Raw genomic sequence first — 115,343 nt, 5'->3', positions numbered from 1 at the left:
TGGCGGCGCGCAGGCCCAGCCAGGCCAGTACGGCCAGCACGGCCACCAGGAGGTATTCGATCGCGGGGATGCGCACGATCTCGTCGGCCCGGTCCATGCCGCGCCCGGCGTAGACGAGGAGGACGGCGCCGGCGTAGACGGCGGCGAGCACCCACCGGACGTTCCGGGAGAGCCCGAGCCCGTGCATCTGGGTGATCACGAAGACCCCGAGGAAGCCGAACAGGAACATCGGCCACGCGCCGTCCGGGCCGCTGCTCATGACCGCGACGAGCGTGCCGTGCACGGCCACCAGGAGCTCCAGGGTCATGGTCCACCACCGGTTCGTGTGGGCCCGGGTCATGAACAGGCTGCCCTGCAACAGGAGCAGGAACATGTAGAAGAAGCCGATCAGGTGCCCGCCGGTGTTCTCCATGGGGTGGTACCAGAAGGTATAGATGGCCGCCCAGCTGAACAGGTAGCCATGGTATTTGCGGGCGAACCCCACCACCTCGGCCGAGATGGGGGCCGGGCGGCCGGCGAAGAGCCCCCGGCGCCCGTTCTCCATCAGCAGGACCACGACCAGGAGGAGGACCACCGACCCCTGCGAGCTGAAGATCGACACGTCCTGGGCGAGCCCGTCGTAGAACAGGTGGGTCTGCAGCGTGTGCAGGACGATGAACCCGAAGTTCACCGCCAGCGCCACGATGTTGATCCGTTGCAGGCCGCTGGTGTGGCGGCGGACCCTGGTCTGGGCGTAGTAGATCAGGCCCCACACCGTGAGCTGGTGCGCCGCGTAGCCGAGCCAGGCCGTCGCCCGGGTCCACACGGTCGGCTCGGGCAGTTTCCAGTAGTACCAGGAGGCGCCCTGGTCGGGCAGGAGCCGGATGCCGTGCAGGCGCTCGCCCAGCAGCCACACCAGTCCGGTCAGGACGGCGCTGGCCACGACACCTCAGAACAGCGCGCGGTGGGATCCCGCCCGGCGAGAAACGTTAAGCATGCTGAGTATTATGCGGTTCCCCGGTCAGCCGGTTTCCGCCGTCCCGCCCTCCCACGCGGCCGGACCCATCGGACCCGCTCTCCCGCACGACCGGACCTGCCTCCCACGCGGCCGGACCCGTCGGACCCGATCTCCCCCGCGGCCGGACCCGCCGGGTCCCGGGCACGGGCCGTACGGCATGCGGGCCGTACGGGGTCAGGAGGTGCGGTGGCGGTTCTCCTGGAGGTCGGCGAGAGGGTCGGCGGTGGCGGCGGCGGGACCGAGCTGGCGGGGGCCCGCGTCGACGTCGGCGGCCTCGGCCACCGCCTCGGCCGCGGCCTGCTCCGCCTGGGCCGTCTCCCTGGCGGCCGCCTCGCTGATCGCGGGGGCCTCGTGGCGGGTCGCCGGCGACTGGGGCAGCGACTCGGTGAAGGCCTTGGAGACGCCCTGGAGGGCGGAGGTGACCTCGCTGGGGATCACCCAGAACGTGTTGCCCTGGCCCTTGGCCAGCTCCGGCAGCACCTGCAGGTACTGGTAGGCCAGCAGCTTGGGGTCCGGGTCGTTGCGGTGGACCGCCTGGAAGACCTCGTCGATGGCCTGGGACTGGCCCTGGGCCTTGAGGATCGCGGCGCTCCGGTCGCCCTCGGCGCGCAGGATCGCGCTCTGCTTGTCACCCTCGGCGGTGAGGATCTGGGACTGCCGCTGGCCCTCGGCGTTGAGGATCGCGGCGCGCTTGTCGCGCTCGGCGCGCATCTGCTTCTCCATCGCCTCCTTGATGCTCTTGGGCGGGTCGATCGCCTTGATCTCCACCCGGTTGACCCTGATGCCCCACTTGCCGGTCGCCTCGTCCAGCACGCCGCGGAGCTGGCTGTTGATCGTGTCGCGCGAGGTGAGCGTCATCTCCAGGTCCAGCGAGCCGACGACGTTGCGCAGGGTGGTGACCGTGAGCTGCTCGACGGCCTGGATGTAGTTGGCGATCTCGTAGGCGGCCGCACGGGGGTCGGTGACCTGGAAGTACAGCACGGTGTCGATCTCCACGACGAGGTTGTCCTCGGTGATCACCGGCTGCGGGCGGAAGGAGACCACCTGCTCGCGGAGGTCGATCATCGGGTAGACCCGGTCGATGTAGGGGATCACGAAGTTCAGGCCCGGCTTGAGGGTGCTGTGGTAGCGGCCGAGCCGCTCCACGTTGCGGGCCCGTGCCTGGGGCACGATGCGGACCGAGCGGACCACGGTCAACACGGCGAACAGGACGACGAGCAGGCCGGCGATCAACAGTGCATCCATGCTCACTCCCGGGGATATACGAGCGCGGTGGCGCCCTCGATCTCGATGACGTCGACGACTGCGCCCGCTGGGATCACCAGCGTCTCGTCGTAGGCCCTGGCCGACCACTCCTCGCCGCCGATCTGCACCCGGCCGTCCCGGCCGGTCACCTCCCGTACCACATAGGCGGGCTTGCCGACGAGGGCCTGGATCCCGAACCGCTGTTTCGAGGACGTCTGCCGGAGCTGGCGCCTGGCGATGGGCCGGACCACGAACACCCCCGCGGCCAGCGCGCCGGTGAACACCAGGAGCTGGAGGGGGACGGGAAGGCCGATGACGGCGGCGAGGCCGGCGAACAGGGCTGCGCCGCCGAGCAGGCCCAGAGCGGTGGTCAGGGTGAAGATCTCGGCGATGCCCAGCACCACCGCGAGAATCAACCAGATCACCCAGTCGTCCATGCTCCGGCCCTCCTGCCTTGTTAAACGTGGCGAATGCCCGGGAGGTTCCTTCCCCTACCGTATGTCGTTATCTGGCGGAGTGTCAGGGGTCATCAGGAGCTGCGGCGGCTCGGCGGCGCGCAGGGCGCTGCCGCCGAGCCACTCCTCCCAGGAACGCTGCCAGTAACCCCAGCCGTTGTCCCAGCGGAGCTCGCGGTCGGTGCCCTGGATGACGACCGGGTCGCCGCGCAGGGAGCTGTCGAAGAACCAGGCGGCCTGGTCGGGCCGGGCGTTGACGCAGCCGTGGCTGACGTTCTGCCTGCCCTGCGCCCACACGTTGTCCTTGGCATGGACGTATTCGCCGCTGTTGGAGATCCGGACCGCGTGGTCGATCATGACGTCGTAGAAGCCGGGGTCGCCCTTCTTGCGGCCGGGGGAGACCATGCGGACCGGGTCGGCCTTGTCCATGGTCAGGTGGATGCCGCTCGTCGTGGTGTATTCCTCGGTGGTGGCCATGCCGGCGCTGATGGCCATCCGCTGGACCGTCCTGCCGTCCCGCATGACCCGCATCTGGTGGGTCCGGGTGTCGATGAAGCTGACCTGCCCCCGGCCGATGGCGAAGGGCACCGTGTGGTCGGCCGTGCCGTAGGTGTCCCTGGACGCGCGGACCCCGGACAGGTGCGCGGTGAAGGAGACCCGCTGCCGGGCCGGCCAGTCACGGCGGGGGCGGTAGACCACCTCGGTGTCGCTCACCCAGTGCCAGGCGCCCTCGACAGGTTTGGTGGAGCGGACCTCCAGGGCCTTCTCGACGGCCGCCCTGTCCTCCACCGGGACGGTGAAGTCCACGATGATCGGCATGCCGACGCCCACGGTCTCGCCCGGCGCGGGGACGACGGAGGCGACCTGGAAGGTCCGGGAGGGTGCGAGCGTGCGGAACCTGCCGTAGGTGGTCGTCGTGGCGCCGTCCCCGCCCGCCGCGGTGACCTTGACGATGTACTCCCGGTCGGGGGTCAGGGTCCAGTCCGAGCGCCAGGTGGAACGGGTGCCGTCGAACCGGCCCGGCACCGGGGCGCCGCCCCCGTAGGCGGTCACCCCGGTCAGCGTGCCCGTGGCGGCCCGGACGACCAGGCCCCGGCCGGTGCCGGCCCGCACGGAGTCCGGGGACGGGGAGATCTTCACTCTCGGCGCCGCCGCCGGATGGTCGCCTCCGGCCACGACCGACGAGCAGCCCGTGATGGCGAGGGGGAGGAGGACGATCGGGAGACATCCCGCGGCGTGCCGCATCTGTTCCTGCCTTCGGGGTCCGTGAACGTTTGCGACCCCACACTAGCGACGGGTGATCATGAGAGCACGCGAAGTCACATGGCGGGCCTATCGTGCGGGCCGGATGGTTCCCGACACCTCGCCCAGGGTGATCACGGTCCCGCCGGGACCGGGAGCGGACGCGGTGATCGTGACGGTGTCGCCGTCCTCCAGGAAGGTCCTGGCCGAGCCGTCGGGCAGTTTGAGCGGTTCGGTGCCGTTCCAGGTCAGCTCGATCAGCGACCCCCGCTCGTCCTGCCCGCCGCCGGAGACCGTGCCGCTGGCGTAGAGGTCCCCGGTGCGCAGGCGGGCGCCGTTGACGGTCATGTGGGCGAGCATCTGGTCGGGCGTCCAGTACATGTCCCGGTACGGCGGGCGGGAGACGACCTCGCCGTTCAGCGAGACCTCCAGCGTCAGGTCGAGGCCCCACGGCTCCCGGCGGCGCAGGTAGTCCAGCGGCTCGGGGTCCTGTGGCCGGCCCGGGAGGCGGGCCTGCGACAGGGCCGCCAGCGGGGTGACCCACGGCGACACCGAGGTGGCGAAGGACTTGCCGAGGAACGGCCCCAGCGGGACGTACTCCCACGCCTGGATGTCCCGGGCACTCCAGTCGTTGACCAGCGTCACGCCGAACACGTGGTCCTCGAACCGGCCGGCCCGCTCGCCGAGGGCCGTCGGCGAGCCGACCACGAAGCCGAGCTCCGCCTCGATGTCCAGTTTGGCCGAGGGGCCGAAGACCCCGGCGCCGCGCTGCCCGGACGGCCGCACGATCGGCGTGCCGGACGCCACGACGGTCCCGGCCCGGCCGTGGTAGCCGACGGGCAGGTGCCGCCAGTTCGGCTTCAGCGGCTCCTCGTCGGGGCGGAACATCCGGCCGAGGTTGGAGGCGTGCTCCAGCGAGCAGTAGAAGTCGACGTAGTCGGCCACCTCGACCGGCAGGTGCAGCGTGACCAGGTCCAGCGGGATCAGGTGCGCCTCGATCGCGGCCCGGTCGGTGCTCAGCTTGTTCTGGATCACCGCCCGGGTGGACTGCCACGCGGCCGAGCCCCTGGCCATGAAGGCGTTGAGCGAACCGGTGGCGAAGACCTCGTCGTGCAGGGCGCCGGCGAGGTCGACCACGTGCTCGCCGTACCGCACGCCGACGCGGGGGGTCTCGCCCTCCTGCCGGGAGAAGACTCCGTAGGGCAGGTGCTCCAGGCCCCAAGACATCACACGTTCTCCTCTACGTCGGCGGTCGTGCCGGTGATCAGGCCGAGGGCCAGCAGGTCCTCGATCGGGGTGCTCGTGCTGCACGAGCCGTACGACACCAGCAGCCTCCTGGCGCGCCCGGCGGTGTCGTCCGGTACGGCCCGCGCCAGCCGTACCAGCTCGCCCACGTCCGTCGAGCGCAGCACCGGCACCGGGTCCCGGCCCTCCACGGCCGCGCAGACCGCCAGGACCAGGTTGAGGAAGCCGTGCCGGTCGGCGCCCAGCGCCGGGTGGAAGTGGCGGACCGCGTTGTGCAGACCCGCGGTCGCCTTGAACGGGATGTCGCGCCCGGCGCAGTAGGTGATGAAGGAGCCAAGGTCCTGGGCGCTGGGGAAGGCGGCCGCGGTCAGCCCGCCGCACCTGATCTTCAGCCCGGTCCCGGGCGGCACGTCCACGGGGAGCTGGGCGGCGGTGACCTCGACGAACTGGCGGGCCGGGAGGTCCAGGGCGACGGCCCGCCCGCCCGGCACCTCGACCAGTTCGACGGCGAGGCCGGCGAGGTCGGCGGGCGACGGGACGTCCGGGGTGTCGAGGATCAGCCCGAGCCTGATCGGGAAGTCCAGGTGGGCGCGGAGCTCCGGCAGGCGGCCGGCCGGGCAGAGGAAGCGGTGGGTGAGCACCGGGCTGCCCCCGGCCAGGTCGGCCCGGTGCCGCCGCAGGGCCTCGGCCATCGGCAGCGCGGTCGGCGGGAACAGCCCGGCGTCGTCGACGAGGGAGTGGAAGAGCGTCATCGTGCCCAGGTCCACGCGTAGGCGGGGTCCTCGACCGACAGCCCGGCGGGGCCCAGGTCGAGCGGGCGGAAGGTGTCGACCATCACGGCCAGCTCGCTCGTCTGGGTGTGCCCCTGCCGTACCGCCTCGATGACGGCCTCGACGGCGCCCGGCTGCGGGCCGTGGGTGAACCCGGCGGGATGCAGCGAGATCGAGCCGACGTCGATGCCCGAGCCCTTGCGCGCGGTGTAGTCGCCGCCCGCGTAGAACATCAGCTCGTCGGAGTCGACGTTGTGGTGGTTGTAGGGGATCGGGACGGCGTCGGGGTGGAAGTCGAGAGGCCGGGGGCAGAACGAGCAGATCACGAAGTTCGGGCCCTCGAAGGTCTGGTGCACCGGCGGCGGGGCGTGGGTGCGCTTCACGATGGGCTCGAAGTCGTTGATGTTGAAGGCGTAGGGGTAGAGGCAGCCGTCCCAGCCGACCACGTCGAAGGGGTGGTTGCGGTAGACCAGCCGGGTCAGCCCGCCGCGCGTGCGGACCAGCACCGGCACCTCCTCGCCCTCGACGGTCAGCGGCTCCTGCGGGGTGCGCAGGTCGCGCTCGCAGTAGGGGGCGTGCTCCAGGAACTGGCCGTATTTGGACAGGTAGCGCTTGGGCGGCCGGATGTGCCCCGCCGCCTCGATCGCGAAGGCCGTGACGCGGCCCCGGGGGACCCAGCGGTGGATCGTCCCGGTGGGGATGACGACGTAGTCGCCCTCGCCGGCCTCGATGGCGCCGTAGGTCGACTCGAACCTGACCTGGCCACTGGCGATGTAGACGCACTCGTCGCCCATGGAGTTGCGGTACAGCTCGCTGGGGGTCTCGCTCGCGGCGTACGACATGCGGACGTCGGCGTTGCCCGCCAGCAGCCCGCGCCCGGTGACCAGGTCGCCGCCCGCCGGCAGGTCCTGGGTGCGGAAGTGGCGCGGGGAGAGGGGCAGGTTGGGGGTCAGCGCCGCAGCCGTCGTGGGCTCCACCGCCTCGGCCTTGATGATCGCCGTGGGGAGGTGGCGATGGTAGAGCAGGGACGAGTCGCTGGAGAACCCCTCCTCGCCCATCAGCTCCTCGGCGTACAGCCCGCCGTCGGGCCGCCGGAACTGCACGTGTCGCTTGCGGGGGATCTCCCCCACGACGCGGTAGTACGGCATCCGCTTCTCCCCAGCCTGTCCGATAAACGGACGTCAGTGTCCTTTATACGAACAACCATCTTTCACCTGCGCGGGGATGTCAACCAGGCGTGGCCGCGGGCCGTGCCGGTTCTCGGCGCATCTGATCCAGTCGCACAAATCTGATCCATGAGGCGATCCGTTCTCAGTGCTGTTGATCCGCTTCCGTTCGAGCGTGCCTGTGCGGTCCGGTCCTTCAAAGCATGGAAAGGACAGTGCAACAACCGCGCCTCAGCTCGCCGCCTGCTTCACCAGCGCACTGATCCGTGCCTCCACCTCGGCCGTCACCTCGGTCAGGGCGAAACCGGCAGCCCACATCGTGCCGTCGTCCAGGTTTGCCTGGTCGCTGAACCCGAGCGTCGCGTAGCGTGTCTTGAACTTGGCCGCGCTCTGGAAGTGGCACACGATCTTGCCGTGCAGTGTGTAGGCGGGCATCCCATACCAGAGCTTCGGCGCGAGGGCTGGGGCGCTGGCGGTGATGACGGCATGGACGCGCTCGGCCAAGATCCGGTCGGATTCCTGCATTTCGGCGATCTTCGCGAGTACGTCCCGCTCGTCCTGCGCCGTCTTGTCGGCACGTGAGCTGCGGCGCGCCGCCTTCTTCTGATCTTGTGCATGGTCCTTCATCGCGGCCCGCTCCTCGGCCGTGAATCCCTGGTAGGTGCTGCTCATGGTGGATTTCTCCTTGAGGATCTTGATTTTCGGGATCTTGAGAAGGGACCTTGTGGTCCTCTGCTCGGGGGCGGTGCCACCGGAGCGTGAAGCCTCGGGCAGGCGGCGTGTCCGGTCGAGGCGTCGGACCGACCAGCTCAGTTGCCGTCGCGCATCAGCTCGCGGTCGGGCGGTTCGCTCTCCTCGCGTCGAGCCCGGATGCGACCTCCCACACGAACCCGTCCGGGTCGGTGAAGGACCTGGCGTCGCTGCCGATCACGATCCGGTGCGATCCGACGCCCTCCTGGGAGACGCCGGAGTCCTTGGCGAGGGCGCGGCGCGGGTAGAGCGCCAGCGTGACGGCCGACGACGGGGTGTCGAACTCGACGTACTTGCCGCCGAAGCTCTTGGCCACGGCCAGGCCGCGCTCGACGTAGAACCGCTTGCTCGCCTTGACGTCCGCGACTCCCAACAGGAGCGCGACCTGATCGACGTGCCGGGCGGCAGGGCCGGTGTCCTTCTTCGTCGAGGACGCGATCTTGCAGATCGTCCCGTCCGGAGCGCGTACGACGCCGCCGTAACCCCAGAACCCCTTCGTGGCGGGCTTCAGCGTCGTGGCGCCGGCGTCGAGGGCGGCGCCGATGAGGGCGTCGACGTTGCCCGGCTGAGAGGCCACGAGGGACAGCGCGAACCCACGGAAGCCGGTCGTCGGCGCATCCGAGGCGCGTACGTTCACGTAGGGGTCCAGACCGAAGGCGTTGTAGAAGGCGTCCGCGGCCGTGGGGTCGGGAACTTCCAGGGTGACGGATGTGAAGGAGGTCATGGCAGGTCCTTTGAGCGAGGTGGGTTCGTTGTCTTGTCGGCGGCCGCTACGCGGCGGGTATGGCAGGGCAGGTCGGCGCTCACCGGTCCTGGATCAGCCCGAGGACGTTGCCGTCGGTGTCGGTGACGGTGGCCGCCAGGCGGCCGCCGCCGACCTCGTGCGCGGCCTCCTTCACGGTGGCTCCCGCGGCGGTCACCTCGGCCAGCTTCGCCTCAATGTCCGGTACGTGCCAGTAGGCCACCGGCGAGGCCATGCCCTGCGGTCCACCGTCCGGCACCAGTCCGATGTGCTGGCCCTCGGCCTCGAAGCCGACGTAGTAGGACGAGTCGGTCTGCGGCGCGATGCCGAGCAGGGCCGCGTACACCGCCTTGGCCTTGGCCAGGTCGGACACGGGGTGCAGCACGGTCTTGATTCCCTGGGGGGAAGAGCCGGTCATGGTCGCTCCTGTGGTCGTGGGTCACATCGACCCGCTGTTTGCGTGTTCACAGCTTCTCTCCCGGCCTGGCGGGTCCACATCCGTGGTGATCACGGAACCCGACCACGGATCGACGGCACGGATCGCGCACGGTGGCCATTGCGGATGATGTGCAGAGAGGATGCGGGAAACTGGGACAGTGGTGACAGAAGTGGAGATCTCGCCTCGGGAAGCCGAGGTGCTGGAACTGGTCGGAGCCCATCTCAGCAACGCCGAGATCGCGGCACGGCTGTGCATCTCGGTGCGTACCGTGGAGAGTCACGTCTCCTCGCTGCTGCGCAAGCTGGAGGTGCCGGACCGGCGGGCGCTCGCCCGGCGCGCGCCCGAGCCTGCCGACGCCGGCCCGTCGCATCCGGCACCGGTTCTGCCGGCCCCGCTGACCTCGTTCGTCGGCCGGGTGAGCGAGCGGATCGAGCTGACCGGCATGCTCAAGGCGCACCGTCAGGTGACCGCGGTCGGTCCCGGCGGAGTGGGCAAGACCCGGCTGGCGTTGGCGGTGGCCGCGGAGGCAGCCGGCGAGTACTCCGACGGGGTGTGGTTCGTCGACCTGGTCCCGGTCACCGATCCGGACCTGATCGCCACTGCGGTCGCCGGTGCGGTCGGCCTCGGCGAGCAGCCCGGTCGCGACATGACCGAGTCCGTGGTCGCCGCGCTGGCCGACCGCCATGCGCTGCTGGTGCTGGACAACTGCGAGCACGTGGTGGACGGGGTGGCGCTGTTTCTTGAGCGGCTGCTGGCGACGTGTCCCCGGGGGGCGGTGCTGGCGACCAGCCGGGCACGGCTGATGGTGCCGTTCGAACGGGTGTATCCGGTCCCGCCGCTGTCGCTGGCCGTTGACGGTGAGTCGGACGCGGTCGCGTTGTTCATGGAGCGGGCGGCGGCGGTGGGCCGGTCGCTGGACCCTGCGCTGCGCGACCAGATCGCCTCGATCTGTGATCGGCTGGATGGGATGGCGCTGGCGATCGAGCTGGCCGCCGCCCGGTGTTCCACGCTCGGGCTGGACGGCATCACCGCCGCCCTGTCGCACCCGCTGCGGATGCTGACCGGCGGCTCCCGTGCCGATGAGCGGCACCGTTCGGTGCGGGGGGCGCTGGACTGGAGCCATGCTTTGCTGGAGCCGGCCGACCGGGCGCTGCTGCGCCGGGTGTCGGTGTTCGTGGCGCCGTTCACCGCCGTGGCGGCGGCGGCGGTGGCCGGGGGTGAGGAAGGCGTCGTCGCCGAGGGACTGGCCCGGCTGGCCGAACAGAGTCTGCTGGTGGTGACGGCGTCCCCGGGCGGTACGGAGTACCGGGCGTTGGAGACCATCCGCCAGTACGGGGTGGAACGGCTGTCCGAGGCCGGTGAGCTGGTCGACGCTCGATCCCGCCACGTCCGCTGGTGCCTGGCCAGGGCCGCCGGTCTGGCAGCGGCACGGGGGGACCGGCGGGCCGGGTTCGACGCGGTGGCGGACGATCTGCGCGCGGCCCTGGCGTGGGCGGCCGGTCAGCCGGAACAGCGCACGGACGCGTACGGTCTCGCCCGGCATCTGGCGGAGCTGACCTTCGTCCGTAACCTGATCGGCGAGTCCCAGGGGCGCTATGAGCAGGCCGCCGCGCTCGCCGACGACCCCGCCGCCGTCGCGTCGATGCTTCGGCATGCCGCGGCCGTGGCCAGCTGCCGGATGCACGGTGATGACATGTACCGCCTGCGCCGCGCGGCCGCGGACGCCGCCCGCCGGTCCGGCGACACCGCCGGCGCCGCCTGTGACCTGGCGACCGTCGCCGCCAACGCCTACCGGTTCTCCGGCAAGTTCGTACGGAAGCTGCCACAGGAAGAGGCGGTCGCGCTCATCACTCAGGCGCGGGAGCTGGGCGGTGACGACCCGGCCGCCCAGGCCGCGGTGGCGCTGGCCGAAGCTGGGCGGGCGCTCACCGAGCTCGGTGCCGCACCGGGCCTGAACGACGACGCGGTTCCCATGACGATCGCACGCGCCGAACGAGCGGTCGAACTCGCTCACCGTACGGATGACCCGCTCGCCGAGTCCGCCGCGCTCGATACGCTCACCTGCGCCCAGAGCTGGGCCGGTGACACGTTCGCCGCCGCCGGCACGGCCCGGCGCCGGATCACACTGCTCTCGTCCACACCGGACACCCCGGCCGGTACCCACGAGCTGATCGAGGCGCTCGGCGAGGCCACCGAGGCCAGCCTCGGCACCGGCGACCTGCCGGGTGCCCGCCGGTGGGCACGGCAACTCGCGGATCATCCCTTGCTGGCGGAAGTCGGCCACCGGGCTACGGGCTGGCTCCTTGTGGCCGACACGTTGGCGGGCAACGTCGAGGAGATACTCACCGGCAGCATCCGGTTCCTCGACGCGTGGCAGCGGGCCGGCAGGCCCGCCATGTCCGTCCTGGGTCCGCCGGCGGCCGCAGTGGCGACGATCCACGGCCTACGCGACGACCAGGATGCCTGGCGCGAATGGAGCGCGGTGCTGAATCAGCTCGACCCCTCACCGGGGAATACCTGCGGCTACGGGGCGGTCTTCGACGCGATGCTCCTGCTCCACCGTGGGCAGGCACCGGAGGCACTGGAGCGGATGGCGCCTGAGCCCGGCGAGGTGTGGCAATGGGTCACCTGGATCTGGCTGCACTGGTACGTGGCGCTGCGCGCCGAAACCGCCGTGCTCGCCAGGAGCTCCGACGCCGGCGACCGTCTGGCCGAGGCTCGGACCATCGTGGCCGGCAACCCGGTCGCCACTGCCATCGTGGAGCGGGCCCAAGCGCTGCTCGACAACGACCAGGAGCGGTTGCTCGCCACGGCAGACGCGTTCGACACCGCCGGCTGCCGCTATCAGTCGGCGCGGACCCTGGTGCTCGCCGGCGGCGACCACGCCGCCCGCGGCGCGGCCGCGCTGGCCGATCTCGGCTTCGCCCCGATGGCCCTGCCCCGGATCACTTCATATGGGAACCGACAAGCCGGATCCGGTCGGCGGCGAGCGGATCCGCCTCGGCGGGGATGAGGCCGCACGTCCTCACCCCGGAAGCTGCCGGCAACCCCGCCGATGGGCTCGACCAGAGGTCAGGGGCGGTAGTGGGGATTGTTCACGTAGTCCCCGAACGTCTCCGTCGCGGCGTCGTAGGGGCGCGCCCCCTTGATGAACCGCCCTTCGACCCCGCCGGGGAACGCCACCTCCTGCTGGTGTCCGGTGCGAAGGGCGGTGCCCATGGTCTGGGAGAGGTCGATCCCGCCCGGCGCGTCCACGTCGTAGAGATATCGCATGGGGAATATGTCCATCGGATTGGACAGCCGGGTGGTGCTGACGAACGCCGACTCCTCGAACCGCAGATGGGATTCGAGATCGGTGTTGTCGGGGCGCCGGGGGTGGAAGCCCGGTCCGAAGACCTCGTCGGGGTGGCGGTCGTCCGCGCGCCGGAGGATGAGCCGGTCGGTGCGCCAGACCGGAGCGGGGGTGATCGCCTTGACGTTGACGTTCCGGTTGGCCGCCGCCCGCAGCGGATCCGGCCGTCCACCGAACCGCATCCGCAGCTGGCTGGGGGGTTTGGCGGCGAGGATGCGGCGGAGCCGGGCCGCGACGCCTCGGGCCAGGGTCCTGCTGAAGAACCGTCCGAGTTCGCGGCGGAAGACGGCCACCGCGCGCTGGGCGAACACCCGCGAGCCGAAGACGGCCGTACGCGCCTGGACGGCGGCCATGCCGAAGGTGAAGGCGGACGCCGCGACGGCCCACGCCAGGATGGCGGCCACGATCCCGGCCGCGACGATGAGGACCTTCTTGAGGATCTCGACGAGGGTGGCGAACCCGTCGTGGGTGTCGGCCAGGGCGTGCAGGGTGGTGGCGAGACTGGACAGGTGCGCGGAGTCGTCGCCTTCGCGGTGGTAGTCGGCCCAGAAGGCGGTGAGCGCGTCGACGTCGTCGCCGGCGTTGTCCGCGGCGGCGAACCGGACGGCGCCCTGCGTGCCCGGGATGACGTCGGCGGTGATCGTGGTGGCACAGGACCGGTAGGCGGTGGCGCATTCGCGCAGCCTGTCCTCGTCCTCGGTGGGCCACGGCACGCCCAGCATCCCGAACGCGGTCTCCAGCCCGGCCGGAAGCATCACCGCCATCGGGCCGCCCCCCGCCCGCCACGCCGCCGTCCGGCCGTCATCTCCCTGACCGGTCCCGTTCGGGACGGCCGGCTCACGGCAGGTGTCATCGGATGGACGGATCCAGATCCTGGACGGTGGCCATGTTGAGCGACTCGGTGGCACGTGCCTGGTCGCCCATCTCCCGGACGCCCGTGCCGGTCATGTCGAGGTTGGCGTGAAGGTGACCGCATGCCTGGGCGAGCGTTTCGTTGATCTGGTCCATGACCATGCCGATGACGCCGATCCCCCATGGAGAGCGTTCGCCGCCGGCGACGGCCTTCAGCAACGCGTCCGTGTGCTGCCCGAACAGATCGACCGGCTCTCGCATGCGCTGCCCGGCACCGCTCAACGACACCTGATCGACCTGCAGCTCGCGCCCCACCGTGCACCCCCGTACGGCTCGCCCTGTCATCAGAAACATGGATTATTGCCTGATGTGATCGATAATTCCTATGAATTATGGCAAATCGCACGATAGTGGTGGGAGAAGGTGTCCGGGGAGGCGGGACAGGGGCCCGCCGATACGGGGGCGGCCCCGCGCTCTCAGGTGGGTTCGGCGGGGGCGGTGTACCGGGCCTCGATGAGCTCGCACACGCGCCTTCTGGTCTCGGCGGCAGACTCTCCGGGAGCCCGTTCGACCCCGGCCACCTCGGCCGCCAGCTCCTCGTCCTTGACCTGTTCCGCCAGCCATCGCGAGTAGTCGCCCCGGCCCAGGTGATAGGTCCACGTGTCGTCGTCGACGCCTTCGGCGAGGCGGCAGAACGCCGTGAGGTTGTCGGCCCGCAGGTTCAGCGCCTCCCGGGGGCCGCGGAAGTAGAAGCTCTTGTCCTCCCCGAGCTCGCCGGTCGCGTACTTGCGGCGGTGCCGGCGGCGCTCCTCCTCGGGCGGGATCAGCTCCACCCGGACCGGCTCGCCGCCGAGCTCCCAGAACAGCAGCTCCCCGGTCGGCAGGTCGGGGAAGTCCCGGTGGGACATGTCCTGGCCGGTGGCGGCGGCGAACGTGCCGAGGATGTCCCCCGGGCGCTCCCCCACCGCGACGACCGCGTTGAGCGCCCGCACGACCGGCTCGCTGACCGCGCCGGGGTGCACGGTGACCAGCAGCAGCCCGCCCATCTCGCCCAGCAGCCCGGCCGGCTGCAGGCCGAAGCCCTCGGGCATCATGTGGTGGGCCTCGTCGACCACCAGCCAGTGCGGGTGCCCCTGGCGGGCGCACAGCGCCGACAGGCGGGGCAGCAACGCCTCGAAGAAGCCCGGCCGGTCGTCGATGGACAGGCCCAGCAGGTTGACCACGACGCTCTGCCGGACGTCCTCCAGCAGCCGGAGCACCTCCTCGCCGGTGGGCGCGCGCCGGGCGTCGCCCAGCACGACCGCGCCCTCGACCCCGTCGGCGTAGTCCCCCTCCGGATCGATCAGGCAGAACTGGTAGCCGGCCCCGGCGACACGCTCCAGCAGCGCGGCGGTGACGGTGGACTTGCCGCTGTGCGAGGGCCCGGCGACCAGCAGCCGCAGGCCGTACGGCGGGACGGACACCTGGCCGGCCGCACCGGTGCCGAGCGGGAGGCGGTGCCGCACGACGTCCACGCCGGCCAGGTCGTCCGCGAGAAGGCGGTCGACCAGCTCGGTGACCCCGGCGCCGTGGTCCCGCCCGGTCACCAGGTCGCAGCGTTCCTTGACGGCGGGGAGCGCGTTGGCCACCGCCACCGCGCACTCGCAGGCCGCCAGGAACGCGTGGTCGTTCTCGGCGTCGCCCACGCCCACCGTGCTGTGCTCCGATATCCCGAGTTCCGCCAGGGCGGCGGCCAGGCCGCTGGCCTTGTTCATCCCCGAGGGCAGGACCATGATCGCGCCCTTGTTGAAGATCACCTGCATCTCCAGGCCGAGGTCGCGGATCGCGTGGAGAACGGTCTCGCCGTTGGGCTCCCAGGTGGCCACGATCACCGAGCCGACACCGAGCGGTTCCACGCCCAGGTCGCGCAGGCGCTCGACGAGCGCGGCGGGCGGCCCCTCGGCCAGGGGCGAGGTCGCCTGCTCCGCGGGCTCCCTGGGGCGGTACAGCACGGCCCCGTTCTCGGCGACGATCCGGTCGAACAGGTCCAGCCGCCCGAAGTCCCGTCTGAGCTCGTCGATCTGCCGGCCGGTGACCAGCAGCAGCCGCCGCCCGGAGCGCACGAGGCGTTCGAGGGCGGCCACGGTGCCGTCGTCGACGTGACCGTCTGCGGCCAGCGTCCCGTCGTAGTCGCATGCCACAGCGTGGTAACGCATACTTCCTCGCCTACCCCCGTCCGGCGATGAGACCATCCCGAACAGGTGAATTCCCGGTCCTCACCGCTGGGCCGCGAGGCCGCCGAAGGCGACGGGGAGGTGCCGGGGGCCGCGCAGGACCGGGTTCTGCCGGTACGGCGGCGGGTCCTCCACGAGCCGCGGGTCCTCCAGCCGCCGGGCGAGCTCGGTCAGCGCGAGCTGCGCCTCCAGCCGGGCGAGGGGCGCGCCGAAGCAGTAGTGGATGCCGTTGCCGAAGCCGAGGTGCTCGTTGTCCCGGCGCAGGGGGTCGAACCGGTCGGGGTCGCGGAAACGCCTGGGGTCCCGGTTGCCGGAGGCCAGAACGAGCCAGATGGGCGCGCCGGCGGGGATGACGGTGCCGGCGATGTCGATGTCGGCGAGGGCGGTGCGCTGGGGCAGCAGCTGCACCGGCGGCTCGTAGCGCAGCAGCTCCTCCACGAGCGGGACGGCCAGGTCGGGGTCGGCCCGCAGCCGCTTGAGCGCCTCCGGGTGGCGCAGCAGCGTGAGCATCCCGTTGGTGATGAGGTTGACGGTGGTCTCGTGGCCGGCGATGAGGAGCAGGACGGCGGTGGTGATCACCTCCACCGGTGACATCAGCCCGTCGGGGCCGTGGTCGGTGACCAGGGCGGAGAGCATGTCGTCGCCGGGCGCGCGGCGGTGCTCCGAGATGAGCCCGGCGAGGTAGGCGCCCAGCTCGGAGCGGGCCTGCTGGGCGACGCGCTGCCGCTCGGCGGGGCCCTCGGCGGGGTTGGGGTCGAGGGCGGCGACGATCGTCTCGGCCCAGCCGTGGAAGAGCGCCTCGTCCTGGTGCGGCACCCCCAGCAGCTTGCAGATCACCATCACGGGGAAGGGGTAGGCGAAGTCCTCGACGATGTCGACCCGGTCCCTGCCCTGGAAGCCGTCGACCAGGCCGGACACCATCCGGGCCAGCTCGCCGCCCATGTCGTGGACCCGCCGGGGGCAGTGCGGCGGCCCGAACGGCCGGGTCGCCAGGCGGCGCAGCCGGTCGTGCTCGGGCGGGTCGAGCCGGAGGAAGCTGGGGGGAAGGGTCGTGTCCTCCTCCGGCGGGAGGACCTCACCCGGCTGGGCGGCGCGGTTGCGCGCGTCGGAGCTGAGCCGCGGGTCGCGGAGCAGGCTGACGATCTCCCAGTAGGTGCTGACAGCGTAGACGCCGTCGTCCTGCCGCGACACCGGCGTCCTGCGGAGCTCGGCGTAGAGAGGGTACGGATCGGCGCGGCTGGCGTAGTCGGTGATCTGGTGCAGCAGGGTTCCCGATGGCATGGCGGAGTCCTTGAACATGGTCGGCCTGGGCGCTCGTCGTCAGGCACGGGCCGGGGTGAAGACGACCCGCCGATCGCTGGGCGAGTAGCCGCTCAGGGTGACGGTGGGGCCGTGGGTGGGCAGGGCGGGGTCCGGGAAGTCGGCCCCGACCGGCCGCAGGCCCTCGGGCCGCCGGTCGACGTTGGTGAAGTCGGGCGGGAACGGCGCGGCCGACTCGATCTGCTCGCGGTAGAAGTCGATCCATCTGGCGTGGTCGAAGGTGACCGCGGCGATGACGCGGCCCTGGTGGCCGTAGGCCGCGGCGAAGCGGTGCTCGGCGAGCGACCCCTGGGTGACGATGATCTCGTCACCCATGGGCGGCACGCCGACGGACTTGATGTTCACCCCGAACTGGGCGGACCAGAAGGCCGGCACCCACAGGTGGGGGCGGCGGTCGGGGCCGCGGCTGATCATGTTGTGGGCGGCGACCTCGGCCTGCGCGACCGCGTTGCCCCAGTGCTCCAGGGAGAGGAACTGGTAGCCGAAGAGCGGGTGCGGGGACCGGGCGACGTCGCCGGCGACGAAGATGTCGTCGGTGACGATGCCGTGCACGTCGAAGGCCCGGCACCCGGCGTCGCAAGCGACGCCCCGCGGGCCGGCGCCGAGCCCGGAACCCGCGAGCCACTCGGTGTTGCGCATCGCCCCGAGCGCGATCACCGCCACGTCGACGTCCAGCGTGCCGCCGTCGGACAGGTGGGCGCGCCTGAGCCGTCCGGCCGGATCGCCTTCGAGCGCGGTCACCGTGATGCAGCAGCGCAGGTCGACACCGTGCTCACGCTGGAGCTCCGCCGCGACCGCGCCGACGACGCCGCCGAGCGCGCCCACGAGGGGGGCCGGGCCGCGCTCGGCGACCGTGACCTCCAGCCCCCGCTCGCGGCAGGCGGAGGCGACCTCGGAGCCGGTGAACCCGGCGCCGACGACCAGCACCCGGCGGGGCCTGGCGGCCAGCCTCCGGTTCAGCCGGGCGGCGTCGTCGCTGGTGCGCAGGACGAAGACGCCGTCAAGGTCGGCCTCCGCGTCCCTCGGCCACGGCCGGGCACGGGTGCCGGTCGCGATCAGCAGGCGGTCGAAGCCGACCTCCTGCCCGTCGGCCAGGCGCACCCGCTTGCCGGTCAGGTCCAGTCCGGCGGCGGCGACCCCGAGCCGCCACTCCGCGTCGATCGCGCGGCGCCGGGGAAGGGCCGTGCCGTCTGCGGGCACCTTGCCGAGCAGGACCTGCTTGGACAGCGGCGGCCGGTCGTACGGCTCGTGCGGCTCGTCTCCGATCATGGTCAGCGACCCCGTGAAGCCCTCCTCGCGCAGGGTCTCCGCGGCCCGCAGGCCCGCCAGGGAGGCGCCGACGACGACCACGCGGCCGTGTCGCCTGAACGCCTTGTCGGACCCGTCAACGGCCATCGGTCCCCGCCCTCTCCAGCGCGATCGGCCGCTCCGGCGTGCCCGGCGCGTCGACCTGGTCGACGAGGATGGCCTGGACCGGGCACGCGGCCGCGGCCCTCATGACCTGCTCGCGCCGGGCCTCGTCGGCGCCGGGGTCGTACATCAGCGCCTCCTCACCGTGCATGGTGAACACGTCCGGCGCGAGGAAGGCGCACTGCGCGTATCCCTGGCACCGGTTGAGATCGACGACGAGCCTCATGAGGACCCTGTCCCTTCGACGGGTTCGGCCATCAAGTGCTGTTCAGCGTAAGCCGCTGACCAGGGAAGATGTCATCCGGAATCGCCGTGTTACGCCTTTTGGCGCTGGCTTTGCCGTGTTCCTCCCGAACGGTGGCCGATCGGTGCCGCCGGTGTGATCGTCCCGACCCGTGATCATCTCTTTGAAGCCCGCGAGTTGATCACTATCGTCGGCTGCGACGGATGCCGGGGGACGTGCTCCAGGGGTTCTGGAGGCCGTACGCCGACTCATGAGATGGGGTGACCGGATGACTGCCGGCGATGGGTTCGCCTATGACGGAAGTGTCTTCAACGAGGTGGCGATGAGCTTGGAGGGCATGGCGGAAAGACTCGGGACGCTGAGGTATTCGGGGGACACGGTCGCTCTCCCCACCTGGGCGCTGGGCGGAGCGGGTGAGTGGCCCGCCCGGCACGAGTACGGGAAGACCTGGGAGGAGCTTGAGCAGGAGTTCAACTACGGCGAGACCGAGGGCACGTCTCTGGCGGAGATGATGCGGAGGACCCGGAAAAGCTACGCCGGGGCCGAAGGTGCGAGTGTCCGCAGGGTGCTCGACGCCGTGACCGAGGCCCGGAACGCGGACCCCGGCGAAGTTTCCTTTTCCTCGGGTTACTCCGATTATGAGATGGAGTCGTTCGCCGAATCCTTGATGAACCCGACCGCACTGTCGTATGGCGCCGGGGTGGCCGCCATGGCTGCGGGCATGGGGGGCCGCGCCATCCATAACTTTACAAAAAGGGAGGAGAGTGCATTTCTCCTCGACAGGAGAAGGGAAATCAATGATACAGCGGAAAAGCGCATAGGCAGAGTCGGCAAATCTATAGTCAGCCATATGGAGGACACTAATTGGACAAACGACCTCGGTGAGAAGGATGCGGCATATCGGAATTCTTTGTACAAAAGGGTGGATGGTCTGCACGCGGAGAGGGAGAGGAGGCTGTCGGAGCTCGCCAAGTACAGTAAGGCCACGCAGGCGAATCTGGCGCGCGCGAAGGCGTTCTCCTGGGCGGCCATGGCCGGTGGGCTCGTCTGGACCGCCATGATCATCCCCTCGGACGAGGACCTCGACCGTGCGGTCGCGGGCTGGGGCGAGCTCGCCTACTACTGCGGAGAGGCGTTCGGGCACGACACCGGCCTGGTCCGCGAGGCCATAACGGCGGCCTGGGCCGGGCCCGCCATGGACGCCGCCGACGCGAGGCTGGTCGAGTTCGTCGCCGCGGGCGTCCATCTGGCCGAGAGGGTGCGCCGCCTGTCCGACGCGCTCTCCGACACGGTCGAGGATCTCGACCGCATCCACAAGGTCGCGCTCGTCTTCTCCGTCGCCAGCCTCGGAGCCATCGCGGGGGCGGGAATCGCGGCGCGGTTCAACCCCGCTCTGCGCCCCTTCGTCGAGCTTCTCGGCGCCAGGCTCTCCGCCGTGACCATCGTCTGCGCGAACATCGCCCCGGCGGCCGCCGCCGCCGCGATCGCCGGGTACCGGGCGTTCGACGCGAGCCGGGCGACGAAGATCGGTGACCGTGAGATCACCGGGTTCCGCCGCTCTTGACCGGGGTCTCGCCGGGCGGGTCCGGGCGGCGGTAGCCGCTCCCCGCCCCCTCGTCGCGGATGGACGGGCGTTCGAACCGGCTGACCCACGCGAACGCGCGCTCGAACGGCCTGTGGGCGCCGGAAGTGGAAGAATTCCAGCGTTTGAACAAGCTTGGGTGTTTTGGTGTTTTATGCCCGATCTAGGCTGGGAGGAGTTCCGGCATGCCAGCCGGTTCCGCTGCCTCAGGAGGAAGCCATGACGAAGTTCATGGACGTCCATCACGGCATGGCGGGCATCACCGACCAGCAGTTCCGTGACGCCCACGACGCCGACCTCGCCATCCAGGCCGAAGAAGGGGTGTCCTTCGAGCACGCGTGGGCGGACCCGGCGGAGGGCGTCATCTACTGCCTGTCGGAGGCGCCCGACGCGGAGGCCGTCCAGCGGGTCCATGAGCGGGCGGGTCATCCGGCCGACGAGATCCACCCCGTGCCGCTGACCGTCTGACCCGGAGCCGGGAGGGCGCGCGTCCGCGCCTCCGTCTGTCTGCCACGGGACCGGTGAGGCGCGCGGCCGTGCCTCCGTCAGGCCAGAGCCGTGGCCAGCTCGGCGGCGGCGGCGGCCACCCGGGGGCCGACGACCTCGGGGTCGAGGGGGGTGAAGGCGACCACTCCCACGGACGCCTCAAGCCAGGGCACGCCGGGGACGGGGGCGGCTATGCCCCGTGCCCCCTCCTGGAGCTGGCCTTCGGTGATCACGTAGTCGGTGCGGCCCTGGCGCAGGGCGAGCACGGCGAGCCCGGCGGCGCCCCTGGCGAGCGGATGGCGGGAGCCTTCGCGGTAGGCGACGTGCATGTCCGTCCAGGAGGGTTCGACCACCGCCACCGCCAGGCCGTCGTCCCCCTCGGCCACGGTGAGGTGCGCGGTCGCGCCGACCTCCTCGGCGAGCCCGCGCAGGGTGGGCAGGGCGCCCTCACGGAGCAGGGGCTGGACGGCGCGCGCCAGCACGAGCACGCCGAAGCCGAGGTGGACGCGGCCGTCCCGGTCGCGGCGGACGAAGCCCTCGCTCTGGAGGGTGGTGAGCAGGCGATAGACCGCCGGGCGGCTCAGTCCGAGCTCGCCCGCGAGCTCGGTGGGAGTGCGGCCGCGGCGGCCGTCGGCGAGCAGGCGGAGCAGGCGGAGGCCGCGTTCCAGCGTCTGCGACGACTCGGCCGGCATCAGGGCACCTGCTGGGCTGGGAGCATGCTCCCGATTATCGACGGTGCCCGCAGTGCGGACGGCGCGCGGACGGCGCGGGGTGGTGGTTCCGCGGGAAACGGCGCGTGGATCGGCGGTCTCGCGGCGAAGGACGGGACGCGGTGTCCGGTGATCGGTGGTCTCGCGGGGAACGGGACGCGGTATGCGGTGGTCGGCGGGCTTGCGGCAGGGGACGGGACGCGGCGTCCGGTGATCGGTGGGCTTGCGGCGGGGAACGGAGATGCCCGACGGTGGGGGAGATCCACAGGGAGATCCACAGAAGGGGGTGGCCCGAGGCATGAAGTCCGTCATCGTGGTCGGAGCGGGGATCTGGGGCACGTCGCTGGCGTTGCGGCTGGCGGAGTCGGGGTGGCGCGTCACGCTGGTCGAGCAGTACCAGCCCGGACATCTGCGGCAGGCGAGCGCCGGGGAGACACGGTTGCTGCGGGCCTCGCACGGGACCGACGACTGGTACGCCCGGATGGCCCGGCGGGCCCGTGAGCTGTGGCGGGATCTCGGCGAGCGGGTCGGCGAGGAGCTGTACGCCGAGACGGGGATGCTCTGGTTCGCGCGGCGGGCGCAGGGGTGGGAGCGGGCGAGCGCCTCGGTTCTGGAGCGGCTCGACATCCCCCACGAGATCTGGGATCCGGCCCGTGCGGCCGCCCTCTTCCCCGACTTCCGCGGGGACGACCTGGAGTTCGTGCTGTGGGAGCCGCAGGCCGGGGTGGTCAGGGCCCGGCGGGCCACCCAGGTGACGGCCCGCCTCGCCCGTGCGGCCGGCGTCACCCTGGTCAGGGGACGGGCCGAGCCGTACGGCGCGGGCGTCCTGGAGCCGTACGACGTGGTGGTCCCGCGCGGGACGGAGGCGTACGGCATGGCGTTCCAGGGGTGGGCGGAGCCGAGCGGTGGGCCCGCGGTCCGGGTCGGGGATGAGGTGCTGCGGGCCGACCGGGTGGTGTGGGCGTGCGGGGCGTGGCTGCCCCGGCTCTTCCCCGGGATGGCCGATCTGCAGGTGACCAAGCAGGACACGGCGCACTTCGCGGTGGCGCCCGGGTGGGACACGCCCGCCTGGGTCGACTACGACGCGTCGGTCTACGGGCACGGTGACCTCGACGGCCTGGGGATGAAGGTGACCTCGGACATCGAGGGCGAGCCGTACGACCCGGAGACCGGGGACCGGCGGATCTCGCCGTCGAGCGAGGAGGCGTCCCGCGCCTACCTGCGCCGCAGGTTCCCGAGCCTGGCCCAGGCGCCGGTGCTGTTCAGCCAGGTCTGCCAGTACACCCTCACGCTCGACGGCGAATGGGTCATCGCCCAGCCGGAGGACGGGGTGTGGCTGCTCGGCGGCGACTCCGGCCACGGGTTCAAGCACGCACCCGCCCTGGCCGAGTACGTCGCCGAGATCCTCGACGGCGCGCGGGAGCCCGAGCCCCGCTTCGGGCTCCACCCGAGGGTCCCCGTCCGGGGCCTGCGGACGAGCGGCCGGACCGACCGGGCGGACCGCTGATCAGTTGTCATGCCGGTAATAACCGGAGGCCCGGAATGTGCAGGTCTTTGGCAAGAATTGCTGGAGTCGCCTGAGTAAGTTGCTAGGTCCCTGTACCTCGGCGAGGGGACCTTGAGGATGAGCGACGCGCTGATCGCCCGGGTTGAGCGGTGGGCGAGGGAGATCCCGGACGCTCCCGCGTACACCTTCCTGGACTACTCCGCCGGACACGACGGGGTGAAGCACACGCTCTCCTGGGCGAAGGCGGATCTCAAGGCGCGGGCGCTGGCCGTACGGCTGCGCGAGGTGACGCTCCCCGGTGACCGGGCGGCGATCCTGGCGCCGCAGGGGCTGGAGTACGTGGTCGCGATGCTCGGGACCATGTACGCCCGGGTGGTCGCGGTGCCGCTGTTCGCACCCGACCTGCCCGGCCACGCCGACCGGCTGATCCGGGCCTACGCCGACGCCGACCCGGTCTGCGTGCTCACCACGACCTCCGCGCTGGACAGCGTCCACGCCTTCCTGGACGGCGGGTCCGCGCCCCGGCCCAAGCAGGTCATCACGCTGGACGCGGTCTCCGACCTGCTCGCCGACGAGTGGGAGCCCGAGCCGATCGGGCTCGGCGACCTGGCCTACCTGCAGTACACCTCCGGCTCGACCCGCGCCCCCGCGGGAGTGGAGATCAGCCACGCCAACTTCACCGCGAACGCCGAGCAGCTCTGGGAGGCCTTCCGGGCCACCCCCCGGGTGTCCACGGCGGCCCTGTGGCTGCCGCTCTTCCACGACATGGGCCTGATCGCCACGATCGCCGCGCCGATGGTGGGCGGAAACCAGGCGGTGTTCATGGACCCGGTCGCGTTCGTCATGCACCCGGTGCGGTGGCTGCGGATGCTCAGCGAGTACGACGACGTGTTCACCGGCGGCCCCAACTTCGCCTTCGAGTACACGGCCGGCCGGGTCACCGACGAGGAGAAGGCCACGCTCGACCTGTCCGGGGTCTCGGTCATGCTCAACGGCGCCGAGCCGCTGCGCGGCAGCACGATCGACCGGTTCTCCGAGACGTTCGCCGCGTGCGGGCTGCGGCCCGAGGCGCACACCCCCGGGTACGGCCTGGCGGAGGCGACGGTGTTCGTCACGGTGATGGACCGGGACCTGCCGGCCCGGGTGACCCTGTTCGACAGGGACGCGCTGACCGCCGGGCGGGCCGTGCCGTACACGGGTGAGGGACGGGTCAGCGACCTGGTCTCCTGCGGGGTGCCGACGGGCCAGCGGGTCGCCATCGTCTCGGAGTCCGGTACGGCGAAGCCGGACGGCGAGGTGGGCGAGATCTGGGTGCAGGGGCCGAACGTGGCGCGGGCCTACTGGCGGGACGAGGAGCGCAGCGCCGAGGTCTTCGGCAACGTGCTCGACGGCGCGGACGGCACCTGGCTGCGGACCGGGGACCTGGGCGTCGTCCACGAGGGCGAGCTCTACATCACCGGGCGGATCAAGGACCTGATCATCGTCGACGGGCGCAACCACTATCCACAGGATGTGGAGGTGACCGTGCAGGAGGCCGACCAGGCCGTCCGCCGGGACCACGTGGCGGCGTTCGCCCTGCCGGGGGAGGAGACCGAGCGGCTGGTCGTGGTGGCCGAGCGGTCCCGCAGGGCCGCCGGGCGCGACCTCGCCGAGGTCACGGCCAACATCCGCGCGGCTGTCGCGAAAAACCATGATCTGCGGCTGCATGACTTCGTGCTGACCGAGGCGGGAGTCGTGCCGCGCACGTCGAGCGGGAAGATCGCCCGCAGGGCGTGCGTACTGGCCTACCTGGACGGCGCGTTCGGCCCCCGGCCCGCCGGGCCCAGGGACGCCGGCGTCTGATGTTCGAGTCGTTCGGGCGGACCGTCTACCGGGCACGCTGGAGCGTGCTGGCGCTGGGGGCGGTGTTCGCGGTCGTCGCCGGATACTTCGGGCTGGGGCTGTTCGGGCGGATGACCGACGGCGGGTTCGACGACCCGGGCGCCGAGTCGACCTCGGCCGCCCAGTGGAGCCGGCAGTGGTTCGGCGGCAGCTCGCCCGACGTGGTGGTCCTCTACACCCACCCGACGTTCGAGGCGAATGACGAGCAGTTCAGGAAGGACGTGCACGCCGCGCTCCGCGACCTGCCCGCCGAGCACGTCACGGGGACGTCCACCTACTGGACGACCAAGGCCGCGGAGCTCGTCTCCGAGGACAGGCACTCCACCTACGCGCTGATCACCCTGCGCGGCGGGCAGCTGACGAAGCAGAGCGGCTACGAGCAGGTCAAGGACCGGCTCAGGACCGCGCCGGCCGGATACACGGTCAAGGTCGGCGGCCCGATCCCGCTGCTCAAGGACCTCAACACGCAGACCGGCGCCGACCTGCAGCAGGCCGAGGCCCTGTCGATGCCGGTGCTGCTCGTCCTGCTCGTGCTGGTCTTCGGCAGCCTGGTCGCCGCCGGGCTGCCGCTGGTCGTCGGGCTGCTGTCGGTGGTCGGCGCGCTCCTGCTGCTCCGGTTGCTGACCGAGGTGACCGACGTCTCGGTCTTCTCGCTGAACGTCGTGACGATGCTCGGCCTGGGCCTGGCCATCGACTACTCGCTGTTCGTGCTGAACGCCTTCCGAGAGGAGATCCGCCGGGGCTCGCCGGTGGAGACGGCCGTCGTGCGGACCATGGCGACGGCCGGCCGCACGGTCGCGTTCTCCGGGCTGACCGTGGCGACCTCGCTCAGCGGCCTGCTGCTGTTCCCGCAGATGTTCCTGCGCTCGATCGGCCTGGGCGCGGCGGCGGTGGTGCTGGTCGCGATGGCGGCCGCGCTGATCGTGCTGCCCGCGCTGCTGGCCGTGCTCGGGCCCCGGGTGGACGCGATCCGGCTCGCGCCGGACTTCGGCAGGCACAAGGGCGGCAGCGGGACCTGGCACGCCATCGCCTCCAGCGTGATGCGCCGCCCGGTGGTCTACCTCGCCGGGGTCGGCGTGGTGCTGTTCGCGCTGGCCGCGCCGTTCGTGCACGTGCGGTTCGGCAGCGTGGACCACCGGGTGCTGCCCGAGCGGTTCGAGAGCCGCCAGGTCGCCGAGGAGATCAACACGGGGTTCGCCAGGAACGCGATGTCGCCGATCGATGTCATCGTGCTCGTCGAGCGCGACCTCGTCGGGCCGATGACCGCGTCGGCGCCCGGCGCGCTCACCTCGGAGGTCGGGACGCGGCTCGGGCCCATCGGGGTCGGCAACTCGGGGATCACCCCGGTCACCGAGGTCGGCCCGCTGGACGTGAAGGCCTTCGTGGAGCGCCTGGAGGCACTCGACCACGTCACCGGGGTGGACGTCACCGGGATCTCGCAGAACAACGGTGCGGTACGGCTGGCGGTCCGCTACGACAAGGACCCGATGTCGGACGAGGCCCGCGCGCTGGTCGAGCGGATCCGCGACCTTTCCCTGGAGCGGAACTTCCAGGACGTGGTCGTCGGCGGCCCCACCGCCGCCCAGCTCGACCTGCAGGCCAGCCTGGAGTCCACCCTGCCGTGGACCGCGCTGGTGGTCTGCCTGATGACGGGCCTGCTGCTGTTCGCCGCGTTCGGCTCGATCCTGCTGCCGATCAAGGCGATCCTGATGAACGTCCTCTCCCTGGGCGCGTCCTTCGGCGTGATCGTCTGGGCCTTCCAGGACGGCAACCTGGCGGACGTCCTCGGCTTCACCCCGACCGGGAGCATCGAGGCGACCATCACCGTGCTGATCCTGGCGGTGGTGTTCGGCCTGTCGATGGACTACGAGCTGTTCCTGCTCAGCCGGGTCCGCGCCGAGTGGCTGAGAACCCGGGACAACACCGCCGCCGTGGCGGTCGGCCTGGAGCGGACCGGCGGGGTCATCACCAGCGCCGCCCTGCTGCTGCTCGTGGTCATCGCGGCGTTCTCCACCGCGGGGATCACCATCGTGAAGATGCTCGGCGTCGGCATGTTCGTGGCCATCGTGGTGGACGCGACGCTGGTCCGGGCGCTGCTGGTGCCCGCGACGATGCGCCTGATGGGCGACGCCAACTGGTGGCTGCCGGGCTTCCTGCGGGGGTTCCACCGGCGCATCGAGATCCGCGAGCACGACGTCCGCGACCACCGCCCCGCCGAGATCGCCCCCACCTACGTCACCGTGGAGCGCGAGGACGCCCCCGGCCGCCGCCGCACCACCCCGGCGCACCGCCTGGAGACCTCCCCGCCGGTGCCGCAGCTCGCCGCCCCCGGACCTCCGCCCCTCGCACCGGCCGTCTCGGCGCGTGTCATCAGGTCCACCCGCGACGGCTCCGACTGGCAGTGGGTCGAGGAGACCGTCCCCGACCCCGCCCCTCCCGCCCGCTCCGCGCCGCCTCCCGCACGCCCCGTCCCGCCTCGCGCGGACCCGGCCCCACCCCGCGCGACCCCCACCCCGCCTCCCTCCCGCCCGGCGCCCGGCGCGACCCCCACCCCGCCTCCCTCCCGCCCGGCGCCCGGCGCGACCCCCACCCCGCCTCCCTCCCGCCCGGCGCCCGGCGCGACCCCCACCTCGCCTTCCTCCCGCCCGGCGCCCGGCGCGACTCCCGTCCCACCTCCCTCCCACCACTCCCCTCCCCCTTCCCGCTCCGCCCCTCCCCGCGTGGACCCGGCTCCCCGTGTGGACCCGGCTCCATCTCGGACCGTCCCGCCGTCACCCGCTCCGGCGCCGGCTCCGCGTCCCCCGCGTCCTTCCCGGCCGGAACCCCGGCCCGCGCCGTCACGGGCGTCGGACTCCCGGCATCAGCAGCACCGGTCGAACCCTTACCCCCTTCCGGGGCTCGACCCCGAGCAGCCGCCACCCGTTCCGGCACCGCCCGCCGGGCCGTCGGAGCGCGAGCCCGCACGGGCACGCAAGGTCAAGAAGGTCATCAAGCCCAACCTGGACGGTCCGGGCTGGCACTGGGCCGAGGAACATGAAGACCCGTCCCCGCCTCAGCCCCTGCTGACCGTCGAGGACGCGGTGGGACCCGCCCGGCACTCCCCGGCGCGCCCCCCGGTCCCCGGCCGTCCCGTCCCCTCGCCCGCCCCGCCTCCGCGGGCCCGCCCGGAGCCCTCTCCCCCCGTCATCCGGGTACGGCTGGAGCCCGATCCCCGTCCGCGCCCCGAGCCTCCCCCCGTCATCCGGGTACGGCCCGAGCCCGCTTCTCCGCTCCGCCCCGAGCCGACTTCTCCGCTCCGCCCCGAGCCGGCTTCTCCACCTCGCCCCGAGCAGCTGCCGCCCGCGCCCCGGGTACGGCCCGAGCTTCCCGCTCCACCGTCCGCGCCCCGGGTGCGGCCGGAGTTGCCGCCTCCCGCCCCGGCCGCCGCGACGCCGGGTCCCACGCCGGGTCCCACGCCGGGTCCCACGGCGGAGACCGGGGACGCCCGCCGCACATGGAGCGCGCCGCCGGTCAGCAGCCATCTGATCGACCAGTTGGAGCCGCTCATCCGGCACGACAACAGGCCGGTCCCGCCGATCGCGGAACCGCCGGCACCCCGCCCGGAGCCACGCCCGGAGCCGCGTCCAGAGTCCCCTCCGGAGTCGCGCTCGGCGCCCTGCCCGGCGCCCCGCCCGGAGCCACGCCCGGAGTCCCGTCCGGAGACGGAGGACGGGACACGGGCGGGTGCGTCCGGCCAGGTCGCGCGGGAGCGGCGGGCCGTACAGGAGCGAGCGGGACAGGAGGGGCAGGGAGCCGGCGGCTGGGTCGCGGTGGGGACCCGCACCACGCGGGTCGTACGGCCCAGACAGGACGGATCCGGCTGGGAGTGGACGGAGGTGCCGGAGTGAGCGATCTCGCCGCGCGGCCCGACGGCACCGCGGCCCGGCCCCGGCCCACCCGGCGCGGCCTGCTGCTGCTGGTCGTCGGCCTGGCCGGGTTCGTGACCACGCTGGACAACACGGTCGTCACGGTCGCCCTGCCCACCTTGCAGACCGAGCTGGGCGCGTCCCTGGCGGCGCTCGAATGGGTCGTCACCGGCTACGTCCTCACCTTCGCGGGCTTCATGCTCGCCGGAGGCCGCCTGGCCGACGTCTACGGCCGCCGCAGGGTCCTCGTCGCCGGGCTCGCGGTCTTCACGGCGGCGTCCCTCGCCGCCGGGCTGGCCACCTCGGCGGGCGTGCTCGTCGCCGCCCGGCTGGTCCAGGGCTGCGGTGCGGCGTTGATCCTGCCCGCGATGCTGGCGGTGGTCTCGGTGGGCAACGACGACCGGCAGCGGTCGACCGGCGTCGCGGTCTGGATGGCCTCGGGGGCGGGCGCGCTCGCCCTGGGACCGGTCGTCGGCGGCTACCTGACCCAGCACTTCCACTGGAGCTGGGTCTTCCTGCTCAACGTCCCCCTCGGCGTTCTCGTCATCGCGCTCGCGGCCGTCGCGGTCCCCGAGTCGCGCGACGCGAGCGCCGCCCGCGTGGACGTCCCGGGGGTCGCGACGTCGGTCGTCGTGCTGTCGGCGGGCACGTTCGCGCTGACCTTCGGGGCCGAGCTGGGGTGGACGTCGCCGGTGATCGTGGCCTCGGGGGCGGTCGGCGTGGTCGCGGCCGCCGTCTTCGTGGCCGTCGAGAGGTTCGGCGCGGACCCGATGGTGGACCTCGCGCTGTTCCGGGCGCGGGCGTTCACCGGCGGGGTGATCGCCCAGGTGCTCTGGGGGCTCGGCGTCAACGGGGTGTTCTTCTTCACGGCGCTGTTCCTGCAGGGCGTCCTCGGCTTCAGCCCGACCATGTCCGGTCTGGCGTTCGTGCCGCTGGCGCTGCTCGTCGTCGCGGTCACGCCGCTGGTGCCGTACGTCGAGCGCCGGCTCGGCGCGGGGCGCACGGTCGCGCTGGGGCTCCTCCTCGTCGCCGGGGGCATGGCCGCCGTCGGGTTCCTGCGCCCCGGCGACGGCTGGGCCGACCTGCTGCCCGCCGTGTGCGTGATCGGGGTCGGCTCGGCACTGACCATGCCGCTCGGCTCGGCGGTGCTGGGGGCCGTTCCGGAGTCCAGGGCGGGAGTGGCGGGGGGAGTGTTCAGCGTGGCGCGCGAGATGTCCGGGCTGTTCGGCATCGCGGTCGTCGGAGTGATCGTCGGCAGCTCCGCGAGCTTCACCGCCGGCTACGCGGCCGGCCTGCTCACCGCCGCCGCCCTGGTCGTCGTGGGGGCCGCGGTGAGCCTGGTGACGCTCCGGTGAGGATCGCGGTCCTGGCGTTCGGGTCGCGGGGGGACACCCAGCCCTGCGTGGCGCTCGGTGCGGGGCTCGCCGCGAGGGGGCACCGGGTCACGGTCGTCGCCGCCGCCCGGTACGGCGGGCTGGTCGAGGAGGCCGGGCTCGGACTCGCCCCCGTGAGCGTCGACCCCCTGAGGATCGTGGAGTCCGAGGAGGGGCAGGCGTGGCTGCGCAGCGGCCCCGCCGGGTTCGCCCGGGGGTTCCGCAGGATCGTGGAGCCGCTCGCCGAGCGGCTGGTCACCGAGGTGGACGCGGCCTGCGCGGGCGCGGACCTGGTGCTCTCGCCCGCGCTGGGCGGCTTCGGCCACCACCTCTCCGAGCGGTACGGCATGCCGTACGCGCTGCTCCACTTCCAGCCCAGCGAGCCCACCGGGGCCTTTCCCAACCCGCTGGTCCCGTTGCGGACCCTCGGCAGGGCGGGCAACCGGGCCAGTTACGCGCTGGTGGAGGGGCTGAGCTGGCTGCTGCTGGGCCGCATGGTGAACCGGCTGCGGAGCAGGGTGTTCACGCTGGGGCCCATGCGGGGGAGCCCCTTCCGCCAGGCGCGTGCCGGCCGGGTGCCGGTGCTGTGCGGGGTGAGCCCCTCGGTCGTCGCGCGCCCGGCGGACTGGCCCGACTACGTGCACCTGACCGGGTTCTGGCCGCTGGAGCGCGCCTGGGCTCCCGGGCCCGAGCTGGAGGCGTTCCTCGGCGCCGGGCCGCCACCGGTCTACGTGGGGTTCGGCAGCATGGTCCCCGCCGACCCGGACGCGATGGCCGCGACGGTGGTGGCGGCGCTGCGCCGGGCCGGGGTCCGGGGAGTTCTGCAGGGCATGCCGTACGGCGGGGCGGAGGACATGTTCGCGGTCGGCGACGCCGACCACGGATGGCTTTTCCCGCGGGTGGCCGCGGTGGTGCATCACGGGGGCGCCGGGACGACGGGAAGCGGGCTGCGGGCGGGGGTCCCGGGGGTGGTCTGCCCCTTCTTCTCCGACCAGCCGTTCTGGGGCGCCCGGGTGGCCCTGCTGGGCGCGGGGCCCGCGCCGCTGCCGGTGCGGAAGGTCACCGCGGAGACGCTGGCCGGGAGAGTGGCGCGCGCCGTACGGGACGGGCGGATCAGGACGGCGGCGGCCCGGCTGGGGGAGCGGATGCGCGCCGAGGACGGGGTGACGCGCGCGTGCGAGGCGCTGGGGCTCTGAGAGGGCGTTCGTTCTGCGAGCTTCCGTGCACAGGGTCGCGTTGACGATCTCTCGCCTGTCGAACCGGTCCGTCGGCCGGTGTCCGGCCGGAGGACCCGCGGCGATGTCGGAGACCGGGTTCACCGCGACTCCGGGAACCGCGGGCCTTCTGCCTGGGGGACGCTGTCGAAGGTCGCCGGATCCAGGAGGTCACTGCACGGCGGCCAGGGTGAATGATCCGATGGCCAGTGCCAGGTAGCCTCCGGGAAAGACGATGTTGTGAAAGACGCGGGCCCGAACGTGGGCCACGACAGCGCCGACGAAGAAGAGCACGAGCCCGGCAGCGGCGGCGAGACCGACGAGCGGCACGCCCAGAAGTCCCAGCAGGAGCCCGACGGCGCCCGCGGCTTTCAGCCATCCGAGCAGGGGGATCCAGGACGGGGACAGGCCCACCTCTGCCGAGTTGGCCAGGACGAACCCCGCTCCGGTGAAGTCGGCGAGGACGATCCCCGCAGTGGCCACGATCGTGACGACCGTGACCATGACGTAGGCGGCGAACATTCCGTCTGACCTCCGTTCAGCCGCGCATGCGGTAGTCGCCCAGAACGTCGAAAGGCTGGGGCGCCGGGGCCGGCCCCACCGCCCACCTGGCCACGGTCGCCTGGAGCCGGCGCGCCTCGGCGAGGCCGGGCAGCGGATTCTCCACGCCGTCGGCGAGCTCCAGCAGAGCGACGAACTCGGTGCCGCCGGCCCTGCGCAGGTAGGCATACCGGATGCCGTCCGGCCGCTGTGCGTCCACGGCGGCGAAGGCCTTCTCGATCGCCTCGACAACCTCGGCGACGCCCTCGTCCGCCACCTGGTACGAGATCATGAAGACAGACACGGCTACTCCCGGAAATAAACAGTGCGGGGGACTGGCGAGCCCGTTGCTCGCTCACGGCATCAAGCCTCTCCGAGGGCCCAGCTTGGCGTCCAATACCTGCATCCATAACCTGACGGCATGGATGTCGACACGCGGCTGTTGCGGTACTTCGCCGTCGTGGCGGAGGAGGGGAACCTGACTCGCGCCGCGGAACGGCTCTTCGTGTCGCAACCGGCGCTCACCAAACAGATCAAGCAACTCGAAAACATGCTCAGCGTGCGGCTGTTCACCCGATCGCGGGCCGGCATGGCTCTCACCGAGCCGGGCCGGATCCTCGCCGAGCAGGTACCCGCCCTGCTGGAGGGCTGGGGCCGGATCCTGCGGGAGACCAAGAACGCGGCCGGCCGGACAGAGCGCGTGTTGCGGATCGGCTACCTGGCCAGCGCCGCCAACGAGGCCACCCAGCACATCATCGCGGAGTTCGCCCGGCTCCGGCCGGACTGGCGAGCGGAGATGCGGCAGGCCACCTGGTCCACCCCGGCCGCCGGACTCGCCTCGGGAGACATCGATGTCGCTCTTGTACGGCTGCCCTTCCCCGGACAGGACGACCTGCGGGTGGAAGTGCTGTTCGCCGAGCCCCGCTGGGTCGCGCTCCCCACGGCGCACCCGCTTGCCACGCGTGAGGTGATCTCCTTCCCCGACCTGTGGGACGAGCCGTTCGTGGCGGCCCCTGCCGCGACGGGGCGCTGGCGGGACTTCTGGCTGGCGACCGACGAACGGGATGGCCATCCCGTCCGTATCGGCGCGGTCGTCGAGCAGCCTGACGACTGGCTCAGCGCGATCGCCAACGGCTACGGCATCGCGCTGGCCCCCCGATCCGCTGCCCGCTTCTACGCCCGCCCCGGCGTCACCTACCGGCCCGTCAACGGCGTCAGCTCCAGCCAGGTCGGCGTGGCCTGGGCACCCGCCGACGACGCCGATCCCGTCATCGGAGACTTCGTCCGCTGCTGCTTGAGCAGCCGGTCGCCGCATGTCGGCGAAAGCGATCATTACGAGGATCGACAGGAGCGGGGGCGAGGCGGTGCCTGATCATCGGCTCGCCGACGACAAGGCCTGAACGGCTCCACCCGAACCAGTCCGCACCGACATGTCGCGGTGCCGGTCAGCGCGTGCCCGTTCCGCCGACTTCACCTAGAAGGGACAGCAGACGCCCGATGGCAGGATGGTCCGCGTTTTCGTATCGAAATACTCCGAATCGTCGGTCCCGACGCGTTCCTGGGGGGCGAGCACCCGGTGCTGTTCGAGTTCGATCCCGGCAAGGCCCGTGCGATCGCGCGTGAGCACCTGTACCCCTACCTGGCCACGCCGTACAACATCGCGAAGTTCCGCCGGCCGGGCTACTCGGAGGAGGAGATCGCGGGCGGCGGTGGTGACCGGCTGGTCGACGTCTTCGCGTGGTGTACTGGCCTGCCACGATGCTCGGGGCGGCTGCGATGGTGATCAGCGGGTTCCACGTCGCGATGGTGCTGCCGGTGCCGCCCGAATGGCTGTAGGCGGTGCGCGAGGCGCTCAAGGCCTGTCCCGTCGCGGGAGGTGGTGCGGCACAACCGGTCTGGCCGGCGGTGAAGGTGCCGTTGCCGCTCGCACCGCTGCCTCAAGGTGTCATCGCCATCATGACAAGGCAGTGCCTCGTCATGATCGCAAGAGGGTCGCTGAGTAACTAGACGATGGTTGGCGGCGGGCCCATGTCCGCGTGGTGGGTGAAGCCGTGATCCATGTCAAAGCTGGTGCCCGCCCCAGCATGATCGAGGCCGAGTGCGAGAGCCGTCTCCGGAAGATCGCTGGAGTTCTGGCCGCCGAAGTCCGTGCCCGGCAGGTGGCCGTGTGACGTGCCGGCACCGCCGAAATGGGGTCCGCCGAAGTCCGTGCCCGGCAGCAATCCTGTCGAAGCCCCATTCGATGCGCCCGCGCCGTCGGTGTCCCCGGGCTGGAGGTCTTCGCGATGCTCGGTCGAGAGCGTCGGCTTGTGCGGGAGTGTGGTGCTGGAACCCGGCTGATCAGCCTTTGGCGGGTCCGGAAAGCCGGTCGCCTGTGGCGGATCCGGGACGATTCTGTATTGATCGTTGACCTCGTCCAACGGGCTTTGCGCGATTCCTGGCCGAGTCGCCGCATCGGCAGGTGCGCCGCCGTCCAGCCCGGGTTGCGCGTGGTGCGGATTGATGGCCTGCCACTCCCTATGAGTGCCCGCGTCGACGGAGACCGGCTGCGTTGGGGTGGCCGCGTCGACGGACACCTGGGTCGCCTGGGTGTGCGGAGGGACAGGCCCGGAGGGGTGTTCGGGTCCGTGCGGGGTCCCGATTTCAGTTGCCGTGTGCGGCGCCTTGGGCTGTTCCCCTGCTGCCTTGTGGAAGTCGTTGGCAGCCGGATATTCCGCCGCGGTGAAGGGTGAGGAGTGATGCCCGGCCGATTGGTGCAAGGTCGCGGTTTCCGACGCGGTGGGCGGTGCCTGCTCCTGCCCCAGCGGCATCTTGCCGGGATGGTCGGCGGGCTGGAGTTCGGTTTCCGGGTGCTTGTCAGGGCCCGAAGCCATCGTCGCTACTCCGTTCTTGTCTGAGGCAGGAGGCTGGACGTCATGTCCACGGTCCTCGGATCGGCAGGCGTTCGGCGGGGATGCGGGATTCGAGGTAGTGGCCGATCCCTTTGACCCGCGCTGGCGTGCCGACACCGGACATTTCGATATAGGTAACGGATGACGCCCCGTTGTCGTTGTAGCGAATCCCCAGCGATGCGGTGTGGGTGAAGTAGGTGCCGAGGGTACGCAAATAGCTGGGCGACTCAACAATCTGGTAATACCAGATGAATTGGACAGTGCGCCTGATAAGCCCTCTTCTTACCTCGACGCCGTATTCGTAGACGTCTGACCCGTTGATCCGGGAGTTCAGCAAAACGGCCGGAATCCCGAGGATGAGGATGATCAGGAGGGCCGTCGTGCCGGCGGCGAGGATCAAGGAGTCTGCCGCCGGCCAGTTCAAGTCGATTCTGCCGTTGTCGAAGACGCGCAGGGGCGAGCCGAGGAAGCCGGTCACGATCCCGGCCGCTCCAGCAAACAAGATCAGCGCTGCCGCCACCTTCGGTACTGCAAAGAAGACGCTGGCGAGTAGGACGAGGAGCGGACCGGAGACGCCGCCCGCGTACGCAATCACCAGGGGGATCGCGGCCACGGTGGCGAGGAGTGCCTTGCCCAGCATGGCGGGGGCGAGGTATCTGGCCTGAAGGCGGAGTCCGGCGATCAATCGGCCGCGGTCGATGGCGCGACGGTCGTCCACCCGTGCGCGCAGCGGCGGCGGGACTTCCTCGCCGGAAGGGAAAGCGTTGGCCGGGTTCGCTGAGCCGTCGGGAGTTGCGCCTGAAGGCGACTGCTCACACTGGCGCAGTCTCGTGCGCGCATCTGAATACTCGGCGATCTCCAGGACGCGCCGGTAGGCGGCGGCGGCTCCCGCCGGGTCGGCGGCGGCCTGCAGGATGCGCCCCAGACGGTAGGCCGCCTCGTAATGCTCGGGCACGGCGTCCAGAACGCGACGCAGGTGGGGAACGGCCTCGGCGGCGCGTCCAAGATCGGTGAGGCACACGACGAGCGCGTAACGCGCGGCGGCATGGTCAGGGTCGCGCCGGAGAATGCCTTCCAGGAGCGTCAGCGCGTCTTGGGACAATCCCTGGCGCCGTAATTCGCTCGCCTGTTCATAGACTATTCGGACATCCTGTTCGGGCTCTTGTGATGGCCCCGATAAAGAGTCCGTGTCCGCTGTATCTCCTTCTCGCACGCCTCATTTTCGACCCGCATAGCTCGCTTTTCAAGGCGATGATGCCAAACAGTGACCGGTGGAATACGCCGGGTGGCTTATCGACATATTTCACCTCCCCTGACCGAACGGGTCGTGTGCCCGCTGGTCAAGCGGCCGGAGCCCCGTGCCGTCTTCGGCGACCTGGTCCGGGCCTTCCTCGGCGAGGTGCCGCGCAGGAACTCCTGGCAGCTGTCCGACCCCATCGGCCATCCGAACGCCAACCGGTTCGAGCACCTGCTCGCCCGCGCGAAACGGTAGGAGTTCCGGGCCGAGCAGCCGAGCGCCGCGCGATCCGCGAGCGCCTGAACAGGTGCCCCCGCCCCGATCGGCCTCCCGAATCTTCTGCCGAGCTCCGTGCACCACACCTGTTGCACCCGCTATCGCCGTCCCGACCCTGCCCCAGAGTGTCGGCCCCTGATCCGTGGCCGGTGCGCCGCCCGCCTCACGGTGCCGGAGATGGACATGATGTGGCCGGAGTCTGACGGTTTCCTGTCAGGGGCTGTTGGGCGAATGGTGATCTCTGTAGAGTGCAAGGCAATCGTTTTGGCTGGCTTTACCGGGGAGTTTCAGGACATGCGATTCACTCTGCGGCGGGCCCTCGCCGTCGGCGCCATGCTCACGGTCCTCGGTGTCGTGACCCCCGCGGTCGCCGCCTACTCGCAGGACGACCCCCGTAGCTGCAACGACCTGATGGGGGCCGACACCCCGGCGTACGTCGTGTGCCACTGGCTGGCCAAGCCGGAGGAGGCCCTGGGCGTCGCGATGTTCTGGTTGAGCGACGACGGGGCCAACCTCAAGGGCGCCAGCCCGTCGGACGGGCAGTTCATCGACTGCTCCGCCCCCGGCAGCTCCTGCCCGGCGCTGGAGGGCGAGGAGATCGGCGGCGACGAGAACTCCCCGTACCCCGAGGGCGCCGAGGACGGCGGAGCCCCCGAGTGCGAAGCCGGCCAGCAGTGTTCGGTCGACGGGACCGGGGAAGGCGGCGACGGCACGCCGCGCCGGTCCGAGCTGAGCGGCTCGGCCACCCCCTCCGCCTCGCCCACCACGACGACGGCCACGCAGAACTTCACCACGTCCGCCCAGGACGTGACCGCGGCGGCGCAGACCCCCGCCGGCCAGGCGGTCACCGCGGCCAAGGCCGCCGGGGTCCGGGTCTGGCTCGACACCGAGCTGGCCGACGACTGGAAGGCGGGCGCCGAGGGCTTCGCTGCGGCCGTCAAGCGGATCGGCGCGCTGGCCGCGCGGCCGGAGGTGGCCGGGATCCGTTTCACCTCGCAGCTCGGCTACAACACGACGTTCAAGACGGACGAGGAGGTCACCGCCTTCGTCACGGCCGCCTCGGCGGCGCTGCGCCAGGCGGCCCCCGGAAAGCGGCTGGGCGCGCACACGGTGGTGCCCGAGCTCGCCTGCGGCGCGGAGGAGGCCTGCAAGACCGAGATGCGCAAGCGCTACCCGCTGGTCGTCCCGGAGAAGGTCGAGTCCCTGCTGAGCGCGGGCCGCGTCGACCAGCTCTCCCTGGACACCGGCCTGCTGTACGGCGGCTACGAGACCTGGAAGATCAACGCCGAGAAGGCCCAGCGCAACCAGTGGATCCAGGTCCGCGCCCGCTCCTGGGACGTCCTGGCCCAGGTGGCCGCCGAGGAGACCGGCCTGGTCGGCCAGGTGACCCCCGAGCAGGTCGCCACCCGCGCCTCCACCCCCGTCATGGACGGCGCCGCCCAGCAGGTGAACCTCTGGACCCGCGTCCAGGACGCCCAGGGCACGGTGAAGCGGCTGACCGCCTGGGACGAGCTGAAGAAGCTCAACCCGATCAAGCGCCGCCTGGCCGCCGTCTACAACCCGACCACCCCCGAGGTGGACGTGGCCGCCGACCTCAAGAAGATCGCCGAGAACTTCAGCCAGGTCTACCTCACCACCGCCTGACCCGGCCCCCGGTCCCGAGATGAGAGGCCCGCACCCTGGAATGCGCCTCGCCGGGTGCGGGCCTCGGCCGTGTGAGCCCTGGCCGTGAGCTGGGGTCGCAGGGCCCGCGGCTGTGAGCCGGGGTCGTAGGGTCCGCGGCCGTGCGCTGCGACTGTGCGGGCCCCGGCCGGGTGAGCTCCGGCCGTGGGCTCCGTGGCCATGTGATTTGCATGGCGAAATTCATGTATATCGCTATGCATCGGCACTGCGCGCTGTTTATTCGGATGGCCGGAGCCGCCTGTCCGCCCCCAATGTTCCCACTGGGGCATATAGGCGCGCCTGAATCCCAACGTAGGCAATCCGGCCTCCGGTGATCTCGGCCGTACCGTGATAACGCCGGGGACCGGCTAAAAGCACGTCAATATTGGCCCGAGTCCGCCTCCGTCCCGGATTCCGCCGGTGCCGAGATTTACCCTGGGAGAGTTTCAGCGTCTGTCGCGACGACCTCCCGCGGTCGGCCATGTCAGGAAAGTGATCGAGCCGGATGGACTCAGAGAGAAGGCGTTCCTAAGTGCGCGCGAATTCACCGAAGGTGCTTGTCGTCGGAGCCGGCGTGAGTGGATTGACGACTGCGCTCTGTCTGGCCAGAGAGGGATTCCGCGTCACCGTGGTCGCGGAGAAATTCGCGCCCGAGATCGTCTCGGTCGTCGCGGGCGCGCTGTGGGAGTGGCCGCCCGCGGTGTGCGGCTACCACCACGACCAGATCTCACTCGCCCGCTCCAAGAACTGGTGCGTCACCTCCTACAGGATGTTCGACGAGCTGGCCAGGGCCAAGGTCCCCGGCGTGGCCATGCGGAGGTCGAACTTCTACTTCGGCCATCCCGTCGAGGAGAGCCCGCACGACCTGCACAAGATGCAGGAGCTCGCGGGGAAGGTGCGCGGTTTCGTCCGGGACCGGTCGCTCGCCGAACGCAACGGCGTCAGCCCCGACTACGGGGTGGTCGACGCGTACTCCCACATGGCACCCATGATCGACACCGATCGGTACATGGTGTGGCTGATGCGGCAGGTCAAAATCCACGGGGTGCGGGTCAAGCGGTACCGGATCGAGGGGCTGCTCGCCGATCGGAGGGCGGAGCTGCTGGACCGCTTCGACGCCGAGGCGATCGTCTGCTGCGCGGGCCTCGGCACCGCCCAGCTCCGCGGCATCGGCATGTATCCCCTGCGCGGCGCGCTGGTGCGGGTCCGCAACGGCGGGGTCCGCGGGCCCCGGATCGACGAGGCCCACTGCGTCTCCCACGTCGAGGGCAGGGACGAGCAGGACATCGTCTTCATCGTGCCGCGCAACCAGAGGCTCCTCGTGCTCGGCGGGCTGGCGGAAAAGGACGAGTGGAGCACGGACATCAATCTGGAGAACCACGGGCCCGTACGGGAGATGTATGAGCGCTGCCTGGCGTTCATGCCCGCACTGCGAAACGCTGAATTGGACCCCGATGAGCCGGTCCGGGTGGGGTTGCGGCCATTCAGGAATGAGAACGTCTGCCTGGAATGGGATGACGAAAGTCAGATCATCTACAATTTCGCGCACGGCGGGGCTGGATTCAGCTTCTCCTGGGGCTGCGCACAGGAGGCCGTCGGCCTGGTGCGTTCAGCCGTGGAGGACCGCAAGTACTCCCACTCCTTCTGATGATTTCTCCCGATAGTGGATGGACGTGACCATGAGAAGAAATTTCCGGTGTTTCCTGATGGTGAACGCGGCCCTCATGCTGACCGCGTGCACGCCCTTCGATATCGCATATACCGGTATCGCGTCGCAGCGCCATTCCGGACACCCGGCGCCGCATCCCGGTGACGCCCCGCATCCCGGCGGCGCCCCCCGTCCGGGTGACACCTCGCATTCCGGACGCGTATCCGGTTCCGGGGGCGTTCCCGCGCGACCGCAGTTCCCCACCCTTCACCCCGGCGACGAGGGAGCCCTGGTGGAGAAGGTCCAGAGCCGTCTCGACCGGCTCGGATTCAAGGCGGGCCCTCCCGGCTCCGAGTACGGCCCCGCTCTGCGCATGGCCGTATGGGCCTTCCAGAAGGCGAACGGCCTGCCCGCCGTCGACCGGGTCGACCCGCCGACCTGGCAGGCGCTCTCCCACCCGGAGCGCGTCAGGCCGCTGGTGCCCTCCGGCGGGTCCGTGAGGGTGGAGATCGACCTGCGCCGCCAGCTGCTCACGGCGTGGAAGGACGGCAAGCCCGCGCTGATCTCCCACATCTCGACCGGTACCGGCAAGCCCTACTGCAAGAACGGCCACTGCGGGGTCGCGGTCACCCCCACCGGCGACTTCCGCGCCTGGTGGCGGACCGCCGGATGGACCACCGGCCCCCTGGGCGAACAGTTCTACACCGTGTACTTCAACGGCGGCATCGGCTTCCACGGCTCCGAGCGGGTCCCGAGGCATCCCGCGTCCCACGGATGCATCCGCGTCCCGCTCCACAACGCCCGGCCCCTTTTCGACATGATCCAGACAGGGCACCAGGTCTACGTCCGCCGGCCCGCGTAGGACGCGGGCCGACCGGGAGCGGGACCGGCCGAGAGCCGGGTCGGCCGGGAGCCGGGCCGGTCGGGAGCAGGACCGGCCGGTGACGGAGCCGGCCGGGAGCCGGGCCGGGACGGGTGGGCCCGGGACGGGGTGTGGCCCGGTGCCTAACGGGAGGCGCCGTCGCCGGAGACGGTGATCGGGGAGCGGTGTTCGAGCAGGCCCCAGAGGTCCTCGTCCTCCTCCTGCGGCGGGGGTGCCTCCTCCGAGGAGGCCTCCAGGCCGAGGGCCGACAGGATCATCGGGAAGGACCGCTTGAACTCGCGGGTCCAGTAGGGCCAGGTGTGGGTGCCGTCCTTGTACAGGTGCAGCACGGGCTTGACGCCGTAGAAGCGGAGCTTGGCGACCAGGTCCCTGGCCGTGTAGGCGGAGAGCGGCTCGCTGAGATGGGCGGGGCTCCACGGCGCCCCGGGCGGGTCGAGCTCGCCGAGCCGGCTGGTCGTGCCGCTGGAGATGTAGAGGCTCATCCCGCGCAGGTTCTTGGCCAGGTAAGCGGGGTCGTTGGCCCGCCACACGTTCCGGTTCCTGATCGGGTCTCCCCACATGGCCTTCGGGTCCTCCCGCTCGGCCGCCTGCGCGTTCATGATGAGCTCGGGGATGCCGGGCAGGCGGGTGGACATGACGCCGCTGTAGGAGCCGGCGAAGCGGAACATCCCGGGGTGCCGCGCGGCGTACTTCATCGCGCCGTAGGCGCCCATGGACAGGCCGGCGACCGCCCGGCGGCCACCGGCCCGGTAGCCGCGCTCCAGCAGGCGGCGCAGCTCGTAGGTGTGGAAGGTCTCCCAGCCGGGCGCGCCGCCCTTGCCGCCGTTGTACCAGTCGGTGTAGTTCCCCGCCCGGCCCGCCTCGGGCATCACGATGATCGCGTCCATGTTCTCGGTCATGGCCGCGATGTCCGTCATCCGGGTCCACGCGGTGTAGTTGTCGGCTCCGCCGTGCAGCATGTAGAGCACCGGCCAGGTGCGCTTGGCCTTCTTCGACCAGCCCCGGGGGACCAGCAGCCGGACCGGCAGCATCGCGTTGACCGAGGGCGACGACACCGTGATGTCGACCATGCGCAGGCCGAACCAGCGCTCCTTCACCACCCGCGCGCCGCCGGGCAGCGCGGCCGGCCAGGGGCCGGACGGGCTCTTGCCGGTCGGCGAGCCCGGGGCGGCGTGCGCGGTCGCCGGCAGCCCGACGAGCAGAGCGGTCGCCAGCACCAGCAAGCCACGTCGAGCAGGTCGCATCGTCTTTCCTCCACCCGGCCTGGAGACAGGGGCCGTGGCAGGCGACCTTAAGCCTGGTCATCGGGGTCCGGCTATGAGTGTTCGCAACGAAATGCGAGAGGGGTTTGAGCTGCCCGAACAAATCCCTGGAAAGGGTGGCCGTTATCACGCTCGTGACAAAACGCGCTGGTGGATTGTGGTCTGTCAGGGCTCCCTTATGCGGATTTGTCTCTGTAAGTTTGCCGATCACCTCGGGTGTTCTTGGGAGTCGCCACGTGGACATGTTCGGCGAAGACGAGATCCGCCGCTTTCTCACGGAACGGATCGCGACCCGCTGCCGTCTGCCCCTCGCGGACGTCGATCCCGACCGCCCCCTGGAGGAGTTCGGGCTGTCCTCCCGGGACGCGGTCGCGGTGGCCGGCGAGCTGGAGGTCCTCCTGGGCCGGGAGCTGGGGCCCACGCTGGTCTGGGAGTACCCCACGGTCAACCGTCTCGCCCGGGGCCTCGCCGCCGGTACGGCCGCCGCCCCGGCCGCCGGCCGGACGGCGGACCCCGACGAGCCGATCGCGGTGATCGGCGTCGGATGCCGTCTCCCGGGGTCCGTGCACGGCCCGGAGGACTTCTGGCGGCTGCTCATGGCGGGCGGCGACGCGGTCGGCCAGGTGCCGGAGGGCCGCTGGGCGGCCTTCGACGACGGATCCCCCCGCACCGCCGAGGCACTGGCCGCGACCACCCGGCACGGCGGTTTCCTGGACGACGTGGCCGGGTTCGACGCCGACTTCTTCGGGATCGTCCCGGGCGAGGCCGAGACCATGGACCCGCAGCAGCGGCTGCTGCTGGAGACGGCATGGGAGGCCCTGGAGCACTCCGGTGCCGCCCCCCGGTCGTTGCGCGGCAGCCGTACCGGGGTGTTCGTCGGCATCTCCGGCAACGAATACGCCCACCTCACCACCGCCGACCCGGCGAAGGTGGACGCCTGGACGGCGACGGGGGCGGCATTCAGCATCGCCGCGAACCGGCTGTCCTACCTGCTCGACCTGCGCGGGCCGAGCCTGTCGGTGGACACCGCCTGCTCCTCCTCGCTGGTCGCCACGGATCTCGCCGTCCGGAGCCTGCGCTCGGGCGACAGCGACCTGGCGCTCGCGGCGGGGGTCAACCTGCTGCTCTCCCCGGTGATCACGATGGCGTTCGACCAGGGCGGCGGGACCGCACCCGACGGGCGCTGCAAGAGCTTCGACGCCTCGGCGGACGGGATGGTCAGGGCCGAGGGGTGCGGCGTCGCCGTGCTGAAGCGGCTGGCCGACGCCCAGCGTGACGGCGACCGGATCCTGGCCGTCGTCCGCGCCACCGCGGTGAACCAGGACGGCCGCTCGAACGGGCTGGTCGCGCCGAACCCCGAAGCCCAGGAGGAGCTTCTCCGCACGGCCTACGCCGGTCTGGAGGGCCCCGGCTACATCGAGGCCCACGGCACCGGCACCTTCCTCGGCGACCCCATCGAGGCCCGCGCCATCGACGCCGCGCTCTGCGGCGGCCGTACCACGCCGCTGCTCATCGGCTCCGCCAAGAGCAACCTCGGCCACCTTGAGGCCGCGGCGGGGATCACCGGCCTGATCAAGACCGTCCTCTCCCTCCACCACGGCGTGATCCCGCCCAGCATCCATTTCCGGCGGCCCAACCCGCACATCCCCTGGGACCGCCTCAAGGTCGTCACCGCCCCCACCCCCTGGCCGGACGGCCTGCCCCGGGCGGGGGTCTCCTCCTTCGGTTTCGGCGGCACCAACGCCCACGTCGTCCTGGAGAGCGCCGTGCCCGCGCCCCCGTCCTCCACCGCCGCGGCCGGCCCGTCCACGGAGCGGTACGGCGAGCGGCACGGCGGGGAGGCCGGGCGCGACCGGGCGGGGGCGAAGGTGTTCCTGCTCACGGACGTGTCCGCCGAGCGGGTCCGGGACCATGCCCGGGTGCTCGCGGACTGGGTCGATTCCAGCACCGCGCCCGACACGGCCGCGCCGGAGAGCGTCGCGCTCGTGGACGTCGCCCACACGCTCGCCCGGCGGGCCGGGCGCGGGCGGGCCGGAGCCGCCGTCGTGGCGAGGGACCGCGGGGAACTGCTGGCCGGGCTGCGGGCCGTACAGGCGGGCGGGGGCGTCACCGGGGCGGCCGTGACCGGCGGGCGGGGGCCGGTGTGGGTGTTCTCCGGCTACGGCTCGCAGTGGGCGGGGATGGGGGCCCGGCTCTACGGCGAGGAACCGGTGTTCGCCGCGATGATCGACGAGCTGGACCCGATGTTCGGCGACGAGGCGGGCATCGGGCTGCGGGAGATCGTCGCCGGAGGGCCGGCGGCCGAGGGCGTGGCCACGGTGCAGCCGGTGATCTTCGCGGTGCAGGTGGCGCTGGCCGAGCTCTGGAGGTCGCACGGGGTGCGGCCCGCGGCGGTCGTCGGGCACTCGATGGGGGAGGTCGCGGCGGCCGTGGTCGCGGGCGGCATCGGGCTGCGGGACGCGGTCCGGGTGATCTGCCGCCGGGCCGCGCTGCTCGGGACGCTGGGCGGCGGCGGGGCGATGGCGGTGCTGGAGGTGGCCGCGGACGAGGTCCCCGGGGATCTGCACGTCGCCGTCCACTCCTCGCCGAGGCAGTGCGTCGTCACCGGCGACCCCGGCCGGGTCGAGGCCTTCGCCGCCGAGGTCGAGGCGCGGGGCCTGCTCGCCCGGGTGCTGACCGCCGAGGGCGCCGGGCACTCGCCCCAGGTCAAGCCGCTCCTGCCGAAGCTCCGCGAGGCGCTGGCCGCCATCGCCGGAGGCAAGCCCGAGATCCCGTTCTACTCGACCGTGTTCGACGACCCCCGCGAGGTCCCCACCTTCGAACCCGCCTACTGGGCCGCCGGGGTCCGCCGTCCGGTGCGCCTGCTCACCGCCCTCCAGGCCGCCGCCGAGGACGGCCACACCGTGTTCACCGAGATCAGCCCGCATCCGGTCCTGGCGGCGGCGCTGCGCGACTCCCTCCCCGCGGGCACGGTGATCACCCACTCCCTCCGCAGGGGGCACGACGAGGAGCTGTACCCCCAGCTCGCCGCCACCGTGATCGCCATGCCCTCGCTGGTCACGTCCTCCTCCGGCCGGCTCGTCGACCTTCCCCCCTCGCCCTGGCGGCACGGGCGCCACTGGTTCTCCGCCCCCCGGCGCACCGCCCTCCCGCCCGGCAGCCACCCGCTGCTCGGCGTGCACGTCGAGAGCCCCGCCGGGCACGTGTGGACCACGACCGTCGACGACCTCTCCGACGCCCCCTGGCGCCTGGACCCCTCGGTCTGGCGGCTGCACGGCCTGCCGGTCCTGCCGCTCGCCGCGGTGGCGGCCCTCGCCCAGGCGGCGGCCGCCGAGATCCGGGGCCGGGCCGAGCTGACCGACGTCACCCTGGACGCGCTGCTGCCCCTGCCCGCCACGATCACCACCACCCTCACCCCGTCCGGCGAGGTCGAGATCGACGCCAAGAACGCCGCCGGCGTCTGGATCCGGTACGGCACCGCGACCGTCGCGTCCGGCCCGTCCCCGGCGGAGGCCGTCCCCAGCCCCGCCGAACTGGCCGAGCGGCTGCGGGACCCCTCGGGGGTGCCGGTGGAGATCGGGCGGCTGGGCGCTGACGGCATCCCGGCCGGCCTGCTGACCAGGGACATCCCGGCCACCGCCGTACCGGTTCCGCTGGCGGGCAAGCTCGTGGCCCGCGTGTGGGAGCGGACGCCAGGTGTCGAGGCCCCGCCGGCGGGGAAGGGGTCCGGTCCACGCCCGGTCCGCGGCTGGCTCATCGTGGCCGGTAAGGGGGATCCGCGGGCCGGGCGTCTCGCCTCCGGCCTCGCCGCCGCCGGGCACGACGTCCACCATCTCGACCTGCCCGGCGTGGCCGCCGCCGGGCCGATGCCCTCCCTGGTCCCCGCCCAGCGCTCCGCGCCCCCGCAGGCCGGGCCGGTCGCGGACCCGCCCGCCCCTCCGCCCGCCCTTCCGGCGGTCGACGAGGTCGTGGTGCTGGTCCCCGGCGGCCTGAACCCGGCCGGAGCCGAGACCCTGTTCCTCGCCGTCACCCGGATCGTCCGCGACCTCGCCGGGACCGGGGCGCGCCTGCGGCTCGTCACCCACCGGGCCCAGGCCGTACTGGCGGGAGAGCCGGGCGACCCCGGCGCCGCCGCGCTGCGCGGCCTCGTCCGGGTCCTCGCCTTCGAGCAGGCGGGGCTGCGTGCCTGCCTGATCGACGCGGACGGCCCGGACGCGCTCCTGGCCGAGCTGGCGGCCGACGCGCCGGACGACGAGGTGGCCTGGCGGGACGGCGTCCGCCACACCGCCCGCCTGTCCGCGGTCCCGGACGACGGTGATCGGCGCCGCGCCGGGGAGCGCACGCCGGTGGTACGGCGAGGCGGGGGCTACCTGATCACCGGCGGGTACGGCGGGCTGGGGCTGGTGGTGGCCCGGTGGCTGGCCGAGCGGGGGGCCGGCCGGATCGTGCTCGGCGGCAGGTCGGGGCCGTCGGACGAGGGGGCCGAGACGATCGGTGAACTGCGGGCGCTGGGTGCCGACGTCCAGGTGGTGACCGGCGACCTGGCCGTGCCGGGGGTGGCCAGGGGACTGGTCGACGCGGTCACGGCCGGCGGGATGCCGCTGCGCGGGGTGGTGCACGCGGCGGGCGTGCTGGACGACCACCTCGTCACCGACGTCGGCCCCGAGGACCTGCACCGGGTCTGGTCGGCCAAGGTCCACGGCGGCCTGGAGCTGCACGAGGCGACCAGGGACGCCGGACTCGACTGGTGGGTGGCGTTCTCCTCGGCGGCGGCACTGCTCGGGTCGCCGGGGCAGGCGGCCTACGCCGGGGCGAACGCCTGGCTGGACGCGCTGTGCGACCTCCGCCGGGCCGAGGGGCTGCCCGGGACGGCGATCAACTGGGGCACGTGGGCCGAGGTCGGCGGGGCGGGCCAGGCGGCGCTGCCCGCGGTCTCGCCCCTCACCCCGGGCGAAGGCGTCGAGGCGCTGGAGGCGCTCCTGGCCCGGGGGACGGCCGCCGCGGGCGTGCTGCGGCTGGACGCGGCGGCGGCGGTCGCCGCCTTCCCCGGCATCGCGCGCATGCCGTACTTCGCGGATCTGGCGGGTGCGGTCGCGAGTGGCGGCGAGTGGGCGAGCGCCGGGGCCCTGGCCTCGATGGAGCCCGGCCAGGCCCTGGAGGCGGTGGTCGCCAAGGTCAGGGAGCGGACGGCCGTCGTGCTGGGATTCGAGGTCGCCTGGCTCCGGGAGAGCACGGTGCTCACCGAGGCGGGCCTCGACTCGCTCGCGGCCACCCGGGTGCGCGGCATGATCGAGCACGACTTCGGGGTGGCCGTGCCCACCGCCCTGCTGCTCCAGGGGGCGACGCTCGGGGACGTCGCCCTGGCGGTGGCCGCCGAGCTGGGCATCCACGGCGCCACCGGCGGGACGCGCCCGGTCGAGCCCAGGGACGCGGCGGAACGGCAGGTCGTCGTGGCCCTCACCCGGATCCTCGGGCGCGAGCCGGGGGTCACCGAGGAGATCCCGGCCGACGCCCTGCCCGTCGTGCTGGACGTCCTCGGCCGGGAGGCCGGCCGGGAGCTGTCCGCCGAGGGCACGCTGACCGGGGCCCGGGTCGCCGACCTGCTCCGGGAGATCGACGAGGAGGAGGCCGTCCGGGGCGTCGTCCGCCCGCTGACCCCGGCGGCCCGCGCGTACCTGGCCGCCCGCCGCGCCGCGCCGCCGACCGGCCCGCCCGCCGCGCCGCCGACCGGCGTGCCCCCGCGCGGGGCGCCGGCGACCGGCGCGCCGGTGCCGGAGGGAGGCGGGCAGGTACCGCTGTTCCTGGGACATCCGGCCGGGGGGACCACGGGGGTGTACTCGCTGCTGGCGGGTGCGCTGGGAGCGGACCGGGTGGTGTTCGGGCTGGAGCGGCTGGACGACGTCGGGGCCGCCGGCGCGGAGGCGGGGGTGAGCGAGCGGGCCGCCCGGTACGTGGCCGAGATCAGGAAGGTGCAGCCGGCGGGGCCGTACCGGGTCGGGGGATGGTCCTTCGGGGGGATCCTGGCGTTCGAGATCGCGCGGCAGCTCGGCGCGGAGAACGTGGAGCTGGTGGCGATGATCGACTCAGGTCTGCCGGACGAGGTGGCGGCGGCGGAGCGGGCGGAGATCGCGGCGAGGAGGTACGCGGACTTCGCCGCCTACCTCGCCCGGACCTACGGGGTGCGCGTCCGGCTGGCCCACGACGAGCTCGCGGGCCTGAGCGAGGCCGCCCAGCTCGCGCTGGTGGAGACGCGCGTCGCCGAGTCGGGGGTGCTGGACCTGCTGGGGGAGGCCATCCTCCGGCACCAGATCACCTCGCACGAGGACACCCGGGCCATCGAGGGTTACCGGGCCGGGACCTACGAGGGCCGCGTGGTGCTCTACCGCTCCACGGACCCGACCCCCTGGGCGGTGGAAGACATCCGATACGCCCACACCGACGACCCCACAAGGGGATTCGGCCCGTTCAGCCCGGAGCTGGAGATCGTCACCATCGCCGGGTCGCACCATCTCAACCTGCTCGACCCGCCCCACGTCGAAGTCATCGCCGCTCACCTTGGAGGCCAGCTATGACACTCGCACAGGCCGTCGTCGACGGTGCCGATCCCGAGGAGCTCGCGCGCCTGGAGGTCCCCACGACCTTCCGGGCCGCCCACACCCGCAAGAACGAGGTCGGCATGTTCGGCCGGAGGCCGCACGGCGTCGACGACGTCGACAAGGACATCACCAAGTCCATCCACGTGGACGACGTGCCGATGCCGGAGCTCGCCCCGGACGAGGTGCTGGTCGCGATCATGGCGAGCGCCATCAACTTCAACACCGTGTGGACGGCCATGTTCGAGCCGATCCCCACGTTCGCGTTCCTGGAGCGGTTCGGGCGCGAGGATCCCCGCCACGACCAGAACTTCCACGTGCTCGGCTCGGACGCCTCCGGGGTGATCGTCCGGATGGGCGCCGCCGTACGGCACTGGAAGATCGGCGACAGGGTCGTCGTCTCACCCGCCTACGTGGACGAGCAGGATCCGATCACCCACGCCGACTCCATGCTCGGCGCCGACCTGCGCGCCTGGGGGTTCGAGACCAACTACGGCGGGCTGGCCGAGTTCGCGGTGGTCAGGGCCACCCAGCTGCTGCCCAAGCCCAAGCACCTGACCTGGGAGGAGGCCGCCTGCAACATGCTGTGCGCCTCCACCGCCTACCGGATGCTGGTCAGCGAGCGCGGCTCCCGGATGAAGCAGGGAGACGTGGTGCTGATCTGGGGCGCGACCGGCGGGCTCGGCGCGTACGCCGTGCAGCTGGTGAAGAACGGCGGCGGCATCCCGGTGGGCGTGGTCAGCTCCGAGGAGAAGGCCGCCCTGCTCCGCCGGATGGGCTGCGAGCACGTCGTGGACCGCTCGCAGTTCGAGCACCTCAACGACGAGAAGGCCTGGCGCAGGCTCGGCGCGGAGGTCCGCCGCCAGGTCGGGGAGGACCCGCACATCGTCTTCGAGCACACCGGCAAGGAGACCTTCGGGGCGTCCGTCTACGTCGCGCGGCGTGGCGGCTCGGTCGTCACCTGCGGATCGTCCAGCGGCTACGCCCACGAGTACGACAACCGGCACCTGTGGATGAAGCTCAAGCGGATCGTCGGCTCCCACGGAGCGAACTACCAGGAATGCCACGAGGTCAACCGGCTGCTCGCGCTGGGCACGCTGCAGCCCACCCTGTCCACGGTCTACCCCCTCGACCAGACCGGCGACGCCGCCCGTGCCGTACAGCTCAACAAGCATGTCGGCAAGGTCGGCGTGCTGGGTCTGGCTCCCGCAGAGGATCTCGGCGTCGAGGACCGGGCGCTCAGGGAGCGCATCGGCGAGGACCGGATCAGGCTGTTCCGGAGCTGACGGACTGCCTGGCGCGCAGGACGATCTCCAGCTCGAACCGGATGTCCGGGTCGCTGAGCTGGTCGCCGTAGAGCTCCTCAAGCTGGCGCAGCCGGTAGCGCACGGTCTGCGGGTGCACGTGGAGCCGGGCGGCGACCTCGCCGGCGCCCCGGCCGTGCCGCAACCACGCCAGCAACGTCTCGGCCAGCCGGTCCTGCTGGCTGGGACGCAGGTGGGCCAGGGGCGCCAGCCGTACCTCGGTGAGGGCGCTGACCAGCTCCTCGTCCTTGAACACGATCAGAGTGGCCATGTGGTCGGAACAGCGGAGCACGCCGCGCTCCTCGGTGAGCACACCGCGCCGGTGCAGGTCCAGCGCCTCGCGGGCCCAGCGCAGCGAGGTCGCGGCGGCGGCCAGCGGTACGGCGGGCCCGACGGCCGCCTTCCAGCCGCGCAGCCCGGCCTCCAGGGTCTGGGCCTGGCCGGGGCCGTTGGGGTCGGGGACGATCAGGCAGGGACCGGGCCGGTCGAGGCCGGACAGCACGTCCGGCGGGAGCGAGGGGGCGCGGTAGCCCCGGGAGTGCTCGTCTAGGGCGACCCCGGCCACGGTCTTGGGCAGCCGCCATCCGGCGGTCTTGGCCAGGTCGGCGATCGCGTCGGGGGAGGCGGCCGGCTGGCTCAGCAGCAGGTCCATCAGCCGGCGGCGGCGGCGCTCGATCTCTCCGGCCGCGCGGGCCCTGGCCTCGTCGAAGCCCTCGGCGGCCGCGTCGGCGAGCTGGTCGAGATAGACGAAGATGGCCTCGCCGAGGTCGTAGAGGTGCTGCGGGGTGAGGCCGAGACGCTCGGACTGCTCGGTCAGCCGCCGCCAGGCCACCCGGGCGCCCAGCCGCATCGCGGTCTGCAGGGGGTCGAGGTTGCGGCCCTCGTTGGCCTCGCCGCGCCCGATGGTGCGGAACACGTCGGGCTCCCACGGCGTGCTGGGGTTCTCGATCCGGTCGACGAACTGGCGAAGGGCCTCGTCCACGGCGAGCCGGATGGCCCTGATGTAGATCTCGTCGGAAGGCCGGGAGTATTCGGGGATCCGTACCGTGATTTCCTTGATCACCTGATCGGCGACCTCGGACAGGCCCGGTCTCAGCAGCCTGGCCACTTCCGCCGGAGCCGATCTCCATAACCGCTGGTCGGACAGCTCGTGAGATCTTCTCTTCCGGTCGCCGAACCCAGTGACAACGAGCCTGGAATCTTCTTTTATCGTCATAGACCCTCCCGTCGGAGTGCGCCTCACATTCTGATCTCATTGACACTTTGAGCAAGTAGCAAACGCTTGTTCTTGTCTCAAATGCAACATGTGGGGCATCCGACGGGAGGGGCCGGGTTATTTGAGGTAGCCGCCGAACTCCTCCAGGGAGATCAGCCCGTCGCCGTCCAGGTCGATCCTGGCGATGGCGGCCTCGGCTGCCTCGGGGGTGATCGGCTGGCCGAGCACCTCCATCAGCCGCGTCATCTCGGTGGCCGAGATCAGGCCGTCACCGTCGACGTCGATAATCTTGAAAGTCGTCGCGTAGTCGTCCGCCACGAGCGCATCCGCCTTCCGGCAGCAGGGAATCAGACGCCAAGCACACTAGCGGGAGGCCGCCCTTCCGAGGAGGGCGCCCTCGGCGCCGGAGGCGTATCCCTGATGCCGGTGCGATCCCGGGCCGGCCGCGGCCGGCCCCCCATTTCCGGCGGGACTCCGCTCGCCTTCTTCCGCGTTCCGCGGGAATCCCGCCTCCTGCGGATCTTCCGGGGGGAATACCGCTCTCCGCGGTGCCCGGCTCCCCGCCTTTCACCGCGACGGCCTCGTCCGGCGGGAGCGGTCCCGCCTGGCCCGCGGACGCCGGGTGACCTCCTGCCGGACGCCCTCCGCCGCACGATCCGGACGGGCCTTCTGCCGGGGCGGGTCCGTGAAGGTCCCGGATCCGGAAGCGCCGGGATCCGGTGTCGGTGTTGCGCGAACATAAGGTGTTTGATGCGGCTATTTACGTGCTAAGCGTATTGGCTTTTATTTGACGATTTGCATTGGCGGACGGCAAAGAAACGCGCGTTTCTCGTCAGGCGCATCAACTGGATTCGAAGGGCATTGTTTCCGGTTGTCCCGGGCCGGTTCAAAAGTATTCTCTCCGGGTTTTCGGTGGATGGAGCGGGAGAGAGAAGACGGTGTGTCTACCCTTATGAAACGCATCCTCGCCGGCGGCGCGCTCGCCGGGGCCGTTCTCGTTCAGATGCCTGCTCCGGCCGGTGCCGGCGTGGCGCCGGCCTGGCCGGCGAACGAGGTGTACGCCCACCAAGAGACAAACAACCCCTACTGCGCCAATTCGGTTGAACTTCCCATTGTAGTGAGTTCTTCCTATCCCCTCTGCACCTCTCTCGTCGGTTTCTGGGAGAATCGCGCCCCCGCCATTCCGCAGTTCAACCAGGGCGGCCCCGCGAAGCCGACCGCAGGCCCGGCTGGGCAGAGCTACATCCCGCTGTGCAAGTGGCTCCATCTGCCGCAGTCCCTCTGTGCGGTTCCGCCGGGTCCCGCCGGCCCGCGTGGACCTGAAGGCCCCGCCGGTCCGCCCGGACCCGAAGGTCCCGCCGGTCCGCGCGGCCTGACCGGAGCGCGAGGCCCTGAGGGTCCTGCTGGTCCTGAGGGTCCTGCTGGTCCTGAGGGTCCTGCTGGTCCGGAGGGTCCTGCTGGTCCTGAGGGTCCTGCTGGTCCGGAGGGTCCTGCTGGTCCTGAGGGTCCTGCTGGTCCGGAGGGTCCTGCTGGTCCTGAGGGTCCTGCTGGTCCGGAGGGTCCTGCTGGTCCGGAGGGTCCTGCTGGTCCTGAGGGTCCTGCTGGTCCTGAAGGCCCCGCTGGTCCGGAGGGTCCTGCTGGTCCTGAAGGCCCCGCTGGTCCTGAAGGCCCCGCTGGTCCGGAGGGTCCTGCTGGTCCTGAAGGCCCCGCTGGTCCGGAGGGTCCTGCCGGTCCTGAAGGCCCCGCTGGTCCCGAGGGTCCTGCCGGTCCTGAAGGCCCCGCTGGTCCCGAGGGTCCTGAGGGCCCCGAAGGTTTCGAGGGGCCGCAGGGCCCCACTGGGCCGGAAGGTCCGCAGGGTCCTGCCGGTCCTGAGGGGCCGCAGGGTCCGGAAGGTCCGCAGGGTCCTGAGGGTCCTGAGGGGCCGCAGGGTCCGGAAGGGCCGCAGGGTCCTCCCGGGTCGTCCACCGAAGCAGCAGAAGAAGTGGTGCGTGTGCCGGTAGGCCGGCCCGTCGTCGTCGGGGTCTTCCCGACCCTCCGGCCCATCCCGACCTTCCACGCCATTCCCACCTTCCACTCCTTCTCGGCCTTCCAGTCCGCTCCGGCCTGCGTGACCTGGTGCTTCTGATCACTGCCAGGGCGAGGTGATCCGGCCTCACCGGCCCGGTGACGGAGTCCGGTGAGTCCGGTGAGATCGCGAAGGCCGGGAGACGGTCGGTGCGGTTGATCGGGACGCGGGTAGTACAGGCGTCCAGCATGTGGAACAGGAAAGGTGCGGGCCATCACCGGCCCGCACCTTTCCTTTCGGTTCCGCCCGATTCCCTAAGCCCCTTAAGGCCCTTAGGGCCAGTCCTTCGGACCGGCTCAGACCACGGCGCCCGATCCCTCGCGGACCCTGGAAGCGCGCTTGCGCGGGGGCTGCGGCGGCGGTGCGGAGCCACGCTTCTCGAACTCGATCGCCAGCGGCGCCGCGACCAGCGCCGATGACAGCGTGCCGACGACGATGCCGATCAGCAGCGCCACCGCGAAGTCGGTCAGCGAGTCACCGCCGAGCACGGCCAGCGCGGCCAGGATGAACAGCGCGCCCAGACCGGTGTTCACCGTACGGGGCACGGTCTGCAGGATCGCGGTCTCGGCCACCTCCGCGAACGGAGTCCTGGGCCGCATCCCCCACAGCTCGCGGACACGGTCGAAGACCACGACCTTGTCGTTGACCGAATAGCCGATCACGGTGAGCATCGCGGCCAGGAAGACCCCGTCCACCGGCTTGCCCAGCCACGCGAACGCGCCGACCACGATGGCCGAGTCCACCACCAGGGCCAGCACCGTCGCCAGCCCGAACGTCCAGCGGAAGCGGAAGGCCAGGTAGACGAGCTGCGCGGCGAGCGCGACGGCCAGCGCGATCAGCGCGTTGCGGCGCAGCTCGTCACCGAGGCTCGGGCCGATGAGCTCGTCGCGCTCCTTGGTGATCTGCCCGGCACCGCTCTCCAGCGCCGCCTCGATCCTCGCCAGGTCGGCGGCGCCGATCTGGCCGGTCCGTACGGAGATGTCCGCGTCCGATGCCTGCACCACCGCGTTCGGGAACCCGGCTTCGCCGACCAGCTCGCGGGCGGCGTCGGCGGTGATCGGGACGCTGGTGGAGTACTCCACCAGCCGGCCGCCGGTGAACTCCACCCCGAAGTTCACCCCCCGCACCGCCACCCCGGCCACCGCCACGACCACCAGAACGCCGGTGACCACGAAGTACACCGTACGGTGGCGCATCAGGCCGGGCTTGCGCGCGTTCAGCCAGGTCCGGACGCGCCCGATGTCGGCCAGGCCGGTCAGCGCCGGCCGCCGCGCCACCGGCCGCCTCGTCACCGCCCACTCGGCCAGCACCCGGGTGATGACCATCGCGGTGACCAGCGAGGCGATCACGCCGATGCTCAACGTGACGCCGAAGCCGCGCACCGGGCCCGAGGCCAGGAAGAACAGCAGCCCCGCCGCGAGCAGGGTGGTGATGTTGGAGTCGGCCACCGCGCTCCAGGCGTTACGGAAGCCCTTCTCCAGCGCGGGCCGGAGCCTCGGCCCGACGGCGTACTCCTCCCGGGCGCGCTCGAAGACCAGCACGTTGGCGTCCACCGCCATGCCGATCGCGAGCACGAAGCCCGCCAGACCCGGCAGGGTGAGCGTGGCGCCGAGCGCCACCAGCGCCGCGTAGGAGATGAGCGCGTAGCAGGCCAGGGCGATGGTGGCGAGGAACCCCACCAGCCGGTAGATCACCACGATGAACAGCGCGGTGAGCAGCACGCCGATGACGGCCGCCTGGGCGCTGGAGGCGATCGCGGCCGCGCCGAGCGTCGGGCCGACGGTCCGCTGCTCGATGATCTCGACGGGGACCGGCAGCGAGCCGCCCTTGATCAGCGCGGCCAGGTCTCCGGCCTCCTCGGCGGTGAAGGAGCCGGTGATCTGGGTGGAGCTGCCAGGCAGGCCCACGTTGCAGGCCACGCCCTCGTTGACCTGGGGCGAGACGACGACCTTGGAGTCGAGCACGATGGCGACCCGCCGTTTCGGGTCGCCCGCCGGGTTGCACGCGGCCTCGCCGGTCAGCCCGGCCCACGCCTTGCGGCCCCCGTCACGCAGGTCCACGGTGACGTACCAGCCGCTGCCCTGCTGGGGATCGGTCCCGGCCTGGGCGTCCTCGACCCCGTCGCCGGTGAGCCGGGCCGGGCCGACGAGCAGCTTGACGCCGTCCTCGTCGGGGATGATCTGCTCTCCCTCCTTCGGCTTGGTCGTCGCGTCCGCCAGGGCGATGACGGGGTGGAAGGTGAGCTGGGCGGTCTTGCCGATGACCTCGGCGGCCTTGGTCGGGTCCTGCAGGCCGGGCAGTTCCACGATGATGCGCCGCTCGCCGGAGCGGGCCAGCGGCGCGTCCGCCACGCCCAGGGCGTCGGCCCGGCGGCGCAGCACCTCAAGGGTGCGGTCGGTGGCCTCGGCGTCGGCCTTGACGGTCGGGGAATCCCTCGTCTCCAGGACGATCTGGGTGCCGCCGCGCAGGTCGAGACCGAGGCGCGGCGTCATTGTCAACGCGATGAACAGGGAGAGGGCGATGACGGCGAACGCCGTCACCGCGCGCACCACGGGGGCACGCGACATGGAAGCCTCCACAGGCTGGGGAAAGTTTTCCGGGTACGGCGAAGCACCCGTAGCGGCCTGGGGGCCGCTGCGAGGTGCTTCAGACGCCTGTGGAGGGGGGCGCCCGGCCGGGCCTGACCAGCAGGGCCGCGAGCGGGCGTGGGTCGTCGTCACCGGCCGGACGCGAGTCGAAGCCCGGGGTGAGGGACAGGTGCCGGTCGTCCGGCGGCCTGGCCGCGGACGGGTGACCGCCCCCGGTGCCGGTCCCGACGGAACCCCCGGTGAAGGCGTGCTGCTCTCCGCCGACGTGAACCTGGCGGGACAGGGGCTGATGCTCCCCGGTGACGGCGGCGACGGCCGTGTGTCCCAGGAGGGCGGTGGCGCCGCCCGCGTTGAGGCCGCCGGAGACGAGCAGCGGGAGGAGGAGGGCGAGCAGCCAGCCGAAGGACGCGCCGCGCCTCGACTGCCGCATGTTCTCCTCCAGGGGTCCGGTCCCACCGTAGCCCTTCCGGCACGGGTGCGGCATATGCCGGCATGACACGGCAGGCGCCCGTCTGCCGGTAAACGGCCCGTGCGCGGGTAGGGCGTCGGCATGCGACTGACCTACACAGCTGACCTGTGGTGGAAGAACGCGGTTGTCTACTGCCTGGACGTCGAGACCTACAAGGACGGCAACGGCGACGGCATCGGGGACTTCCGCGGGCTCACCCAGCAGATCGACCACCTGGACCGGCTCGGGGTGACCTGCATCTGGCTGATGCCGTTCTTCCCGACGCCCAACCGTGACGACGGCTACGACATCACCGACTTCTACTCCGTCGACCCCCGGCTGGGCACCCTCGGCGACTTCGTGGAGTTCATGCGCACCGCCAGGGACCGGGGCATCCGGGTGATCGCCGACTTGGTGGTCAACCACACCTCCGACGAGCACCCCTGGTTCAAGGAGGCGCGCTCCAGCCGGGACTCCGCCAAGCGGGACTGGTACATCTGGAAGGACGACCCCGACCCCGTCGACCCCAAGGACCTCGTCTTCCCTGACAAGGAGGACAGCATCTGGGAACTGGACGAGAAGACGGGCCAGTACTACCTGCACAGCTTCTACCGCTTCCAGCCCGACCTGAACGTGGCGAACCCCGAGGTCCGCGACGAGATCGCGCGCGTCCTCGGATTCTGGATGGAGTTGGGGCTGTCCGGCTTCCGGGTGGACGCGGTGCCGTTCCTGATCGAGGGCATCGGCCCCGATCCGCACGAGTTCCTCGCCGACCTGCGCGCCTTCATGAACCGCCGCGACGGCACCTCGATCCTGCTGGGCGAGGTCAACCTGCCCTATCCGGACCTGATGGAGTACTTCGGCGACGGCAACGGCGACCAGGTCACCATGTGCTTCGACTTCATCGGCATGCAGCGGTTCCACCTGTCGATGGCCCGGCAGAACCCGCAGGCGCTCGCCGAGTCCCTCCGCGAGCGCCCCGCCCCGCCCGACGACTCCCACTGGGCCACCTTCGTCCGCAACCACGACGAGCTGACCCTGGACAAGCTCACCGAAGCCGAGAAGCACGAGGTCTTCGACGCTTTCGGCCCGGACAAGGACATGCAGGTCTACGACCGGGGCCTGCGCCGCCGCCTGCCCCCGATGCTCGGCGGAGACCAGCGCCGTCTCAAGTTGGCCTACAGCGTCCTGTTCTCCCTGCCGGGCACGCCGGTGCTCTTCTACGGAGAGGAGATCGGTCTCGGTGAGAACCTTGAGGCCGAGGGACGGATGGCGGTCCGGATCCCGATGCAGTGGTCCCGCTCCGGCGGCTTCTCACCCGACCCGAAGACCGCCGTGCCGACCCCTGAAGGTGAGTACGGCCCGCGGCACGTCAACGTGGACGACCAGCGCCGCGACCCCGACTCGATGCTCAAATGGATCACCATGCTGGTCGAGCGCTACCGGGAGTCGCCGGAGCTCGCCTGGGGCCGGTACGAGGTGCTGGACGCCGGGGACGAGGCCGTACTGGCCCACCGGGCCGATGCCGAGGGCGGCACCGTGATCGCCGTCCACAACTTCGCCGATCGGGAGGCGGAGGTGGAGCTCGTGCTGCGCGATCTCGACCACTGCGAGGTGCTGACCGACCTGCTGGTGGACGGCACCCTCGATCTGCCCTCCGACGGCCGGGTGAAGTTCGCCCTTGAGCCGTACGGCACCCGCTGGCTGCGCGCGGCCGTCCCCGACGCGCCCCTGGGGAACAGCTCGGCCAAGAGCCACTAGTTCCTGAGCGGGACGTGAGGAGGCCCTCCTCCGTCACGTCCCGCAGGCGGGCACGGACCTCCCGCCGGTCAGGCGGTCACGGACCTCCCGCCGGTCAGGCGGTCACGGACCTCCCGCCGGTCAGGCGGTCGCGTCCCTCTCCGCCTGCCGCGGGCTCTCCGCCTCCCCCGGCCAGGCGAGCATGGCCAGGTCGGCGACGCGTTCCAGGTCCTCGCGGCCGATGCCGTCGCGGGCCTGGACGGACATGCCCTGGATGACGCTCGCGTAGAACACGGCGAGGGCGCCGGTGTCGGTGCCGGACGGCAGCAGGCCCGCGGCCACGTCCCCGTCGACACGCGCCTTGATCGCCGCCTTGGCGTCCTCCCGGAGCCCGCGCATCGCCTCCTGGACGTCGGCCGACTCCGGGCCGCAGTTGACCGCAGCACTGATGATCATGCAGCCCGGCGGGTGCTCCGGGTCGCTGTATTCGGCCGCGGTCTCGCGGAGCAGCCGGGCGATCGCGGCCCTGCCCGTCGGTTCCTCGGCCAGTGCGCGTGTCGAGAAAGTGCCGCGGGTGTGCCGGTACCGCTCGACCACCGTGGCGAACAGCCGCCGTTTGTCGCCGAAGGCGGCGTAGAGGCTGGGCGGGCGGATGCCCATCGCCGCGGTCAGTGAGGCGATCGAGGTCGCCTCGTATCCGTGGCGCCAGAACTCCAGCAGGGCGCTTTCCAGCGCGGTGTCCCGGTCGAAGCTCCGCTGTCTGCTCACACGGACCATTGTATAGCGATCGCTACAGAATACTGCTACGGTCTCTTTCTGTAGCGATCGCTACAGAAAGAGATGGAGGTCGGCGTGAAGACCGCTTCGGTCGTCTCCCCGCCCACCTGCCCGCTTGTCCGGTCCCGGCGCGGTCTTCCGTGCCGGCCCGCCGCCACCGGCGGCTTTCGAACCCCGAAGAGGTTGCCATGCCCACTGTCTCCGTCTCGGCCACCCCCGTCCACTACGACGTCGCGGGGGAGGGGCCGGAGCTCGTGCTCGTCCACGGCACCGGCGGCGACTCGCTGACGAACTTCGGCCACCTCGTCGGCGGGTTCGCCGACCGGCACACAGTGATCACACCCGACTACGCCGGCAGCGGCGGCACCCCGCTGCCCGAGGGCGAGCTCACCCTGGACCTGCTCGTCGACCAGGTCGCCGCCACTTTCGACGGCCCCGCCGACCTCGTGGGGTTCTCGCTCGGCGCGGTCGTGGCGGCGGCGGTGGCCGCCAAGCATCCCGAGCGGATCCGCAGCCTGGTCCTCGTCGCCGGGTGGGCGCACGGCGACGACGACCCTCGGCTCCGGCTCGGCCTGTCCTTCTGGGCGAAGTCGCTGGAGAGTGGTGACTTCGCCGGGGCCGCCTCTCTGCTGGCCTTCAGCCCGGCCTTCATGCGGGGGTGGGGTGAGGAGGGACTGGCCCAGGTCCTCGCGGCCGAGCCTCCGGCGGGAACCGCCCGGCAGATCGCCCTCGACCTGAAGGTCGACATCCGGGACCGGCTCCCGCTGATCACCGCGCCCACCCTGGTCATCGGCAACGCCCAGGACTACCTGGTCCCGGTCGAGCACTCGCGGGAGCTGCACCGCCTGATCCCGGGCAGCCGCTACGCCGAGCTCGACAGCGGCCACGTGGTGGTGCTGGAGCGGCCCGCCGAGCTGACCGGGCTGATCAGGGAGTTCATCGGAACCCTCTGATCACGGCCCCGGGGAGGAGGTCACCCCTCTTCGGAGCCCAGCTCGGTGAAGAGTGTGAGCTGGAGCCCGGCCGGGCCTTCGAGGCGGGAGTTGAGGGAGTTCCACGGGGTCCGGACAGGCTCGGCGATCACCTTGGCCCCGGCTCCGGCGAGCTTGGCGGTGGTGGCGGGCGAGTCGTCCACCTCGAAGGCCACCCGGATGTGCCCGGCCACCCGCTGCCCCACCTCGACCCGGTCGATGAACTCGGCCTGCCCCGGGTCGGCGATCTCCAGCGTGGCCCGGCCCGCCTCCAGGATCGTCACCCGGCCGTCGGGGGAGGCAAAGGCGGCCCGCTCGGGAAGGCCGAGCACGTCGCGGTAGAACCGCAGTGCTTCGTCGTAGTCGGCGGCGGTGACGACCAGGCGCAGTTCACGGACGGTCATGACGGCTCCTCAAGCGATCACGGATGCTGTGCAGGGCACAGCGCGATCACCACATCCGACATTCCCGGCATGGCATCTCATCGTTGACGCACCACGGCCGTCAGGCCCGGGGCGTGTCGCCTCTGTCGCCGGTGGACCACGGCCCGTCGTGGCGCGGGCGCCGCCGGAGCGGGCCGTACGGCGGGCGGGATCACGGCCGATGGGGCCGGTCGTGGCGCGGATCCCTCCGGGTCTTGAGCTTGTCGAGCTGCTGGATCAGGTCCTCGCGGACCTCGGTCAGCGCACTGGAAAGCTCGGGCTCGGTCGAGGTGGCGACCAGCGGCTCGACGCCGGCGAGCCGGCATTCGAGGGTCACCTTCTGCTCGGCCCGGCCCCGGTTCTTGATGCTCAGCCGCAGATCCACCGAGTCGGGAGGATGGGAGCGCAGCCGTTTCCCCAGGGCGGTGAACCGTTCGACGATCTCAGGGCGTTCGTCCTCGGTGAAGCCCGTGCCGAGCGTGAGCCGCTCGCTCAGGACGTCCGCCTGCTCGTCACCCGTGTCTGCCATCGCCCGCACTCCTTCCGTCAAATGTAGTCATAACATTACATTCAGCGACCAAGGTGGCTCTGGCTGGCATCGGGCCGGTCATCCTCGGATGATGCGGCGCGCCGTGCCGGCAGGGCGGGTGGTCGTGACGCCGGCGAAAAGACAGGGGTGGCCCCTGACTTTCGTCAGTATCGACCGCTGGAAACGGGTCAGTACGGTCCGATCATGACCAGAATCGCCCATGGGGTCCTAGCCACTCTGCTTGCCGCCGCGCTGCCGATCGGCGCGGTGACCACGACGTTCGCTGTGCCCGCGGCTGCCGAAAGATCCGCGTCCGTCGCCGAAACCCGGCTCGCGCTGCCCGGCCCGACGGGTCCGAACGCGGTGGGCCGCGACACGCTGCATCTCGTCGACAAGGATCGCCGGGACCCGTGGGTGCCCAAGGCGGGTGCGCGGGAGCTGATGGTGTCGATGTTCTACCCGGCCCACCGGGGATCGGGCCGAGCCGCGTCCTACATGAGCACCGAGGAGGCCCGGCTCCTGCTCAAGTTCCAGAAGCTGGACAGAGCGATCCCCGCGAAGCAGGTGAGCGCCACCCGCACGAACGCGCGCACCGACGCCCGGCCCGCCGCCGGCAAGTATCCGATGGTCGTGTTGTCTCCCGGTTTCACGCTGCCGCGCGCCACCCTCACCTCGGTCGCCGAGGACCTGGCCAGCAGGGGATACGTCGTCGCGGCGGTCGACCATGCCTACGAGTCGTCCGGTACGGCCTTCCCCGGCGGGCGGATGACCACCTGCGTCGCCTGTGAACGGGTCGAGGACGACGACCCGGGCATCGGCGCAGTCGCCAAGGGCCGCGCCAAGGACGTGTCGTTCGTACTCGACGAGCTGACCGGCCGCCATCCGGCCTGGAAGCACGCCAAGATGATCGATCGCAACCGGATCGGCATGGCAGGGCACTCCATCGGCGGCAACAGCGCCGCGCAGACGATGGCGACCGACCGCCGTGTGCGGGCCGGGGTGAACATGGACGGCACGTTCTTCGTCCCCGTGCCCGCCTCCGGTCTGAACGGCCGCCCCTTCATGATGCTCGGTACCGATTCCCTGCATCGACCGGGTGGCGAGGACAAGTCCTGGGCCCGGGACTGGGCGCGCTTGGACGGCTGGAAGCGCTGGCTGACCGTGGCTGATTCGGGGCACTTCACCTTCGTCGATCTGCCGGTGCTCGGCGGCCAGCTCGGCTTGTCCACCCCCGAGGCGCCGCTGTCCGGGAAGCGCTCGGGAGAGATCACGCGTGCCTATGTCGGCGCCTTCTTCGACCTGCACCTGCGAGGTGTCCCGCAGCCCTTGCTCGACGGGCCTTCGACGGCCAATCCCGAGGTCAGGTTCCAGAATCCCTGACCGCGTTCATCCCCGGAAGGCCCGGCCCCGTCGGCCGGGCCTTCCGGGGGCGCGGCGCAGGGGTGGGCGGTGGGCCCAGGTGGCCCACCGCCAGAGCCATTCCAGTGGGCCCTGGCGGTAGCGGCGCAGCCAGAGCGTGGACACCAGCCATTGAAGGACGAGGACGGCTCCCGCGAGCAGGACCACCGTCGCCGATGACCAGCCGTCCGGCGAGCCGCCGATGACATGGGCGGCCACCAGGACGAGGAGCGTGGCGGACAGGTAGTTGGTCAGCGCCATCCGGCCCAGCGGCGCGAAAACCCCCTGCAGCGCCGGCCGGAGCGGCGTTCTGAGCAGGAGCAGCAGGACGCACACGTAGACGCCCGCGATCAGCATCCCCGCGAGGGCGAACCAGAAGCTGAAGGTCGCGTCGCCGATCTGTGTTTCGATCTGCAGCCACAGGGCGGGCACCGCCCCCGCCGTGAAGACCAGGCCGAGTGCGGCCGGAACGCGGACGGAGCGCTCTATCCGGTCGATCACGCCGTACCGGGTCAGCGCCGAGCCCAGCAGGAACAGCCCGGGTACCAGTGACAGACCGTTGCTGCCGAGGCTCAGCGGCGTCGCGATGAGGACGGCGGCGAGCCCCGCGACGACCCGGCGCGGCAGCCAGGTCGAGGGCAGCAGCACCAGTAGGCCGACGACGGCATAGATGGTCAGGATGTCGCCCCGCCACAGCAGGAACATGTGAGCCAGGCCCAGGGCGAGCAGGACCAGGAGTCGGCGCAGCAGGAGCAGCCGCGGGCGGAGGACGTGGCGGCCCGCGGAGTCCAGCAGCAGCGAGAAACCGACGCCGAACAGGAAGGAGAAGATCGGGAAGAAGCGCTGGTCGACGAGCAGGCCCAGCCAGGCGCCGTCCTGAGCAGCCGCTACAGACTGTGTAACCGGTGTGGTGTCGCCCATGTGGGCGATCGGCTTGACGTTGGCGAGCAGGATTCCACACAGGGCGAACCCGCGCAGCACGTCGAGCGCGGCGACACGCGGCCGGCCGGAGGAAGTCGTCGTGGGTTGCCCGAGCCCCGTGGCCTCCGGCGTCGGGGGGCGCGTTTCATGTGACATGGAGCCTCATCCTGCGACCCGCGACCCACTCCTCACATCGACGGAAAGCAGGGAAGAGAACAGTACTTTCGGCCGGTACAGGCCGGCGGGGTCCCTCTCCTAGCCTGGACGCCGTGCCTGTTCCCGATCGGCTCAAGATGGCGGCTGACGCCGGGCTCGGCGTCGTGTTCGCGGCGGCCGTGGCCTTCCAGGCGCACCGGGTCGCCGACAGCTGGGGTGCCGGCTACTGGCTGTTCGGCGCGGCCGTCGGCGCGTCCGTGTGCGTGCTCGCCCTGCTGCGCCGCCGCACCCCGCTGTGGACGGCGGTCGCGGGCCTGACCGTGGTGGCGCTCGCCGTCCTCGCCACCCGCCTCGTCCACCTGCCGGCCGAACCCGGCCCCGCCACGTCCCTGGGGCTGGCGGTGCTCGTCGGCTCCGCGGTCAGGACGCTGCCCGCCCGCACGGCCTGCGTCGTGGCCGCCGCGGGGCCGGCCGTGGCGGCGGGCGGCCTCCTCGCCAACCCCGGCTCGGCGGTGCCGGTGCTGAGCGGTCTGGCCTGGCTCGGCGCCCTGGTGATCGGGCTCGGCCTCCGGCTGCTCGCCGCCCGCCGCCGCACCGTCGCCGAGCGGGTACGGCGTGCCGAGCGCCTTGAGCTGGCCAGGGAACTGCACGACGTCGTCGCCCACCACATCACCAGCATCGTGCTCCAGGCCCAGGCCGCCCAGCTCGTCACCGCCAAGCACCCGGAGAAGACGGCCGGATCCCTCGCCGACATCGAAACCGCGGGTTCCGAGGCCCTGGCCGCCACCCGCCGCGTGGTCGGCCTCCTGCGCGACGCCGTCCCCGCCTCCGCCGGCTGCGAACGGCTGGAGGAGCTGATCGAGGGCTTCCCCGGACCGCGGGCGCACCTGCGGCTGGCCGCCGAGCCGTCCGGCTGGCCGCCAGAGGTGAGCGGCACCGTGTACCGGATCGTGCGGGAGGGGCTGACCAACGTCTCCCGGCACGCCCCGCATGCCCGCGCGGTCACCATCGGTATCACCCAGCACGAGAAGGCCGTCACGGTCGAGGTCGAAGATGACGCCCCGCGGATGTCCGCCCGCCGCTACCGCCGCGCCGGGTACGGCCTCATCGGGATGCGCGAACGCCTCGAAGCCCTCGGCGGCACCCTGAGCGCCGGCCCCCGCCCCGGATCCGGCTGGTCCGTCCGCGCCACCATCCCCACCGGCGAACACCGATGACACCGCCTGCGCCCGCCGGGAAGCGCCGATGCCGAATGATGCCGCCCGTGCCCGTCAGGGAGTGACGATGACCATCCGGGTGCTGCTGGCCGACGACCAGGCGATGATCCGGGCCAGCCTGCGGATCATTCTCGAGGACCAGCCCGACATCACCGTGGTCGCCGAGGCGGGCGACGGTGTCGAAGCGATCGAGCAGGCCCGCAGGACGCGCCCGGACGTGTGCCTGGTGGACATCCAGATGCCCCGCCTCGACGGGATCGAGGTCGCCCGCGCGCTGGCCGACGCCCCACCCAGGGTGGTCATGGTGACCACGTTCGACCTGGACGAGTACGTCTACGGCGCGCTGCGCTGCGGCGCGGCCGGATTCGTACTGAAGGACGCGGGGCCGATCCTGCTGGTCGAGGCCGTGCGGGCCGCATACTCGGGGGACGCGCTCATCTCGCCGACGATCACGCTGCGGTTGCTGCGCCACCTCGCCGATCGCGGAGCCCGGGCCAAGGCCCGCATGCCCGCCCAGCCCCTGACCGCGCGGGAGACCGAGATCGTCCAGGCGATCGCCAGGGGACGCACCAACCAGGAGATCGCCGACGAGCTGTTCATCTCGCTGAGCACGGTCAAGGGGTACGTGTCGGGAATCATGGCCAAGCTCGGCGTACGCAGCCGGGTCAAGATCGTGGCCTGGGCCTGGGAGAGCCGCATGACGGGCACGGGATAACGGCCGGCGACATCAGGGTCGAGCATCGGACGTATGACGTGAGGTGCCCCCGAATCCTCCGTTTTCACGTTGCGTAGCTGTGGTCGAAATGAGGGAGAACGAGTGCGGCTTTGATGATGTCGCCGGTTCTGCCAGGTGGCCTCCGGGGATCCCCGGGCCGTCACTCCTGGTCGTCGAGGAGTCCCGCGTCGTGGACCAGCAGCGCGATCTGGACGCGGTTGTTGAGGCCCAGCTTGGTGAGGATGCCGGAGACGTGGGTCTTGACCGTGGGGACGCTGAGGTGGAGCACGGCGCCGATCTCGGCGTTGGACCTGCCCTGGCCGAGGGCCACGGCGACCTCGCGTTCGCGGGCGTTCAGCAGTGCCAGGCGGTCCCCGGCCCGGGTGCGACGCCGGTCGTGGCCGGAGTCGGCGACCCGGGCGATGAGGCGCCGGGTGACCACCGGGGACAGTACGGGATAGCCCCGGGCCACCTGGCGCACCGCGGTCACGATCTCGTCGGGCGGGGTGTCCTTGAGGAGGAACCCGGCGGCTCCGGCGCGCAGGGCGCGCAGGACGTGGTCGTCGGCGTCGAAGGTGGTCAGCACGATGACCTCCGGCGCCCCCGGGCGGGCGCGCAGGACCTCGGTGGCGGCCAGCCCGTCCATCACGGGCATCCGGATGTCCATCAGGACCACGTCGGGGGCGTGCCGATCGACCAGGGGCAGCACCTGGGTGCCGTCACCGGCCTGGGCGACCACGCGGATGTCGGGAGCGCCGCCCAGCATCATCACCAGGCCGGCGCGGACCAGCGGGTCGTCGTCGACGATGAGCACGCCCACCGTCCACGGCTCTGATGCGGTCATGGCGGCCAGGGTAGCCAGGCCGCCAGCCGCCAGCCACCCGCGGCGGTGGCCCCGTGCTCCAGGCGCCCGTCGGCCAGGGCGACGCGTTCGGCGAGGCCGACGAGGCCCTGACCGGGCCGCGCGTCGTGTGCGGGTACGGCGGCGGCGCCGGGGGCAAGCACGGGCGCGGCGACCTCGGGCACGGGCATGGCGGTGTCGGGCACGGTGGCGTCGTGTGCGGGCGTGCTGGTGGGTGCAGGCGTGGAGGCGGCGGGTGCGGTGTTGCACACCTCGACGGTCACCCCTCGGCCCGGTGCCCCAGCCACGCGCACGCGCACCTCGGACCCGGGGGCGTGCTTGCGGGCGTTGGTCAGGGCTTCCTGCACGATCCGGTAGGCGGTGCGGCCGACCCGGTCGGGGACGGCCCCGGTGAGCTCCTCGCTCAGGTCCACCCGCATCCCGGCCCGTACCGACTCAGCGGCGAGCTGCCGGACGTCGGCGAGGGTGGGCTGGGGCAGCTCGCCGACCGGGGCGCGGAGAACGCCGATGACCTCGCGCAGGTCCTGCAACGCCTGGTGGGCGCTCTCCCGGATCACCTTGGCGGCGCGGGCGACGTCCTCGGCGGGGGCGTCCGGGTGGTACTCCAGCGCGCCGGCGTGCACGCTCAGCAACGACAGCCGGTGGCCGAGCACGTCGTGGATCTCCCGGGCGATCCGCTCGCGGGTGTGGAGCTGCGCCTGCTCGGCACGGAGGTGGGCCTCGATCTCGGCACGGGCCGCGCGGTCACGCAGCGACAGCACGAGCCGGCGCCGGTGATGGATGGACAGGCCCCAGCCGACCGCGGCGCCCTGGACCGTGACGCCCAGCAGCAACAGCAGGACGCCGGGCGTGCCGGGCTCGGGACGGAGCACGACGTATCCGAGCGCGGCGAGCAGGCTCAGCGCGAAGACGGCCGCCGTGGTCCGGGGAGAACGGTGCACCGCGACCGTGAACAGCGCCACCAGCATCGCGCCGGCCACCAGCTCGGAGAACGCCGACAGGGCGACCAGCGTCAGGGCGAGCTCGACCGGCCGGCTGCGGCGCAGCCACAGCGCGGCGCAGCCCAGCGCGCCGGTGAGCTGGTCGAGCCCGAACAGCCAGCTCGGTCCCGGCAGCGGTGGCGCTTCCAGGCGCGTGGCGGACATCAGGACCCCGTAGGCCGCCGCGAGCAGGAACAGGCCGATGTCCACCGCCCAGTCGCGGAGGCCGCGCCGGGGGGCGGTCGCGGATCCGTTCATCTCCGCAGAGCCTATGCCGTGCCGGAGAGGCCGCACCTGTCGTGAGCGGCGGGCGATACCGAAGTCGCGGCGGGCGATACTTTCGCCGGCCGCGACGTCCGGAAGCGGGGACATCGGTCGGGGCGGGGGATCCCGATGCCCGATCCGCCGGAACGGCGGCGGTCCCTACCGTTTCGACCATGCGAGAAATCATCCGGTTCCTGGGGATCGTCATGGTCCTCCAGGGCATCAGCGGGACCATCGACCAGCTGGCCACCCAGCCCGTCTTCGGCCTGTTCCTCAACCTCTTCAACCGTCTCGTCGTCAACCGCCTGGACTTCCTGGCAGGCTACGAGATCTTCGCGAACCTGATCCTGGCGGCTCTGGGGGGCGCCCTGGTCATCGCGGCGAGACGGGCCTAGCCGTCATGGCGCCCGAGGGCACCCCGCCGGAGCCGGGTCCGCGTGCGAGGGTGGCCCCGAGTGCGCATATGCTTCGCATTGCCAGTTCTATGTATTTTGGTGCGACCCAAAGGGAGAAGTTGACCGTGTACAAGGAGTTCGCAGTCGAGGCCGTGGTATGGCTGATCCCCGTCGTCGTGCTGCTCGGCCTGGCCTTCATGATCACTGCGACCTGACCGGAGTCCGGCCGAACACCCGCCAGAGCCACACCTGTGACGCCACCAGCACGGGAGTGATCACCAGCAGTGAGGGAGTGAGCAGGGCGAGGGTCGCCGGGTCGGCCAGATTCTCCGCCAGTGGCAGGCGGGATCCGGCCAGCAGGCAGACCAGTGCCATCCCGCCCGCGGTCAGGGCATAGATCGTGCGCTCGCTCGAAGCTCCGTAGAACCGCCGGGCCCGCTCCCTCGGGCCTCCGGCCAGCCGCAGGCCGGCGAAGGCGAGCCCGTGGGCGCAGAACAGCGCGACGACGGCGGGCACGACGATCGCCGCACCCAGGCCGGTGACGGGCTCCTGACCCATCCCGGGGAGGATGAACCCCCAGCTCAGCACCACCACCCAGCTTCCCGCGGCCACGGCGCCGTCACACCCGCCCCGCCATCCGGCCCGGTCGACCCGGCCGCGCAGCCAGATCCCCGCGTCCCGGACCACCCAGCCGAGCAGCAGCATCACGAACGGCACGTACATCCCGCTGAGCAGCTCCCCCTCCAGCACGGGGAAGGCGCCGACGAGGATCCCGGCCGAGGCGATCAGCCAGACCTCGTTGCCCAGGAAGAACGGCGTGATCGAGGCGAGCACCCGGCCGCGCTCGTCGTCGGAGCGGCCGAGGTAGGGCAGGAGCGCGCCCACCCCCAGGTCCGCGCCCGCGAGGACGAAGTAACCGACGGCGAAGAACGCCAGAAGCGTGATCTCCATGGAGGTCCCTTCAGAAGACCGGGGCCGGCAGCGGCTCGGCGGAGGCGGGGGCCGCGGCGGTGTCCACCGGGCCCTGGCGGGCGTTGCGGGCGAGCAGCCAGGTGTTGACCACGACCAGCAGGCCGAACAGCAGGGTGAAGGCGGCCAGCGAGAACCGGATCGCGCCGGGCGACAGGTCGCTCAGCGCGTCCTCGGTGGTCAGCAGGCCGTATACCGTCCACGGCTGGCGGCCCACCTCCCGGAACACCCAGCCGGCGAGCATGGCGGCGAACGGCAGCGGGATCATCGCGGTGAGCAGCACGTGCCAGATCCGCAGCCGGTGGACCGCCCGGGGGAACAGCGCCAGCAGGGCGCTCAGCCACGCGACCGCCATCATCAGCGCGAAAATGATCATCATGGCGGTGCCGCTGCCCTGCACCAGCCCGGCGGGCGGGATGTAGTCACCCGGTCCGTGCGCGGCGACCATCTCGGCCTGGAGCCGCGCGACCTCCTCCGTCCGGCCGGCGTAGACGGCGATCTTCATCGGCTGCGCCGTGTCGAACTGGGCGCCGCCGAGCGCCGCGGTGGCCATCACCGCGGGCAGGGCGGTGAACACGCCGATCCGCAGCGAACGGCGGAAGAACTCCTGCTCGCCGGTCCCTTTGCGCAGGTGGTGGGCGCTCACCCCGGCCACGAAGAACCCGGCGACCAGGAGCGCGCCGCAGAGGATGTGGCCGAACGCGGTGATCGCCGCCGGGTTGGCGAGCACCGCCGCCGCGTCGGTGAGCCGCAGCACGCCGCCGGCCACCTCGGCGCCGACCGGGTTCTGCAGGAAGCCGTTGGAGACCATGATCCAGTAGGCGGAGGCGTAGGCGGTGAGGGTGACCACCCAGAGCACCCCCAGGTGCGCCCACCGGTTCAGCCGGTCCCAACCGAAGATCCACAACCCCAGGAACGTCGACTCGACGAAGAAGGCGACGAGCGTCTCCATCGCCAGCGAGGCGCCGAGCACGTTGCCCGCGAAGTGCGTCAGCCCGTTCCAGGCCAGGCCGAACTGGAACTCCATCACCAGCCCGGTGACGATCCCCATCGCGTAGTTGATCACGTAGAGCCGCCCCCAGAACCGTGTCATCCGCATGTGCACGGCCGAGCCGGTCAGCGTGGCCCGGGTCTGCATGAGCGCCACCAGGGTGGCCAGGCCGAGGGTGAGGGCGACGAACAGGAAGTGCGCCCCCGCGGTGAGGGCGAACTGCAGGCGGGCGAGGTCGAGCGTCTCCATGCCCTCAGAGTCCCGGTACGGCCGCCGCCCGCGCGTCCCTCCCGGAGCGCATGCGCCGTACTCCAGAAGTTGTGTCCCCGGGCCGTGCGTCTCACCGCGACGCGGCCGCCTCGCCTACGCGGTCGTTTCGCCTATGCGGTCGTTTCGCCTGCACGGCGGCTAACCCATCCACCCCGGGGTGACCACGCCCGCCTCGTAGGCGAGGACCACGAGCTGCGTCCGGTCCCGCGCGTGCAGCTTGGTCATGATCCGGCTCACGTGGGTCTTGGCGGTGGCTGGGCTCAGCACCAGCCTGGCGGCGATCTCGTCGTTGGACAGCCCGCCGGCGACCAGCGTCAGCACCTCGCGCTCGCGCTCGGTCAGCCCGTTGAACTCCGGTCCCGGCTCGGGCCGCTTCACCCGCCCGGCGAACTCCGCGATCAACCGCCGGGTGACCGAGGGCGCGATCAGCGCGTCGCCCCTGGCCACCACCTTGATCCCGTGGATGAGCTCGGCCGGCTCGGTGTCCTTGACCAGGAAGCCGCTGGCCCCGGCGCGCAGCGCGCCGTACACGTAGTCGTCGAGGTCGAAGGTTGTCAGGATGATCACCTTGGTGACGGCCGGCCCGTCGTCGGCGATGATCTGCCGCGCGGCCTCCAGCCCGTTCAGCTCGGGCATCCGGATGTCCATCAGCACCACGTCGGGGCCGAGCTCCCTGGTGAGCTGTACGGCCCGCACCCCGTCGGCCGCCTCCCCGACCACCTCGATGTCGTCCTCGCCCTCCAGGATCGACCGGAAACCGGCGCGGACCAGGGTCTGGTCGTCGGCGAGCAGTACGCGAATCATGAAATTCCTCTCAGGGGGAGCCGTGCGGAGACCCGGAAACCGCCGGTATGGCGGTCACCGGCCTCCAGGGACCCGCCCAGGGCGGTGGCCCGCTCCCGCATACCGATGATCCCGAATCCGGTCTCCGAGCGGGGCCAGGCTCCGGGGCCGTGGTCGTCGATCCGGAGGGTCAGGTCGGCGTCGCCGTACCGGATGACGACCTCGGCGGCGCCGGCGCCCGAGTGGCGGGTGACATTGGTCAGGGCCTCCTGGATGATGCGCACGGCCGCGTGGTCCACCTCGGCGGGCAGGGCCCGGGGCTCGCCGAGGATCTCGATCCGCACGGAGAGCCCGATCCGGTCGGCCAGCTCCCGGATCCGGGCCAGGCTCGGCGCCGGGCCGGTGGGGGAGTCCTCGTCCACCTGCCGCAGCACGCCCAGCGTGGCCCGCAGCTCCCGCAGCGCCTCCTTGCTGGCCTCCTTGATGGTCGCCAGCGCCGTCTCGGCCTGTCCGGGCCGGTCCTTGATCCGGTGCAGCGCGGCCCCGGCCTGCACGTTGATCATCGAGATGTTGTGGCCGAGCGTGTCGTGGAGCTCCCGCGCGATCCGGAGCCGTTCCTCGGCGGCCCTGCGCCGCGCCTCCTCCTCGCGGGTGCGCTCGGCCTCCGCCAGCCGCCGCCCGGCCTCCGCCAGGTAGGCGCGCCGGTTGCGCGACATCCCGCCCATCGCCAGGGTCGCGAACACCCAGCCGCCCAGCAGCAGGAACTGGCTGTCGTCGAGGTGCCGGATCGGGCTGTTCACCTCGCCGAGGGTGACCGCCAGCAGGCCCGCGACCGTGATGGTCGCCGCCGCCGCGAGATGGCCCAGGTCGGCGGCGGTGAACAGGGTGAGGAGCACCGCCAGGAGGATCCATCCGTCCAGGCGCGCCATCGGGTAGTAGAACCCGGCCGCCGCTCCGGCCAGGAGCAGCGCCGAGATCGGGAAGCGGCGGCGGAACACCGCGGCGGCGCACGCCACCGGCGGCATCGTGTAGTCCCAGACGTTGGGCGTCACCTCCGGCCGCAGGACGGCCATGGTGACGGTCCCGGCGAGCACTGTCAGGATCACCAGAACGGTGACCGCGGTCTCGATCGGGATGCGGCGAGGTTCCACGCCCGGCACTTTATCGATCGTTTACCGGGGCCGGATACGGCGGACCGTGCCGGGCCACGGCCCCGGGCCTTCAGCCGCAGCCGCCTTCGGTCACGGGCCTCGGCCTTCGGATCATGGATCACGGGCCTCGGACCTCGGACCTCGGATCACGGCCTTCGGACCTCGGACCTCGGACCACGGACCACGGACACAGGGCAGCGGGTCAGCGTTCGGCGAGGACGATCACCGAGTCCCCGCGGCCGAGGCGGAGCGGGCGAGACTTGTCGGGATTCAGGACGACGCCGAAGTGGGGGGCCTCGTTCACCCGCTCCGCCAGGCGGTAGCCGATCGCGGTCTCGCCCCGGCGACGGGCCGACTCGATCACCGAGGCGAAGCTGACCGGGGCGCCCGGACGGACGTACTGGTCGGCCGGGCGGGGGTAGATCTCCGAGCCTCGGGAGTCGAAGAGGTAGTCGAACACCTCGGCCAGGTGCTGGTTCTCGGCGAGCTGGGCCAGGAGCAGGCCGATCACCGTGTCGCTGATCACGATGTCGTCGGCCTCGGTGACCTCGGCCAGGCTCCGGTTGTTCTCGTCGTGCATCTCGCTGACGATCGAGTAGCGCTCGCCTAGCGAGGTCTGCATGTCGCGGAGCTGCAGGAGGGTCATCAGCGTCCGGGTGTCGGCGTGGCCGGCGGGGAAGCGGTCGTCGGAGAGCACGATCACGTGCTGGTAGACGCCCAGGCCCAGGGACTCCAGCGCGTAGCGGTCGGCGGTGTCGCACTCCTTGACGTTCACCGTGAGGCTGCGCAGCCCCTCGAAGCCGGTCGCGGCGTCGGGATGGTCGGAGGCGATGTCCAGGACGGAGCCGGGGGCGACGTAGCCGTCGAGATAGCGGACGATCTGGGGCCCCCGGCTGTTCCAGTTGAGGACCAGGGTCCGCTCCGGGCCCGGCCTGGTGTGCTCGACCGAGAGAATCGACTCCTCCTGGGCCCCGGGCATGCCGTCGGCCAGGTGGATCAGCGAGTCGTCGTGGGCGATCACGATGACCTCGTCCTCGGCGGAGATCACCGTGTCCATGGGCGGGTTCAGCATGACCCCGCTGCTCCCGCGCAGGCCGATGACCGTGGCGGTCTGGTAGGCGGGCAGGGCGTCGCCGTACGCCATGCCGGTGAGGTCGGGGTCGGAGCGCAGGTAGATCTCGCCGTCGTCGAAGTTGAGCAGGTCCATGCAGACCACGGACATGCCCGACTGCCGTGACGACTGCACGATGAGCCGGGAGGCGGTGTCGTCGGAGTCGACCAGGTGGACGTCCGGGCCGCCGGCCAGCCGGGCGGCGGCCATGTTCGCGGTGCTCGCGATCGCGGCCACCACCGGCGGGTGGTCGCCGGAGCGCTTGGCCAGGGCGAGCAGCGTCTTGATGACGTGGGCGTCGGGGTCGTCGCCCTGCGGGGAGAGCACGACCACCGAGCGGGCCGAGTCCAGGTTCATCAGGTCGAGGTCGGTCGGCTCGGTGGGCCGCCCGGTCCGGCAGACCAGCTTGGTCCTGCCGGTGTCGCCCACGTGCTGGCGGATGTCGTCCTCCATGGCGGGCTTGTCCCTGTCGGCCAGGATCGAGATGACCGACCCCCGCTCGCTCGCGTGCGCCTGGACCAGCTCGGTGATGATCGTGAAAACCTGCTCCGACCAGCCCAGGATCACGATGTGCCCGGTCTCGATGATCCGGGACTTGCCCTTGCGCAGCTCCTCGAACCTGGTCTTGAGGCCGTTGGCGAGCACGCCGACCAGCGCGCTCACGATGAAGAGCCCACCCAGCGACGCGACGAACATCAGCGTGACGAACGGAGCGCTCCCGCTGTCACTGGCGATCTTGCCGGGGCTCAGCGTGCGCATGAGCGACATCCACAGCATTCCGGGGAAGCCGTTGTTCTTGGCCGCCTCGACCGGCGTCAGCCACATGCTCAACACCGTGACCAGCAGGATCAGCCCGAAGGAGATCAGAGCCAGCCAGCCGATCAGGGCTGCCGTGCCTCGCGACATGGTGTTGTCGAACCAGTACCGAACCCGTTCCCGGAACGTCGCCCTGGACACCGGTACCTCCCGTGGGTGAACGTCCGACAAACGATCACACAAAAATTCCATGTCGCTCTGGTGTTCGCAAATCCATGAAACGCGGGCGGGGGAGGTCGCTCCCGGCGAGCGCGGCGTTGACGGCCGGGATGCTGGTCGCCGGTGCTTCGATCACCCGGGCTCCGGTGCCGGGGGTGTGACGGCGGCCTGGTCGCGGGTGCGTGACCCGGCCGGATCGTCCGGCGGAGGGTCTGCCGGCAGCCGGATGACATACCCGGGAAACCACTGCCGGGGACGGAGGCCCAGGGCCGGGAGTCCCGCGACGGCGGGTCTGTGATCGGAGCCGATGACCCCGGCATGGAGCCAAATGTAACCGCAACGTAGTTACATTGACGGGCGTTTGGTCACGTTTGATGTCCGGACCGGCCTCCACTGAGGCTCACATGTGGTGATTGGCGCCTTTTATTGGTGAAAGAGCATTGTCACTGAGTGTGGATCTCCCCTTTAATCGGATCTTGCCAAAGATCGGATGAGGGGCCATGAGTGACGGACATCGCCGGGCACAGACCGCGATCCAGACCATTCTCCGGCTCACCAACCTGCTGATGGCGGGCAAACGCGTGGCCGTCATCGGCGACGAGCCGGAGCTGGCCGCCCGCCTGAGGGCGATGGGCGCCCAGACCCTCCTCACCGACCCGGCGGCGGCCCTTCAGGGACACCGGGTGCTCGCCGAGGACGAGGCGGTGGCGCTCGCCGACCTGGTGATCGGGGCGACCGAGGCGCATCTGCCCCTCCTGCGGGACGGGGCGATCCTGATCCCCGCCGCGCCCCCGGCGGGAGCGTCCGGGACCGGTGAACCGTCCGAGCCCGGTACATCGTCCGGGACCGGTGAACCGTCCGGGACCGGTGAACCGCGCCGGGCCGATGGCGGACCGCCCGCCGGGCCGTCCGGGACCGGCGGTGGAGCGCCCGCCGGGCCGTCCGGGACCGGCGGTGGAGCGTCCGGGACCGGCGGTGTTCTGGCGGGGCTGCCGGGAGTGAGGGTCCGCGACGGGATCACCGGCTACCGGCTCGGTCCCGGCCGCGAGGTGTTCGTGCTGGACATGGCGTGCTAGCCGACATCAGGGACGCCTCGCTCCGGACGCGGGGGCTGGAGCGGATCGCCTGGGCGCGGCGGTCCATGCCGGTGCTGAACGCGATCGCCGGAGAGCTCGACCTGACCGGGCGCACGGTCGGCCTGGTGCTCGTGCTGGAGCCCAAGACCGCGAACCTGGCGCTGACCCTGCGGGACGCCGGGGCGGACGTGATCGTGACCTGCCCGGCGAGCGAGACCGCCGACGACGTCGCCGCCGCCCTCGTGTCCGAGGGCGTCGCCGTGCTCGCCCGCTCGGACGCCTCGCCGGAGCGGGACCGCGACTCCGCGCTGCGCATGCTCCGCGAGGGGCTGGACGTGCTGGCCGACGACGGCTCCAGGGTCGTACGGCTGGCGCACGCCGAGAACCTCCTGGGAGGGCTGATCGGAGCGGCCGAGGAGACGACCAGCGGCCTGCGCCCGCTCCGGGTCATGGCCGACCGGGGCGAGCTGCGGATCCCCGTGCTGGCCGTGAACGACGCCCGCTCGAAATACCTGTTCGACAACGTGCACGGGACCGGCCAGTCCTGCGTGATGGCTGCCCTGGACCTGACCGGGCTCCAGCTCGCCGGCGCCGTCTGCGTGGTCGCGGGCTACGGCTACGTCGGCCAGGGCGTGGCCCGCTACGCCAGGGCGCTCGGCGCCCGGGTCGTCGTGACCGAGGTGGAGCCGTTCGCGGCGCTGCGCGCGCACCACGAGGGGTACGAGGTCCGCCCGCTCCTCGACGCCTGCCCGGACGCCGACCTGGTGTTCTCCGCGACCGGTGTCGCGCACACCGTCACCCGCGAGCACCTGCGGGCCATGAGGCCCGGTGCCGTGGTGGCCGTCGCCGGAGGCGTGCCGGACGAGGTCGAGGCCGGCGACGTGCCGGCCGGCGTCACCGTCCTCGCGGAGGGGGAGTGCGTGAACTGCGCGGCGGCCGAGGGCAACCCGATCGAGATCATGGACCTCTCGCTGGCCGTTCAGGCGCTCGCCGTGGACCACCTGGTCAGGCGGGGGAGCACGATGGCGCCCGCCGTCCACCTCCTGCCCGAAGAGCTGGACGAGCGGGTCGCCCGCCTCAAGCTGCGCGCGCTGGGGATCGGCCTCGACACACCGTCCGCACGCCAGCGCGAGTTCCTGGGAAGAGGCTTGTGATCATCGAAGTGCGGGCCGCCTCGGTCCGCTACCAGACCACCGGCCGGCAGGTGCTCGCCGGAGTGGACCTCGCCGTGGGCCCCGGCGATCTCGCGCTGGTCAGCGGCCCCTCCGGCGGCGGAAAGAGCACGCTGCTCCGGCTGCTCAACGGGCTCATCCCGCACGCCTACCGGGCCGAGGTGACCGGCGAGGTCCTGGTCGGCGGCCGGCCGGTGGCCCGGCAGAGCGTCAGGCAGCTGTCCACCACCGTCGGCACCCTGCTCCAGGACCCCCGCAAGCAGATCGTCGGCACCACCGTGGACTCCGAGCTGGCCTTCGGCCCGGAGAACCTGGGCCTGCCCCGGGCCGAGATCCGCCGCCGGATCGGCGAGGTGGTCGACCGGGTGGGCATCCGGCACCTGCTCGGCAGGGCGACCGCCGAGCTGAGCGGCGGCGAGCTGCAGATGGTCGCGTTCGCCGGAGTGCTGGTGATGCGGCCCCAGGTCGTCCTGGTGGACGAGCCGCTGGCGAACCTCGACCTGGAGGCGAGCCTGCGGCTCATGCGCGAGCTGCGCCGGTTCGTCGACGACGGCGGGGCCGCCGTGGTCGTCGAGCACCGGGTGGAGGAGATCCTCGACTTCGCCCCCACCCAGGTCCTCTACCTGGAGGACGGGCGGAGCGGCTACGCGGGGGACGTGGCCGGTTTCCTGGCGGCCGCGCCCGTGGCCCACGTGAAGCTGCCGTTCGGGACGCTGGTGGACCGGGCCGCCGAGCTTCCCGCCGCGTCCGACGTGTCGCTCGCCCGGACCGGCGGGCCCGCCGTACGGCGGGGCCGGGGCGGGAGCGCGGCGGCGAGGCTGGAGTACCGGGGGGTCGCGCTGGGGTACGCCGGACAGGCCGTGCTGGACGGCGTGGACCTGGCGCTCGGCGCCGGGGAGCGGGTCGCGGTCCTCGGGCGGAACGGGGCGGGGAAGTCCACGCTGCTGCGCGCCGCCGTACGGCTCCTCGAACCGCTGCGCGGCGCCGTCCACGTGGACGGCGAGCCGGTCACCGAGCGTTCGACCCTGGAGCTGGCGACCACGTTCGGATACGTCTTCCAGAACCCCGGCCAGGCCCTGTTCTGCGCGACGGTCGGCGACGAGCTGGCCTTCGGCCCGCGCAATCTCGGCTGGCCGGCCGACGAGATCCGGCGGGTCTCGGAGGACGCGCTGCGCGCGATGCTCCTCGACGACGAGACCGACGTCATGGACCGCTCGCCGCGCACGCTCTCCTTCGGCCAGCAGCGCCGCCTCACCGTCGCCCTGGCCCTGGCCATGCGGCCCCGCACGCTCATCCTCGACGAGCCCACCGCCGGCCAGGACCTGCACGCCACCACGCGGTTCATGGCGCAGGTCATGGCCGCCTCCGAGAGCGTCTACTTCATCACCCACGACGTCGATCTGGCGCTGACCTCGGCCGACCGGATCATCGTCGTCGACGGGGGCCGGGTCGTCGCCGACGCGCCGGCCGCCGAACTGGCCCGCGACGCGGACGTCTGGTCCCGCGCGGGGCTCCGCCAGACCAGCCTGGTCCGGGCCATCCGCGACCACGTCCACGGCGCGGGAGGGATTCCCCACCCGTTCGACCTCGCGCGCCTCATCCCCCACCCGGAAGGAACCCCCCCTTCATGAGTACCGAGGCACTGTCGCCGCGCCACTCCCCGTGGACGATCGACTCCAGGACGGTCGTGTTCGGCGCCGTCGGCGCGGCCCTCTACGCCGTGCTCGGCCTGTTCAGCTTCCTCATCCCCGGAACCCAGAGCGTCACCGTCCGGCCCGCGTTCGCGCTGGTGCCGTTCTTCGGCAAGCGCTTCGGCGTCATCACCGGCTTCTTCGTCGGCTTCGTCGGGAACGTCGTCATCGACCTCATCCAGGGCGCCGGCCTGATCTGGTGGAACTGGAGCGTCGCCAACGGCCTGGTCGGCGCGTTCGCCGCACTGATCTTCACCGCGATCCCGCCGATCTCCAGCGAGACGCTCCGCCACGTCGTCACCGCGCTCGGCGCGTTCGCCGCGACCGCGCTCGGCCTGCTGTTCACCATCACCGACCTCTGGATCCTGGGGATCGACTTCAACACCTTCCTCTTCCTGAACTACCTCCCGGCGCTGCTGGCCAACGGCATCGCGGTCGTCATCCTCGCCCCGGCGCTGGACGCCGCCTGGGAGCCGCTCGCCAAGCGCGCGGGCCTGTAGGGCCGATGGACGTCACGCCACGCTATCTGGGCGCGGGTTCCTTCCTCGCGCGACGTGACCCGCGCGTGCTCCTGCTGGTCCCCGTGCTCTATTTCGTGGCGGTGGCGAACGTCGCCGACCTCCGCGGCATGCTCGTGTGCGCCGCGGTCGCCCTGGTGTACTACCGCGCCGCGGGCATCCCGTGGCGCGGTGTCAGGGCCAACTGGGTCTTCATGCTGACCTTCACCACGTTGCTGGTGGCGGTGAACAGCGTCTTCACCGCGGCGGACACCCGCGTGGGGGCCGGCGAGGCGCTGTTCACCGTCCCGCTCACCGGGACGGAGGTCACCTGGGCCACGCTGTCGTACGCGGGGACCCTGCTGGTCCGCTACGCCTCCCTGGCCATGGTCAGCTTCCCGGTGGCCTTCGCGATCGCCCCGTCCGACCTCGGGGTCGCCCTCGCCCGTCTTCGCCTGTCCCAGCGGCTCGCCTACGGCGTGGACCTGACGTTCCGGTTCCTGCCGTCCACGGTCGCCGCGCTCCGCGAGACCATCGACGCCCAGCGGGTCCGCGGCTACGAGCACAGCCGCAGCCGCAACCCGTTCAGAAAGCTCGCCTCGCTGAAGCCCGTCGTCGTCCCGGTGACGGTGAACGCGCTGATCGACGCCGAGGACACCGCCAACGCCATGGACCTGCGCGGCTTCGGCGCCAAGCACCGCACCTGGATGCGCGAGCTGGCCTTCGGCCGCACCGACTACCTCGTCATGGGCGGGTTCCTCGCGCTCGCCGCGGTGATGACCGCCGCCAAGTTCTTCGGGCCGTTCGGCGAGGTGTGGGCGCCGTGACCGGCCAGGTCCTCGAAAGGACGCGGACGCCGTGACCGGCCGGGGTTTCCAGAGGGGGTGGACGCCGTGACCGGCCGGGGTTTCCGGGGGGCGGACGCCGTGATCCACTCCGCGCCGCTGATCCTGCCGGTCAGCGCGCCTCCCGTCCGTGACGGCGCCCTGGTCGTACGGCGGGGCCGCGTCGCCGCGCTCGGCCCGCGCGCGGAGATCCTGGCCGCGTGGCCGGGCCGGGGGGAGACCCGCTGGGACGGGATGATCGTCGCCGGGCTGGTCAACGCCCACACCCACCTGCAGTACACGCACATGGCCGAGGTGGGGCAGCGCGTCCACGCCTCGTTCGAGGAGTGGTCCACGGCCTTCGACCAGGTCTACTACGGCTCCACGATCGACTGGGCGGCCAGCGCCCGAGACGGTGCCCGGCAGGCGCTGCGGTCGGGGACCACCTCGGCCGCCGACGTCGTCACCGACCTCCCGGCGGCCGGGGCGCTGCGGGAGGCGGGCCTGGGCGGCCTGCCGTACCTGGAGACCCTCGGCGACACCGACGCGAGCTGGGCGGAGTCGGGGCGGGAGCGGTTCCTCGCCATGCTCGACGCGGCGGGGCCGCCGACGGGGGTCTCCCCGCACGCGCCGTACACCCTCGACACCGGGGCACTGAGGGACGTGGCGGAGCTGGCCCGCTCCCGGGGGCTGCGCCGGCACATCCACCTCGCCGAGGGCGCGCACGAGCGGGAGTACACGGTCTCGGGCACCGGGCCGCTGGCCCGGATGGTCAGGGAGCTGGAGTTCGACTTCGCCATCCTGCGCGATGGCGGCACCGGCCTCGGGCCCACCGCGTTCCTGGACGGGCTGGGCGTGCTCGGGCCGGAGTGCCATGTCGCGCACGGCGTCCACCTCGACGCCGACGACCGCGCCCTGCTCCGCGCGCGCGGCACCGCCGTCGCGCTCTGCCCCCGCTCCAACCGGACGGTCGGCATGGAGGGGCCGGACGTGGCCGCGCTGCTCGCCGAGGGCAACCCCATCGCGGTCGGCACCGACTCGCTGTCCTCCTCGCCGTCGCTGGACGTGCTGGCGGACGTGGCGGTGCTGCGCGATCTGGCGGTACGGCAGGGCTACCGGGCCGCCGACCTGGACCGGCGGCTGGTGGAGGCCGCGACGCTCGGCGGGGCCCGTGCCCTGGGGATCGACGGCGGGCTGGCCCCCGGCGGCCCGGCCGACTTCGCGGTCTTCGACGTCTCCGTGGGGCGGGAGCCGTACCGGGTCCTGGTCGAGGAGGGGGAGGGGCGGTGCGTCGCGACGGTCATCGGAGGCGAGATGATGTGGGATCACCAGACAGCGGCTGCCGTTGGGTGTTAATCTCCGATCTTTCGCGCTATTTGTCGATATTGCAGCCATCGATACTGCAGGCATGGAGTCATGGCACCCCGGACCATTCGCTTCAAGCTGTACGCGCTCCTCAGCCTCCCGATCGTGGCGTTCGTCGCGCTGTGGACGTTCGTCACCGGCTACGTCGTCGGGGACTTCTTCGAGCTGCGTCAGGCCACCGCGCTGTATGAGCAGATATCGGCGCCCGCCGGCGCGCTGGCCACCGAGGTGCAGAACGAGCGCAAGCTCTCGGCCGTCGCGCTGAGCAAGGCCACCTCCCAGCCCGAGGAGCTGGCCCAGGTCCGAGAGCTGACCAACAAGGCGGCCGCCGCCTTCCGCCTGCGCGCCACCTCGCTGGAGGCCAGGACGATCACCAGCCCGGAACTGGGCGAGGCGGTCAACCGGGTCATCGGCGAGATAGGCAGGCTGCGCTCCATCCGCAGGGACGTCGACGGGCGCACGGCCAACCGGCTCCAGGCCGTCCAGGCGTTCAGCCGCATCACCGACGCGGTCTACCGGCTCCAGGAGAAGCTCATCACCGTGCCGGAGATCGAGCTCTACCAGCAGGCCATCGGGCTCCAGCGGATCGCCCACGCGCGCGACCTCATGGCCAGGGAGGACTCGCTGATCTCCAGCGCGGCCCTCGCCGGCGCGCTGACCCACGACGAGTACGAGGCGATCGAGGTGATCGCGCCGAACCGGTGGCTGCTGTTCAGCGAGGGCATGGCGGTGCTGGACGGCGAGCTGCGCGGTCCCTTCGAGGCGCTTCTCAGCTCCCCCCGCCACGGGAGGGTCGCCGAGCTCGAAAAGGAGATCATCGAGACCTCGCGGCTCCCCCGGGACCGGAACGCCTGGCAGTCCGCCGCCGCCGAGGTCGGCGACGAGATGGACCAGCTCCTGGTCACGCGGGCCAAGCTGCTGAACGACCGCGCCGACGGCGCGGCGGGCTGGATCATCATGCAGATCGTCATCGCGGGCGGCCTCGGCCTCGCCGCGATCCTGGGCGCGGTGATCCTGTCCGCCAGGCTCGGCCGGGGGCTCGCGCAGGAGCTGGGCGACCTGCGCCTGGCGGCCATGGACCTGGCCGAGATACGGCTGCCGCAGGTCGTCGAGAGGCTCCGCAAGGGCGAGTCCGTGGACGTGGAGGCCGAGGCGCCGCCCATCCCCACGACCGGCACCACTATGGAGATCACCGACGTCGGCCGGGCGTTCTCCAGCGTGCAGCGCACGGCCGTCGAGGCCGCCGTCGGCGAGGCCCGGCTCCGGCAGGGGTTCAACCGGGTCTTCCGCAACCTGGCCCGGCGCAACCAGTCGCTGGTCCACCGCCAGCTCGCCCAGCTCGACGCCATGCAGCGCAAGACCAGCGAGCCGGGAGCGCTGGAGGACCTCTACCGGCTCGACCACCTCACCACCCGCATGCGGCGGCAGTCGGAGGGCCTGGTCATCCTCTCCGGCGCCACGGCCGGCCGCACCTGGCGCACCCCCGTCTCCCTCATGGACGTGGTCCGCGCGGCCGTGGCCGAGGTCGAGGACTACCGGCGGATCATCGTCACTCCCCTGCCGGAGGCCAGGCTGACCGGCTCCGCCACCGCCGACGTCACCCACCTGCTCGCCGAGCTGCTGGAGAACGCGACCGTCTTCTCGCCGCCGAACACCCCGGTGAACGTCCGGGGGGAGATCGTCGGGCGGGGCTTCGTGATCGAGATCGAGGACCGGGGCCTCGGCCTGCAGGACGTGGAGTGCGAGGAGATCAACGAGCGTCTCGCCACCCCGCCGGAGTTCGACGTGGCCGACAGCGAGCAGCTCGGCCTGTTCGTGGTGAGCCAGCTCGCCGCCCGTCACGGCGTCAAGGTCACGCTGGGCCGCTCGCCCTTCGGAGGCACCACGGCGGTCGTGCTCATCCCGCAGACCGTGCTCGCCGAGCCCGAGCCGGAGGGGGCGTCGGCGATGCGAGCTCTCGAATAGCCAGCGCGGCGGCCAGGCAGGCGACCGGGACCACCGGCAGGACATACCGGTGGTCGAAGTCCAGCACCGCCACCGGGCCGGCCAGCAGCGCCGCCGCGACCGCCCACGGCAGCAGCACGGCACGCCGCCGCAGCACCGCGCCCACCGCCCCCACCAGCAGGATCGCGCCGAGCAGCGGGCCGCGCAGGTACGCCGGGTACTGGTAGGCGACCAGGAGGTCCGCGTACGGCCGGACCGAATACAGGCCGCGGATGTCCGGGTCGTACTCCCGCCTCACCTCGTCGATCAGCGGCTGGTCGGGCAGGTCCCAGGATCCCCGCGCGAAGCCGAAGGCCGGGGTGACCCGCCTGGGATGGGCCACCGGGGTCCAGGCGAAGGCGAGCGAGGTGTCCTTCGCCACCTCGCGGAGGTAGTCGAGCGGCTGGGCCGCGATGGCGCGCAGCGCGAAGGAGCGGGCGAGCCCGTTGTGGGAGAACCGGTCGCCGGGGAGCCTGTTGAGCGAGGCCCCGGGGGCCCAGACGTATTCCGAGGCCGCGTCCACGACCGTCCCGTTGGGGCAGAGCCTCGCCTCCTCCGGCGGCGGCTCGATGACCGAGCAGTCGGCGAAGGTCATCGTGCGTGCCCACAGCGCCACCCCGTCGGCGCCGCTGAGGGCGAACCTGCCGTGGTGGTGGCCGTACCACCCCGCGTAGGCGGCCAGCGGCAGGATCCCGGCGATCGCCATGGCCGCCAGGGGGCGCCATCCGACCCGCCGTACGGCCAGCAGGACCAGGACCAGGATGAGCAGGGGCAGCGCGATCGTCCGGGTGAGCGCGGCCGTCGCGAACAGCAGGCCCGCCCCCGTGGCGGCCCGTGCCGACAGCCCCGGCGACCACATCAGGGTGGTGAGCCCGGCGACGACGAGGAAGACGACCTGCGTGTCCGACAGGACGGCGTGTTCGAGCCGGAGGAACGAGGCGTCGAACAGGACGGGCACGGCGGCCAGGGCCGCACCCCAGGCGGGCAGCGACCTGCGGCGGAGCAGGGCGTAGATCATCAGGCCGGTCCCGAGGCCCATCGCGTGCTGGACGGCCGCGATCACCTCCACGCTCTGGAAGGGCCACAGGACCCTCAGCAGGAGCGGGTAGCCGATCGGGTGGAAGGTGGCCGAGGGCCTGAGGTGGACGGCGGTGTCGAGGTAGGTGAAGGAGTCGTACCAGTAGAGCTGGGCGGGGCGGTAGCCCAGCATCGTGACCACGCGGAGGGCCGCGGCCAGCGCGAGGACCACCGCGAAGAGGCGGTGGCCGGTGAGCGCGCGGCGGGTCCGGGGGACCGCCGCGGGACGGACGTCTGTGAGCACGCCGGATCCGATCGTCGTGGGGGAGGTCGTGGATGAACCGGCGCATGCGGAGGAGAACACGCGGCACGGTGGGGAAAGCGCGCACGCGGAGGAGAACGCGTGGCGTGCGGGGGCGGCACCTGGCGGCCGGGACTCCCCGTTCGCCATGCTGGGGGCTCGTGGCGGGTGAGAGGCGGCCGCTCAGGTCGTGCGGGCGGGAAAGGCCGGGGGAGTACGGGTGGCGGAGCGCACCGGAGCCGGGACGCGTGCCGTCAGGCGGAGGACCTGCGGAACGCGTGCCGTCAGGCGGAGGACCTGGACGCGCTCACCGGATGGCGGGCGTGCCCGGCCGGAGCGCGGCCCGGAGGCGAGAACCCCCGCCGCCCGGGTTCAGGACCCCTTGGGGCAGAAGGCGTCCCTGGGCCGGGGGGCGCCGTCCGTCGTGGGGCTGGCCAGAACGCGGGCCTTGCCCGCCGCGCTCATCACGCCGTCGTGGACGTACCAGCCGCCCGGCACCGAGGGCTTCTCGCCCTTCCTGGCGCCGTAGTGGGTGAACTCCGGCTCCACGCCGCGTTGCCGCAGCATCGCCCGCACCTCGTCGACGGTCTTGTTGATGTAGTCGACGCAGTGGAGCGGCTCACCGGGCATGTCGATGCCGGGCGGCATCGTGTAGTACTCGCCGGGACGGGCGGCACGGCCGAGGAAGATTTCCCCTCTCGCCTTGAAGGCCACCGGGACTTTCAGGCCGATCGGGCAGCCCGCGAAGCGGACACAGGAACCCGGCGCCTCGATGGTCCTGATGGAGTCCTGTTGGGGCACCACCCGCCCCTGCCGCAGGTCCTCGATCCCCCCGTTCATCACGAACATCTGGCCGGCCATGCTCGGAGACGTCGGTTCGAGCTGGAGCCTGATGTCGAGGCCGCGGGCGTTGAGCTCGCGTTCGTACAGCTTCGGGGCGGCGTAGAGGTCCTTCACCGTGATGACGTAGTAGTTGCCCTCCCGCTTGATGTCGAGGGCGGCGGCGGCCGGGGCGGTGCCGTAGCCGCCGGGGAGCACCCAGCTCAGGATCACGGCCGCGGCGGCGAGCCCGGCGATGGCCGGCACGGCGAACCGCCGGCGCGGGACGGTCGCCGTGAGCCGACGGGCGATCAGCCCGGGGACGGACCATCGGGAGCGTCCCGGGGCGGGAGCGACGGCCGGGGCCGTGGTGATCTCGTCGAACAGCTCCCTGGCGCCGGGGGTCATGCCCGGTCCGGGGTCGGGGGCGATCCCCGCGACGACGCGGTCGATGTCGTTCATCACAGCTCCCCCTTCGCCAGCGCGATCGCGCGCGAGCCGTACCTGGCCATGTCGAATCCCCGCGAGTCCAGCTCCCTGGCGAGCCGTTTGCGGGCCCGGTGCAGCCGCAGGCGTACGGCGCCGCGCGAGCAGCCCAGCACCTTCGCGATCTCCTCGCTGGTCAGGCCCTCCCAGCTCACCAGGGCGAGCAGCTCGCGGTCGTCGGGGCTCAGCCGCATGAAGGCACGGCGGACCCCGTCGGGGTCCTCTTCCGCGAGGTTCTCGGCCCAGACGGTCAGCTCGGCGCGGAGCCGTACGGCCAGCGCGGTGCGGCGGGTCTCCTCCCGGCGTTTGTTGGCCAGGACCCGCCGGGCGACGCCGTACAGCCAGAGCCGGGCGTCGTGCCCCTCGGGGATGTCCTCCACCCGGCGCCAGGCCGTGGTGAACGTCTCGGCGATCGCGTCCGCCGCGTCGTCGGGGGAGCCGGTGCGCCGCCGTACGTAGGCGAGGAGATCGGGGTAGTGCGCGTCGTAGATCTTCTCGAAGCGCTGCTCGGGATCAGGGGGGCCCACACTGCTCCCTTTCGAAGGGGACTCGTCACCTACACCTGTCCGGACCCGCGCTTCTGTTTCACCCCTTTTCTCTGGCTGTCTCGCGTTTTTTCGCCGGCTGTCGGGACGGTGGCGGGCGCTCAGCCGCTGGAGGCGGCGTGCCAGGCCGTCCTGCCGAAGGCCTCGTCGGACAGGAGCAGGTCGAGGAGGCCGGGGAAGCGGGTGTCGAGGTCGTCGCGGCGGAGGGTGATGTAGAGCTTGCGGCCCGAGGGGCGCTGCCGGATGACGCCGCTCTCTCGCAGCACCCGCCAATGGTGGGTGAGGGTCGATTTGGGCACGTCGGGGACTATCGCGCCGCAGAACCTCTCCTCGCCGGAGGACAGGGCCCGCACGATCGACGCCCGGACCGGGTGGCCGAGCGCGGCCAGCACCGCTTCGAGCTGGAACTGCTCGATGGACGGGTGAAGGACTGTCATAGGGCGATTGTACGGAAGAGTCGAACTTGACGGCGCGACCCGTTTTGTACGACTATTCCGAACAGTTCAACTGTTCGTGTTTCTCGAACAATATGAAGGTGGTCATGCCGTCTCCCTCCCCGTCCCAGCCGCTCACCCGGCGCCGCCATGTCGGCCGGACCCTGGCCCTGCTGGCCTTCGCCCAGCTCATCACCTCGCTCGACTTCAACATCGTCTTCGTCGCCCTCCCCGAGATCGGCCGGGACCTCGGCTTCTCCGCCCACACCCTGCAGTGGGTGACCAGCGTGTACGCGGTCACCTACGGAGGCTTCCTGCTGCTCGGCGGACGGGCGGCCGACCTGCTGGGACGCCGGCGTCTGTTCGTCACGGCCCTGCTGCTGTACGCGGTCTCCTCGCTGGTCGGCGGGCTCGCCGAGAGCTCCGGCCTGCTGGTCGCCGCCCGCGCGGTGCAGGGGCTCGGCGGGGCGCTGCTCTTCCCCGCCACCCTGTCGCTGGTCAACACCCTCTTCGCCGAAGGCCCCGAACGGAACCGGGCGCTGGCGATCTGGAGCGGCGCCGGGGCCAGCGGGCTGTCCCTGGGGGCGCTGCTGGGCGGGGTGCTGACCGACTCCTTCGGCTGGGAGGCGGTCTTCTACGTCAACGTCCCGCTCGCCGGAGGCGCCGCGCTGCTCGCCTACACGCTCATCCCCGCCGACGGCGCGCGGCAGCGGGGCCGCAGCTTCGACCTGCCCGGCGCGGTGACCGTCACCGCCGGGGTCACCCTGCTGGCCTTCGCGCTCATCCAGGGCCCCGAGTCCGGCTGGACCTCGCCGGTCATCCTGGCGGGCTTCGCCCTCGCAGCCGTGCTGCTGGCGGCCTTCCTCGTCATCGAGGCCCGTAGCCGTGACCCCCTCATGCCGCTGCGCCTGCTGGGCAACCGCAGCCTGAGCGGATCGATGGCCATCACCCTGATCTTCGGGGCCACGTTCAACGCCCTGCCGTACTTCCTGACCCTCTACTTCCAGAGCGTCCACGGCTACAGCCCGCTCGTGACAGGGGCGGCCTTCCTCGTGCCGTCCCTCATGATCGCCGCCGGCACCCAGATCGGCGAGCGGATGGCCACCCGGACCGGGATGCGCCTGACCCTGCTCACCGGCATCGTCGCCGGCGCCGCCGGCACCGCCCTGCTCGCCACGGGCATGAGCGCGGGCGGCTCCTACTGGAACGTGCTGCCCGGCATCGTCGTCATGGGGCTCGGTCAGGGCCTGACCTGGACCGGAATGTGGATCGCCGCCGCCTCCGGGGTCGCCGCCGGAGAGCAGGGGGTCGCCTCCGGCGTGGCGTCCACCGCCCTGCAGGTCGGGACCGCGCTCGGCCTGGCCGTGCTCGTCGCGGTCGCCGGCCGGGACGTCACCGGCCTGGCGGGCGAGGCCCTGCTCGGCGAGATCACCGGCGGACTGCGGGCCGCGATCTACGTCGCCGCCGCGGGTATCCTGCTGAGCGCCTTCCTGGCCCTGACCTTCCAGCGCCGCGAGGCGGCAGAGCCCCGGCCCGCGCGCGTGGACGCCTGAGGAGATCCCCATGAGTTCCGACGTTCCGAGCTTCGACGTCGTGGTGGCCGGGGGCGGCCCGGTCGGTATGCTGCTCGCGGCCGAGCTCGCCCTCCAGGGTGTCCGGCCGCTGGTCCTGGAGCGCCTCCCCACCCCGACGGGGGAGTCCAAGGCCGGCACGCTGCACGCCAGGACCGCCCAGAGCCTGAACCGCCGGGGCCTGCTCGACGCGGTGGGACAGTCCTCCTACGGCGGCGTGCGCTTCCACTTCTCCGGCATGTTCGAGCTGGACCTCGGGCCGGCGGCCGGAGAGGGGCCCAGCATCGTCGGCAGCCCGCAGGCGTGGGCCGAGCAGGTGTTCGCCGACCGTGCCACCGGCCTGGGCGCGGAGATCCGGCGGGGGCACGAGGTCACCGGCCTCACCCAGGACGCCGACCACGTCACGCTGACCGTGGAGGGCCCCGCCGGGCCGTACGAGCTGACCGCCCGCTACGTCGTCGGCGCCGACGGCGCCCGCAGCGCCGTGCGCAAGCTGGCGGGCATCCCGTTCACCGGCACCCCGGCGGGCGTCGCCGCGCTGATGGGCGACGTCCGGCTGCTGGACCCCCTCCCCGGCGGCTGGCACCGCACCCCGCGTGGCTGGCTCCTGGTCTGGGGCGGCGGCACACACGGCCACAGCCGGATCAGCACCTACGACTTCCGCGGCCCGCACGCCGACCGGGAGGCGCCGGTGTCCCTGGAGGAGCTGCGGAGCGTGGTCGAGCACATCGCCGGCCACCCGGTCCGGATGGCCGGACCGCGCGGCCTGACCCGGTACGGTGACGCCGCGCTCCAGGCCGAGACCTACCGCCGGGGGCGCGTGCTCGTCGCCGGGGACGCCGCCCACGTGCACTTCCCCTGGGGAGGGCAGGGGCTCAACACCGGGATGGAGGACGCCATGAACCTGGGCTGGAAGCTCGCCGCCCAGGTGCGGGGGTGGGCTCCGGACGGGCTGCTCGACACCTACCACGGCGAGCGGCACCCGGTGGCGGCGCGGGTCCTGTGGAACGTCCGCGCGCAGACCGCCCTGGCCGACCCCGACCCCGGGGTCGATCCCCTGCGGGAGCTGTTCGCCGAGCTCATGCGGCTGGACCAGGTCAACGACCACCTCAGCGCCATGATCAGCGGTACCGCCACGGCCTACGACGTCGGCCACCCCGGCGCCGGCCGGCTCGCCCCGGACACCGAGCTCAAGACCGCCGACGGCGCCATCACCCTGGTGGAACTGCTCCGCGCGGGCAGACCCCTGTTCCTGTGCCCCCCGGACGGAGGCGCGGACGGTGCGGGCCCGGACGGCGGCGAGCGGCCGGCAGACGTTGCGGCGGAGTGGGCCGGCCGGGTGGACACCGTACGGGCGGCGCAGTGCGAGCCGCGGCTCATCCGGCCCGACGGCTACGTCGCCTGGTGCCTCCCCGGTGACGCCGCCACACTCCGGGCCGCGCTCCGCCGCTGGTTCGGCGAGCCGGGCTGAGCCGTGCCGGGGCCGGCCCCGGCTGCTCGCCGATGCGCGGTGGCGGAAGGCGCTGCTGTGCGGCGGTGGAACGCTCCGATGCGTGGCGGTGGGAGGCGCGGCGGAATTGACCGTTGACGGCGGACGACGGCTCGGCGATCGTGAGTGACTGCCGAATGGATCTTCCATTGAGGCCGCAAGGACACTTCTCCTCCGTCATGGTCATAAAGGAGCGTTCATGCCACACATCACGTTGAACACCGACGAGCCGGGGATCCGCGGACTGCTGAGGTTCCGCCCGGAGACGGCCGGCCCGCTGAACGATCTGGCCGAGGTGCTGCTCCGCGGGGAGAGCACCCTGTCGCGCGGGGAGCGCGAACTGATCGCGACGTACGTGTCGGGACTGAACGAGTGCCGGTTCTGCACCTCCTCACATGCGGCCTTCGCCGCCGCGCAGCTGTCGGAGGGAATGGCGCTGGTGGAGCAGGTGCGCGCCGATCCGGACGGCGCGCCCGTCTCGGCCAAACTGAAGGCCCTGCTGGGCATCGCGGCCGCGGTCCAGCAGGGCGGCCGGCAGGTCGGCGACCATCACATCGCCGCGGCCCGGGCGGAGGGCGCGACGGACGTGGAGATCCATGACACGGTGCTGATCGCGGCGGCGTTCTGCATGTTCAACCGCTACGTCGACGGCCTGGCCACGTTCGCGCCCGAGGACCCGGCGGACTACGCGACGGCGGCCGACCGGGTCATCGCGTACGGCTACACGACCACCTCGCCCGTCGCGGAGCCCCGGGGCTGAGGCGCCCGTTCCCTGTCCCGCCCTCCCTCACGGAAGGCGGGACAGGGGCGGAAGAACCCGGCGCGTCAGACGCCCAGAGCCTCGGCGGCGAGCGCGGTCCCCCGTATCCGGGCGGCGATCTTGGCGAAGGCGACCTCGCGGGAGGTGGAGGTGTCGTCGGCGAACGGGGAGAACCCGCAGTCGTCGCAGGTGCCCAGCCGCTCGACCGGGATGTGGCGGGCCGCCTGCAGCACCCGGTCACGCACCTGCTCGGGGGTCTCCACCTGGGGGTCGATCGGATCGGTCACCCCGATGAAGACCCTGGTTTCGGGGCGCAGGTGGGCGCCGATGATGTCCAGCACCCGGGCCGGGTCGGGCTCGCCGGCCAGCTGGACGTAGAAGTTGCCGGCCTGCAGCCGGAGGAGCTGGGGCAGCAGGCCGGCGTAGTCGACGTCGGCGCTGTGGGTGGAGTCCTGGTCGCCGCCGGGGCAGGTGTGCACGCCGATCCGGGCACGCTCGGCCGTGCTGAAGCGCTCCAGCACCTGGTTGTTGAGGGTGATGAAGTCTTCCAGCAGCCCGCCGCTGGGATCGAGCTTGAGCGACAGCCGTCCCTCGGTGAAGTCCAGCTGTACGGCGTGCGCGCCCGCGTCCAGGCAGCCGCGGATGTCGGCCTCGGCCTCGGCGATCAGATCGTCCAGGAAGACCTTGCGGGGGTAGTCGGCGATGCCGGCGGCCGGATAGAGCAGGCTCAGCGCCGACGGGGCGATGACCGCCTGCTTGACCGGCAGGCGGGTGTGGCGCCAGGCTTCCTTCAGATACTCCGCGGCGTGGACGCGGTAGCGGAACGGGCCGGAGGTCAGGTGCGGCAACTGCCGGGTGTGCCCGTCGGCGAACGGAATGACCGCCCCGTCGGGACTGAGGCCCTCCAGCCCGGTGATCGGATAGGTGACGAAGCTGGGTTTGGACTGCTCGCCGTCGACGAGGACCGGGCAGCCGAGCTGCTCCAGTCGCGTGATGGTGTCGGCGACGGCTTCGGCCTGCCGCGCGGCCAGCTCGGCGTCGCTGATCCGGCCTGCGGTGTGGTCGGTCAGCGCGGCCAGCAGCGCGGGGGGACGGGGGATGCTGCCGATCGGTTCGGTAGGGATGCCCATGCGGGGATCGTAGATAACGATCTGTGTCTTATCAATCACTTACGGATATGGAACGCTCTCCGGAACCGGGTTTCGCGGAGGTGGACTCGGCGGGAACGAGCGAGGCGCAGGTGAAGCCCTCGTCGTGATCGGGCTCCAGCACCATCTGCTGGAGCGCGGTCGAGCCCATCGGACGGCGGAAGGTCTCCTGCCTGACGCAGTCGTAGAAGGCGTAGGTCCCCTCGCGCTCGCCGAGCAGCAGCAGGGGCACGCCTCCGCGCATGGGCTTGCCGGTGCCCGGATGGGTGGCGAGCACCCACTGGTCCTGGAAGCCGACCAGGCTCAGCACGAAACTGCTCTGCCCGGTGGCGGCGAGCCTCGTCGCGTCCGCCTCCATCCGCCCGATCAGCGCGAAGCCGAGACCCATGCCGGTGAACGCGGCGATCACGATCTTCATCCCGGCCCGGCCCGTCGGACGGCGCCGCAGCAGCCGGAACGGCACGAGGAAGGAGACGACCCCGATGACGGTCGCCACCAGCACGATCGAGGCGAGGCCGGCGCCGTCGTCGAGATCGAGGTAGCCGAGGAAACCCCAGTACGTCCCGCCGCACCACACCGCGCCGATGACGGCCGCCGCCCAGGGCCGTTCCCGTACGGCACGGGCCAGCCTGACCAGCAGGCCCCGGGTGGCCCTGTCCGCCAGCCAGCCGACCGCCACCAGCGCGCCCAGGACCAGCGTGCCCGCCAGGACCATCAGGACCAGGCACCCGACGAGGCGGCCGAACATGGTCGCCTGGTCGATGCCCGCCTGCTCGGGGCTGACGTTGAAGACTCCGTACACCTGCTGCATGCCGAGATAGAGCAGGGCGTAGAGCGAGATGCCCACCGGGAGCACCACCGAGCCGATGCGCTGCAGCAGGTCGATGACGCTGCTCTCGTCGGCTCTGTCTTGATCATTCATTACTGGCTTTTGTCCTGTGTTGGTGTGAAGCGACCGAGACAGGCTGTCATGTGGCACGCGGCGGACACCTGCCGGGTGCCCCCGGGACGCCGGCCGCGCCGGCCATGGGGATTCGCCGGACGTGGCCAGGCCGTCCGGTGCCCAGCCCGCGCACGCCGAAGCCGGCGGCGGGCGGGGTTGAACGGCCCAGGCTAGGCGGCGTCCGTGCGGTCGCGCGCCGCGATCGCCAGAGCCATGAACTCGCGGAAACGCGCGAACTGCTCCGGGTCCATGCTCAGCCGTACCCCGCCGAGGATCTGGTCGTCGCCGTTCCTGGCACCGAGGCGGACCCTGAACTCGTCGCCACGCGGCTTCACGTCCACCCCGAGAAACGCCACGTGGTATCGGATGCTCTCCGACGACATCCGGCGGAAGATCTCGAAAGTCTTGCCGTCCTGCACCAGGATGTAGTCGCCGAGCTCGAACTCCGCCGCCATGGTTCCTCTTCCGGATCATCGGCAAACCCGGTGCCGACAGTATCCTCCGGCACGCTCCGGCGCGAGGGCGGATTCCCCGCCGGGGGCGGCCCGGACGGGCTTCACGGAAGTTTCGTCCAGGGGCCCGGGGCGTGGTCGTCCTTGGGGATCCACAGCGACGGCTGGAGCTCACGCAGCTTCGGCGTCGCGCCGGGGTCCCAGGGGTATCGGCCGCCGGCGTCGGGCCAGACGACCTCCATGAAGGGCAGCGGAGGCTCCTGGTAGAAGTGCAGCGCCATGCCGAACAGCGATCGGTACCAGCTCGTGTCCACGGCCTTCGTGACGACGGAGTAGTTCCTGATGACGTCGTCCCGCGCCTGGTCGGCGACGAGATGGCGACCGGCGGCGACCCCGTCGGCCAGGGTGTTCAGGCAGTTCTTCATCACCTCGACCCGGAGCCCGAACATCGCCGCCTCGGGCGAGCGGAAGGTGTGCCACAGGCCGACGGTGAACGCCCAGCCGGGCCCGTCCTCGTCCTCCGGGATCAAGATGATTCCCCAGCCGCGTTCCCGGACGTGCCGCATCGTGCTGAGGTCGGCCTCGTCGAGTTCCACGTCGCGCTCGACGCAAAGGAGACAGTGGCATACAGGCTGGTCGAACATGGTATCGAGCGTAGTGGCACGGGTGCGGGCGAGACCGCCGGGCCCGGCGCCGAAGGCCGCTCTCCCACTGTGATGACGCGTTCCGAATGCCGGATGCCGGTCGCCGGTCGCCGGTCGCCGGGTGACGCCGGTCGCCGTCGGGCCGCCGGTCGCCGCCGGAAGGCGCGGGGTCCCGGACGGCTCAGTCGGAGCGCACCTGCAGGCCCAGAAGGGTGGCGATTGTGACGGCCTGCGGGATGTCGATGACCGCGTCCTTCAGCTTGACGGTGAAGGGGTCCAGGGAGGACAGGTCGCTCCCTCGCAGATCGCCGCGGGAGAGGTCGGCACGGTGGAGAGTGGCGCCCGACAGGTCGACCCCCCGCAGCGTGACCCCCGCGCCGCGCGCACCGGTGAGGTCGGCCTCGCGCATCCGTACGTCACGGAAGGAGGCGCTGTGCAGGTCGGCCCCCGGAAGCCCGACGAACGACCAGTCACCGCCCTCGACCTTGAGAAGGTCGAAGGTGCAGTCGTCGAACACGCTGCCGACGAACTTGCAGCCGGTGAAGGCGGCGTCGAAGAACGTGCACCGCTTGAAGGTGCAGTTCGTGAACGCGGTGTCGGAATGCACCGACGCGTTGAACCGGACCCCGCTGAAGGTGCACTCGTGGAAGACCGCGCCCCGGCTCGACGTCTCGGTCATGTCCACGTTGACGAAGGCGACCCGTTCGTGCTTCTGGCCGGACAGGTCCTCGCTGTCCCAGTCCGCGGACCGGATGGTCGTGTGGGTCTCGGGCGCAGGCTCGCCGTACTTGCGCTCAGCCATCACTCATCATGCCTTCCGTGCCGGAATGGAGGTCGCCGCCTCGCGTCCCCTCCCGCCGGGAGTGGTTCCCGTCGTGTCCGGGGCGGCGAGCCGGACTTGTCACGGTAGTGCCCCCCGGTCACTGGTGATGCCTCTCCCCGTCTCCGGGGAGAGCCCGTAGCCCGCCCATCCGGACCGGACCTTTGATCGTCACCGAGTGTGTCAGTGCGACTACGGGGGGAACGGTGAGGGGAGCAGGTCGTGGTGCCCTGAAAGTTCCATGGGGGAAGAGATGGCTGTACGGAGAGCTCGGTGGGCCGCCGTCCCGGTGGCGGTCATGCTGGCGGTCACGCTGGTCGGCGGTTGCGGGGACGCCGGGCAGACCGCTCCGGCGACGTCCCAGGCCGCGGTGCCCGCGCGTCCCGGGGCCACGGGCGCTCCACCGGCGGCGGGCGCCGTCCCGGAGAGCGGCGAGGAATGCCCGGCCACGGGCAACGCCAGGCGGTTCGCCAAGACGCGCTTCGCGTTGCACGCGGGCCTCGCGCTGGGGGCGTTCTACCGCTACATCTACAAGCCGCTGCGGAGCGGCGGCTTCAACGCCGGAGCGGACAAGCGCAAGCGCACTTTCGTGAAGGCGGCCGTGGCAGGCGCCTTCGCCCTCCACGAGCTGAAAGTCGCCAAGCGCTTCGCCACGGCCAATCCGACGTTGTGCAAGGGCGTCCAGGCGGTCAGCGACAGCTTCTCCGAACTCACCGGCAAGCTGAGGAACGGCACGGCCACCGAAGCCGACCTCGAAGCCGGCAAGGACGCCTTCGACGCACTGAAGCAGAACGCCGCCAGGAGCGGCTACGACTTCAAGGAGAGGGAGATCACCGTCCCCAGCACCCGCTGACCTCACCGGCCATGACCGTACGGCTACGCTCCCGGCGAAAGCGGCTACGCCCCTGGTGAATCCGGGACGCCGATGGCCCCGCCGGAACCAGGATGGCCGATATGAGGCTTCTTGTAATGGGTGGAACGCATTTCGTGGGGCGGGCCGTCGTCGAGACGGCGCTGGCACGGGGTGACGAGGTCACCACGCTCAACCGGGGGACGAGCGGGCCCGCCGCGCCGGGGGTGAACGCGGTCATCGCGGACCGGACCGACCCCGAGGCGCTGCGCCGGGCCCTCGGCGACGGGGAGTGGGACGCGGTCGTCGACACCTGGAGCGGGGCGCCGCGCGTGATCGGCGACTCGTGCGGGCTGCTCGCCGATCGGGCCGGTCACTACGGCTACGTGTCCAGCAGGTCGGTCTACCGGTGGCCGATGCCGTTCGGCGCCGACGAGCACGCCCCGACGGTCGACGGCGATCCGGACGACGGCAAGGCCGAGGACTACGCCGTCGCCAAGCGCGGAAGCGAGCTCGCCGTCCTGCGGGCGTTCGGTGACCGGGCCCTGTTCGCCCGCGCCGGACTGGTTCTCGGCCCCTACGAGAACATAGGGCGGCTGCCGTGGTGGCTGCGGCGCATCCAGCGCGGCGGGCAGGTCCTGGCGCCCGGCGACCCCGCCCGGCCGCTCCAGTTGATCGACGCCAGAGACCTGGCGGCGTGGATGCTCGCCGCGGCCGAGCGCGGTCTCGGCGGCGCGTTCAACGCCGTCAGCCGCCCGGGGCACACCACCATGGGTGAGCTGCTCGGAGCGGCGGTGAAGGTGATCGGATCGGACGCCGAGCTGATCTGGACCGCTCCGGAGGTGATCGAGGAGGCGGGTGTCAGCCCGTGGGTGGAGCTGCCGATCTGGCTGCCGGACGACGCCGAGTACGGCGGCATGCACAACGGGGACGTCTCGGCCGCCTACGGCGCGGGTCTCACCTGCCGCCCGGTCCAGGAGACGATCGCCGACACCTGGGCCTGGCTCCAGGCCGAGGGCGACCCGCGGCTCCGATCCGACAGACCTCAGGTCGGGCTCGACCCCGCCAAGGAGAGGCAGGTGCTCGAAAGGTCCGCCTGACACTGACCTTCCGGAACGGATCTCTCTGACACGGACCTTCCGGAACGGATCTCTCTGACACGGACCTTCCGGAACGGGTCCTTGAGACAGGCCTTCCGGAACGGGTCCCTGACACGGGCCTTCCGGAACGGGGCCTTGAGACAGGCCTTCCGGAACGGGTCCCTGACACGGACCTTCCGGAACGGGTCCTTGAGACAGGCCTTCGGAGCGGGGCCCTGAGACGGGCCTCCGGGCCTCCGGGCCGGAAGGTTCCGGGTCTCGGCGGCCCGCTTCTTCTCCCCGCGCGAATCCCGCTCGCAGGTCGGTTATTCCCCGGGCGGTTGCTCTCCGGCCGGTCCGATGGTCGCCACGATGGCCCGCAGTCCCTCCAGCACCTCGGGCCCCGACGGCGACCGCCCGGGGTCGGTCAGCCACTGCACCATCACGCCGGAGAGCAGCGCCAGCTGTACCGAGCCGAGGGTGCGCACGGTGGAGTCCGGGAGCTCGTCCTCCGGGACGCCCCGTAGTATCGCCGCCAGCCCGCTGCGTCCCTCCTTCTGGGAACCGGCCAGATATTCCCGCAGCTCGGAGGAGTGCTCGGCCTGCAGGAGCGCCTCGACGCTGGCGAGCCAGAGCTTCCGGTGCGCGGTGAACGACTCGATCATCTGCGACCACATGGCCTCGTACTGCTCCGCCGGAGAGGAGCCGGGGTCACCGTAGGCGGCCAGCGTGCGCCCGGTCTCGGTGCCCCATTCGTCGATCGCCTGGATGAGCGCCGCGTTCAGCAGTGCCTCTCGGGAGCCGAAGTGGTAGCCGATGGCCGCCATGCTGACCCCTCCGGAAGCGGCCGAGATGTCGCGGACGGTCGTCCGCGCCCACCCCTTCTCCTCCAGGCAGCGCCTGGCACCGGCGAGCAGATCCTCACGATTTCCCATGCCAGGGATGCTACTTCGCCCGCCTGACGCGTCACCCAACTCTAGTACAAGCGTCTTGCGCATATGCATTGCGCAAATGCCCAAATCTTCTGTACCGTCCATGCCAGGCAAGGAACGCGAACAAGACGAAAGAGGCAGACATGGGCCAGGACACCACCGCCGAGACGATCACCCCCGTCCGCGCCGAGCTGGACATCGACGGCCGCCGGCTCTCCTACCTCGACTTCGGCGGCACCGGCCGCCCCCTCGTCGCCCTGCACGGCCACATGTCCGAAGGGGCGGGCTTCGCCGGACTGGCCGCCGCGCTGGCCCCCGAGTGGCGGGTCGTCGCCCCCGACCAGCGCGGCCACGGCGAGTCGGACCGGGCGGACGACTACTCCCGGGAGGGCTACGTCGCCGACGTCGTCGCCCTGCTCGACCACCTCGGCCTCGACCGGGCCGTGGTCCTGGGACACTCGCTCGGCGCCATCAACGCCTACCAGCTCGCCGCCCGCCACCCCGAGCGGGTCGGCGCCCTGGTCAACGCCGAAGGGGCGGTCTCGCTCGGTCTCCACGGCCCCAACCCGCTGGCCTTCGTGCTCGCCCTGCCGTACGAGGCGCCGACGCGGGAGGCGCTGATCGAGGGGCTCGGCCAGGCCGCCCCCTTCTTCGGCGACGCCCTGCGCGAGAACCCCGACGGCACCTGGCGCCTGCCCTTCCACCCCCAGGACATGGTCGACTCCGAGGACCTGGTCCACGGCGACCACTGGGACGACTGGCTGGCCACCACGTGCCCGGCCCTCCTCGTGCGCGGCACCGGGGGAGTCGTCCCCGCCGAGCAGGCTCAGGCCATGGTCGAGCGGCGCCCGGCCACCCGCCTCGCCGAGCTGGCGACCGACCACTTCGTCCACACCGGCGACCCCGAGGGCTTCGCCAAGGTCGTGCGCGAGTTCCTCCGGTCCCTGGACGCCTCCGTGTGACCCGGGCTCCTGCCCGCCGCCGGAACCGGCCGCTGACCTGGACGGACGATCCGTGCCGTCCGGCGGCCGGCGGTGCTTCCCCGCCTGCCCGCCCGGCCCGCGCCCTGGCGTCGCCGAACCATGTATGACACGTCATTCCGTGCGAATGTTGCGCTGCCGAGGTATGGGATGAATCACGGCATCCGAGCCCTTGACCGCGGGCCGCGAGCTGTCACGATGGTCGCCATCCCATGATCGGAGAAGACGTGAACAGATCCTCCCTGGCCGCGGTGTGCGCCGTCGCCGCCCTGCTGTCCTCGTTCGCCGCGCCCGCGACGGCGGACGCCGAGCGCCAGGCGCCGCTCAAGACCGTGTACGGCTGGGCGAAGAGGTCCGGCGACTCGGCGATGATCGTCACGCCGTACCGGGCCACCCGGACCTCGGTCGGCGACGGCCCTGACATCGCGTGGGACCTGAGCAGGAAGAACGGCCGCTCCGTCCGGATCGACTACACCGAGGGGCTGATCTTCCGCCAGGTCAACAAGAAGTGCGGCAGGGCGCCGGCCGGATATCCGTACGACACCGCGGACAAGAACGCCCTTGGCGCCAAGGTGTGCGACCCCATCGACCTGTACAACCGGCTCCGCAAGGGCAGGATGCCGGTGAAGGTCGTCTACGACCCGGCAGGCCCGATGGCCGTCAAGGTCATCGAGCTGGTCCTGCCCTAGCGACGCTCTGACACAGGCTCTCCGGCCGGCGCGGGGACATGGGCTCCCCGGAACGGGGCACTACGGCTTGCGGCCCACCCCGGAGTAGCCGATCGAGGTTTTCTCCGCGCCGATCAGCGGCTGGTCGTCGGGCCGCCAGTCCTTGGGGAACACCAGGCCGGGTTCGACCAGCTCGTAGCCGTCGAAGAACCGGGTGATCTCCGCGTGCGTGCGCAGGCTCAGCGCCGCGGTGGCCCGGTTGTAGACCTCCAGGGCCTCCGGCGTGGTGTCCGGCTTGGCGTCGATGGCGTGGCTGAGAACCAGGTAACTGCCCGGCGCGCTCGCCTCGTACAGCCGCTGGACGATCTCGTAGGCGCCCGCGCCGTCGGGGTTCTCGTCCGGGATGAAATGCAGGATGGCCAGTAACAGGAACGCCACGGGCCGGTCGAAGTCGACGTGGTCATGCAGCTCGGCCAGCAGCGTCTTCGGGTCACGCGCGTCGGCCTGGACAATGGTGATGTTGTCACCGTCCGCCAGCAGCGCCCGGCCGTGCGCGCACACGACGGGGTCGTAGTCCACGTAGATCACACGGGTGTCGGGGGCGATCCCGTGCGCGATCTCATGCGTGTTGCCCTGCGTGGGCAGCCCGGATCCCAGGTCAACGATCTGCCGGACGCCCGACTCGACCAGGTGGCGTACGGCACGCGAGAGGAACGCCCGGTTCTCCCGCGCGGAGTCCCGGGTCTCCGGGAAGAGTTTCAGGATCTGTTCGGCCGCGGCCCGGTCGGCGGCGAAGTTGTCCTTGCCGTCCAGGTAGTAGTCGTACATCCGGGCGACATTGGGCACGTTCGGGTCTACCCCGTCCGGCGCGGCCTGACTGTCCACGCTTCTCCCCGATCCTTCGGTATTCGTCGTTAATTGATCTTAGAGAGACTTTCGCGGTCTTGCGCGGGTAATGCCGGATCGAGATGTGCTTATGTCGGCAGATCCGGTTCGACCGGGAGCCGCAGCGTGAAGACGGCGCCCTCGCCCGGGGTGCTCGCGACGCTCACGGTCCCGTGATGGGCCTCGGCCAGGTTCCGGACGATGGCGAGCCCGAGCCCGCTGCCGCCGGTCCGCCGGTTCCGTGACTTCTCCTCCCGCCAGAACCGGTCGAAGACGCGGGGAAGATGCTCGGGAGCGATGCCGACGCCGGTGTCGGCCACCTCGATCAGGACATGCCCGTCCGCGAGACGGCCGCGCAGGGCGATCCGGCCGCCCGGCGGCGTGTAGTGGACGGCGTTGCTCACCAGGTTCCCCACGGCCTGGCGCAGCCGTACCGGGTCGGCGAGGAGACCGGGGTCGCCGGCGGTGTCGGCCGTCAGGGTGAGGCCGGCGGAGTCGGCGCGGCCACGATGCGCCGTGGCGACCTGGTCGAGCAGGTCGGCCACGTTCACCGGCTCGGGATGCAGCCGCAGCTTGCCCGCGTCCGCGAGAGCCAGCTCCTGCAGGTCGTCGACGATGTGCTGGAGCAGCATGATCTCCTCCACCAGTGAGGCGATCAGCTCGGCGTCCAGCTCCGCGACGCCGTCCTGGGCGGCCTCCATCCAGCCGCGCAGGTTGCTCAGCGGCGTACGGAGCTCGTGGGAGACGTCGCTGACCATGGCCTTGCGCTGCGCCTCCATCCGCTCCAGATGCTCCGACATCCTGTTGAACGCCTCCGACAGCTCGCCCACCTCACCCGTCGCCGTCACCGCGACGCGGGCGGAGCTGTCGCCCTGCCCCATCCGCTGGGCCGCCTCGGTCAGCGCCCGCACCGGCCGGACCAGCCGGGTGGCGACCACGACGCTCACCGCGACCGCGAACAGCAGGACGAGCAGCGCGGTGCCCGCGATGCGCGCCACCCCGGCCGAGGGCAGCTCGGTGGAGGGCGCCTGCGCCGAGGAGCCGAGGTAGAGCAGCGCCGCGGGCGCGACATACGCCCTGAGCTGCTCGCGCCTGGCACTCGCCAGGCAGGCGGAGACGGGCTGCTGGTCGAGGACGCGCGGGACGGCGGCGGGGCGCGGCCCGAAGAGCGTCCAGGACAGGTCGAGGGCGAGCGTGACCTCGTACTTTCCCTGGCCCACCAGACAGCGGTTGACCAGCTGATTGAGCCGGCGCAGCGCCTTGCGCTCGGTCGCGGTGGGGGTGTCGAGCGTCTTCGAGGCGCACGCGGTGGTCGCGGAGGCGTTCTTGCTGGGGATCTCGACGGAGGGACGCCCGGAAGGGGAGAGGACGACGTCGGCCTCCTGCCCGCTGCGGCGCGCGCAGATCACCCCCAGGTTGGCGGCCTTCCGCAGCCGGGACCGTTCCGCGGCGGTGAGCTTGAACGGTCCGACCGCCCGGGGGTCGATGCGGTCCTTGGCCGCTCCCGGCACCAGGGTCACGTCCACCCGCAGCGGATCGACGACCACCGACGGCTTGGCGGGCAGCGGAGTGTCGCTGGAGTCGGCGATCGGCTCGCCGTTCTCGGTGGTGAGCGCGATGCGGCGGCCCGTCTTCCCGGCCAGGTCACGGACCGTCTGGCCGACGCCGTCCCAGCTCGCGTGGGTCGCGCCGTAGCCGAGCAGGGTGTCGTTGATGCGGGTGTCGGTGACCAGGGTCTGGTCCTGCTCCTTGCGGATCGCGCCCGAGGTGCCCTGGCTGGTCAGCCAGGCGGTCGCCGAGATCGAGCAGACGGCCACCAGGACGGAGCTCGCGAGCAGTCGCGTGAGCAGGCTGTGGCGCCGGACCCTCATCCGGAGCCGTCGGTCAGCTTGTAGCCGACGCCGTAGACGGTCAGGATCCGGGTCGGCCTGCGCGGGTCGGGCTCGATCTTCTTCCGCAGGTTCAGCATGTGCACGTCGACCGTGCGCCTGGTGATGAAGCGGTCGAACCCGTGGACCTCCTCCAGGAGCTGCTTGCGGGTGAAGACCCGCTCCGGCTGGGCGGCGAGCGTCTCCAGGATCCGGAACTCGGCGGGCGTGCAGTCCACCGGGCTGCCGGCGACGCTGACCCGGTGGCGCGCGGAGTCGACCAGGAGATCGCCGACCTTCAGCGTCTCCTCGGGATCCCTGGAACGCCGCACCCGCCGCAGCAGCGTGCGGACCCTGGCCATCAGCTCCCGTGGGCTGTAGGGCTTGGTGACGTAGTCGTCGGCCCCCAGGTCGAGGCCGACAAGCAGGTCGTCCTCCGTGGCACGGGCGGTCAGCATGAGCACGGGAACGTCCGACTCCGCGCGGATGACACGGCAGACGTCGAGGCCGTCGGCCTTCGGCATCATCACGTCGAGCACCACGAGATCGGGCTCGCGCCTGCGGGCCTCGTCGATCGCGCTCCGCCCGTCATGCACGACGAGCACCGAGTGGCCTTCCCGCTCCAGATAGCGGCGGACCAGCTCCGCCTGCTTCACGTCATCCTCTGCAACCAGCACATATGCGCACATCGGGACGAGGTTATGTGACCAAGACAGGTCATTGACAGCGACCAAACAGGACCTTCACATTCCTCCGCCAGTCTGCGTCGCGTGAAGTTCAACGGCTATCTCGCAACAGTGGCACTCGTCACCGCGGCCACGCTGACCACCGCGGCCACGCTGACCGGCTGCGCGGCGTCCGGCGCCCAGCCGGCCCCTCCGCGAGCCGCCGCCACCGGCCAGGCGGGAGCAGGAGCGGCGACCGACAGTGCCGGGGCCGGGGCCGGGGCCGGGGCTGGGGCGCCGACCGACAGCGCCGGGGCCGGGGCTGGGGCTGGGGCGGCCACCGGTCACGCCGAAGCGGGGGAGGCCGCGGAGGCCGCCCGCGCGGAGGCCGCCGCCACCGGCCACGCCGGGACAGGGGCCGGCGTGGAGGTGGCGACCGTGCGGGGACCACGGATCGCCGTCTACAAGCGCAAGGGGACGGGCTCGCCCTGGCGCGAGCTCGCGAGCCCCAACGACTACGGCGCCGAGCGGGTCTTCCTCGTGGAGCGCCACGACGGCGAGTGGCTGCGGGTCCTGCTGCCGATCAGACCCAACGGCAGCACGGGCTGGATCAGGACGGGTGACGTCACGCTGACCAGGACCACCCATCGGGTGGAGGTCGACCCCGAGGCGTTCAGGTTCACGGTCTACGACGGGGCCCGCGTCCTGCGCAGCGGAAAGGTGGCGACAGGCCGGGACAACACGCCCACACCTCCCGGCCGCTACTTCTTCACCGAACTGGTGCGCCCACCGGACCCGCGCGGACCGTACGGCGCCTACGCCTTCGGGCTGAGCGGATTCTCCCCGACGCTGAAGAGCTTCGCGGGAGGTCCGGGGCAGCTCGCCATCCACGGGACCGACGACGCGACGGCCATCGGCACGCGAGTCAGCCACGGCTGCGTGCGGGTCGCCAACGTCGACATCACCTGGATGGCCAAGAACCTGGCGATCGGCACCCCGGTCGTCGTGAAGGGCTGAAGCCCTTCGACCACGGAGTACGGCTCGACCACGGAGTACGGCTCACCCACCGAGTACGGCTCGACCACCGGAAACAGCTCAACCACCTATAACAACGAAAGGTGAGACATATGCGTCTCAAGCTCGCACTCGTCGGCGGCGTCGTCGCCCTGGCCCTCGGCGCCGGTCTGGTCGGCACGGCGATGGCCGACGAGCCGGCTCCCACCAAGGGGGACGTCAGCCGGCCCGCTGTCGAACCCGCCAGGTCCGCCTCCCCCCGGCCCGTCCCGGCCGGGGTCCGCGAGGAGCCGGCCCCGGCCGTCAAGAAGCCCGGCGATCCCTCGGTGAGGCTGCCCCGCTACACCGGCTGAACACCGGCGGAAGACGACGGGGGCGTCCGCGACCGGCGGGCGCCCCCGCCGTGCTGATCGAGTCGGTACGACTCCCGGGCAGGTGCCGGCCGTACAGTCCAGACGTGGCGACGCCACCCCTCCAAGCTCGCGCCGCCACGCCCGTCCACCGGGTGAGTCCGGACGATCGCGCCGTCCGGATCCCCCGAGCCTCGTCGACCGGCCACCGGCAGGTCTCATGTACTTCGGAGCCGTCGTCACCCCGGATTGCCCGCCGTACGGCGACCGAGCCCATCTCGTACGGCGGAGCACGGCGGAGAAGCTGAACGGGCGACCGTGTGTGGAAGGAGCGGGAGGGCGCCGGCAGCCGGTCTCCACACCTCGCCGACCTGTAGCCGACCTGTGGGGAACACGCCGGTTGTCCGGAGCTGCGGGGCTCGCGGGCCTTGGCGCCGCGCCCCGAGAGCATTCGCCGGGTTGGTTACACCGAGAGGCCGCGGTCGGCGGGGACCTCGAAGATGATTTCGAGACCGTCCTCTTCGTCCCACTGTTCTCCGACCTCGACGAAACCGAAGCCGGCGATCGTGGCCAGGGACGCCGCATTGTCGGGACTGATCGTCGCCCGCACGGTCCTGACCCCGGGTTCGGCCGCGGCCCGGCGCAGCAACTCGATCAGCATGGCCCGGGCATACCCCTGGCGGCGGAAGTCAGGAGCGACCGAGTAGCCGATCTCGACCATGCCCGCCTCATCGGGCGGTCCGTGAAACCCGGCATGACCGATGACGACGCCTTCCGGCCCGGTCGCCACCTGCCGCACCATCCACCGTGCGTTGCCGGGGTCGGCGGCCATCTGGTCGATCCGGAACCGCCACAGCCACCGTGCGCTGTCGGTCACGAAGTAGTCGGTCAGAGGGACCCCAGCCGTCTCACCGGCCGCGCGCAGGTCCCCGTCGAGCAGAGCGGACATCGCGGTGCCGGACAGCTCGACGAAGCGCACATGCTTCGGGCCGGTGGGGAACGGTGTCCGGCGGCCGGTCTCATCTGTCACCGTGCGGATGCTCGCAGAATGTCCGGCAGAGGTCCAACGGATTTCGGAGCGATCGATCAACCGAGCCTGCTCACGACCAACGGGGTCACGACGACGACCGCGCCGAGCGGCCTCCTCCTGGCGGAGGAGGGAACGGCGGAGGTTGGAGCGCCGGTGGCATGGCGGGTTCCGCTGTGCGGAGGAGGAAACGGACGGACCGCATACCTAGATTCGAGGCATGACGGACGGAGAGCCCGAAGGCTCGCGGGTGGCGCGGCCCCGCAGGCGGTTGCGGCGACTGCTGCTGCGGATCACCACCTGGGGCGCGGGCCTCGCCGTGCTGGTGGCGAGCGCGGGATTCCTCTACGAGACGAACGCCCGGCGGGGCGACGCCGACCACCACAGGCCACCGGGACGGCTGGTCGACGTCGGCGGCCACCGCCTCCACCTGTACTGCACCGGGACGGGCGCTCCCACCGTCGTGCTGGAGACGGGTCTGGCGGAGTCGAGCGCGAGCTGGGAGACGATCCAGCGGCGGCTCTCCACGGGTAACCGGGTGTGCTCCTACGACCGGGCCGGATACGCCTGGAGCGAGGACGGCCCGTCGCCGCGTACGGCGGAGCGCGCCGCCGGGGAGCTGCACACGCTGCTGGCCGCCGCCGGGGAGGCGGGGCCGTACGTCCTCGTCGGGCACTCCTACGGCGGCAACACCGTGCGCGTCTTCGCCGACCGCCGGAGGGACCTGACCGCCGGGCTGGTGCTGATCGACGTCACCGACGAGACGGCCGTCACCGCACTCCAGATCTCCCGGCCGCTGCTCGCCGTCCAGCTCACCGTAAACCAGCTCATCGCCCGTCTCGGCCTGCTCAGGCTGCTGGGCGACGCCCTCGTACCGGCCGAGGCCACCACGACGGCCCGCACTCACGCCCTCGTCGTCTACGGCGACAGGAGCATGGCGGCCGCCCGCGCCGAGTCCTGGGCGTCGGTGGACAGCGCCGCCCAGGTCCGCGCGACGGTCCGCCCGCGAGCGTGGGGCGACCTGCCGGCCGTGGTCATCTCCGCGGGAGGCCAGCCGCCGGAAGTGACCGAGCACGCCAGACGCCTCGCTGCCCTGTCGGCGCGAGGCCGCCTGGTGGTCGCGACCACGACGGAGCACTACGTCCAGAACGCCCAGCCCGACCTCGTCCTCGACGCGATCCACGAGGTCATCGCCGCCCACGGGCGCGGATGACCGTCAGCCGCGGTGGCCACGGTGAAGCGGATGACCGTCAGCGGTGGCGTCCACGGTGAAACAGCGGAAACATCGCCTGGAGCGACTCGGGAGCCGTGCCGTCATCGCGGTGACGGAGCACCGAGGTCTCCCGCGTCGACGTACGGCCGGTGCGATGCTCCGAACCTTGATCTCCGAACCTTGATCACTGACAATGTCCTGCTCTAACGTGCCCTTTTGTGCTCAAACCCCTCTCGCTGCCGGCCGTGGCACTGCTCGCCGCCCTGCTCCTCCCCGGCACGGCCGACGCTCTCACCTCCCCCATCAAGAACGTGCCCGTTCTGACCGACAACAGCCTCTACGGCAGCGGCAAGATCAAACCCTCGGAATGTCCCGGCGGTGCGCTCAGCATCGAGAGTGCCCCAGCCGCGAAGCGCACGATCACCGCGCTGTGGCGCTGCCTGAACACTTCGTGGTCGGCGCATTTCAAGCGTGCCAAGCTGCCCTTCACTCCCGCCAAGCTCGTCGTCCTCACCGAACCGGCGCCGTTCTGCGGAAAAGAATGGAAGAAGGGCTTCCAGTCCTCTTACTGCTCCGGAACGAAGACGGCGGCGGTGCTGGTGGATGAGGAGTACTACCTGCGGACCCGCGAGATCTACCACTTCATGTACATCGCCGCGCTCTACGGCGACCATCTGCAGCAGATCACCGGCATGGCCCGCGGCTTCGCCGCGTTGCCGTACAAGAACAAGGCCGAGAATTTCGAGCGGGAGCGGCGCTGGATGCTCCAGGAGAGCTGCCTGTCGGGAGTCTTCCTGGGGAGCGTCTGGGAGACCGCGGGAGAAGGCAGTGAGGGCTGGCCCGCGATGTTGAAGCTCGTGAAGTCGAATGGCGACTACAGGTCCAAGAAGGACCGCTACTTCGCCAAGGGCAAGAACATCGTCTACTGGCTCGACCGCGGCTTCAAGAGCGGCGACCCCGGCTTCTGCAACACCTGGAAGGCGCCCTCCGCACGCGTCGCCTGACCGCGCGGCGACGCCGCCCTTCATGCTCGCGCCGCCCCGCCGGTTCAGCGGTCTCGTCGGGGAAACCTCCCGGTGTCAGGTCCCCCGGCGGGAGCCTTTTCGATGGGGAGCCTTTCGGCGGGTGAGCCGAGTTCGAACCAGATGACGGTTCCGACGGAATCGCGGTGGAATCCCCATCGGGTGGCGAGGCTGTTGACAAGGGCGAGACCACGGCCACCTGTGTCGTCCGGCCCGGAGTCCCTCGGGCAGGGGATCCGTGAGGAACCGGGGTCCTGCACGGTGATCAGCACGCCGTGGACGACGAAGGCCACCGTGACGAGGAACTCCTGCGGGCCGTCGAACGGACCGGAGGGGTGCTCGACGGCGTTGGTGGCGAGCTCACTGGTGAGAAGCACGGCGTCATCGCGGAGCGGATGGCCCTCCCCGAGTATCCCGGCGACGAAGTTCCGCGCGGACCTGACCTGGTGGGGTGTGGCTCTGAACCGCCGGGAGATCACGAGAGGGCCGGTGGGCGCGTGGCCCGGGAGCTGTCCCTGGTGCGCGGGGCCCGTAGTGTCGTGGGCCGCCGTCCGGGACCGATCAGTGAACACGCCGGCAAGCATGGCCAGGAGTCGCGCCGCCATCGTTGTCTCTCCTCTCCACTGCGATCTCGGTGCTGACACCACTTGATCGCCCCATCCCTGGAACGGCCGTCTCGCGGCCCGTTCTGGAGATGGGGTGTGCCCGCCGTACGCCAAGGGCACCCCACCGGTTGGCATCGAGGTGGAACAGATTCATGTCGCCGCCCCCTTTCCGGCCTTCGGTACGGCTCGCGCCTGCTGGACAGAGAGCGCACCCCCGGCGGCGCTTCGCGCCCGTACGGCACAGCGGCCGTACGGCCGGCCGAGAGCGGAGTCCCCGGCTTCCGGGAACGGACCCGAATGATCCGGACGGCTCCACTAGGGTTGGGCACGGGTCGCACCTCCGGTATGCGATCAAGGCCCTGCCAGCCGACGGGATTCGCCTGGCAGGGCCGTCTTTTTACGGTGTCGACGGCCGCGTCCGCGTCACGGCTGGTGGTCATGGTCCTATCTGGGAGCACCTCAATCGCCAGGTGAAGGCTCACGGACTCGTCAAACAGGGTCACCATGCGCTCCCGGCATCGGCGTGGGCAGCGGATGTGTCTCGCGGAGATCCGCGTACCGGAAAGCGATCCGGCGAGCGGCTCGATCGGGTTCCGTGGCTGGATGCCATGCATAGACAGCACAGCGGCGTTCGGCGTTCCATCCGGCTCGCCACCAGTAGGTGTGCCCATCGCACCACACGACAAGATCGACCCACAGGGACAGAAGCGCCACGCCGTCACCGTGGTGCGCGTCGCCGAGGATGCCCAGCGCCTCAAGCTCCCGCCTGAGCCACTCGATGGCCGTCCCGGCGGTCAGGCGACGGGGATATCGCCCATCACTCGCACCTTTATCGCTACTCACGGTCGGTGACATTATGACCGCGTAAAGGCAGCGACATCAGTGGCGTTGATACTTTGGCGAGGGGAGGAGCCAACCACGCAATGGCGGGTTACTTTGAGGCCATGGCCTACTCAGACCCGGCGGCGGAGAGTGTGGGAACCCGTGTGCGGCGCGCTCGTAAGCGCGCCGGCATCACCCAGAGCGAGCTGGCCCGGCGCGTCAAGCGCGCGCAGTCCTGGGTGTCCGGGATAGAGAACGACAGCATCCCGCTGGACTCCATCGCGCTGATCAACACCCTCGCCCGCACTCTGCGCGTGCACCCCAACGAGCTCACCGCACGTCCTTACCGAGGCGACACCCCGGGTGAGGACCGGGGACATTCGGCGATCTCCGAGATCCGCCGCCACCTGGAGCGCTACGACCTCGACCCGGAGTGGGGCGGCGAGGTGCGAGCACTGCCGGACCTGCGCGCGGCGGTCGAGCGTGTCCATTGGCTTCGGCGGGAGGTTCGTTACGCCGAGTTGGCGGACGAGGTCCCGGCGCTGCTCTCCGAGCTCCAAGCCGCGACGTACCTGTACGAGGGGGCTGACCGGAGCGCGGCCTTCGGTCTGCTCTCCTTCGCGTATCGAGCAGCCGACTCGGTCCTCTACAACCTGGGCTACGCCGACCTGGCCGTGATCACGGCCGACCGGATGCGCTGGGCGGGGGAGCGTGCGGGAGACTTCTACGGTGATGCTGTCTTCGCCTATCTGAGAGTGCGGAACTTATGGGCCAGCACCTCGTGGAACGACGCGCTGGCCGTACTGGACAAGGCAAGCGCGAACATCGAGCGCGAATACACTGCAGGACACCCCGAGGCGCTGGCCGTCTGGGGTGGGCTCCAGCTTCGCGCCGCAATCACCGCGGCCCGTAAGAACGACGCTGACGAGGCGTGGTCACGCCATCGGCTCGCGGCTGAAGCGGTCACCCGCCTTGGCGCTCGTCAGCAGACGAACTACTACCAGCTGTCCACCAACCAGCCCAACATCGACATCCACGGTGTCGCCATAGCCGTCGAACTGGGCGATGGGCCGGGAGCCGTGCAGCGAGCGCAGACGGTCCATCTTCCGAAGGGCCTGCAGGCCAGTCGCGCCGGGTACCACCATCTTGATTACGCCCGGGGGCTGCTGTGGTGCGGCAAGCGCGATGCCGCCGTGGCCGAGCTGGAACGTGCCGAGAAGATCGCCCCGATGCTCGTCCGCAATCACCCGATGGCTCAGCAAGCCGTACGGACCCTCCTGGATCTTGAGCGCTACAGCTACCGGGACCGCATCCGCCGCCTCGGCGTCCGCATGCATATCCTCTAACCAACAGCCCAGGTAGACCATAGAGTCAATCCTTGCGCGATCCGCAAGCCTGCATCACCCCGCGATAGCAGCGCGACGGAACAGGTCGGCGGGCATCTCTTCGTCGAGCCGCCACGTGACGGCCATGGGTTTCTCTCCCCGGTGTTCCACGTACCTAGCCGTGCCGTGGAAGACGAATGGTTCAGGATGGCGGTTCTCGTCTTCTTTACGTTCTCGAGTAAACAGCAGCACATGGCTGCCGTCTCGTTCGTGGTACTGGTAGCGGCGACCAGTGGTTGACTGCGCGCTCGTGCGATGTTGTGATTCCCAGTGGAACAGGTTAGGGGTGAGCGCGAAGTCTCGGTACATGGTCTGTGGCGAGAACTCCTTCTCGTTCTTTTGCAAGGTGACGAAGAGTGCATCGCACTGCGTGGCTGGGATCCACGCGACGCCTTCGCGCATAGTCGATGTCATGGCGCCCCCCAGCGCGGCCCAGCCTAGAGCTGCGAGGATCTCGTCTGCCGAATACCGGGCGTTGACCGCAAGGGGCACCTGGCTTAGTGGCTCAGGCAGAGATTTGGCGACGTGTCGGGGACGTTCTGCGCCGTAAGTGATCACCTGTCGAATCTCTTTGCGTAGCGCAGACTCGGCACGTAGCTGGGCGAGAGCCTCGTCGTAGGTAGCGAAGCCGCCACCGTCACGCCAGAAGGAGAAGAACAGCATACGAACGAAGGCTTGGTCGCGAGGGGAACACTGGGCGTAGAGCGGGCCGTCGGGCCGCAGCAGCCGTACGTACGCCTCTGCTCGCTGCTGATCGTCTACGTGGAGCAGGGCTCGCACGCGACGACCGAGCATCTCCTCCATGGGGGAAGCATCGTTTTTGATGATCCCAGCACGGCGCAGCAGGGAGGTCCAGTAGCGTCGGTTGCGGTAGACATCGTGGATATCGCGCCCGGAGGCTTCGAGGTAGTCGATAAGAGACGTCTCCGCGCAGGAGCGGATCTCCTGGGTGAGCGTGCTGACGGTGGCGCCGAGCTGGACTTGGAGTTCGGCGATCAGGCGATCCTTGGTAACCCGGTCCAGGACAATCTGACACCCCGGTGGTAGCAGCGGGAAGTCCTTATCCACTTCCTGCTTCAGGCGGCCTCGGGTGAACCCTGTTAGCGCATGGAACCGGTTGCCGAACCTGTACTCCTTGCGATGCTGCCCAACGAAATCGAGGACGGTCAGCACATCCTTGTTAGGCGTACGACGCAGCCCACGTCCAAGCTGCTGGAGAAACACCGTGGCGCTCTCAGTCGGACGCAGCAGGAGCAGAGTATTCACGTCGGGGATATCCAGACCCTCGTTGAACAGGTCCACCGCGAAGAGGAACGTGACCTTCCCGTCGCGCAGGGCTAGCAGAGCCGCCCTGCGTTCGGCAGGGTCGGTCGATCCATCCACGGCCAGCGACTTCAGGCCGGCCTTGGTGAAGAACTCGGCCATGAAATGCGCATGCCGTACCGAGACGCAGAAACCTAGGCCACGGACTGCTTGCAAGTCGCTGACCTTGTCCAGCAGTGCGTTGAAGACAAGGCGTGCCCGGTCGCTGTCGCCAGCAAGGGCCTCATCGAGTTCGCGACCGAGGTAAGCGCCGCGTGACCAGGCTACGTGACTGAGATCGGTCTCGTCATTGATCCCGAAATAATGGAACGGGCAGAGCAGGTCGGCGTCTAGCGCGTCCCACAGGCGCAGCTCGGAGGTGATGTGCCGGTCGAAAAATTCGTCTTGGACCCAGGTGCCATCGGCCCGTTCAGGGGTGGCGGTGAGACCGAGAAGCTCTTTCGGCTTGAGGTAGTCGATGATCCGGCGATAGGTGACGGCAGATGCATGGTGGAACTCGTCTATAACGACGACATTAAATTGATCCGCGGCAAAAATATCGATGCCGCGTGAATTGAGGGACTGGACGGAGGCAAACACATGCCGCCAGTGACGGGACTGGTCGTCCCCGACATGCAGTTCACCGAAGTCGGGGGCCGCGAGGACCTGCCGGTAGGTGCGTAGGGCCTGCTGCAGGATCTCTTTGCGATGCGCGACAAACAGCAGAGAAGGTTGTCGGCCTAGTCGCTCTTGCAGGTTACGGTAGTCAAAGGCGGCTACGACCGTCTTGCCAGTTCCGGTGGCAGCCACCAGTAGGTTGCGATGCCGGTCGTGTACGGTGCGTTCAACGTCGAGGTCTCCCAGCATCTCCCGCTGGTGTGGGAAGGGGTGGGGGACCAGCGCGGGGATGTCGAAGATCCGTTCACCTGATGTCGAACGAGACAAAGCCTCATCGAGCCGCTCGCTGTCCGTCGCCGGGTCATACGCCTCGAACTGCTGCCTGTTCCAATAGGAGTCGAAGGTGCCCTCGAACTTGTCCAGTAGTCGAGGAGTGGTCACTGAGGACAAACGGACGTTCCACTCCAAACCGTCCAGCAGAGCGGCACGCGACAGATTTGAACTACCGATGTATGCGGTATCGAAGCCGGTACGGCGGCGTAACAGCCAGGCTTTGGCGTGCAGACGAGTTGAGTTCTGTTCGTAGCTGATCCGGACCTCGGCGCCGAAATCGTTCACGAGCCGGTCCAGCGCTCGCCGCTCGGTTGCGCCCATGTAGGTGGTGGTGATGACGCGCAGTGAGACTCCGCGATCGCGCAACTCATCGAGCTGCTTCTCTAGGACACGGAGCCCGGACCATTTGACGAACGCGCACAACAGGTCTACCCGGTCGGCGCTGGCCAACTCAGTTGCCAGCTCATGAGCCAGGTTCGGATCCTCGCGGGCATTAGTAAGGAGCGTTGCCTCTGATAGTGAGGTCAATGGCCGCTTGGGAGGAAGCGTGCCAGGCGCGTCCTTGATGACTGACAACAGCCTGGTCGGGCCGTCTTCGATATGTTCGGGATTGGCCAGCCGCGCCAAGAGCTGGTTGGCCAGCTCTACCTGCTCGTCGGTGTTCTTGAGCGCAGCCATGGCCCGGGCTGCCGACTCCCCGATGAACCGGCCTAGCAGGTGAGCGACCTCTTCCCCGTCCACCTGGGAGACTTCGACCAGATGACCCGACGTACGCCAAAAAGCCACGCGTCGAGCGAGCTGGCTGGTGAGCAGAGAGTCGTACAGGCCCAGAACGGGTGCATCTTCCATGGCCTGGCGCCTCCTGCTCAAGTCGTCCGAGGAGGCAACCTCCTTGATCGGCGATCAGCGTAACTTCTCCACAGTAGTGATCAAAAAGGTTGAATGTCGTAGATCTCATGAGTTCTCGCGTCCAATGTGCCGAGCGCGGCGATGTTGCACGGATCCGAGATCGATTCACCCTTTCAACCATGGGAGATCAAACTGATCGGTCCCTGACCGCAGCGGACAGTCCATGATTACGGTGCTGAACCTGACTGGGCGCAGCGGAGAGGTGACGAAGGTATTGCGTGTAGCGCCTTGCCGTTGGCTCCTGCACCGGAGGGGCGGCCTGAGCTTCGGCGCGTTTGACTTCGGGCTCACCGGTGACGGCATTCCGGTGTTCCTGGAGTGCAACCCCAACGGCCAGTGGGGATGGCTGGAAGACGCCACCGGGCTGCCCATCGCCGCCGCCATCGCCGCTCTGCTCCTGGAGGACTCGACGTGACTACCCGCGAAACCCCCGGCCTCGCCGTACGGCTCCGCCGTACCCTCGCCGACCGGCTCGCCCGCACCGGTTCCCTACGTGACCCGGCCTGGCGGGACGCGGTCGAGGCCGTACCTCGTGAGCGGTTCCTCGGGTCGACGGTCGCCAGAGTCACCGCGGACGGCGAGTGGGAGGTGATCCACCGTGCGGAGGTCACCGGGGACGAGTGGCTCCACCTGGTCTACCGCGACGAGACCTGGGTGACGCAGATCGACGGGAGCATGGTCGAGGGCGCGCACGGCACTGTCTCCGGAGCGCCAACATCGTCGTCGACACTGCCCGGCCTGGTCGTGCTGATGCTGGAGGCCGCGGGGATCTCCGACGGAGACAAGGTGCTGGAGGTGGGCACTGGCACCGGCTACTCCACCGCGCTGATGTGCCACAGGCTCGGCTCCCACGCCGTGACCTCCGTCGAGTACGACCCGGTGGTGGCCGGCCGGGCCCGTGACGCGCTCACCGTGGCCGGGTACGCGCCGACGCTCGTGACCGGGGACGGCCTGCTGGGATATGACAAGAACGCCGAGTACGACCGGCTGATCGCCACCTGCTCGGTCCGTTCCATCCCGTTCTCGTGGATGTGGCAGGTCCGCGACGGTAGCACGATCACCGCGCCGATGTCCGGGTGGATGGGCGGGTCCGCGTTCGCGCACCTCATGCTCGGTGACGACGGCACCGCGAGCGGGCGGTTCCTGGGGGATGACATCTCCTTCATGACCGCCCGTCCCCACGGCCCGCCGCCGATGCCGTCCGCCTACCTCGTGACCGGGGATGCCAGGGAGAGCCGGGTGGATCCGGGGGTTCTGGACGATCCGGCCGGGCTGTTCGCCGCGCAGTTGGCCGCGCCGTCGGCGGTGAGGTTGGGCGGCGGTGACGAGGTCGTCCTGTGGGACGTGGCCACCGGTTCGCTGGCCGCCACCGGGCTCGATCCGCGAGGCGGGTGGACGGTCCGTCAACGCGGGCCGCTGCGGCTGTGGGACGCGGTCGAGCACGCCGTCGTGACCTGGCAGGCAGCCGGGTCTCCGCACCAGTCGGCGTACGGCCTCACAGTCACCGGGGAGCGTCAGTACGTCTGGCTGGGTGCCCCTGACGGGCCGAGCTGGGACCTTCCCGTCTGAAACCATGTAGTTCAGGTTCGCACCGGGCGCCTTCAGGGTGTCCGTCTTCGCGGGTTTCATGGCTGTTCCCTCTGGGCGTCGTCGTCCGCCTTGGTTCATCTGGTTTCAGAAGAATCGGAGCAACGGACACATCATCGACATCCGACCCGAAAAATATCGGGAAATATCATGCTCCAGCGGCACCTATCGGTCTGGAACAGCAAGTGGGTGCAGGCCGGTCCCCTACCAGTTCACGCCGGGCCATCAGCGGCATTCGACATGGTCCCGGGTCACCACCGATACGCCTGCAACCAGGCACCACAGGGTCAGTTTTCAGGCAGCATCGATAGTGGTGACTGATTCCTCGGTTTCGGGCGAACAATGAGCAGTCCGTCTATATCCTCGATCAAGCGACTTCCAGGATTGGCTAAAACGATTGAGGCAAGATGGTCTCTGTGCGAGAGCAGGAGCAGAACGCTCTGCAGGGTGACTTCGGGGAGGCATGGCTTGAGGTGGTCGCTGCAGGCTGTGGTCTGCTACATGGGCGACCTGCCAGCCTGGACCTGCAGAAGGCAGACGTACAGCTTTTTCTCCGGGGTGTTGAGCAGGGCACATACAACCCGGCTGTTCTCGTTCAGGTCAAGACCACAGTAGATCTCCGCCAACTGTCCGATGGGGACTACAGCTACGACTTAGACATTGAAACCTATGATGTGTTGAGGCGAGATGATCACTCGGTGCGGCGAGTACTCGCTGTCATCGGTGTATCGAAGGATGGTGAGAACGTGCGCCTCCACGCCGATGGAACGCTTCTGGTCGGGCACGGGGCATGGGTCTCGTTAGAGGGACTGCCAACGTCCGACAACGCCAAGACTCAAGTCGTACGTCTCCCGGCCTGCAACACCTTGGACCACCAAGGGCTCCGCCTGATGCTGAGAACCTACGGAGTCCGCAGGTCTACCCCCGTGCCAGATGTTGACGCATGGGGGCTATCGTGAACGGTTCGGGCGATATTCCTGGGGAGGGAACTATGACAGTCCCCGGACTGGCTGCCTTCGTTGATTATCTACAAGGTGCGGGTTGGGCGCTCGATGACAACGACGGTCGGACTATGCTGTGGCGGCCTCATTCGCCCGATACGGAAACAAATATGCAGCTCGTTCTTCCGGTGAGTCAAGAAGTTCGCGACTATGCCGAGCGCATAAATGAAGCGTTGAGAACGCTGGCCTATGTGGAGCGGCGCCTTCCGCAGGAAATAGCCACGGACATGAGTTTTGGTGGTGCGGATAATGTGTCTGTACGCTTGACTCCAAACACTCCGGCCGGAGAGGCTCCGTTGCTTCTGGCGCATTCCGCCATATCTGCGCTACGGAACTATGTGGTTGCGTCGGCTACGGCTCTGGATGCCAACTCACTGGTGTTGCCTCCCCGGCGCCCGCCACGAGCGGAATTATATGCCGCTCAAACTCGAATCTCTACGCAGCCAGGAAGCTTCGTCCTCTCTCTGGCCCTCCCATTGGTAGACACGTATACGGAAACGTCAACGACGCCGGTAATCGGTCAGGAGTCTTTGCTCGAGGTGCCTTCTCGACCTTTTGGCCGTAAAGTGACGAGCAGAATGCTCGCTGCGGCCCAAAGGGCTCAACGCCTCGCGGTGGAAGTCGGTGAAGGGGATAAGCCGCTGTCGTCCTTCGGGCAACCCGGTCAAGAGGTCGCCAATGCCACCGAACTGGAGGCATTGAGCTCCCTGGGAGGGCCGGATCATGATGTTTATCAGATCCGTTTTTCCCAGTCGCCACTCGCCTTGGGACATCGCGAACCTGCACGTTTGAAGATCACGCCTAGCCAGCAGAGAATTTTGGGCGAAGCCGCGGACTTCTTGCGAACAAGGCAGCCAAGGGCTGGCGTCACAGTTATCGGT

The 115,343-nt window shown here is 71.1% G+C and carries 98 protein-coding genes and 1 pseudogene (2 of these 99 running past the window's edge); 46 read left to right on the top strand and 53 right to left on the bottom strand.

Annotated elements, in window-relative coordinates; all coding sequences use genetic code 11:
• The 10 genes from SROS_RS42735 to SROS_RS42690 all read right to left on the bottom strand — a co-directional run.
• Positions 1 to 922, bottom strand: the 5' portion of a protein-coding gene (locus tag SROS_RS42735) for a hypothetical protein (RefSeq protein WP_012895211.1). The gene continues 77 nt to the left of window position 1, outside the view; 922 of the gene's 999 nt are visible here — the first part of the coding sequence; it begins with the start codon at positions 920 to 922; its stop codon lies off the left edge, out of view.
• Between the two features lie 249 nt (positions 923 to 1,171).
• The gene (locus SROS_RS42730; protein WP_012895210.1) at positions 1,172 to 2,242 is read right to left on the bottom strand and encodes an SPFH domain-containing protein; all 1,071 of its coding nucleotides are present in this window, start codon (positions 2,240 to 2,242) and stop codon (positions 1,172 to 1,174) included.
• Positions 2,243 to 2,244: 2 nt separating this feature from the next.
• Positions 2,245 to 2,679 carry an NfeD family protein gene (locus SROS_RS42725; protein ID WP_012895209.1) on the bottom strand — a complete coding sequence of 145 codons (435 nt, stop codon included), beginning with the start codon at positions 2,677 to 2,679 and terminating at the stop codon, positions 2,245 to 2,247.
• Between the two features lie 54 nt (positions 2,680 to 2,733).
• Positions 2,734 to 3,942, bottom strand: a complete 1,209-nt coding sequence (locus tag SROS_RS42720; protein WP_012895208.1) for a L,D-transpeptidase — start codon at positions 3,940 to 3,942, stop codon at positions 2,734 to 2,736.
• Between the two features lie 87 nt (positions 3,943 to 4,029).
• Positions 4,030 to 5,166, bottom strand: coding sequence for a fumarylacetoacetase (gene fahA / locus SROS_RS42715; RefSeq protein WP_012895207.1), 1,137 nt, complete (start codon positions 5,164 to 5,166; stop codon positions 4,030 to 4,032).
• Positions 5,166 to 5,951: a hypothetical protein gene (locus SROS_RS42710; protein WP_148269402.1), complete on the bottom strand. Its 786-nt coding sequence runs from the start codon at positions 5,949 to 5,951 to the stop codon at positions 5,166 to 5,168. The genes fahA and SROS_RS42710 overlap by 1 nt, the downstream gene beginning before the upstream one ends.
• Positions 5,933 to 7,102, bottom strand: coding sequence for a homogentisate 1,2-dioxygenase (locus SROS_RS42705; RefSeq protein ID WP_012895205.1), 1,170 nt, complete (start codon positions 7,100 to 7,102; stop codon positions 5,933 to 5,935). Before SROS_RS42705 ends, SROS_RS42710 begins: the two co-directional genes overlap by 19 nt.
• 249 nt (positions 7,103 to 7,351) lie before the next feature.
• A complete protein-coding gene (locus SROS_RS42700) occupies positions 7,352 to 7,792 on the bottom strand; it encodes an iron chaperone (RefSeq protein ID WP_012895204.1) in 441 nt (146 codons plus the stop codon).
• A gap of 154 nt (positions 7,793 to 7,946) precedes the next feature.
• The gene (locus tag SROS_RS42695) at positions 7,947 to 8,594 is read right to left on the bottom strand and encodes a VOC family protein (RefSeq protein WP_012895203.1); all 648 of its coding nucleotides are present in this window, start codon (positions 8,592 to 8,594) and stop codon (positions 7,947 to 7,949) included.
• 79 nt (positions 8,595 to 8,673) lie between these two features.
• Entirely contained in the window at positions 8,674 to 9,030 is a 357-nt protein-coding gene (locus SROS_RS42690) for a VOC family protein (protein ID WP_012895202.1), read from the bottom strand.
• Positions 9,031 to 9,208: 178 nt separating this feature from the next.
• On the opposite strand from SROS_RS42690, the gene SROS_RS42685 reads away from it, so the two are divergent.
• Entirely contained in the window at positions 9,209 to 12,064 is a 2,856-nt protein-coding gene (locus SROS_RS42685; protein ID WP_012895201.1) for an ATP-binding protein, read from the top strand.
• A 59-nt stretch (positions 12,065 to 12,123) separates the two neighbouring features.
• Here SROS_RS42685 and SROS_RS46715 read toward each other — a convergent pair whose 3' ends face one another.
• From SROS_RS46715 to SROS_RS42655, 6 genes are all read right to left on the bottom strand, one after another.
• The gene (locus SROS_RS46715; protein WP_012895200.1) at positions 12,124 to 13,167 is read right to left on the bottom strand and encodes a scabin-related ADP-ribosyltransferase; all 1,044 of its coding nucleotides are present in this window, start codon (positions 13,165 to 13,167) and stop codon (positions 12,124 to 12,126) included.
• An 85-nt stretch (positions 13,168 to 13,252) separates the two neighbouring features.
• Positions 13,253 to 13,600, bottom strand: a complete 348-nt coding sequence (locus tag SROS_RS42675) for a hypothetical protein (RefSeq protein ID WP_148269401.1) — start codon at positions 13,598 to 13,600, stop codon at positions 13,253 to 13,255.
• A 131-nt stretch (positions 13,601 to 13,731) separates the two neighbouring features.
• On the bottom strand, positions 13,732 to 15,450 hold the full coding sequence (locus tag SROS_RS42670; RefSeq protein ID WP_012895198.1) for an HAD-IIB family hydrolase: 1,719 nt from the start codon (positions 15,448 to 15,450) through the stop codon (positions 13,732 to 13,734).
• Between the two features lie 60 nt (positions 15,451 to 15,510).
• Positions 15,511 to 16,749: a cytochrome P450 gene (locus SROS_RS42665; RefSeq protein ID WP_043658157.1), complete on the bottom strand. Its 1,239-nt coding sequence runs from the start codon at positions 16,747 to 16,749 to the stop codon at positions 15,511 to 15,513.
• Positions 16,750 to 16,788: 39 nt separating this feature from the next.
• Entirely contained in the window at positions 16,789 to 18,183 is a 1,395-nt protein-coding gene (locus SROS_RS42660) for an NAD(P)/FAD-dependent oxidoreductase (RefSeq protein WP_012895196.1), read from the bottom strand.
• Positions 18,173 to 18,424, bottom strand: coding sequence for a ferredoxin (locus SROS_RS42655; RefSeq protein ID WP_012895195.1), 252 nt, complete (start codon positions 18,422 to 18,424; stop codon positions 18,173 to 18,175). Before SROS_RS42655 ends, SROS_RS42660 begins: the two co-directional genes overlap by 11 nt.
• A gap of 286 nt (positions 18,425 to 18,710) precedes the next feature.
• On the opposite strand from SROS_RS42655, the gene SROS_RS42650 reads away from it, so the two are divergent.
• Positions 18,711 to 20,006 (top strand): hypothetical protein, encoded by a 1,296-nt coding sequence (locus tag SROS_RS42650; RefSeq protein ID WP_043654118.1) that lies wholly within the window; start codon positions 18,711 to 18,713, stop codon positions 20,004 to 20,006.
• Between the two features lie 237 nt (positions 20,007 to 20,243).
• A complete protein-coding gene (locus tag SROS_RS42645; RefSeq protein WP_012895193.1) occupies positions 20,244 to 20,492 on the top strand; it encodes an SCO4226 family nickel-binding protein in 249 nt (82 codons plus the stop codon).
• A 77-nt stretch (positions 20,493 to 20,569) separates the two neighbouring features.
• Here the strand turns inward: SROS_RS42645 and SROS_RS42640 are convergent, their stop codons facing one another.
• A complete protein-coding gene (locus SROS_RS42640) occupies positions 20,570 to 21,202 on the bottom strand; it encodes an IclR family transcriptional regulator (protein ID WP_012895192.1) in 633 nt (210 codons plus the stop codon).
• 316 nt (positions 21,203 to 21,518) lie between these two features.
• Between SROS_RS42640 and SROS_RS42635 the strand changes: the two genes are divergently transcribed.
• The 5 genes from SROS_RS42635 (at position 21,519) to SROS_RS42615 (ending at position 31,082) form a co-directional block, all read left to right on the top strand.
• Complete coding sequence (locus SROS_RS42635) at positions 21,519 to 22,727, top strand: NAD(P)/FAD-dependent oxidoreductase (RefSeq protein WP_012895191.1); 1,209 nt, start codon at positions 21,519 to 21,521, stop codon at positions 22,725 to 22,727.
• Positions 22,728 to 22,844: 117 nt separating this feature from the next.
• Entirely contained in the window at positions 22,845 to 24,569 is a 1,725-nt protein-coding gene (locus SROS_RS42630) for a fatty acyl-AMP ligase (protein ID WP_012895190.1), read from the top strand.
• Entirely contained in the window at positions 24,569 to 28,495 is a 3,927-nt protein-coding gene (locus tag SROS_RS51860; protein ID WP_012895189.1) for an MMPL family transporter, read from the top strand. The genes SROS_RS42630 and SROS_RS51860 overlap by 1 nt, the downstream gene beginning before the upstream one ends.
• Positions 28,492 to 29,868, top strand: a complete 1,377-nt coding sequence (locus SROS_RS42620) for an MFS transporter (RefSeq protein WP_012895188.1) — start codon at positions 28,492 to 28,494, stop codon at positions 29,866 to 29,868. Before SROS_RS51860 ends, SROS_RS42620 begins: the two co-directional genes overlap by 4 nt.
• The gene (locus SROS_RS42615; protein ID WP_012895187.1) at positions 29,865 to 31,082 is read left to right on the top strand and encodes a glycosyltransferase; all 1,218 of its coding nucleotides are present in this window, start codon (positions 29,865 to 29,867) and stop codon (positions 31,080 to 31,082) included. The genes SROS_RS42620 and SROS_RS42615 overlap by 4 nt, the downstream gene beginning before the upstream one ends.
• A gap of 189 nt (positions 31,083 to 31,271) precedes the next feature.
• Here the strand turns inward: SROS_RS42615 and SROS_RS42610 are convergent, their stop codons facing one another.
• Together SROS_RS42610 and SROS_RS42605 are read right to left on the bottom strand one after the other, a co-directional pair.
• Positions 31,272 to 31,622, bottom strand: a complete 351-nt coding sequence (locus SROS_RS42610; RefSeq protein WP_012895186.1) for a DoxX family protein — start codon at positions 31,620 to 31,622, stop codon at positions 31,272 to 31,274.
• 16 nt (positions 31,623 to 31,638) lie between these two features.
• Positions 31,639 to 31,944: a hypothetical protein gene (locus SROS_RS42605; RefSeq protein ID WP_012895185.1), complete on the bottom strand. Its 306-nt coding sequence runs from the start codon at positions 31,942 to 31,944 to the stop codon at positions 31,639 to 31,641.
• Positions 31,945 to 32,061: 117 nt separating this feature from the next.
• Between SROS_RS42605 and SROS_RS42600 the strand changes: the two genes are divergently transcribed.
• A complete protein-coding gene (locus tag SROS_RS42600) occupies positions 32,062 to 33,012 on the top strand; it encodes a LysR family transcriptional regulator (protein ID WP_012895184.1) in 951 nt (316 codons plus the stop codon).
• 204 nt (positions 33,013 to 33,216) lie between these two features.
• Entirely contained in the window at positions 33,217 to 33,423 is a 207-nt protein-coding gene (locus tag SROS_RS42595; protein ID WP_043654115.1) for a hypothetical protein, read from the top strand.
• Positions 33,424 to 33,643: 220 nt separating this feature from the next.
• On the opposite strand, the gene SROS_RS50500 is transcribed toward SROS_RS42595, so the two are convergent.
• Together SROS_RS50500 and SROS_RS48420 are read right to left on the bottom strand one after the other, a co-directional pair.
• Complete coding sequence (locus SROS_RS50500; protein ID WP_012895183.1) at positions 33,644 to 34,513, bottom strand: hypothetical protein; 870 nt, start codon at positions 34,511 to 34,513, stop codon at positions 33,644 to 33,646.
• Between the two features lie 40 nt (positions 34,514 to 34,553).
• On the bottom strand, positions 34,554 to 35,744 hold the full coding sequence (locus tag SROS_RS48420; RefSeq protein WP_081453354.1) for a tetratricopeptide repeat protein: 1,191 nt from the start codon (positions 35,742 to 35,744) through the stop codon (positions 34,554 to 34,556).
• 51 nt (positions 35,745 to 35,795) lie between these two features.
• Here SROS_RS48420 and SROS_RS50495 point away from each other — a divergent pair.
• The 4 genes and pseudogenes from SROS_RS50495 to SROS_RS42570 form a co-directional block, all read left to right on the top strand.
• Positions 35,796 to 36,017 (top strand): annotated as a pseudogene (locus SROS_RS50495) (hypothetical protein); the annotation flags it as partial.
• 321 nt (positions 36,018 to 36,338) lie between these two features.
• Positions 36,339 to 37,688: a hypothetical protein gene (locus tag SROS_RS42580; RefSeq protein ID WP_012895180.1), complete on the top strand. Its 1,350-nt coding sequence runs from the start codon at positions 36,339 to 36,341 to the stop codon at positions 37,686 to 37,688.
• 550 nt (positions 37,689 to 38,238) lie between these two features.
• Positions 38,239 to 39,354 (top strand): FAD-dependent oxidoreductase, encoded by a 1,116-nt coding sequence (locus SROS_RS42575; protein ID WP_012895179.1) that lies wholly within the window; start codon positions 38,239 to 38,241, stop codon positions 39,352 to 39,354.
• 292 nt (positions 39,355 to 39,646) lie between these two features.
• Positions 39,647 to 40,216, top strand: coding sequence for a L,D-transpeptidase family protein (locus SROS_RS42570; protein ID WP_052317156.1), 570 nt, complete (start codon positions 39,647 to 39,649; stop codon positions 40,214 to 40,216).
• 143 nt (positions 40,217 to 40,359) lie between these two features.
• Here SROS_RS42570 and SROS_RS42565 read toward each other — a convergent pair whose 3' ends face one another.
• Positions 40,360 to 41,481, bottom strand: coding sequence for an alpha/beta hydrolase (locus SROS_RS42565; protein WP_012895177.1), 1,122 nt, complete (start codon positions 41,479 to 41,481; stop codon positions 40,360 to 40,362).
• A 260-nt stretch (positions 41,482 to 41,741) separates the two neighbouring features.
• On the opposite strand from SROS_RS42565, the gene SROS_RS42560 reads away from it, so the two are divergent.
• Entirely contained in the window at positions 41,742 to 48,071 is a 6,330-nt protein-coding gene (locus SROS_RS42560; RefSeq protein ID WP_043658144.1) for a type I polyketide synthase, read from the top strand.
• Positions 48,068 to 49,378, top strand: coding sequence for a crotonyl-CoA carboxylase/reductase (ccrA, locus tag SROS_RS42555; RefSeq protein WP_012895175.1), 1,311 nt, complete (start codon positions 48,068 to 48,070; stop codon positions 49,376 to 49,378). The genes SROS_RS42560 and ccrA overlap by 4 nt, the downstream gene beginning before the upstream one ends.
• On the opposite strand, the gene SROS_RS42550 is transcribed toward ccrA, so the two are convergent.
• Positions 49,359 to 50,504 (bottom strand): PucR family transcriptional regulator, encoded by a 1,146-nt coding sequence (locus SROS_RS42550; RefSeq protein ID WP_245564487.1) that lies wholly within the window; start codon positions 50,502 to 50,504, stop codon positions 49,359 to 49,361. The two genes, ccrA and SROS_RS42550, sit on opposite strands and share 20 nt — an antisense overlap.
• A 225-nt stretch (positions 50,505 to 50,729) precedes the next feature.
• Positions 50,730 to 50,930 (bottom strand): EF-hand domain-containing protein, encoded by a 201-nt coding sequence (locus tag SROS_RS42545; protein WP_031168267.1) that lies wholly within the window; start codon positions 50,928 to 50,930, stop codon positions 50,730 to 50,732.
• Between the two features lie 1,666 nt (positions 50,931 to 52,596).
• Between SROS_RS42545 and SROS_RS52505 the strand changes: the two genes are divergently transcribed.
• Positions 52,597 to 52,737, top strand: coding sequence for a hypothetical protein (locus tag SROS_RS52505; RefSeq protein WP_218919774.1), 141 nt, complete (start codon positions 52,597 to 52,599; stop codon positions 52,735 to 52,737).
• A 236-nt stretch (positions 52,738 to 52,973) separates the two neighbouring features.
• Here the strand turns inward: SROS_RS52505 and secD are convergent, their stop codons facing one another.
• Positions 52,974 to 55,244 (bottom strand): protein translocase subunit SecD, encoded by a 2,271-nt coding sequence (gene secD, locus SROS_RS42535; protein WP_012895172.1) that lies wholly within the window; start codon positions 55,242 to 55,244, stop codon positions 52,974 to 52,976.
• 79 nt (positions 55,245 to 55,323) lie between these two features.
• Positions 55,324 to 55,695: a hypothetical protein gene (locus SROS_RS42530; RefSeq protein ID WP_012895171.1), complete on the bottom strand. Its 372-nt coding sequence runs from the start codon at positions 55,693 to 55,695 to the stop codon at positions 55,324 to 55,326.
• A 120-nt stretch (positions 55,696 to 55,815) separates the two neighbouring features.
• Between SROS_RS42530 and SROS_RS42525 the strand changes: the two genes are divergently transcribed.
• A complete protein-coding gene (locus tag SROS_RS42525) occupies positions 55,816 to 57,474 on the top strand; it encodes an alpha-amylase family protein (RefSeq protein WP_012895170.1) in 1,659 nt (552 codons plus the stop codon).
• A gap of 120 nt (positions 57,475 to 57,594) precedes the next feature.
• Here the strand turns inward: SROS_RS42525 and SROS_RS42520 are convergent, their stop codons facing one another.
• Complete coding sequence (locus SROS_RS42520) at positions 57,595 to 58,230, bottom strand: TetR/AcrR family transcriptional regulator (RefSeq protein ID WP_012895169.1); 636 nt, start codon at positions 58,228 to 58,230, stop codon at positions 57,595 to 57,597.
• Between the two features lie 188 nt (positions 58,231 to 58,418).
• Between SROS_RS42520 and SROS_RS42515 the strand changes: the two genes are divergently transcribed.
• Positions 58,419 to 59,183 carry an alpha/beta fold hydrolase gene (locus SROS_RS42515; protein ID WP_012895168.1) on the top strand — a complete coding sequence of 255 codons (765 nt, stop codon included), beginning with the start codon at positions 58,419 to 58,421 and terminating at the stop codon, positions 59,181 to 59,183.
• Positions 59,184 to 59,203: 20 nt separating this feature from the next.
• Here SROS_RS42515 and SROS_RS42510 read toward each other — a convergent pair whose 3' ends face one another.
• Together SROS_RS42510 and SROS_RS42505 are read right to left on the bottom strand one after the other, a co-directional pair.
• Complete coding sequence (locus SROS_RS42510; protein WP_012895167.1) at positions 59,204 to 59,605, bottom strand: VOC family protein; 402 nt, start codon at positions 59,603 to 59,605, stop codon at positions 59,204 to 59,206.
• Between the two features lie 190 nt (positions 59,606 to 59,795).
• Positions 59,796 to 60,152: a hypothetical protein gene (locus tag SROS_RS42505; RefSeq protein ID WP_012895166.1), complete on the bottom strand. Its 357-nt coding sequence runs from the start codon at positions 60,150 to 60,152 to the stop codon at positions 59,796 to 59,798.
• A gap of 204 nt (positions 60,153 to 60,356) precedes the next feature.
• Here SROS_RS42505 and SROS_RS42500 point away from each other — a divergent pair, with 204 nt between their 5' ends.
• Positions 60,357 to 61,532, top strand: a complete 1,176-nt coding sequence (locus SROS_RS42500; protein ID WP_012895165.1) for an alpha/beta hydrolase family protein — start codon at positions 60,357 to 60,359, stop codon at positions 61,530 to 61,532.
• A gap of 6 nt (positions 61,533 to 61,538) precedes the next feature.
• Here the strand turns inward: SROS_RS42500 and SROS_RS42495 are convergent, their stop codons facing one another.
• Positions 61,539 to 62,627, bottom strand: a complete 1,089-nt coding sequence (locus tag SROS_RS42495; RefSeq protein ID WP_012895164.1) for a DUF418 domain-containing protein — start codon at positions 62,625 to 62,627, stop codon at positions 61,539 to 61,541.
• Positions 62,628 to 62,740: 113 nt separating this feature from the next.
• Here SROS_RS42495 and SROS_RS42490 point away from each other — a divergent pair, with 113 nt between their 5' ends.
• Together SROS_RS42490 and SROS_RS42485 are read left to right on the top strand one after the other, a co-directional pair.
• On the top strand, positions 62,741 to 63,844 hold the full coding sequence (locus SROS_RS42490; RefSeq protein ID WP_245564486.1) for a sensor histidine kinase: 1,104 nt from the start codon (positions 62,741 to 62,743) through the stop codon (positions 63,842 to 63,844).
• Between the two features lie 67 nt (positions 63,845 to 63,911).
• Positions 63,912 to 64,559, top strand: coding sequence for a response regulator (locus tag SROS_RS42485; protein WP_012895162.1), 648 nt, complete (start codon positions 63,912 to 63,914; stop codon positions 64,557 to 64,559).
• Between the two features lie 160 nt (positions 64,560 to 64,719).
• On the opposite strand, the gene SROS_RS42480 is transcribed toward SROS_RS42485, so the two are convergent.
• Positions 64,720 to 65,403 (bottom strand): response regulator, encoded by a 684-nt coding sequence (locus SROS_RS42480; protein WP_012895161.1) that lies wholly within the window; start codon positions 65,401 to 65,403, stop codon positions 64,720 to 64,722.
• Positions 65,400 to 66,659: a sensor histidine kinase gene (locus SROS_RS42475; RefSeq protein ID WP_012895160.1), complete on the bottom strand. Its 1,260-nt coding sequence runs from the start codon at positions 66,657 to 66,659 to the stop codon at positions 65,400 to 65,402. The genes SROS_RS42480 and SROS_RS42475 overlap by 4 nt, the downstream gene beginning before the upstream one ends.
• Before the next feature lie 179 nt (positions 66,660 to 66,838).
• Between SROS_RS42475 and SROS_RS42470 the strand changes: the two genes are divergently transcribed.
• The gene (locus SROS_RS42470) at positions 66,839 to 67,060 is read left to right on the top strand and encodes a hypothetical protein (protein ID WP_012895159.1); all 222 of its coding nucleotides are present in this window, start codon (positions 66,839 to 66,841) and stop codon (positions 67,058 to 67,060) included.
• 201 nt (positions 67,061 to 67,261) lie between these two features.
• Here SROS_RS42470 and SROS_RS42465 read toward each other — a convergent pair whose 3' ends face one another.
• The 5 genes from SROS_RS42465 to SROS_RS42445 all read right to left on the bottom strand — a co-directional run bounded on the left by SROS_RS42465 (position 67,262) and on the right by SROS_RS42445 (position 73,292).
• A complete protein-coding gene (locus tag SROS_RS42465) occupies positions 67,262 to 68,011 on the bottom strand; it encodes a cytochrome d ubiquinol oxidase subunit II (protein ID WP_012895157.1) in 750 nt (249 codons plus the stop codon).
• A gap of 10 nt (positions 68,012 to 68,021) precedes the next feature.
• Positions 68,022 to 69,269: a cytochrome ubiquinol oxidase subunit I gene (locus tag SROS_RS42460; RefSeq protein WP_012895156.1), complete on the bottom strand. Its 1,248-nt coding sequence runs from the start codon at positions 69,267 to 69,269 to the stop codon at positions 68,022 to 68,024.
• A 159-nt stretch (positions 69,270 to 69,428) separates the two neighbouring features.
• The gene (locus SROS_RS42455; RefSeq protein ID WP_012895155.1) at positions 69,429 to 70,094 is read right to left on the bottom strand and encodes a response regulator transcription factor; all 666 of its coding nucleotides are present in this window, start codon (positions 70,092 to 70,094) and stop codon (positions 69,429 to 69,431) included.
• Entirely contained in the window at positions 70,091 to 71,224 is a 1,134-nt protein-coding gene (locus SROS_RS42450) for a sensor histidine kinase (protein WP_245564485.1), read from the bottom strand. The genes SROS_RS42455 and SROS_RS42450 overlap by 4 nt, the downstream gene beginning before the upstream one ends.
• A gap of 202 nt (positions 71,225 to 71,426) precedes the next feature.
• On the bottom strand, positions 71,427 to 73,292 hold the full coding sequence (locus SROS_RS42445; protein WP_012895153.1) for a CASTOR/POLLUX-related putative ion channel: 1,866 nt from the start codon (positions 73,290 to 73,292) through the stop codon (positions 71,427 to 71,429).
• A gap of 518 nt (positions 73,293 to 73,810) precedes the next feature.
• Between SROS_RS42445 and SROS_RS42440 the strand changes: the two genes are divergently transcribed.
• The 7 genes from SROS_RS42440 (at position 73,811) to SROS_RS42410 (ending at position 81,900) form a co-directional block, all read left to right on the top strand.
• Entirely contained in the window at positions 73,811 to 74,386 is a 576-nt protein-coding gene (locus SROS_RS42440) for a Rossmann-fold NAD(P)-binding domain-containing protein (protein ID WP_012895152.1), read from the top strand.
• Positions 74,380 to 75,540: an adenosylhomocysteinase gene (locus tag SROS_RS42435; protein WP_012895151.1), complete on the top strand. Its 1,161-nt coding sequence runs from the start codon at positions 74,380 to 74,382 to the stop codon at positions 75,538 to 75,540. Before SROS_RS42440 ends, SROS_RS42435 begins: the two co-directional genes overlap by 7 nt.
• Positions 75,537 to 77,189: an ABC transporter ATP-binding protein gene (locus SROS_RS42430; protein ID WP_012895150.1), complete on the top strand. Its 1,653-nt coding sequence runs from the start codon at positions 75,537 to 75,539 to the stop codon at positions 77,187 to 77,189. The genes SROS_RS42435 and SROS_RS42430 overlap by 4 nt, the downstream gene beginning before the upstream one ends.
• Complete coding sequence (locus SROS_RS46705) at positions 77,186 to 77,749, top strand: ECF transporter S component (protein WP_012895149.1); 564 nt, start codon at positions 77,186 to 77,188, stop codon at positions 77,747 to 77,749. Before SROS_RS42430 ends, SROS_RS46705 begins: the two co-directional genes overlap by 4 nt.
• A 5-nt stretch (positions 77,750 to 77,754) precedes the next feature.
• Positions 77,755 to 78,573, top strand: a complete 819-nt coding sequence (locus tag SROS_RS42420) for an energy-coupling factor transporter transmembrane component T family protein (RefSeq protein ID WP_012895148.1) — start codon at positions 77,755 to 77,757, stop codon at positions 78,571 to 78,573.
• Positions 78,574 to 78,639: 66 nt separating this feature from the next.
• A complete protein-coding gene (locus SROS_RS42415) occupies positions 78,640 to 79,926 on the top strand; it encodes an amidohydrolase family protein (RefSeq protein ID WP_012895147.1) in 1,287 nt (428 codons plus the stop codon).
• Positions 79,927 to 79,986: 60 nt separating this feature from the next.
• Positions 79,987 to 81,900, top strand: coding sequence for a sensor histidine kinase (locus tag SROS_RS42410; RefSeq protein WP_012895146.1), 1,914 nt, complete (start codon positions 79,987 to 79,989; stop codon positions 81,898 to 81,900).
• On the opposite strand, the gene SROS_RS42405 is transcribed toward SROS_RS42410, so the two are convergent.
• From SROS_RS42405 to SROS_RS42390, 4 genes are all read right to left on the bottom strand, one after another.
• Positions 81,833 to 83,239: a hypothetical protein gene (locus tag SROS_RS42405; protein ID WP_012895145.1), complete on the bottom strand. Its 1,407-nt coding sequence runs from the start codon at positions 83,237 to 83,239 to the stop codon at positions 81,833 to 81,835. The genes SROS_RS42410 and SROS_RS42405 overlap by 68 nt on opposite strands.
• Before the next feature lie 369 nt (positions 83,240 to 83,608).
• Positions 83,609 to 84,517: a hypothetical protein gene (locus tag SROS_RS42400; protein ID WP_012895144.1), complete on the bottom strand. Its 909-nt coding sequence runs from the start codon at positions 84,515 to 84,517 to the stop codon at positions 83,609 to 83,611.
• Positions 84,517 to 85,068, bottom strand: coding sequence for an RNA polymerase sigma factor (locus tag SROS_RS42395; protein ID WP_012895143.1), 552 nt, complete (start codon positions 85,066 to 85,068; stop codon positions 84,517 to 84,519). The genes SROS_RS42400 and SROS_RS42395 overlap by 1 nt, the downstream gene beginning before the upstream one ends.
• 119 nt (positions 85,069 to 85,187) lie before the next feature.
• The gene (locus SROS_RS42390) at positions 85,188 to 85,523 is read right to left on the bottom strand and encodes an ArsR/SmtB family transcription factor (RefSeq protein WP_012895142.1); all 336 of its coding nucleotides are present in this window, start codon (positions 85,521 to 85,523) and stop codon (positions 85,188 to 85,190) included.
• Positions 85,524 to 85,627: 104 nt separating this feature from the next.
• Between SROS_RS42390 and SROS_RS42385 the strand changes: the two genes are divergently transcribed.
• From SROS_RS42385 to SROS_RS42375, 3 genes are all read left to right on the top strand, one after another.
• The gene (locus SROS_RS42385; protein ID WP_012895141.1) at positions 85,628 to 87,073 is read left to right on the top strand and encodes an MFS transporter; all 1,446 of its coding nucleotides are present in this window, start codon (positions 85,628 to 85,630) and stop codon (positions 87,071 to 87,073) included.
• Between the two features lie 10 nt (positions 87,074 to 87,083).
• A complete protein-coding gene (locus SROS_RS42380; protein ID WP_012895140.1) occupies positions 87,084 to 88,562 on the top strand; it encodes an FAD-dependent monooxygenase in 1,479 nt (492 codons plus the stop codon).
• Positions 88,563 to 88,779: 217 nt separating this feature from the next.
• Positions 88,780 to 89,340 (top strand): carboxymuconolactone decarboxylase family protein, encoded by a 561-nt coding sequence (locus SROS_RS42375; RefSeq protein WP_012895139.1) that lies wholly within the window; start codon positions 88,780 to 88,782, stop codon positions 89,338 to 89,340.
• A gap of 65 nt (positions 89,341 to 89,405) precedes the next feature.
• On the opposite strand, the gene SROS_RS42370 is transcribed toward SROS_RS42375, so the two are convergent.
• The 5 genes from SROS_RS42370 to SROS_RS42350 all read right to left on the bottom strand — a co-directional run bounded on the left by SROS_RS42370 (position 89,406) and on the right by SROS_RS42350 (position 93,329).
• The gene (locus SROS_RS42370) at positions 89,406 to 90,470 is read right to left on the bottom strand and encodes a cobalamin-independent methionine synthase II family protein (protein WP_043654103.1); all 1,065 of its coding nucleotides are present in this window, start codon (positions 90,468 to 90,470) and stop codon (positions 89,406 to 89,408) included.
• Positions 90,471 to 90,501: 31 nt separating this feature from the next.
• Positions 90,502 to 91,410, bottom strand: a complete 909-nt coding sequence (locus SROS_RS42365) for a hypothetical protein (RefSeq protein WP_012895137.1) — start codon at positions 91,408 to 91,410, stop codon at positions 90,502 to 90,504.
• 191 nt (positions 91,411 to 91,601) lie between these two features.
• A complete protein-coding gene (locus SROS_RS42360; protein WP_012895136.1) occupies positions 91,602 to 91,886 on the bottom strand; it encodes a hypothetical protein in 285 nt (94 codons plus the stop codon).
• Between the two features lie 101 nt (positions 91,887 to 91,987).
• Positions 91,988 to 92,527, bottom strand: a complete 540-nt coding sequence (locus SROS_RS42355; protein WP_012895135.1) for a DUF4262 domain-containing protein — start codon at positions 92,525 to 92,527, stop codon at positions 91,988 to 91,990.
• A 181-nt stretch (positions 92,528 to 92,708) separates the two neighbouring features.
• Complete coding sequence (locus SROS_RS42350; protein WP_012895134.1) at positions 92,709 to 93,329, bottom strand: pentapeptide repeat-containing protein; 621 nt, start codon at positions 93,327 to 93,329, stop codon at positions 92,709 to 92,711.
• A gap of 271 nt (positions 93,330 to 93,600) precedes the next feature.
• Here SROS_RS42350 and SROS_RS42345 point away from each other — a divergent pair, with 271 nt between their 5' ends.
• A complete protein-coding gene (locus SROS_RS42345) occupies positions 93,601 to 94,200 on the top strand; it encodes a hypothetical protein (protein ID WP_086012442.1) in 600 nt (199 codons plus the stop codon).
• 101 nt (positions 94,201 to 94,301) lie between these two features.
• The gene (locus tag SROS_RS42340; RefSeq protein ID WP_012895132.1) at positions 94,302 to 95,297 is read left to right on the top strand and encodes an NAD-dependent epimerase/dehydratase family protein; all 996 of its coding nucleotides are present in this window, start codon (positions 94,302 to 94,304) and stop codon (positions 95,295 to 95,297) included.
• A gap of 305 nt (positions 95,298 to 95,602) precedes the next feature.
• Here SROS_RS42340 and SROS_RS42335 read toward each other — a convergent pair whose 3' ends face one another.
• Positions 95,603 to 96,211, bottom strand: a complete 609-nt coding sequence (locus SROS_RS42335; protein ID WP_012895131.1) for a TetR/AcrR family transcriptional regulator — start codon at positions 96,209 to 96,211, stop codon at positions 95,603 to 95,605.
• A gap of 140 nt (positions 96,212 to 96,351) precedes the next feature.
• Here SROS_RS42335 and SROS_RS42330 point away from each other — a divergent pair, with 140 nt between their 5' ends.
• Both SROS_RS42330 and SROS_RS42325 read left to right on the top strand, forming a co-directional pair.
• Positions 96,352 to 97,170: an alpha/beta fold hydrolase gene (locus tag SROS_RS42330; RefSeq protein WP_012895130.1), complete on the top strand. Its 819-nt coding sequence runs from the start codon at positions 96,352 to 96,354 to the stop codon at positions 97,168 to 97,170.
• 245 nt (positions 97,171 to 97,415) lie between these two features.
• On the top strand, positions 97,416 to 97,877 hold the full coding sequence (locus SROS_RS42325; protein WP_012895129.1) for a hypothetical protein: 462 nt from the start codon (positions 97,416 to 97,418) through the stop codon (positions 97,875 to 97,877).
• Between the two features lie 60 nt (positions 97,878 to 97,937).
• Here SROS_RS42325 and SROS_RS42320 read toward each other — a convergent pair whose 3' ends face one another.
• The 3 genes from SROS_RS42320 to SROS_RS42310 form a co-directional block, all read right to left on the bottom strand.
• Positions 97,938 to 98,741 carry an SAM-dependent methyltransferase gene (locus SROS_RS42320; RefSeq protein ID WP_012895128.1) on the bottom strand — a complete coding sequence of 268 codons (804 nt, stop codon included), beginning with the start codon at positions 98,739 to 98,741 and terminating at the stop codon, positions 97,938 to 97,940.
• A gap of 89 nt (positions 98,742 to 98,830) precedes the next feature.
• Positions 98,831 to 100,612: a sensor histidine kinase gene (locus SROS_RS42315; RefSeq protein WP_012895127.1), complete on the bottom strand. Its 1,782-nt coding sequence runs from the start codon at positions 100,610 to 100,612 to the stop codon at positions 98,831 to 98,833.
• Positions 100,609 to 101,298 carry a response regulator transcription factor gene (locus SROS_RS42310; RefSeq protein WP_012895126.1) on the bottom strand — a complete coding sequence of 230 codons (690 nt, stop codon included), beginning with the start codon at positions 101,296 to 101,298 and terminating at the stop codon, positions 100,609 to 100,611. The genes SROS_RS42315 and SROS_RS42310 overlap by 4 nt, the downstream gene beginning before the upstream one ends.
• 81 nt (positions 101,299 to 101,379) lie before the next feature.
• Here SROS_RS42310 and SROS_RS42305 point away from each other — a divergent pair, with 81 nt between their 5' ends.
• A complete protein-coding gene (locus SROS_RS42305) occupies positions 101,380 to 102,291 on the top strand; it encodes a L,D-transpeptidase (RefSeq protein ID WP_012895125.1) in 912 nt (303 codons plus the stop codon).
• A gap of 110 nt (positions 102,292 to 102,401) precedes the next feature.
• Positions 102,402 to 102,641: a hypothetical protein gene (locus SROS_RS42300; protein ID WP_012895124.1), complete on the top strand. Its 240-nt coding sequence runs from the start codon at positions 102,402 to 102,404 to the stop codon at positions 102,639 to 102,641.
• 460 nt (positions 102,642 to 103,101) lie between these two features.
• Here SROS_RS42300 and SROS_RS42295 read toward each other — a convergent pair whose 3' ends face one another.
• Positions 103,102 to 103,668, bottom strand: coding sequence for a GNAT family N-acetyltransferase (locus SROS_RS42295; RefSeq protein WP_012895123.1), 567 nt, complete (start codon positions 103,666 to 103,668; stop codon positions 103,102 to 103,104).
• Between the two features lie 217 nt (positions 103,669 to 103,885).
• Here SROS_RS42295 and SROS_RS42290 point away from each other — a divergent pair, with 217 nt between their 5' ends.
• Both SROS_RS42290 and SROS_RS42285 read left to right on the top strand, forming a co-directional pair.
• A complete protein-coding gene (locus SROS_RS42290; protein WP_012895122.1) occupies positions 103,886 to 104,878 on the top strand; it encodes an alpha/beta fold hydrolase in 993 nt (330 codons plus the stop codon).
• A 218-nt stretch (positions 104,879 to 105,096) separates the two neighbouring features.
• Complete coding sequence (locus SROS_RS42285; protein WP_012895121.1) at positions 105,097 to 105,882, top strand: neutral zinc metallopeptidase; 786 nt, start codon at positions 105,097 to 105,099, stop codon at positions 105,880 to 105,882.
• 44 nt (positions 105,883 to 105,926) lie between these two features.
• Here the strand turns inward: SROS_RS42285 and SROS_RS46965 are convergent, their stop codons facing one another.
• Positions 105,927 to 106,505 carry an ATP-binding protein gene (locus SROS_RS46965; protein WP_012895120.1) on the bottom strand — a complete coding sequence of 193 codons (579 nt, stop codon included), beginning with the start codon at positions 106,503 to 106,505 and terminating at the stop codon, positions 105,927 to 105,929.
• A 986-nt stretch (positions 106,506 to 107,491) separates the two neighbouring features.
• On the opposite strand from SROS_RS46965, the gene SROS_RS42275 reads away from it, so the two are divergent.
• On the top strand, positions 107,492 to 108,673 hold the full coding sequence (locus SROS_RS42275) for a helix-turn-helix domain-containing protein (RefSeq protein ID WP_245564484.1): 1,182 nt from the start codon (positions 107,492 to 107,494) through the stop codon (positions 108,671 to 108,673).
• 54 nt (positions 108,674 to 108,727) lie between these two features.
• On the opposite strand, the gene SROS_RS42270 is transcribed toward SROS_RS42275, so the two are convergent.
• Entirely contained in the window at positions 108,728 to 111,814 is a 3,087-nt protein-coding gene (locus SROS_RS42270; protein WP_012895118.1) for a DEAD/DEAH box helicase, read from the bottom strand.
• 223 nt (positions 111,815 to 112,037) lie between these two features.
• Here SROS_RS42270 and SROS_RS52500 point away from each other — a divergent pair, with 223 nt between their 5' ends.
• The 4 genes from SROS_RS52500 to SROS_RS48405 form a co-directional block, all read left to right on the top strand.
• The gene (locus SROS_RS52500; protein WP_052317154.1) at positions 112,038 to 112,289 is read left to right on the top strand and encodes a hypothetical protein; all 252 of its coding nucleotides are present in this window, start codon (positions 112,038 to 112,040) and stop codon (positions 112,287 to 112,289) included.
• Positions 112,286 to 113,443, top strand: a complete 1,158-nt coding sequence (gene tgmC / locus SROS_RS42260; protein WP_012895117.1) for an ATP-grasp peptide maturase system methyltransferase — start codon at positions 112,286 to 112,288, stop codon at positions 113,441 to 113,443. The genes SROS_RS52500 and tgmC overlap by 4 nt, the downstream gene beginning before the upstream one ends.
• A 425-nt stretch (positions 113,444 to 113,868) precedes the next feature.
• Entirely contained in the window at positions 113,869 to 114,420 is a 552-nt protein-coding gene (locus tag SROS_RS48410; protein WP_012895116.1) for a DUF4365 domain-containing protein, read from the top strand.
• A gap of 32 nt (positions 114,421 to 114,452) precedes the next feature.
• On the top strand, positions 114,453 to 115,343 hold the 5' portion of the coding sequence (locus SROS_RS48405) for a hypothetical protein (RefSeq protein WP_012895115.1). The gene runs 252 nt beyond the window's last position; only the first 891 of its 1,143 coding nucleotides appear in the window; its start codon is at positions 114,453 to 114,455; the stop codon falls past the right edge of the window.

Source organism: Streptosporangium roseum DSM 43021, from assembly GCF_000024865.1.
Classification (GTDB): Bacteria; Actinomycetota; Actinomycetes; order Streptosporangiales; family Streptosporangiaceae; genus Streptosporangium; species Streptosporangium roseum.
This window is presented reverse-complemented; position numbering and strand designations above follow the sequence as displayed.

Coding starts and splice junctions, on each gene's coding strand:
- fahA (WP_012895207.1), bottom strand. CDS start 5,166: ATGTCTTGGGGCCTGGAGCACCTGCCCTACGGAGTCTTCTCCCGGCAG.
- SROS_RS42500 (WP_012895165.1), top strand. CDS start 60,357: ATGACCAGAATCGCCCATGGGGTCCTAGCCACTCTGCTTGCCGCCGCG.
- SROS_RS42650 (WP_043654118.1), top strand. CDS start 18,711: ATGACTGCCGGCGATGGGTTCGCCTATGACGGAAGTGTCTTCAACGAG.
- SROS_RS42315 (WP_012895127.1), bottom strand. CDS start 100,612: ATGAGGGTCCGGCGCCACAGCCTGCTCACGCGACTGCTCGCGAGCTCC.
- SROS_RS42630 (WP_012895190.1), top strand. CDS start 22,845: ATGAGCGACGCGCTGATCGCCCGGGTTGAGCGGTGGGCGAGGGAGATC.
- SROS_RS42695 (WP_012895203.1), bottom strand. CDS start 8,594: ATGACCTCCTTCACATCCGTCACCCTGGAAGTTCCCGACCCCACGGCC.
- SROS_RS52500 (WP_052317154.1), top strand. CDS start 112,038: ATGATTACGGTGCTGAACCTGACTGGGCGCAGCGGAGAGGTGACGAAG.
- SROS_RS42300 (WP_012895124.1), top strand. CDS start 102,402: ATGCGTCTCAAGCTCGCACTCGTCGGCGGCGTCGTCGCCCTGGCCCTC.
- SROS_RS42645 (WP_012895193.1), top strand. CDS start 20,244: ATGACGAAGTTCATGGACGTCCATCACGGCATGGCGGGCATCACCGAC.
- SROS_RS42505 (WP_012895166.1), bottom strand. CDS start 60,152: ATGGCAGACACGGGTGACGAGCAGGCGGACGTCCTGAGCGAGCGGCTC.
- SROS_RS42665 (WP_043658157.1), bottom strand. CDS start 16,749: ATGCCATCGGGAACCCTGCTGCACCAGATCACCGACTACGCCAGCCGC.
- SROS_RS42385 (WP_012895141.1), top strand. CDS start 85,628: ATGCCGTCTCCCTCCCCGTCCCAGCCGCTCACCCGGCGCCGCCATGTC.
- SROS_RS42470 (WP_012895159.1), top strand. CDS start 66,839: ATGCGAGAAATCATCCGGTTCCTGGGGATCGTCATGGTCCTCCAGGGC.
- SROS_RS42525 (WP_012895170.1), top strand. CDS start 55,816: ATGCGACTGACCTACACAGCTGACCTGTGGTGGAAGAACGCGGTTGTC.
- SROS_RS42380 (WP_012895140.1), top strand. CDS start 87,084: ATGAGTTCCGACGTTCCGAGCTTCGACGTCGTGGTGGCCGGGGGCGGC.
- SROS_RS42420 (WP_012895148.1), top strand. CDS start 77,755: ATGGACGTCACGCCACGCTATCTGGGCGCGGGTTCCTTCCTCGCGCGA.
- SROS_RS50500 (WP_012895183.1), bottom strand. CDS start 34,513: ATGGCTTCGGGCCCTGACAAGCACCCGGAAACCGAACTCCAGCCCGCC.
- SROS_RS42495 (WP_012895164.1), bottom strand. CDS start 62,627: ATGTCACATGAAACGCGCCCCCCGACGCCGGAGGCCACGGGGCTCGGG.
- SROS_RS42475 (WP_012895160.1), bottom strand. CDS start 66,659: ATGAACGGATCCGCGACCGCCCCCCGGCGCGGCCTCCGCGACTGGGCG.
- SROS_RS42730 (WP_012895210.1), bottom strand. CDS start 2,242: ATGGATGCACTGTTGATCGCCGGCCTGCTCGTCGTCCTGTTCGCCGTG.
- SROS_RS42725 (WP_012895209.1), bottom strand. CDS start 2,679: ATGGACGACTGGGTGATCTGGTTGATTCTCGCGGTGGTGCTGGGCATC.
- SROS_RS42510 (WP_012895167.1), bottom strand. CDS start 59,605: ATGACCGTCCGTGAACTGCGCCTGGTCGTCACCGCCGCCGACTACGAC.
- ccrA (WP_012895175.1), top strand. CDS start 48,068: ATGACACTCGCACAGGCCGTCGTCGACGGTGCCGATCCCGAGGAGCTC.
- SROS_RS42390 (WP_012895142.1), bottom strand. CDS start 85,523: ATGACAGTCCTTCACCCGTCCATCGAGCAGTTCCAGCTCGAAGCGGTG.
- SROS_RS42655 (WP_012895195.1), bottom strand. CDS start 18,424: ATGAGGCTCGTCGTCGATCTCAACCGGTGCCAGGGATACGCGCAGTGC.
- SROS_RS46965 (WP_012895120.1), bottom strand. CDS start 106,505: ATGGCGGCGCGACTCCTGGCCATGCTTGCCGGCGTGTTCACTGATCGG.
- SROS_RS42355 (WP_012895135.1), bottom strand. CDS start 92,527: ATGTTCGACCAGCCTGTATGCCACTGTCTCCTTTGCGTCGAGCGCGAC.
- SROS_RS51860 (WP_012895189.1), top strand. CDS start 24,569: ATGTTCGAGTCGTTCGGGCGGACCGTCTACCGGGCACGCTGGAGCGTG.
- SROS_RS42440 (WP_012895152.1), top strand. CDS start 73,811: ATGAGTGACGGACATCGCCGGGCACAGACCGCGATCCAGACCATTCTC.
- SROS_RS42460 (WP_012895156.1), bottom strand. CDS start 69,269: ATGGAGACGCTCGACCTCGCCCGCCTGCAGTTCGCCCTCACCGCGGGG.
- SROS_RS42360 (WP_012895136.1), bottom strand. CDS start 91,886: ATGGCGGCGGAGTTCGAGCTCGGCGACTACATCCTGGTGCAGGACGGC.
- SROS_RS42370 (WP_043654103.1), bottom strand. CDS start 90,470: ATGGGCATCCCTACCGAACCGATCGGCAGCATCCCCCGTCCCCCCGCG.
- SROS_RS42720 (WP_012895208.1), bottom strand. CDS start 3,942: ATGCGGCACGCCGCGGGATGTCTCCCGATCGTCCTCCTCCCCCTCGCC.
- SROS_RS42455 (WP_012895155.1), bottom strand. CDS start 70,094: ATGATTCGCGTACTGCTCGCCGACGACCAGACCCTGGTCCGCGCCGGT.
- SROS_RS42350 (WP_012895134.1), bottom strand. CDS start 93,329: ATGGCTGAGCGCAAGTACGGCGAGCCTGCGCCCGAGACCCACACGACC.
- SROS_RS42410 (WP_012895146.1), top strand. CDS start 79,987: ATGGCACCCCGGACCATTCGCTTCAAGCTGTACGCGCTCCTCAGCCTC.
- SROS_RS42270 (WP_012895118.1), bottom strand. CDS start 111,814: ATGGAAGATGCACCCGTTCTGGGCCTGTACGACTCTCTGCTCACCAGC.
- SROS_RS42400 (WP_012895144.1), bottom strand. CDS start 84,517: ATGAACGACATCGACCGCGTCGTCGCGGGGATCGCCCCCGACCCCGGA.
- SROS_RS42335 (WP_012895131.1), bottom strand. CDS start 96,211: ATGGGAAATCGTGAGGATCTGCTCGCCGGTGCCAGGCGCTGCCTGGAG.
- SROS_RS42640 (WP_012895192.1), bottom strand. CDS start 21,202: ATGCCGGCCGAGTCGTCGCAGACGCTGGAACGCGGCCTCCGCCTGCTC.
- SROS_RS42705 (WP_012895205.1), bottom strand. CDS start 7,102: ATGCCGTACTACCGCGTCGTGGGGGAGATCCCCCGCAAGCGACACGTG.
- SROS_RS42480 (WP_012895161.1), bottom strand. CDS start 65,403: ATGACCGCATCAGAGCCGTGGACGGTGGGCGTGCTCATCGTCGACGAC.
- SROS_RS42515 (WP_012895168.1), top strand. CDS start 58,419: ATGCCCACTGTCTCCGTCTCGGCCACCCCCGTCCACTACGACGTCGCG.
- SROS_RS42520 (WP_012895169.1), bottom strand. CDS start 58,230: ATGGTCCGTGTGAGCAGACAGCGGAGCTTCGACCGGGACACCGCGCTG.
- SROS_RS42690 (WP_012895202.1), bottom strand. CDS start 9,030: ATGACCGGCTCTTCCCCCCAGGGAATCAAGACCGTGCTGCACCCCGTG.
- SROS_RS42675 (WP_148269401.1), bottom strand. CDS start 13,600: ATGACAGGGCGAGCCGTACGGGGGTGCACGGTGGGGCGCGAGCTGCAG.
- SROS_RS42340 (WP_012895132.1), top strand. CDS start 94,302: ATGAGGCTTCTTGTAATGGGTGGAACGCATTTCGTGGGGCGGGCCGTC.
- SROS_RS42530 (WP_012895171.1), bottom strand. CDS start 55,695: ATGCGGCAGTCGAGGCGCGGCGCGTCCTTCGGCTGGCTGCTCGCCCTC.
- SROS_RS42565 (WP_012895177.1), bottom strand. CDS start 41,481: ATGCGACCTGCTCGACGTGGCTTGCTGGTGCTGGCGACCGCTCTGCTC.
- SROS_RS42600 (WP_012895184.1), top strand. CDS start 32,062: ATGGATGTCGACACGCGGCTGTTGCGGTACTTCGCCGTCGTGGCGGAG.
- SROS_RS42485 (WP_012895162.1), top strand. CDS start 63,912: ATGACCATCCGGGTGCTGCTGGCCGACGACCAGGCGATGATCCGGGCC.
- SROS_RS42610 (WP_012895186.1), bottom strand. CDS start 31,622: ATGTTCGCCGCCTACGTCATGGTCACGGTCGTCACGATCGTGGCCACT.
- SROS_RS42310 (WP_012895126.1), bottom strand. CDS start 101,298: ATGTGCGCATATGTGCTGGTTGCAGAGGATGACGTGAAGCAGGCGGAG.
- SROS_RS42580 (WP_012895180.1), top strand. CDS start 36,339: ATGCGATTCACTCTGCGGCGGGCCCTCGCCGTCGGCGCCATGCTCACG.
- SROS_RS46715 (WP_012895200.1), bottom strand. CDS start 13,167: ATGGCGGTGATGCTTCCGGCCGGGCTGGAGACCGCGTTCGGGATGCTG.
- SROS_RS42560 (WP_043658144.1), top strand. CDS start 41,742: ATGTTCGGCGAAGACGAGATCCGCCGCTTTCTCACGGAACGGATCGCG.
- SROS_RS42660 (WP_012895196.1), bottom strand. CDS start 18,183: ATGGCCGTTGACGGGTCCGACAAGGCGTTCAGGCGACACGGCCGCGTG.
- SROS_RS42700 (WP_012895204.1), bottom strand. CDS start 7,792: ATGAGCAGCACCTACCAGGGATTCACGGCCGAGGAGCGGGCCGCGATG.
- SROS_RS48410 (WP_012895116.1), top strand. CDS start 113,869: ATGGTCTCTGTGCGAGAGCAGGAGCAGAACGCTCTGCAGGGTGACTTC.
- SROS_RS46705 (WP_012895149.1), top strand. CDS start 77,186: ATGAGTACCGAGGCACTGTCGCCGCGCCACTCCCCGTGGACGATCGAC.
- SROS_RS42375 (WP_012895139.1), top strand. CDS start 88,780: ATGCCACACATCACGTTGAACACCGACGAGCCGGGGATCCGCGGACTG.
- SROS_RS42670 (WP_012895198.1), bottom strand. CDS start 15,450: ATGCGTTACCACGCTGTGGCATGCGACTACGACGGGACGCTGGCCGCA.
- SROS_RS42465 (WP_012895157.1), bottom strand. CDS start 68,011: ATGGAGATCACGCTTCTGGCGTTCTTCGCCGTCGGTTACTTCGTCCTC.
- SROS_RS42330 (WP_012895130.1), top strand. CDS start 96,352: ATGGGCCAGGACACCACCGCCGAGACGATCACCCCCGTCCGCGCCGAG.
- SROS_RS42290 (WP_012895122.1), top strand. CDS start 103,886: ATGACGGACGGAGAGCCCGAAGGCTCGCGGGTGGCGCGGCCCCGCAGG.
- SROS_RS42635 (WP_012895191.1), top strand. CDS start 21,519: ATGAAGTCCGTCATCGTGGTCGGAGCGGGGATCTGGGGCACGTCGCTG.
- SROS_RS42345 (WP_086012442.1), top strand. CDS start 93,601: ATGGCTGTACGGAGAGCTCGGTGGGCCGCCGTCCCGGTGGCGGTCATG.
- SROS_RS42365 (WP_012895137.1), bottom strand. CDS start 91,410: ATGAATGATCAAGACAGAGCCGACGAGAGCAGCGTCATCGACCTGCTG.
- secD (WP_012895172.1), bottom strand. CDS start 55,244: ATGTCGCGTGCCCCCGTGGTGCGCGCGGTGACGGCGTTCGCCGTCATC.